Raw genomic sequence first — 115,343 nt, 5'->3', positions numbered from 1 at the left:
TCTTATAGGTATATTATATCGGAATAAAAATTAAAATGCAAGTAAAAGCTTATTGATATTCATAATTTTATATTAAATATTGGATTGAAGGTCAATTTAAGTGCCAATTTGGTTTGCAATGGACTTAAACTTGCATCTGTTTAAGATTTGATTATATTTAGTATTGTGAAACATATTGGTTTTAGTTCATATTAATGTATAACCTATGTATATATATAATAGAAATTTCTGCTAATGTCCATTAGATAGAATAAATTTAAGTTGCTGTTTTAAGGAATGTTCATGTTATACTTAAGATAGTAGAACATTAATAGAAAGGAAGAGTGTTATGAATAAATTGATATGTGTAGTATGCGGAATGGAGATAAACGATAAAAACTATGATTTTAACAAAGAGGGTTTTATAACCTCAAATCACATTGATAATATAGATACATGTCCATTCTGTGGTGCCAATAAGGAGTATTTAGTGCAAGGGGGAAAAGCTATTGAATTTGGAGATAGTGGAAAATTAGACAGCACTACATTAAAAATAATAGACCATGCGGTAAAGTTAGAAATTTTTAATGGAGACTTTTATAAAAAGGCATCAAAGATTGCAAAGGATGAAAAGGTAAAAAAAGTTTTTGAAGCTCTATCTAGAATAGAGTATATGCATGCTAGAATACATAAGAAGATAGGTGGATTTACAGAAGACCCTGTACTTAGGGAGATGGATTATTCCAAGTATAATTCTGATGAGATCTTATTAGAAATGGCTTGCAAGAGGGAAAAACATGCTGTTGAATATTATGAGAAGTATAGTAGTGTGGTAGAAGATAAAAATATAAAAAGTATATTTAAGGCACTATCTATGGTTGAGGAAGAGCATATTCAACTTACAGATAAAGGACAAACTCTATAGGATAAATAATAACTGAAAGCAAGCTTATTTATTAAAAAATATTAAATACAATGACTGCTATATACATATACAGTAGAATTTTAAAATATATATATTTTAAAGAAATATAATGAGGAGATTATAACTATGAAGAAATTTATAAAGATTCTACTGTTTTGTGTTTTTATATTTATAGCAGTCTTTTTAATTACCAGTCATTATACTAAAGATAAAGAAATTGGAAATATAGACATAAAAAACAATAGCTTAAACTACAGTGTAATATATAAGGGATTGATAGGTGCACAGGATTTTGCAATAGACAATGTTGGTAATCATTACATAGCTTATAAAAATAGAATTCAAATTATTGAAAGCGATGGAAAGAGTTATGATATATTAAAGGACCAAAACCTAGATATTTTCAGTATAGATTACTTTGATAGTAAACTTTACTACTCTTCTAGTACTAAGGTTTATTGTTATGATTTAAAGAGTAAGAAAAACGCTGTAATAATTAAGGACATGCCAAACTACGGTGATTACAAGAATAGTATGATAAAAATAAGGGGAGATTATCTCTATATAGCAATAGGTTCGGCAACTAACTCTGGGGTGGTAGGCGATGATAACAAATGGACTAAGGAGAACTTTTATGCTCATGATATAACTCCTAAAGATATAACTTTAAAAGGAATAAACTTTGGAGTGGATAAAACAGGAGCTTTTCAAAGCTATAGAACAAAAAGTATAAAGGGACAAATTATTCCTGAACACTTTCCAGGCAACTCATCTATTATTATTTATAATTTAAAAACCGGTAACAGTGAAACCTTCGCATGGGGTATAAGAAACGTTACTGGAATGGACTTTAATAGTGAAAGTAAGTTAATATCCTCTGTAGGAGGAATGGAAAATAGAGGTATTAGGCCTATTATAGGAGATACAGACTATATATATGAAATAAAAAAAGGAGTCTGGTACGGATGGCCTGATTATAGCGGAGGGGACCCGGTAAATTCGCCTAAATTTAAAAGTAATAAAGGAATTTCTACCCAGTTTATATTAGAAAATCATCCAACTACAAATCCACCGGCACCATTATATCAACATAAGGCTGTTAGTAGTATAGAGGCTTTAGCGGTGGATAGCAGCAGTATTTTAGGTGAAAAAAATTGTATATATTTCTACGATAAATCAGATAATGTAGTATATGGATTTAGTGGAGCAGGAGCAGTTAAAGAGTATGTTAAGTTTAATAGCAATAGTTTAGTTTCTAATATTAAGTTTGGAAAAAGTTCATTATTAATACTAGATGGGAAGAATGGTTTATTATATAGCATAGAGAAGAATAATATAAGTAATAATCTGAGAATAGATAAGAATCTTTATTTTTATCTTCTTGCTACTACTATCTTTGCAATACTTGTTCTTCTAAAAATTCAGAAAGAATAGCCTAATATTTAAAGAAGAGGAGATAGATTAACAAATGAGAGGCAGATTAGAGAAAACCTATGGCAATACACTAAGAGGAATATTTACCGCAGTTAATCCTGTTAAAAAGAAAATTTTAAAAACACACTGTACTGTTCATAAATTCATAATGATACAGGCTATTGAAATACTAAAAAATGATGGATATGAAAAAGAATATGATTTTTTCAGAAGGTATATAAGCGCTTTAAATGCTGGTGTAGCTTGGGCTGATCAAGATTTTAAAAGTTCAAATCATTTCTACCATATTACTAAAGGAAGAGGATTATACGGTTTTTCAGATGCCTTAACTGAATGTAAAACCTATTATAATAAATCTATGGAATACCTAAACAAGAAGGATATAGAAAAGGCTTTGTTTTATTTTGGATCAGCCTGTCACTTAGTACATGACGTAACAGTGCCACACCATGTAAACAATAAACTTCTAAAAAATCATAGAAAATTTGAACTGTGGATTATAGGAAGGCTTATGACTGACTACTCCTTTGAAGCCAAAAGTGGAACAGTATTATATGATACTTTAGAAGACTATATAAAGAATAATTCTATAATGGCAAACAGCACCTATATAAAGTATTTAAATATACCTTCTAGAGACGAAAGGTATGGCAAGGTAGCAAGAACTATCTTAAAGGAAGCTCAACGTACTACCGCAGGTTTGATGGTTAAATACTACGACGAAATGAAAAAATTAAAAATTCTTCCATAATATGGAGGAATTTTTTTTTATATGCAGAAAGTATATATTAAAGTACTTTACAAAGGAAGGTGGTAATTTGAAAAAACAAGTGTTCATTAATATGGAAAAAGAGATATTTAGGGGGAACGTGCTGGATATAGGTTTAGAGAATTATGGCATAGTGTATAATATATATAAAGAGTATAATGACAAAGTTAATGTAGAATACGTAAATGGAAAAGAAGAGCAGGAGAAAATAAAAGAGAATTTTTATGACAGCTGCATAATGCTATTTTCCTTTAGCAGCCTGTGGTTTAAGAAGGATAAGAAAAAATTTATTAGGGATATATATAGATATTTAGCTAAAGATGGTCTATTATATATTTGGGATATAGATAAAGGATATAGAAAAATATTTAATTCAGTAATTAAAATCCTAGCCCCTGGAAGAAAACTTAAGAAAATAAAGATAAAAGATTTAAATATTTTTAAGGATAGTTCTAGGGAGAATTCAGTTAAGTTATTAGAAGAATACTTTGAAATATTAGATTTAAAGGCTTCTGATGGAATATATTATATTAAGGCTAAAAAAAAGTCATTAGTACAGCAATGTACCGAGGATAAAAGGAATGAGAAAGGAATTGAAGAAAAAGATGAAAGTTGTGTTAACAGCGCTTAATTCACAGTTTATTCATAGTAATTTAGCAGTAAGATACATAAAAGCTTACACTAAGGATTTAGACTATCACTGCATAGTAAAAGAATTTTCAATTAATGACAGAAGAGAAAAGGTGTTAGAGGAGCTTATGAGAGAGAAGCCAGATATACTGGCTTTTTCTTGTTACATATGGAATATAGAACTTGTACAGTCTATTGCTAAATTAGTAAAGCTTGTAGATCCAAAGATAGAGATTGTATATGGAGGGCCTGAAGTTTCCTATGACAGCAAAAGCTTCTTAGAAGAAAATCCAGGAGAATATGTAATATTCGGAGAAGGAGAAGAAAGTTTTTATCAGTTCCTATCCTGGAGATTAGAATATGAAAAATTTAAAAAGGAGTCCATAGCTAGCGAAGAGCGCCTAGAATTGGAAAAACAGTTTTTAAAAAGACGTAGGAATATTGCAGGACTATGTTTTAAAGAAAAGGGAGAAGTGGTTCTTAATTTACATAGAGAGCTATTGGATATGAATAGGTTAGTATTTCCATACCAGGAAGATGATAACCTAGAAAATAAAATAGTATATTATGAAGCTTCAAGGGGATGTCCTTTTAACTGTAAATACTGTATATCATCTACTATTCATGGAGTTAGATTTTTAGAGATAGAGAGAGTTAAGAAGGAACTGAAGTTTTTGGTAGATAAAAAGGTAAAATTATTAAAATTCGTAGATAGAACCTTTAACTGCAGCAGTAAATTTGCTAGAGCAATTTGGGAATATTTGATGACATTAGATACAGAAACTACCTTTCATTTTGAGATTTCAGCAGATATATTAGATGATGAACAACTAGAGCTATTGTCTAGAGCGCCTAAGGGAAGATTTCAGTTTGAGGTAGGAGTACAGACAACTAATAATCAGGTGTTAAAGAATATAAATAGATTTGTGTCCTTTGAAGATATTAAAAAGCAAGTTGTGGAATTAAATAAGTATAAAAATATAAATCAACATTTAGATTTAATTGCAGGACTTCCAGGAGAAGATTTTCAATCCTTTAAGAAATCCTTCAATGATTTATATAGTATCCAGCCTGATGAGATACAGCTTGGCTTTCTAAAAGTATTGAAGGGATCGCCAATGGAAGCAGAAGCTAAGCAGTGGGGAATAGTTCATTCTCCTTATAGTCCCTATGAAGTACTTAAAACTAAAGATATTAGTTATGAGGAGCTTCTCATACTAAAGAAGGTAGAAGAGGTTGTAGATAAATACTATAATTCAGGTAAGTTTAAAAATATATTAAAGTATTTTTTACCAGAGTTTAAAACTCCTTTTGATTTTTACTATGAATTAGGGATGTTCTTCTATAATAAAGGTTATTTAAGCAGAAATATATCTTCCGCAGATTACTATAAGGTTTTTATAGAATTTAATGAAGAAAAGTTGGAAAAGAGTAGTGAAATGTTAAAAGAGATAATTAAATATGATTATCTTAAATTTAATAAAAAGAAATGGCTTCCAGAGTTTCTAAATAGGGAAAGAATTAAGGAAGAAGAGAGAAAGGTTAAAGACATTATAGAGGCTGGTAAAATTAAAGTGTCAGATAAGTATCATATAGAAAAGTTTTTTATGGATATGGAAAGTTATGTGTTAAGTGGTAAATTAATAGAAAAACAACTTTATGTAATATTTGATGAGAAGGAACATAATGAGTTTTTTGTAGAAGATATAGTATAAAGATGATAATGAATGGGATGCTTGCTCAAAGGGATTTTGAGCAAGCATCTTTAATAAGCTGAAAATATTAATTATATTATATTTAAAGATAGATATATTATTATAGTTTTAGAATTGATGTTTACAAATTACTACTAATAAACAAATTATACTCATCATCCTTCCCCCTTGTTCTAGTATTGATATGTATAATCATTATGAAAGTATATATAATAACAAAAGAAAAAGAGGATATGCAGCAATGCAAAATTATGCTATTGCCACATATCCTCTGTTTTTTTACCTGAGAGTATCGATAAAAGTTATCTTCCACCTTTGGTTCTGTTTTAAAAACAGTATTTTCAGAGCTCCGTCCAATATCGTTAATGGTACCTGAGAGTTTCTTATACAGACGTGGAGATGTATAATTGCTCCTTCGGTTAACAACTTTTAAGAGTTGTTATCTCACGATATTTTCATCCGAAAAATATTTAATTTTCTTTCTAATATAATCATATCATTTCATGACGATGTTATCAATTGTATAAAATGTTAAATTTATTAGTTATTTATTAATATTTGGTAAATGTTAAAATGTCCATTGAGTAACTAAATATCCTAGTATGATTTGAGTTTCAAGTGTTGGAAAAAACCAGAATCTAAGAGTAAGATTCTGGTTTTCCAGTTTCGAAAAGCATTTAGCAATTTTCGTTTATATAATCCTACCGTCACGCCCAAAGTGGTTACGCCGGAGTGGATTTAGCTTTTAAGTTGCTTATAAAGTCCCCTATAAAATGTGCTACTCCGTTAAGATTATTAGACAGGGAAACGTATTTGCAGATCTTTTTTATATCATCATCAGCATTTCCCATAGCAACACTTATACCAACCTTTTTAAACATTGACACATCATTGTAGTTGTCTCCAAAGGCTGCAACACTTTCCAAAGGAATTTCTAGGTGTTTACTTAGATATTCCAAGGAATTGCCTTTAGAGGCATCTTTATTTACTAACTCAAAGTTATATTCATTGGATATAACCATAGATAATTCTTTGAATTTTCTGTAGTGATCTCTACTATGATTAAGTTTATTTTTATCAAAGGACACAGCAGTTATACTACAAAAATCTAAATTTGATTTAAGAATATCATCTTTGCATTTCACAGGTTTAATGCCTTTCTGGGAAAATATTAAGGTTATCATATTATTAATAAGTTCTTCTTTAAGAGAAGAATTATTAGTTTTTGCTATATCGAAGTCCTTTCTTAACAAATCTTCTGCGTTATGAGGTATAAATAGATTCTCAGCTGTAGATATTTCATAAAGATATTCATTTTCATTAAGCCAATTAAGTACATATTCAAGAGAATCCTTATCTATAGTCCATGATTTAAGCTTTTTACCTTCTTTAGAAAATATCAAAGAACCGTTATTTGATATTATATGGGCATTAATATCAGCTTTTTTACACAGGTGCCTTGCATCGGAATAAGTTCTACCTGTAGCTATAGCTATTTCTATTCCTTTTTCCTTTGCTAATCTTAGAGCCTCTGAGTTTTCTTGACTTATTTCATGATTTGAATTTAAAAGAGTTCCATCTAAATCTGTAGCAATAAGTTTCATTATAATCCTCCTAACTATTCAGCTATAATTAAATTTACATTGTTTTTATGTAAGATCTCCATAAACTCTTCATCTGGGCATTTATCAGTGATTACTAAATCTATTTTTGAGAGATTGCATACCTTAAAACTAGCAGTTTTATTAAATTTTGTGTGATCTGCTAAAACTATAGCTTCTCTAGACTGTTCAGCCATTTTTCTCATAACTGCAGCATCTTCAGCATCCGCTACGGAGATTCCCCTTGATGATATAGCTAATGCACCTAGAAAGGATTTATCTGCATAATAGTAGGAAAGCATATCAATTGTAGTATTTCCATATAGAAATCTATGTTGATTATTTAGCCTTCCTCCGAGAAGAAAGGTTTTCACTTTATCTTTTTTAGAAAGAATATCTGCTACATTTATTGAATTAGTGATTACATTACATTCCTTGTCCTCTAAGAATTCTGCAGAGGCTTGAACTGTTGTTGAGGTATCAAAAATTATAGTTTCTCTTTCCTTAATAAGGGAAGCGCTGAGTCTAGCAATTTTATGCTTCTCTTTTACATCAAATAACAGTCTTTCAGAATAGCTTTTTATCTCTTCCTTTGGCAATGGAAGTATTGCACCACCATGGGTTCTAATAATAGTACCTTGCTTTTCTAAGTTAACTAAGTCCCTACGAGCAGTATCTCGTGAAACATCGTATAACTTACATATTTCCTCTACGCTTATTCTCTTATTTTCATTTAAATAATCTAATATTAGCTGCATTCTTTCTTCCTGATACATATAAATCACCTCTGTAACAAAATACTATATAAGTAGATTATAATTAAGTATAAGTAATTTGTCAATGAACTACAAGTAATTATAAGTGTATCTAAGTAAAAATGCCAGATAAATTGATTATCTAGCACTTTTTACTATACCTAGGAGAGACAGCAGCTTGGAGGTTAACTAAAGTAAGTGTTTAGCTTTAATTAAAGAAATAATGAAACTGCACAATAAACAAGAAGTAGAGACATAACAGTATTGACTACTTTACTATTTTTAGAAAGAAATTTTTGGAATAAGGAACCAAATAGAGTCCAGCAGCTGGTTGCTATAAAACCAGCAGAGGCAAGGATTACACAAAAGATTGCAAGCATGGATATAGAGTTATAGTGAGGTATTACAAATGTTGAGATTGTTGTAACGCTATAAAGAATGACATTTGGATTTATAAATTGTAAAAGCAAACCGAATAAAAATGTATTCGTAGCTTTTTCAGGTTTGTCTTCACTTAAAGGTTTGCTAGTGAAGGTTTTCCATGAAAGCCATAACATATAAGCTGCTCCAATACAGGCCATAATTGGCTTAATTGAAGGAATAAAAGTGTAAAGAGCCATGCTGAAAACGCTAGACAGAGCCGTTACAATAAGTACACCAAAAAATATACCTACATTAAATATTAAGCTCTTCTTAAATCCGTATCGACTGGCATTTGACATTGAAATGATACTATTTGGTCCCGGTGAAAAGTTTGCAATAAGAACATAGGACAAAAATGCTGGAAAATTCATCATAAACATTTACCCCCCTTATAAGTGTATGATATAATACATGAAAAGTATAATATATCATACGTATACTATAATGGTACTATTTGTGCAGTATACTGTCAATGGTTGGAGGTGGAATTTTTTGAATAATCTAAACTTTATTATTGCTGAAAACTTGAAAGAGCTTCGTGAGAGGAAGAAACTTAGCCTTGAAAATGTCTCAAAATTGACCGGTGTAAGCAAAAGTATGCTTGGACAAATTGAGAGATGTGAAGTTAATCCCACTGTGTCAACGGTATGGAAGATTGCAAATGGATTAAAAATATCCTGCACTCAACTTATGAGCAAGCCAGAGGCTGACTTTGAGCTTGTAGATAAGTCTAAAGTTCAACCACTTATTGAGGATAGTGGTAGAGTAAGGATATTTCCTGTATTCGCCTTTGATAGTGAGAGGCGGTTTGAAATGTATTCTCTTGAGGTTGAGGTGGAAGGTTATTTGTCTACAGAAGCTCATCAACAGGGGACACAGGAATTCATTACTGTATTCTCAGGAGAACTTACTGTCAATGTAAATGGTGAAGATTTTGTGGTAGAAAAGGGGAACTCTATACGGTTTAAGGCAGGCAGCTCTCACTATTACAAAAACACAGGCTCTGGCCTTTGTTCATTAACCATGGTTATTTACTATCCGTTATAAAACTATGCGCTGAATATATCAAGTTTAACAATAGGTGGAGCTGCAAATATAAAGAAATTAAAGCTTACTAAAAAGAGTAACCAGAAGATAGTTACTCTTTTTTTATGTAGAAATTCATAAATAATTACAGATTTATGCAGGAAATTGTTGGACAATTGTAGAATACTACTTTTTGGAATTTTAATCAAACATATAGTAGCTGAATATTTTAATTGTTAGGAGTTGAAGAAAAAAGTGGGAGCATTATTAGTTATAGGGTTAATAGTATTTTGTATCATGTCAAATTCTAAGACTGATAAAAACAATGTAAGAGATGATAATCAAATTACGGTTATTTGTCCTCATTGTGATAAGAAGGTCTTTATTAAATCTGAGGGAGAATGGGTTTGTCCTCACTGTAATAAAGAATTTAACTATTATAGAGAAACAAACAGAAACAACTTTAACAGACAGGAAGAGAATAGTGGTACATACAGTAATAAGTTTAGTGTTAAATGCCCTTATTGTAATAATAGTTGTAATATACATTCGGAAGGAAGCTGGATATGTCCAGACTGTGAAAAGACCTTTGTGTATAGGGATTCAAGGATTATGAAAGATGAGGAATGCTGCGGCCAGTGGATTATTTATTTAGTTGAAGTACTAGCTAAAATTGCTAAAGCGGATGGAACTGTAAGTAAAAAAGAAATAGACGTATTTAGTGAAATACTAAATAGTGAGTTACAGCTAAATTATTATCAAAAGAAGGAGGTTGAATCTGTATTCAACAGAGAAAAATCAAACCCACATAATTACGAAAAGCCTCTGCTCAAAATCTATGATCTGTTTTCTGATGATAGAAGCATATTGTTCGGTTTGTTAGATATGATGTTTAAAATAGCTGCCGTAGATAATTACATTCATCCAGAACAAGAAAAAGTTTTAAAAAGAGCAGGCAATATTTTTGGGTTTTCAGATTACGAATATTTAGATGTAAAAAATAGGTACATAGAAAACCTAGACCAATACTATGGTGTACTGAATTGTAATAAAAATAGCAGCATAGAAGAAATTAAGAAAAGTTATAGAAAGCTTTTACTTACATACCACCCAGATAAATATGTATCAAAGGATTTACCTTTAGAAATGATGAATTTAGCTAAGGAAAAAACTCAAGAAATACAAGAAGCTTATGAAAAAATAAGATTATCACGAGGATTTTAAAAATTAAGAATGAAAAAATCTAAGTTACCTAATTATATTTTAAGTAGACTCCATCATATTGGAAAAAAGCCTTTATGTAATTTAAAAGCCCATCGTGCACCAATTATATTTGGGTTTTGCTTTCCTTTGTGCTGGAGGTGTACTAGCCTGATTATAGGAATTATTACTGGTAACATAATACAGCATCAATATTATTACAATAAAGGCTTACAGTGGATTGGAATAGTGTCAATACTGCCTTTAGCTATTGATGGGTATTTACAGTATGTTCTGGAGGTTGAAAGCACTAATCTTAGAAGAATTATTACTGGATTACTAACAGGGTTCGGTTTAAGTTATTTATAGATATTATTGAAGTTCAATTTTTATAGATATATGTAAGGACTCTGTTATAATGCACACTTTTGCATTATAACAGAGTCCTTTTTCTTAAAAATAGGGATGAATTTATACAAATCTAATCTATCTAAGACCAGTCTATATGGAATCCTCCAATACTATATCTGGCAAGCAACCTTAAAGCCTTCTTCTACAGCGTCCATAATTCTTCTTGCTCTATTTACATCACCAGCAGTATAAACCTCTTTGAAGTTTTTCTTTATATCCTCAACAACACTGTCATTAGCCTTATAGCCAGCAGCAATAACTATGTTGTCAACCTTTATTTCTCCATCTTCAAGAACAATAGCATTCTCAGTTATTTGGAGAACCTTAGCCTTAAGGTGCTGCTCCACACCTTTTTCCTTTAGAACCTTAAATAAGTGGCCTACGAAAGTAGCTCCAATATCCTTTGCTATAGCATCCATCATTTCAACAATATGAACTTTTACACCTTTAGCAGCAAGGAATTTTGAAGTTTCCGTTCCTACAAGTCCGCCTCCTATGATAGCAACTGTTGAACCTACTTCTATATTTCCATTTAATACATCCTCGGCCATTACAACATTTTTAGAGTCAATTCCTTTAATAGGTGGAACTGTTTGAGAAGCACCAGTAGCTATAACAACTGCATCTGGATTTAATTCCTTTATATCTTCAGCTGATTTAACATCCTTTTGTATAAAGTTTATACCAAGTCTAACAAACTGGTTATATAGATAATCTCTAAAGAATAGGAAAGTATCTTTTTCAGGTGGTGCAGCTAGGGTTTCCATTTTACCACCTATTCTATCTACCTTATCCACTATAGTTACTTTGTGGCCTCTTAGCCTGGAAACTCTTGCAGCTTCAAGACCAGCAGGGCCAGCTCCTATAATTACAACATTCTTAGCTTCAGCTGCCTTTTCTATTTTTCTTTCACTGTCAAAACCAGCTCTAGCGTTTACTAAACAGTTAATACCTTGTCCTAAAAACACCTTATCTATACAGCCCTGGTTACAAGCTACACAGTAACGTATATCTTCATAATTATTATGTTGCATTTTTATGATAAGGTCTTCATCTGCTATAAGACCTCTGCCGATAGCAACCATGTCTGCTTTATTCTCTTCAAGTATATTATTTATAAGCTCTGCACTATTCAATCTTCCTGCTACTATGACAGGAACTTCTACTTCTTTCTTTAGTTCTTCGCTAAATGGTATCAAGAAGCCTTGCTTTATAAACATTGGCTGAATTGTATATTCAACGGCGTCGTAGCTTCCGGCAGTTAAGCTTATAGCATCTACACCAGCCTTCTCTGCTTCCTTACAAATAGTCTTAACTTCTTCAAACTTTAATCCATCCTGAAGGTATTCATCTGCACTTATTCTTATTATAACAGGAGCCTTTCCCTTGCAGACTTCTATAACTTCTCTTAAAACTTCCATTGGAAAACGCATTCTATTTTCTAAAGAGCCACCATATTCATCAGTTCTTTTATTGCTGTGAGGAGATAAAAAGCTGTGTAATAAGTACCCATGAGCAAAGTGAACTTCTATAAGGTCAAAGCCAGCTTTTAGTGATCTTTCTGCAGCTTTCTTGAATTTTTCTTTTGTTTCCAATATATCATCTTTAGTCATTTCTCTAGGATTATTTCCTACTATTTCACAAGGCATAGCGGTAGGAGCTATTGGTTGAAGACCAGTTACTGCTTCACTAGCTTGTCTACCTGCGTGATATATTTGCGCTCCAACCTTTGCACCAGCTTCATGGATAGCATCAGTCATTCTTGTTAAACCAGGAATAAATTTATCGTCATATATACTTAATTGTGTAGGAAGACCTCTTCCTTCAGGGGATATTCCCACAGAGCCTGTAATTATAATTGAAACTTCCTTTTTAGCTCTTTCAACAAAAAAATCAATAATTCTTTGACTTACCTCGCCTCCTAAAGCTGCTAAACCATTCTCCATAGGTGCCATCATAAATCTGTTTTTTAATTCTAATTGACCAATTTTAATAGGGGAAAAAAGTTTTGACATAATAATTACCTCCTAAGTTTGTTAAGTTACTGACGTTCGTTAACGAATTTTAATTGTAAAAAATAAGATTTATTCAAATGTAATTTATCAAGGGATACTGTTGAGTTCTCAAGGTCTAGATAAAGTACATTTCTCACATAAGGATAAATTTTATTAAAGGGGTCAATAAAATGTGTGAACGAATTTTATTTTTATACTAATATTATACCTTTACATAAGAAAAAATCAAGTGTGAATTTGTTATTTTTTCGACAAATTTTCTGAAGAGGTTTTTAGAAATTTTTGAAAGTCTGATAAATCCCAGGTTCCTACCATGCCAGAAATTTTATGAAGAATATCTAAAAATGTCTCAATTTCTTCTAGTTTAAAATGCTCAAAGAGGCCCATAAACTCAAAAGCTGATTTTGTGCCAACGCTTTTTTCTAAAATTTCTTTTCCTTCATCGGTTATGTAAATTTTAATTGTTCTGCTATTATTTAAATACTTATCCTTTTTTACATAACCTTTTTTTTCTAATCTGCTTATAAGAGCGGAAGTTGTAGATTTGTTCCAAAGAGCAATATTACCAAGCTCTTCTAAGGTAAGACCATTATCTAGATGCAATATCCATAATGCGTGTTGTTGGGCATGGGTGAGACCTGCTTCCTTTGCTACATTCTCCCAATCCTTTTCTAGATTCATATATGTGGCTCTTATTAGGTTTAAAAACAAGTTAAAGTAGTAATCCTTTTGTCTTTTATCCATAATTTCTCTCCCTATATTAGATTATTGGTTTAATTAGGAATCCTAAACCAATAATATTATAACAGATTTATAGATAAAATAACTACCATATCAGCTGTATCACATTCATTTACAATTGATATGGTAGTTGTTTTTTAGTTTATTTTAAAGGTTTTTAATGACACTTCAAGCCTTTCAGCCATGGAACTCAGTTCTTTAGCCAAGTTGCTTATAGTTTGTACAGAGGCAGTTTCTTCTTCAGTTATAGCAGAAACCTGTTGAGAAGACATAGCCATATCCTTAGAAGCTTTTGATACTACATCAATTGAAGACAGAAGCTGATTTCTGCTAAGAATAACAGTATCAAGACTTTCAGCAGTGGTATTAATTTTCTTTACAACTTCTTGAATATTAGAAGATATTTCAGTAAATGTATCTTTAGTATAGCTTACTGCATCATTATGTTTGGCAACAATACTTTCAGCACTTTGTATAGTATTTTGGGCGGTTATAATATCTCTTTGTATATTGGAAATAAGCTCTTTTACACTACTACTTGAAAGAGCAGTACTTTCTGATAGTTTTCTAACTTCATCAGCCACTACAGCAAAACCTTTTCCAGAGTCGCCGGCACGTGCCGCTTCTATAGCAGCATTTAGTGCAAGAAGATTTGTTTCTTCAGAAATAGAAGTTATTGTATCTGCTATAGTTCCAATTGTATTGGTCTTTTCATTTAAAGAATTAATAACTTCTACTATGTGGTTGATGACTTTGTTATTTTCTTCAGTAACTTCTTCTAAAGAAAATATAACCTTAGCACCTTTGCTGCTGACTCTATATATGGTATCTGCAGAATTCTTTCCTTCATCCATATAGGAGGTCATAACGGTAATTTCCTCCGACAGCTTTGCAGTTGTTTCTAGTCCTAGTACAGCACTAGCGGCTTGATCCTCAGCGCTTAGGGCAACCTGTGATATATTAATTGATATTTCCTCTATACATTTAGCAGTCTCCTCATAGGTACTAACTAAAGAATTAGATGAACTGGCTACAAGGCTTGAGGTCTCCTGTATACTAGCAATAAATTCACGAATCTTAGCTATCATAAGATTGAAATTTGCACTCAAACTTCCTAGTTCGCTTTTACTATTATAATGGGATTGAACAGTCAAATCGCCATTAGAAGCTTTCTGCATTAAATTTGTTAAGTTAAATATAGGTTTTGTAAATTTACCTGCCAGGATATATACTAGAATACTAACTATAACTAACAATAATAGAGCAATACTTATAATTTTAACTTGAGTAGCCTTTACTACTGACATTGCTAAAGCCTTATTTTCCACTGTTATTACAGCCCAACCTTTTGAATCTCCTGAAAGGCTTACAGGGGCATAGGCACTTAATACTTCTACATTATTAGAGTCTAAATACTCAGCGGTTCCGGATTCACCTTTAAGAGCTTTTTCAGCAATAGTCTTAAGCTCCACTGGAACCCTTATCTCTTCAAGCTGAGTTTTTTGATTACCCTTTTCATCCTTTATTGCATTGCCTGAAGGGTCTTTAAGCAAAACTGTTTTCCTCAAGGTCTTATAATTATATAATTGGGAAACCTGGATTTTGTCTGGATGGGCTATAACAACCCCTTCGCTATCAATTATAAATGCATATTTATCTTTGCCATTACCAAAGTTCTCAATAAGTTTTTGTAATGAATCTAGTTTAATATCAGCACCAAATATTCCTATTATATTAGATTGGTTATCTAAAATAGGATGAAATATAGATGTTACTGCAGTGTTACCATTTACTGAGTAGTAGGATTTACTGACAAAGGATTTTTTATCACTCATCACCTGAGTAAACCACCATCTGTTAGCTCTGTTACCTAGTTCTCCCGATGAACGAGCAGTCTGATTACCGTCAGTTTTTTGTATGTAAAGTAAATCAAAATAAGAGTTATTAGCTAAACACTTCTTAAGCATTTGCTGTTGATATTCTGGATTAAAATCAATGGTGATTTTATCTTGAGACATTTGTTCCGTAAGGGTATATGATTTGTCTATGAAATCCTTTACGTTACGAGCTATATTGGAAGAAAGTTGTTTGTTACTGTCAATAATGTTTTTCTTAATATTATTGGAAAAGTAATAGGAATATATTAGGTTAGTAATTAAAGTAGGAATTATTATTAGTAAAATTGCTGAAAAAATTAATTGATTTTTTATAGATTTCATTGCTTGTCCCCCTAAAATGTATGTACAAATAATACATAGCTATAACATATTTTGATGATTATGAATATTTTTTATATATACTTATGTATATACTATAAAAGAAAATAGAGGTCAATGTAAAGGAATTTTGGTGAAAATGTAGAATAATTAATAAATACATAAATAAAGGAGGAGTATCATAAATGTACAGTTTCAAAAATGACTACAGTGAAGGGGTACACCCAGAAATATTAAAGGCTTTAACTGAATCCAACCTTGAACAAAGTGAAGGTTACGGACAGGATAGTTATACAAAAAAGGCTATTGAACTTTTGAAGGAAAAAATTAAGAGAAGTGACGTTGATATACATCTCTTTGTTGGAGGAACACAGACAAACTTAACAGCTCTTTCAGCTTTTTTAAGACCACACGAAGCAGCTATTGCAGCTAATACAGGACATATATTAGTTCATGAGACTGGAGCTATAGAAGCTACAGGACACAAAGTTATATCTATAGATGTAAGTGATGGAAAATTACGTCCTGAGGATATAAAACCTGCTTTAGAAGCCCACACTGATGAGCACATGGTTAAACCTAAGCTTGTTTATATCTCAAATTCTACAGAAATTGGAACTATTTACAGCAAATCTGAATTAGAAAACTTAAGTAAGTTCTGTAAGGAAAATAAACTTTACTTATATGTAGATGGTGCAAGACTAGGCTCTGCACTATGTTCAGAAGAAAATGATATGGATCTTTCAGATTTGGGAAACTTAGCAGACGCCTTTTACATAGGAGGAACTAAGAATGGTGCATTAATGGGGGAAGCTCTTGTAATATGCAAAGATAGCCTTAAGGAAGATTTTAGATTTCACATTAAACAAAAGGGAGGACTCCTTGCTAAAGGAAGACTTCTTGGTATACAATTTTTTGAGCTTTTCAAAGATGACTTATTTTTTGATATGGCAAAACATGCTAATGCCATGGCTAATTTATTAAAGAAGGGAATAAGTGAAGAAGGATATAAATTTTTAACTCATTCACCTTCCAATCAAATATTCCCAATACTACCAGAGAAAGTGATAAAAGAGCTTCAGAATAAGTATTTATTCACTATATGGGAAAAGGTTGACGAAAATAATTCAGTTATCCGTCTTGTAACCTCTTGGGCTACAAAGGAAGATAAGGTTTTAGCTTTTATTGAAGATTTAAAAAATGCTGCAGTTTAGAAAAGTGGCCTTTATTTAGTGATATTTGATAGGCATACATAAGTAAGGTTTATGTATGCCTTTTCTGCGCCTATTATCTTTTATAGTTCTACAGAAGTATTGCTGCCTGTTATATTGTAATAGGGTGATACTTTAACGTAAAATAATAGAGGCTAATTTATTGAAAACTAAACAATATAATAATATAATAATAAGATAGTAATTAGGGCTTGTATAATAAAATGAAAAACTTTATATTAATCAATAAAGGTGGGAGAACTATTGAAAGAAAAACCTGAAGAGATACCATATAGTAAACTGTTACAGGAGTTAAGTTATTATAAACAGACCTACGAGGAACTTAAGTTAATAATGGATACAACCTTTGATCAGATAACTGTTGCTGATGAAAAAGGAGTATTGTTAAGGATTAGCAAATCCTGTGAAGAAACCTTTGGTATATCTGAAAGTGAGATGATTGGTAAGGATGTTTATGAGCTTTCCAAAAAAGGAGTGTTCAATCCATCTATTACAATTGAAGTTTTGAAAAAAAAGAAGGAGTTGTCATTAATTCAGGAAACTGCATCGGGGAAGAGATTATTGGTAACTGGTATACCAATGCTTAATGACAAAGGAAAACTTATAAGAGTTGTAAATATATCAAAGGATATTACGGAATCTGAGATGTTGAAAAAACAATTGGAGGAAACTGAACATCTCTTAGATTGGTATAGGGATGAAATAAGAAGAAACCAAATAAAAAGTAAGGAATATATAGTTGGAAATTCTACTGCGATGAAAAAAATCATCGAATTAGTTGAGCATATTGCTAACATTGAAACTACAATAATACTCCTTGGTGAAACCGGGGTTGGAAAAAGTTTTATAGCAAAAACAATTCATAAAATGAGTCAAAGAAGAGAGCAGCCTTTTGTGCAGATTAACTGTGGAGCTATACCTGAAAATCTTATTGAGTCAGAGCTTTTTGGCTATGAAGAAGGAGCTTTTACAGGGGCCATTAGAAAGGGAAAAAAAGGACTATTGGAAGTTGCTGGTGAGGGTACTGTTTTTTTAGATGAAATCGGAGAGTTGCCTATGCAGCTACAAGTAAAGCTGCTTCACGTTTTACAGGAAAAAGAAGCTTATAAAATAGGGAGTACAGAGCCTTTCGACATAAAAGCTAGAATTATTTCAGCAACTAACAAAGACCTGAAAAAAATGGTTAAGGAAGGCAAATTTAGGGAAGATCTTTATTATAGATTAAACATTGTGCCAATACATATTCCTGCTTTAAGAGAACGTATTGAAGATATTCCTTTGTTTATAAATTATTTTTTATCAAAGTGTAATGAAAAGTATAGTTTGTCAAAGCAAATATCATCAAATGCATATAAAGTATTATCTTCATATAATTGGCCAGGCAATATAAGAGAGTTAGAAAACATAGTTGAGAGATTAGTTGTCACATCTAATAAAAATATCATTGAAGAGAATGATATTTTTGATATATTTACACATATTCCAAAGTATGTTAATGAAGTTAAGGAGTTTGTACCTTTAAAAATAGCTACTGAGGAATTTGAGAAACAAATTCTACTTAAGGCAATGGAAAAGTATAAAACAACACGGAAAGTGGCGGAGGTACTTAAAATTGATCAGTCAACAGTAGTTAAAAAATTAAAGAAGATTAAAGAAGGAAGTTTAAATAGTCAAATTTAAGTTGCAGCAGAACTAGAAATATAAGTAGTTTTTTTATAATAATAGATAAAGGAGATAATTTATGAACGGTTTATTAGCAAATGCAATAAGTATGGGAATACTGGCATGGGGGTGGGCTAATTTTAGCACAGCTCTTGGTGTATCTACCTGGGCAGGTTTTATGGGAACAACAACATATTATGCATCAGGAGAGCGTTTTATTAAAGGTTGGATAAAAGGAATAATAGCAAATATGGTTGGAGTACTATGGGCTATAATTTGTGTAGAAGCTTCAAAAGTACTTAATGTTCCCAATATAGCAGCAATTATGACAGGAGTCATCTCCTTTGGAATAGTTGCACAGGCTAGATGGAAGCGTTTATCATTTATACCTGGTGTGTATATCGGATGTTCAACAACCTTTGGTATGCTTGCTTTAAATGGCACCTACTTTTCAACTGTAACAGCACTTTTAATGGGTTCCGTTGTAGGTATTCTTTCAGACGCCGGTGGAGAACTAATAGTGAAGTTGACTAAGAAGAAGGAAATAGAAACAGCTTTAAAAGCAGAAGAATAAATTAAGTGATTATATTAATCATAGGTTTTGATGAAAAAAATCATCAAAACCTATATTTTTTTCAAGTATTTTCGACTAATTTGTATAAAGGAATTTGAAAATTAACTAAATTAAAATAAAAAAAGTTATGAAAATGTCAGTAAATTCAATAGGTTGTGATATATTAGAGAATTTTAGTGGGTTTTATTGGCACAGGTCTTGCTAGATATTATTTGTGTATGAAGTTAAAAAATTCAAAAATAAATAAATATAATAAAGCAAAAGGGAGTGCATATTAAAATGAATAAGATATTAACTTGTAACAAAGACAGATTAGAAGACAAAATCGTTACATTCAGTAAATTTGGTGATGCTGGACATGGCGGAATAACAAGATTTTCTTTATCAAAGGAAGCGCTTCAAGCAAGAGCAGAATTCGTTAAAAGAATGGAAGCTGTAGGAGCAGAGATCAAAACAGATGATATGGCAAATTTATATGCAACATTAAAAGGTTCAGAGGATGTTCCAGGAATCATAATGGCATCACACGTAGACTCAGTTAGAAATGGTGGAAACTATGACGGAGTTTTAGGTGTACTTACAGCAATGGAAGTAGTTGAAACAATAGCTACTGAAAAAATTCCACACCGTCGTCCTGTTACAGCTATGATTTGGACAAATGAAGAAGGTTCACTTTACCCACCAGCTATGATGTCATCAGGAGTTGTTTGTGGTAAATTTGATAAAGCTACTATGTTAGCTTCAAAAAGTGTTGAAGGAAAAACTTTTGGAGAAGCTTTAAAGGAAAGTGGATACGAAGGAGATGTAGCAAACAGATTAAATTCTAAGGATTACGTTGCTATGCTTGAATTACATATTGAGCAAGGTCCTGTACTTGAAGCTGAAAAGAAGGACATCGGAGTAGTAGAGGGCGTTCTTGGAATGGTTAACTACAGAATAAGAACTTATGGACAATCTGACCATGCAGGAACTACACCAATGAAATATAGACAAGATGCTCTTTTAGCAGCAACTAGTGCTATAAGATACCTACATGACGAATTAGACAAACTTGACAGCAACCTTGTTTACACTACAGGTGAAATAGTTTGTCATCCATGTATACACACAGTTATTCCTGATTATGTTGATTTCTCACTAGATGCAAGACATCAAGATCCAGAAGTTATTAAGCAAGTTGTTAAAGTAATTGAAAATATTCCTGCAGAGCTTGACAAGTGCAGAGTTGAATATGAATTACAATGGGCACGTAATACAATCCAATTTGATAAAGAACTAGTTGGTTTTGTTAGAAAGAATGCAGAAGCATATGGATATTCAAATATGGATATATACAGTGGTGCAGGTCACGATGCTCAGTTTGTAGCTGATATGATGCCTACAACTATGATATTTGTTCCAAGTGTTGATGGACACAGCCATTGTGAAAAAGAGCATACACCAGTAGAAGCTTGCTGGAAAGGTGCTAACGTATTACTACAAACAGTTTTAGATGTAGATCAAAAATAATATCCAGTAAATTGATAATTAATTAGGTGATTTTTAACCACGACTTTAAAAAAGGTCGTGGTTATTTTTTATAAGTGGAGTAAGAGGGGAATTTGATAAAATAATTGATTTGAAATTATTTTTTATATATTAAGATTTTAAAATAATGTAAAAAGCAATAGTTTAAAGCTGAAAAGGCATAATATATTAGGACTGACTTAATTTTTACTACTTAAATTCTTTAAGTATATAGATAGCCTAATAAGGAGTGAAACTAATGCTGCACATTTTTTTAAAAGGAATTATTATTGGATTGCTAACTGGTATGCCACTAGGTCCAATAGGTGCTTTATGTCTGAGAACTACACTTACAAATGGAGCTCTTTTTGGATTTGCAGCAGGCTTAGGCTCCTGTGTAGCTGACTCTATTTATGCAATCATTGCTGCTCTAGGAATAAGCTTTATTGCTAGGTTCCTTGCTATGTATCAACATTATTTTCGTTTAATTGGTGGTATAATACTATTAGTAGTAGGTGCGCATATTATTTTATCTAAAAAAGAAAATACAAAGGAAGTTGCAGATGGAAAAACTCTTGCAAAATCCTTTATCACTACATTTATACTTGCACTAGCAAATCCAGCAACAATATTTTCATTTCTTTTTGTATTTGCTAGCTATGGCTCTAAAAATATTGGTCATGGTGTAGCAGCAAGAACTGTCTTAATTGCTGGTGTATTTTCCGGAAGTTTTTTATGGTGGATTATACTTATATTAGCTGCTGAGAGATTTCATAAGCATTTAAATCCTAAAAAAATTTCTGTTATAAATAAGACTATAGGTGTTATAATAGTTTTTTCTGGTATGATTTTCATAGCTGGTGCAGGTAACTATAAAAATTATATAAGACCTTCTTATATGCATTCAAAGCTTTTTAAAACAATACTTCGTCTTAAACCTCGGTATCTCCACAAGTTATAAGAATTTGAAAAGAAAAAGTTGGAAGGTAAAAATTAAATTAAAACTATAAATTCAAAAAGGAAATTGATATCAAAACAGAAAGGTTAGTGAAAAATACAGCTAAGCCTAAGGAATAAAGATGGGAGAATAAAATGAAAAAAAAATTTAAGTTGCCGCTTTGGGGGACATTAGTCATCATTCTAATCTTAAGCCTCTTCAATATCTATAGTAAGTTAAGCACATATTGGATTGGTGCATGGAACGGAACTGCGGTGGATTTAACTTTTTTTAGGTTAGGTTACAAAAATCAAAGCCTCCGTACAGTAGTAACTTCTACCTTTGGAGGGTCAAAGGAAAGAATAAAAATCTCAAATGAGTTTGGGAGGGAGCCTATACACATTGGAGAGGCATCCTTTGCCTTAGTTAACCCACAGGGTATATTATATAAAAACTCACAAAGAGAACTTACCTTTAATGGTAAGTCAACGATAACTATTGAAAAAGGGGCTTTTGTATGGAGTGACCCAGTGGAAGTTCCTATAAAAACCTTGGATAGAGTAGCTGTAACTATTTATTTTCCAGATGAAGTTAAGAATGTAACTGGTGCTTGGGGTGGTGGAGAATCTTATTTTTCACAGAAGGGGAACTTCACAAAGTCAATGGATACAAAAAGAGATTTTAAACCTGTTAGTACCAATGGAATTCCTAAGATAGCTCCCTTCCTTACATCTATAGAGGTAAGGACATCTAGAGAAAATAGATCAATTGTTGCCTTTGGTGATTCAATAACTACTCTTTCATGGCCAGATTATCTTGTAAAGAAATTGAAAAATCGAAATGTAGAAAATTTATCTGTAGTTAGGGAAGCTATTGGCGGCAACAGAATATTACATGATACGGAAAATCAGCTTCAAGGAGTCTTCGGACCGTCAGGAATTTCAAGATTTGAAAAAGCTATTACAGACCATAAAGGGGTAAAATATGTAATTGTTTTACAAGGGGTTAATGACATAATGCATCCAGCACCAGGAGGACCAGCACCAGCTTCTGAAATTGTAAGTAAGGATGAAATAGTTTCAGCCCTAGAAAAGTATACTGAACTGGCACACAAATATAATTTGAAGATATATGGCGGCACAATAATGCCCTTTGAAGGATATGAAGTATATACTGACGACCTTGATGTTAAGCGAAGAGAAGTTAATGAATGGATTAGAACTAGCGGAAAGTTTGATGGAATAATTGATTTTGATAAAGCAATGGCAGATCCTAACAACCCCTCAAGACTATTGCCTAAGTATGACAGCGGAGATCACCTTCATCCAAGCGATGCTGGAGGAGAAGCTATGGCAGAGGCTATTGATTTGAAGCTATTTTATACAGATTAATACATTGCTGATAGATGTACTTAATAAGTAGAAGAGAGTGTCCTAAACTGTTATTTTAAGACACTCCTCTTTTACTAAACTAAGGAAGGCTCGCGAACTTCATAATAGATAGATGAAAGTGTGTTTAATGTATTCTGGGATGCTGGTTCTAGAGGATAATATCCCTTTTGTACCATCCACTGCCAAACATCATAGGCATGATTGCAGCTCATTGTAAATGCATCCTTTAAGAACTCTCTAACGGTAGGATTACCTGCTTCCATAGCGGCCCAAGCATATTCTCTTCCTGCTCTTTTTAAAGTTAAAAGATATGCAGTAGCTATTTCCCTATCATCCATCTGTTGTATGCTAGTTCTTGGAGTAATTGGAGGAAAATTATTAGTTGGTGATTTAGTATAATCTTGTAAAACCGCATTTAAGCTAGGAACATTAAGTTTTTGAGTAGAGCCATTGGCTTTGCTGACAAACTCTACCTTCATATTATAGTCCTGAACATGAGCAGGAAAATGCCTTTCTATCATAGCCTTTAACTCTGGGTCCTTTGCCATGTTTTTAAACATAGCCATATTTGATATAGAGTTTACACAGCTTACTATTAATTCATGTAAGTCGTACACTTCATGAGCTGCTAATTGCATAAGATTACCTCCTAAATTATTAGTTTATATTACTACAAAAACTAATTTCCCACCGTAAAGATTATTTATACCTATTTTAAAAACCATAATACCAAGATTTATTATATTTATTCTTTCTATTTAAATTTAGCCCATATGCTAGTAAAATTAAGTTAACGAAAGAAATTCTATTTCATGTAGCTGGAGGTGAACTTTATGTTGAATATACAACACTTTAATGCTGTATTAGCAACTCTTTAAGGGGGACTTTTACATTACTAAGGTGTAATAATCCTCTTTAAGGAGTCTTTAGGATTCTTTAATTTTGGAGGATAAAGTAGTGCAATATTTAAATGGAGCTGAGGTTTTACCAGAAGAACTGTTAAAAGAAATACAGAAATATGTAGATGGAGAAACTATATATATTCCAAAGGTGAAAAAAAGAACATCCTGGGGATGCAAAAGTGGAACTAGGAATTTAATAGATAGCAGAAACAACGAAATTTTTTCACTGTATAATCAAGGAAATAATATAGAAATCTTAGCTGAAAGATTTTTTTTATCAGAATACACAATTAAGAAAATAATTACTAAATGCAGTAAATACTAATAGACTTACTATCATTGACTATTTGGAAATTTTATATGTTGAAGAAGGGGAAAAAACTTAATGATTAGAGAATTAGAAGTAAAGGATATAAATAAAGTTATGGAAGTATGGAAGGATGCTACTATAGAAGCACATGATTTTATAGATAGGGAATATTGGTTAGGAAAATATAATGAAGTTAAGGATGTATATATTCCAGCATCTAAAACATTTATCTATGAAGAGAATAGCCATATCAAGGGATTTATAAGTATTTTAAACAATGAGTTTATAGGGGCATTATTTGTAGACATATCTTCCCAAGGGAAGGGTATTGGCGGTCAGTTAATTGATTTTGCAAAGAAAAGATATAGTAAATTAGGTTTAGCAGTATATAAAAATAATAAGAAAGCAGCAGAGTTCTATGAACATAAGGGCTTTGTTTTGTGTGAAGAAAAAGTAGATGAAGATACCAACGAAAAAGAATTAATTATGAAATTTCAAATGTAGTAGAGATAATTAAGTCCAACCTTAGGCCAAGAGCTGTTTAATTCAGCTGTTGGCCTAAAGCTGATAATTAGGCCACCTTGAGTGATCTTAATAGAACTAAAATTTCAGGAGGGTGAAACAATGAAAATATTTTCAGTCTTAGGAAGTCCAAATAAGAACGGCAATACAGCTGTATTGCTAAAGGAATTTTTACGAGGAGTTAAAGAGAGTCACAGCGGAGTAGAATATTCTGATGTATTCCTTCAGGAGAAAAAAATTAGCTTTTGCAGTGCATGTAATAGCTGTAGAAAATCACTTAATACCTGCGTTATTAAGGATGATATGCAGCTCTTATATGAGGAAGTAAAAAGTTCAGATATAGTAGTTTTAGCTACACCAGTATATTGGTGGAATATGACGGCTCAACTAAAAACTTTCATAGACAGACTATATGCTCTTAAATCAGATGATTTTAAGGGTAAGGAAATAGTATTATTAATGACTCATGAAGGAACAGAGGAAGACTCTGGTGCTAAGGTTGTTGAAAGCAGTTTAGAGCAGATTTGTGAGTATTTAGGATTAAAGTTTACTGTAAAATATGGGGTGTCTACAGGAGAAATACCTGTATCTGAGAATCAAGAAGCGTTAGGCAAGGCTTATGACATGGGAAAGAGTTTAATAGGAAAATAAGTTAAAAAGAAGGTAGTATATTGTGAAGGACATAGCAAAAATAATTTTAGGCAATATATTAATTACTTTTTCTTATGCTTTTTTTACTGTTCCAAGAAAAATAATTAACGGAGGTGTAACAAGTTCAGCATTGGTAGTACATTGTTTAGCAGGAACAAATGTCACAACAGTAGCTAATATACTTACAATTATACTGTTAATTAGCTGCCTTTTATTCTTAGGGAAAGAGTATTTTATTAAATCCATATTGAGTAGTATATGTTATATGTCCTTTTTTAATTTATTCTATCTATTAGGGTTTACAATTAATATAAATATAGTACTAGCAATAATTATTTCAGCTATTTTAGTAGCAGTAGGATATTATTTATGCATATCTTCAAATGCATCTACAGTAGGATTTGATGTTATAGCCTTAATAATTAATAATAAAAATCCTAGAATAGAAATAGCCTCAGCATTGAGATTTATAAATATAATAGTATTGCTTTTTGGATTATTAGTATTAGGATATGAATCGATAATTAAAGGAATAGTTTTCACTATAATATACTCAAGTATACTAAAAACATTATTAAAGAATGGATTTAAGATTATTTTAAACCCATTGTCACTAAAAAAGATGCCACATTAGGTAAAATAAATTGCCAGCCATAAGGATGGTGCAAGACTTAAATAAAAGGAACTTTGATAGGGTGATAACTGTGAATGAGAGAAATAGAATAGAGTTAAGGAACTCAAGTATAATCGATACACATATACACATTGGTCAGAATACTTTGTTTAATAAAAAGGAATGGAACAATGCTACTATGGAGTCCAAGATAAATTGGCTTAGTAAAATCTTAAAAGAATATAAGAGAAATAATATAACTGCTTTAAGGGATGGCGGTGACGGAATATTTGCTTCCTGTCTGGCAAGGGAAGTTGCAAGAAAAGAAGGGATAACATACAGAACCCCCATATTTGCAATTTGTAAAAAAGAGTATTATGGGTCTTTTTTAGGAAAAGCCATTTATGGAATAGAAGATTTTAAAAGAGAGTTTACTATTTTAAAAGAAAATAAACTAGATCATCTTAAAATTATACTAACAGGAATAGTGAATTTTAATCAATTTGGAGATGTAGGAGAGGTAGCATTTACATATGATGAACTAGAATACATGGTAAAAAGTGCAAAGGAATATGGAGTACCAATAATGGTGCATGCCAATGGACGGGAAGGAGTGTCTGCTGCAATAAAGGCAGGAGTAGATACTATAGAACATGGTTTTCTTATTTCTGATAAAGAGCTATACGGAATGGCAGAAAAAGGAATATACTGGACGCCTACCCTTTCCCCTCTTGGAAATATTCTCGATGCAAAGGATTCCAGCTTTAAGCAACAATTGGACATAATAAGAGAAGTATATACTATACAGGTTAACAACATAGTAAAGGCTTATGAACTAGGGCTGAAAGTTACTCTTGGAAGTGATGCTGGAGCATATAGAGTAAGCCATTCTGCTGGAATTTTTGATGAAATTAATCATTTTATTAATATTGGATTCAGTAAGGATACAGTTTTAAAAATCTGTTTTGAAAATGGTTCTTCAGTGCTTAAGATATGAGAGCAAAAATAAATTCTATAAGTATAAAAGAGGGTACATTAAAATTGTAGCCTCTTTTTACGTACATAATTTTATTTAAAATCGTAGAAAGTATAGGTGATAATACTATAAAAAGTATAGGTGATAATACTATAAAAGGAGGATTAGAGTTTAGTAAAACTCTAGAATAAAGACATGTTCATTCCTAAAAGAATAATATTTGAAAAGAACTCTTTAAACTATGAAATAGGCGAAAATATATATAATAAATTCAAAGACGATTCTAAGGTAGAAATAATAAAGCTAACATCAAATAAAGTTAAAGAAAATATTCCCGGTGAAGGTCTATTTGATTTTTATAGGGAAGGTAAAAATACATTAGTTGTTGGCATAAAGAAGGGATTTAAGTTCCAGACTTGCAAGCCATCAGCACACTATCAATTGCCAATAGTCTCTGGTTGTATTGGACAGTGTCAATACTGCTATTTAAATACTAACTTAGGTGACAAACCTTATATAAAGATCAATGCTAACTTAGATGATATTTTAAATGAAGCACAAAAATATATAGAGGAAAGGCTGCCGGAAGAAACGATATTTGAAGGTTCCGCCACATCAGATCCTATACCAATAGAACCCTACACTGATGCTTTAAAAAGGACCATTGAATTTTTTGCTGAAAGTGAAAAAGGACGATTTAGATTTGTTACTAAATACAGTGATATAGATACACTACTTGATGCAAATCATAAAGGACATACAGAAATAAGATTTACACTAAATACAGATAAGGTAATCAAGGAATATGAAAACAGGACTGCATCAGCAGCTAAAAGAATAGAAGCCTCTGTAAAGGCAGCAAAGGCAGGCTATCCTATCGGATTTATAATAGCACCGGTATTTTTATATGACAGCTGGAAAGAGGATTATAGAGCGTTATTGTCAACTCTCAATAAAGAATTACCAGATAACTTAGGATATCCTTTAACCTTCGAGGTAATATCACATAGGTATACCACAAGAGCTAAAAATATAATCTTAGAGGTTTTTCCTGATACAACCCTGCCAATGACCGATGAAGATAGAAAATATAAGCATGGACAGTTTGGGTATGGCAAGTTTGTATATACAAAGGAGCAGCTGCAGGAGATGAAGGAGTTCTTTAAAAAAGAGATAGAATCAATATTTAAGGATAGTGTAATAAAATACATAATATAAATTACAGGTATATATATTTACATAAAACTAAAATACATTTGTTAACCACATTGTCAACTTAAGATAACATCAATGTTGACAATGTGGTTTTTCAAGAATATAATAGATTATAGATATAAGATATTAATATTACTTACAGGTTGAAGAACTGAAGATAGAAGAGAGTTTTTTAAAACTATAACAAAGAGTGGTATAGATAAATTTAATCACATAAGCAAAGATGCAAATCATGTACATAAATAGGAGGAGTCAATATGTCGAAAAAGTTAAATGTAAAAGATATGGTCTATTCAGCTCTATTTGCAACGCTGACAGCAGTATTAAGTTATGTTACAATCCCATTACCCTTTAGTCCAATTCCTATAACAGCTCAGTCTTTAGCAGTAATGCTAGCAGGATGTGTGTTAACACCCCTTCAAGCTGCACTTAGTATGATAACCTTCTTACTCATGGGTGCTATAGGATTGCCTGTTTTCTCAGGAGGTTCAGCAGGATTTGGTATTATTGTGGGGAAAACAGGAGGATATCTAATTGGATACCTAATTGGAGCAGTAGTAATAAGTCTTTTAGTAAGCAAAACTAAATCAAAAATAGTTATGCTTTTAGCTTGTTTATTTGGCGGAATAGTTGTAGTTCATGCACTAGGGTCAGCTTGGTTAGGTTATGTTACCGGAATGGGAATAGAAAAAGCTATTATGGTAGGATCAGTTCCATTTTTACCAGGAGATTTATTAAAATCCTTTGCAGCAGTGGTAATTGCAGTTAGACTAAATAAGGGAATAGTAAAATATGTACAAGCATAAAAGGTATATATAATTGAAGGCTTAAGAACACCCATAGGTAAAACTAATGGGTGTTTAAAAATTTTCTGCCAGAAAAGTTAACAGATCATTTAGTTGGAGAGCTTACCTATAAATACAATATGCCAAAGAAAAAGTTAATATATTTGGTGGAGTTTTAGCCTATGGGAGAACTTGTAAGGAATGTCAGTGAGTGAGATTAATAAATAAAGTTATAAGCTTTTGATAAAAAAGTAAAAATATGCTATAATATGTACATATTTCAGGAAATTGGCATTAATGTTATTAATATATTGTGACAGATTAAAGGGGTGACACTATGGCGGTGATGATTCCAGAGAGTATAAGTACTTTAGACAGCGCCACTTCAGGGGAAAAAAGACTATTTAAAATACTAAAGTATAATTTACCAAAGGATTATATAGTATGGTATGATTTAAGGGTTAAGGGCAGATATCCAGATTTTATAATTTTAGGTCCAGATTTAGGTATTGTAGTTTTAGAGGTAAAGGATTGGTCGTTAAGTTCCATAGAAAGTGCAAATCCTAATACATATTACCTAAGCACATTAGGTACAAAGACTAATCCACTAAAACAGGCAAGAGAGTATATGTTTAATATGATTGATGAATTAAAAAAGGACAAGGGTTTACTACAAAACAAAGGAGACTATAAAAGCAACTTATGCTTTACCTTTGGATATGGAGTTGTATTTAGTAAAATAAATAGAATAGCTTTTCTATCTAGTGAATTTTCAGGTACTATAGATGAGAATTGTGTCATATTCGCTGATGATCTAAAGGAACTGGAAGATAACTTTATTAAAGAAAAGCTTCAATTAATGTTAAAAAATATGATTCCAGTTAAATTTCAGCCTGGAAGAATATCACAAAGTATAATAGATAGGATCAGAGGTAATTTATTTAAAGAAGTAAAGTTGTCTAATAATGAAGCTGTTTTTAAGACTATGAACTTAAATCAAGAAAGACTTGCTAAAGGATTAGGCTATGGACATAGAGTTGTCAGAGGAGTAGCTGGAAGTGGAAAAACAGTTATACTAATATGCAGAGCAAAGTATCTAGCAGAGGTTCATAAAGATTGGCGCATATTAGTACTATGCTACAATAAAACACTTACAAACTTTTTGAAAAATTCTATAATGGATCATAATATGGTTAACGTTGAGGTTATACATTTTCATGGATGGATAAATAAAATTTTTAGCTTACTAGAGTTAAATAGTGGACTATTTAGAGAGACGGAAATCAGTGAGAATATGGAAAAAATATCAGAAGATATGTTAAACAGCATAGAAAAATACGATGCAATATTAATTGATGAAGGTCAGGACTTAGAAAAAGAATGGCTTCAGTTTATCGTTAAAATGCTGAGAGATCCAGAGCATAGCCACCTCATGTTAGCTTCCGATGGTGCACAAAACCTGTATAATAGAAGATATACTCTTAAGTCTGTGGGAATAAAAGCAGCAGGGAGAACAACCATTATGAGGGAAAACTATAGAAACACAAAACAAATACTAAATTTTGCACATGATTTCCTCTATGATGGATTACCAAGAGAAAATATAAATGAAGAAGACAATAACTTTATAATTACACCGGAAAACAGTTTAAGAGAAGGTGTACAACCTGATTTAATATACTGTAGGGATTTTTATGAAGAAATAAATAAAATTGCAGTGGACATTACAAAGCTAAAACAAGCAGGAATTAATTATGGAGATATCTGTGTAGCCTATATTCATAGCAATTATAAGAATATAAACTACTTAAAAATACTAGAAGAAGTTTTAAAAAACAAAGGCATACCTTATTTTGTCATTAGCAAGAGCGGAAGCACTAAGTCTAAATTTAAGCTGCATAGTGATACAGTGAATATATCTACAATTCACAGTATAAAAGGCTTGGACTTTAAGTATGTATTTATTTGTGGTATTAATGATAGATTGCTAGATAGCATAGATGAATCTAAAAAGCTTCTTTATGTGGGAATGACCAGAGCTAGAGATGTATTAAAGATTACCTATAGTGTAGATAATGCTATTGTAGATGACTTGATAAAAGCAAAAATAAGTATAAATGAAGTAACTAGTGAGGAAATAAGGGAATTAATAGCTGCCACAACGGAGGAAAGTGTCAAGGAAAAAAGCAAGGGTGGATTGTTTTCTAAAATAAAGAAGTTCTTTGGGAGATAGCTATAAAAATAAAATATATTTTTAATTTACCGGTTAAGAAAAATTTTATCTTAACCGGATTTTATTTTAAGGATATTTCCTTAAGGTAATAGAAGAAAAGCTTATTTACTAAAGTATTAAGTTAATTTGCTAAGTATGCCTAAGGAACAAAGAACCAGTAGATAAAAGAGTATAATAAGCTTGCAGAAGCAGAAACTAGTAATGCTTGTATTTATATAAGATCACATAACTTAAAATATCATAGAATACCTATATATTTTATGTAAAACAAAAAACTAAAATATAAAAATATAGAGGAAGGAAAGGAGATAGAATGACAGAGATAAAATCAAAAATTGAAATAGGATGGAATTTCGATAATAGTTATACTCGTCTGCCGGAATTGTTTTTTACCAGTGTTAATCCTACCCCTGTATCTTCACCGAAGTTGGTCATTCTCAACTATCCTTTGGCAACATCCTTAGGATTGAATGATAAGGTACTGGAAAAGGAGGATGGTGTAGCAATATTTGCTGGGAACCAGATTCCATTAGGTGCTTTACCTATTGCCCAAGCTTATGCAGGACATCAATTTGGCCATTTCACTATGTTAGGAGACGGTCGAGCTGTACTACTTGGTGAACAGATTACTCCGAAAGGTCAGCGGGTTGATATTCAGCTTAAAGGTTCAGGAAAAACCCCATACTCACGAGGAGGCGATGGTAGAGCGGCACTGGGACCAATGCTTCGGGAATATATCATCAGTGAAGCAATGCATAGCCTTGGTATTCCCACTACCCGTAGTTTAGCGGTAGTGACAACTGGCCAGAGAGTAATTCGTGAAACTGAGCAGATTGGTGCAGTTCTTACTCGCGTGGCTGCCAGCCATATCCGGGTAGGCACCTTTCAATATGCTTCAAGGTGGGGCAGTACTAAGGAGCTTAAGGCTCTGGCTGATTACACATTGGAAAGACATTTTTCACACATTGAGGAAGATGGGAATCCTTATCTTGCTTTGCTTAGAGAAGTAATAAAAGGTCAAGCGGCGCTAATTGCCAAATGGCAGTTGGTTGGTTTTATTCACGGAGTTATGAATACTGACAACATGACTATTAGCGGAGAAACTATTGATTACGGACCTTGTGCTTTTATGGATACCTATGATCCGGCAACAGTATTTAGTTCCATTGACATTAATGGCCGCTATGCCTATGGCAACCAGCCAAAGATTGCTGCATGGAACTTGGCTAGATTTGCTGAAACCCTATTACCACTGCTTCATGATAACGAGGATAAAGCTGTGAGCCTAGCGCAAGATACCATTTCAGATTTTCCACAGTTGTATCATAATAATTGGATTGCAGGAATGAGGGCAAAACTAGGAATCTTTAATGAAGAGCCTGAGGATGAATCCCTTATTGAAGAACTCCTTAGTATAATGGAAAAGCATGGTGCAGACTATACCAATACTTTCCGTGCATTAACCTTTGACAGCAGGTCCGATATGATGTTATTTGACACCGAGGAATTTGCTAAATGGCATGAGCAGTGGCAGCAGAGATTAGACAGGCAGAAGGAGTCGAAGGCTTCTTCCCATCAGTTGATGAGAGACAGTAATCCAGCCATAATCCCTCGGAATCACCGAGTGGAAGAGGCATTAGAAGCAGCGGTAAAATATGGAGACTATAGTGTAATGGAGAAACTTCTGAAGGCTCTTTCCTGTCCTTATGCACACTCTCCAGAGCAGGCTGACTACTCAACACTGCCTACTAAATCAAACCAGCCTTATCGAACTTTTTGTGGTACTTGATATAATAGCAGTTGTTAGCTAACGGATATGAAGTAGAAATTAAAAATAGTTGTTATGGGAAAAAGGGCTTAACTAAAGGCCCTTTTTCTATAGGAAAATAATAAAAAATTTGTTATAATATTAAAGTTACTAAAAATGCATTTTGATTTTGCTTAGAATAATAGTATAATTTAAATATGCAAATTATACTAAAGGAAAGAGGTGACTGGTTAGTAGGTAAGGCTTACTAACAAAAGATTATGTTAAAAGAATTAATAAAAAAAGATGAAATAGCAGCAATGAAGGCAAAGGATAAGGCAAGGGTAAGTGTTTTAAGATTAATAAATGCTGACATTAAAGGATTTGAAGTCAACCAAAGAGAAGACATTTCTGATGAAGGGGTTATAAAAATAGTAGAAAAGAATATAAAACAAATAAAAGAGACATTAGAATATGCAAAACAATCAAATAACGAAGAAAAAATAGCAGAAGGAAATTTTGCCCTTGAAGTCTTAACTCCATATCTTCCAAAACAATTAGCTGAAGAGGAAGTAGAGGCTATGTTAAAAGAAATTATAGCTAACGGAAATTATACTGCAGCAGATATGGGAAAAATAATGAAAGAAATTATGCCAAAGGTTAGTGGTAAATTTGATAGGTCAAAAATTAACCCTATGGTAAAAAAAATACTAGGATAGAGTAATTGTTAGCTAGGTGATAACTTATAACTAAACACCTAGCTTATTTAAGTTTTAGATTACTTCCTTTTCCTTTAGGAAACTAGCGTATTTTCCATCAGACAACATGATGTGATTACTAATCCATTGTGATAAGAAGTCAAGAATTTCTAAAATAGTTTTTTTCTGATTATCATCAATATCCTCTTTTGAGGCTATAGATTTTATCTTATAAACATAATAATAATGTTCTTCTTCCTGATTATGGATTTCTTTATAGCCGTAGTTTTTTAACATATTTTCTTCGTAATTGAAATGATATTCTGTATACTCTAAAAGTTCGTCTAATATGTTCATGATTTCATCATAATGATCATATCCATCATTAAGAAGGGCAATTTCGTAAGCCTTTTGACCTATTTCTAATAATCTTTTATGTTGAATATCAATTTCATTTATACCTAAGTTATATCTTTCCTTCCATTGAAATGACATTTAAATCCCCCCTAAAATTAATATTAAGTAATGATTAATTAATATTAATTATTACTAATTAACTTAAATTCTACCAAAAAAAGCACCTAAATTCAAGATAAAATACAATATTTATATATTTCTGTTTATCATATTAAGAATTAAACTCACTAAAAATGTTACTATAGAAAGTAATACAGATATAATTAAAAAACCTGTTATTAAAATATTGTACTTAATCAAATTAAAGGATAATATGTATTTTGATAAGTTTAAGGCGTTAAGTATAAGTAGCAGTAGAAATAAAACCCCCAGTCCTTTAGAAGCTCCCTTTATGTCTGCAGAGCTTAAGGATATATGGGATGATATACATAAGGCTGCAAATAAAAATAAATAATAATATGGGTTTTGAAAATTCTCAAGTGAAAAAATAACCTTTATTAACCCTCTGTAGGAAGTGATTATTCCTTCAACTGTATTTTTATCTAGTACTGTAACCTGTAAGCTTTTTAATAATATTTTAATGAACTCATTATAAGCCTGTGGTATTACAAATTTCATTAAAGCTATTATTGAAAAAACTCCTCCAAATATAGGTGCTATACCTATAAAGAAGTTTCCTATCTGCTGATAGATACTATTTTGATTATAGCTATGTTGCACATATCCCATTATGCCGTCCTTATCTGGTTTTTGAAGCAGTTTAATATTAGTGATCTTATGTCCAAATAATAGAGCAAAAGTGGCATGGCTTAATTCGTGTATAGGCACCCCAATAACCCCTGTTACCATAAGTGCTTTACTACCAAAGCTTCTTTGAAAATTTCTTATAGAATTGTTCCTTAATACTCCAAGCAGCATTCCAACTAAAATAATCACGCCAGTAAGATAGGCTGTTTCTATAAAGGTTTTAATTATTAAATTCATTATAAATGTCATATTATGCTTTCACCCTTTATTGCTATTTTTCTAGTTTCCTTTTGTTATATCCTTATTAATATATAACAAAAGGAAATAAACTATTAAAAATTTAATCTACTTTTATTCTTAAAGTAAGGAATAGATTCATAAAGGCTATTATGGCTGCAGCAATAAAAACGTATTTATAGCCCATGGTTGCCCACAATATTCCACCAAAGAATGGTATAGTCATTGCAATTAAATGGTCAAAGCTTGTACCTGCTGATAAAGTAGGTGTTACATCCTCAGGACATAGGGCTATCTTTTTAATATAGGTTGATCTAGCCATTTCCACAACACTCATAGAGTTGTCAAGTATATAACAGGCTGCAATGATTATAACTGCAATTGCTGCTGGAAATACGTCTGCAGCAAAGGCATAGCCTATGCAAATTACTATAAGAACTATTGCTTCTAGCGAAAGAACAAATCTCTCACCTTTTATATCAATGGCATTACCTACTATGGTTCTAGTAAGGATACTCAACCCAGAAACTATAAAACCTAGTATGGCAAAGGTAGGCGGATCAACATGGTAAACTTGAATAAGTACCCATGGAGCAAAGGTTAAAAAAATCTGCTTTCTAGCGCCGTTAACTACACTAAGCACATAGTACAGGGTATATTTTCTTCTAAAAACAAATTTTATTTTCTTTACCTTTGGTTTTTTTGGAGTCATTAACCCGAGAAAAATTAAGGCAAAAATATAGGAAATAGCGGCAATTATAAAGACAACCCTATAGGTCAGTCCTAGATATTTAAATCCAAGCCATACTATTAAATAACCTAGTATAGTTGCCATAAGGTTATAAGCATTAAATTTGCCAAGACGGGCACCATAGCTATCTCTTTCCGATAAAGACATGCCAATGCTGGCAGATAAAGGCATAAAGATATGAGTTCCTAAACTCAAAATCATCATCCATATTAACATAGTGGAAAAGGTTGGTGAAAAAAGACCTAATCCTATCATACCTAAAGATGCAAACAACATTCCTATCATGGATGCTCTTACATCTCCAAGAAAGGCAAGTAGTCCTAAAACTATCATTATAAGTGCCCCAGGAAGTTCACGGGGAAATTCCACAACACCTCTTGCTGATGCTGAAAGCTTGTACACATCACTTAAAAAATTATTAAAAACTGTTGAGTTTATACCACTGGCTATACCAGTAAATAGACCAACAATGAGAAATAGAGTAAAATCTTTATCATTTTTTAGGCTACCTATTAGATTTACAACTCTTTCTTTGTAACTTTTTTTATTCTTCAGTTCATAATCTTTAACTTGGGTATCAGAATCCATAAATTATGCATCTCCTTTCATGCCAATAGATTAAGTATATAACATAAAAAAATGTAAATCAATTATGTTACCTGTGAGAAAATAGTTATATAGAGTATAAACAGCTATAGAATTTATTACTGCAAAAAGAAGAAGCAGAATCACTATTAGTAAATATACTAAAGGATTCTACTTCTCTTTCCTTAAAATGAAACCTATTCCTAGATCCCAAGTTTAAGTATAAAGAATATAACGTTATAAGTTATCCGGTTATAGTAACTGGAACTTTTATTATTGATTATATTCTTTATGATATTAGTATAACTACCTTTCTTAAAAAAATACATAATATTAATGAGAACTGTAGAAAATGTAAATAGTAGTCGGAAGGAAATAATATAATACAAAAGGGGTGGTGTCTTATGGAAGAATATAGAGGTTATGAAATAACAGTTATTGAAAATGATGAAAAGAATTACCCATTTAAAGCCATTGCCAGAAAAAGTGATAAGGAAGTTAAGCACAAAGGACAGAGTGTAACGCAAGCAGTAGATTTTGTAAAAGAAAGTATAAATGTCATTGTAGACAAAATAGAAGCAAAATAGACAAAAGTTATCAAAAAGGTGTGATCAATAGGACAAATGATTACACCTTTTATTTTTGGGCCTTTTATGTTAGATGAATTCAGTGGAAATTTATAGTATACTATTATTTGGATTTAAAAAATGAAAGGAAAGTGTACTATATGAAAAAATTAAAGAATATTTTCATAATTATAATCTGTGTAAGTGTAGCATCTCAGATTCATTTTAATGTTTTAATCCAGGGTTTTACTATAGCTTTTTCAGTGGTTGTATTTTCTATATTTCTTTATAATTATGTTGATTTAAATCCAATAAAAATAGCAATAATTACAGGAATAACTACGTCACTTTACAAATCATTTTGGCTTTATTGGAATATCATGAGTTTTAGCAAGGTTATTAAAATGACTGCACCAGAGATAGTGTTTTATGTAACTTATGGAATAATATTTTATTTTTCCTATTACAAAAGCAGGAAAAAGGAGCTAACCAAATTTATGATTTTAGTATTTTGCTGTGATTTTCTCTCAAACCTTGTTGAAATTAGTGTTAGAACCAAGCTAATTGGGATAAACAGCAATATAATTAAAGACCTCCTTATAGTGGCCTGTGTTAGAACTTTAATAACTTTGATTATATTAATAGCAATGAAGTACTACAAATCCTTTCTTATAAGAGAAGAACATGAGGAACGCTATAGAAGACTGATATTACTAACTTCTGCATTTAAAAGTGAAGTGTATTTCATGAATAAGAATGCTGCTGAAATAGAAGATGTAATGAAAAAATCCTTTTCAGCTTATCAGATTGTTTCCAAGAATCATTATCCCGATGAATTAAAGAATCTTACCCTTGATATTTCAAAAGATGTTCACGAGATTAAAAAGGATTATATTAGGGTTATGAGAGGTCTGGAAGAGATAACTAATGATAAAATTGACACTGAACCAATGAATATAAGAGATATAATAAATATCTTAGAAATAGATACAAAAGATTACATAGTCACCAAAAATTTAGATATAGAACTTAAATTTAAAGTTGATTGTGAATTCTATGTTCTTAAGCACTTTTATTTGATGTCAATCATAAGAAACCTTATTTTTAACAGTATAGAAGCTATAGATAACAAAAAGAAGGGATTAGTTAAACTGAAAATTGAGAAAGTGGAAGATGAATATGTCTTTTCTGTATCGGATAATGGGACAGGCATAAACAGCAGTAATTTGAATTTTATATTTAATCCCGGGTTTTCTACCAAATATAATAAGGAAACTGGAAGCATATGCAGAGGTATAGGTCTTACTTTAGTAAGAGACCTAGCGCAGGACATTTTTAAAGGAAATATATCTGTGCAGTCTATAGAAAATAAAAATACAATATTTACAGTAAAAATACCGATAACTTCATTTAGGAGGTAGATATGATGAGATATTACATTATTGACGATGATGTTAATATTGTTAAGATATTAACTAACTTGATTGAAGAAAGTAAGTCAGGTGAGGTAATAGGCAGCTCCAATGACGGAGAAACAGCTCTCAGTGAAATATTAATTTATAATCCAGATATTGTATTAGTTGATTTGCTTTTGCCTAAATTAGATGGTAATAGCTTGGTAAGAGAAGTAAAGTTGTTGAAACCAGGAATTAAATTCATCATGATTTCTCAGGTATCAGATGTAAAGTTGGTGGAGGATTCTTATAATTCAGGAATAGAGTTTTTTATTAGTAAGCCTATTAATAAGATCGAAGTAGAAAAAGTTACAAGTAAGGTTGCTGAAAAAATTGAAATCGAAAACATGCTTAATAATATAAAGAAAGTATTTAAAGATATAAATCCTCATAAAAAACCTCAAGACAATAATATAAAAATAATAAAGCATACTTTAAGCAATTTTGGAATGTTAGGTGAAAAGGGGACAAATGATATTATAAAAATCTGTATGCATCTGTTAGAAACAAAGAAATCCTTTGAAGAATGTAATTTTAATGAGTTATGTTGCATTATTGGGGATAGCCCTAAAACAGTACAACAAAGGATGAGAAGAGCAATTAAGAGTGGGCTAACTAATTTAGCATACATAGGAATTGAAGACTATTATAATGAAAGTTTTCAGGAGTATTCTAAGGGAATGTTTGATTTTGCAAGCGTTAAAGCTGAGATGGATTATATCAAAGGAAAAAATAAAACTGGTGGAAAGGTAATAATAAGCAAGTTTTTTGAGGGGTTGCTGCTACAATGTGAAGACTATTAAGTTATGATCTTTACTACAAATTGAACTTCATATGACTGAAAATAGACTACAAGGAAAGTTTTTCCAAATCATTCAGCATTAAATGGAATGATTCAAAGATTGAGAATTTTAAAATCATTCCATTTTTTTTATGAAGCCTTGTGAAGCATTGAGAAGTATTTTGTAGTCAAGCCAGTATAATCAGTACATAAATATATTTTATAGGGGGCTTAGCATATGAAGTCATTTTTTAGAAAAAAAGACGTAAATTCTATTTTAGACAGTAATAAAAACAGCTCTTCAGAACGATCTTTAGGTGCATTTGATGTAACATTAATGAGTATTGGTGCAACAATTGGAACTGGTGTAATGGTTTTAACCGGTGTTGTTGCCGCAAGAGACGCAGGTCCTGCCGTTGTCCTTTCATTTATAGGCTCTGCTATAGCATGTATACTTGTAGCTCTATGTTATGCTGAGTTTGCATCATCAATTCCAACCTCTGGTAGTGCTTATGCTTACATTTACGCATCCTTAGGTGAATTCATTGCTCATTTAGTTGGATGGTCACTTTTTATAGGGTATGTGGTATGTACTGCAACTGTAGCTGGTGGCTGGTCAGCATACTTTAATAGTTTACTAAGGGAATGTGGATTTAATTTACCTAGTATATTTATTAATATTCCAGGTGAAGGAGGCATAGTTAATGCTCCAGCAGTTATTGTAGTATTGCTTATTACAATTCTTCTATCAAAGGGAACAAAGGAAAGTAAAAAGGTAAATAATATTATGGTATTTGTAAAACTTGGCGTTATAGTTTTATTCGTTGCTGTAGGTGCATTTTTTATAAAACCAGTAAATTGGAAGCCTTTTATGCCATTTGGTTTTAAAGGAGTATTTGCTGGTGCAGCATCTGTATTTCTTGCCTATGCAGGTTTTGACGCAGTTTCAACCTCTGCTGAAGAGGTAAAAGACCCTCAAAAGAATCTGCCTAGAGGCATTATTGCATCAATGATAGGTTGTACACTTATATATATTATAGTTTGCTTAATTTTAACAGGTGTTACTCATTACAGCAAGTTAAATGTTGGTGATGCTATGGCTTACGCATTAAGTTCTGTTGGACAGGGATGGGCAGCTTCTATACTTTCAATTGGAGCAGTTGTAGGTATTTTGGCAGTTATTCTTGCTTATCTTTACGGTTCATCACGTATATTATTTTCAATGAGTCGTGATGGTCTACTTCCTAAAGTCTGTTCTAATGCAAACCCAAAAACAAATGTACCTGTGTTTTCAACTTGGGTAGTAGGATGTTTAGCTGCTTTACTTGCAGGGGTTATAGATTTAAAACAGTTAGCTGATCTTGCTAATATGACTCTTTTAGCAACATTCTCTCTTGTAGCACTATCTGTAATCGTTCTTAGAAAAACTCATCCGAATTTAGAAAGAGGCTTTAAGGTGCCTTTAGTGCCAGTGCTTCCTTTAATGGCAATAGCATGTTGTTTGTTCCTTATGTTTAGTTTGTCAAAGACAACATGGCTATATTTTGGCACATGGCTTGCAATTGGAGTAATTGTTTATTTTGCATATTCACATAAGCACAGTTCATTACAGAGCGAAGATATCTCTCAATCTATCTCTGAAAATATATTAGAGGAAAAAGGTGCTTAATTCACCCTTTATCATATAAATAAAGTTTCATGCAGTATTGGAATTATATTAGTGCTTTAAGCATAAAAAATCCAACAAATTATGCAGAACCTTTAGGTAAATCCGCACATTCCTAGAGACTAATATAACCAGTACTGCTATTTATTCTTTTTCTATTGAAGGAAGCTTCAATAGATTTTTATATTTTTTGATGTTATAGTTATTTTAAAATCTAATGTTTAATCATAGGCATTATCATAAACTAGACATAAAGATTATAAGTGTGTTACATTATGGATATAAAATTGAATGTAATTTTTCCAGGAAAGGAGAGTTAGTTAACTTTGAAGACTATAGAATCCCCATATTTAAAGAGAAAAGTTATATATGAAAAGCTGGTGAAAAAACAGACAGAATCAATTAATTTTATATCAGCCTTAAGGCTCATAGTTTTTATTGCTGCTATTGGTTGTGGATTTTTTTCCTATACACTAAAAAAATATTATTTTTTTGCCTTGGCAATAATCTTATTTGCCATATTATTTATAATTTTGCTTAATAAGCACAGTAGACTTAAATATAATAGAAAATGTTCAACATTGATAGGTGAGATAAATGGAAACTCCTTGAAGCGTTTAAAAGGAGAATGGAAATCCTTTGAAGATACCGGATCAGACTTTCTAGAGGAGGATCACAGTTATTCAAAGGATTTAGATATTTTTGGAAAAGGGTCGCTTTTTCAATATATTAATACTGCTAGTACTTATTTAGGAAGGGAAAAGTTAAAGCATATATTAACAGCTTCAAACTATACTATAGGAGAAATATATGATAGACAAAAGGCTGTAGAGGAACTTTCAGATAACCTGGGGTGGAGACAGAGGTTTATAGCTGAGGGGCAGATAGCTGTAGAAAAAAAGAAAAATCCAGAATCCCTATTTAAATGGGCTAAAGAGAAGAATAGCCTATTTTCTAGTTCAGCCTTTATCATTATGGCACATGTTCTTCCGATTATTACAGTGACAGTTATTTTGCTGTATTTTTTATTAGAAGGTATACCATATTATTTACCGCTTATGGCTATAGGAGTTCAGGTAATTATACTGAAGATTAACTCTAAAAAAAGTAATAAAATATTAGATGGAATTTACAAATACAAAAAAGATATAGAAGCATATGATAGAATGTTAAAGGTTATAGAGAAAAAAAGATTTGAATCTAGCTACTTAATAAAATTAAAAGAAAACCTCGTTAATGAGAATAAAATAACTGCAACAAAACAGATTAATAAGTTATCTAGACTGGTAAATTTAATTTCCGACAGAGCTAATTTTTTTTACCATATAGTAAATAGTATAACTTTGTGGGAGTATCACTGCTTAATCAGACTGGAAGCTTGGAAAAAGGAATCAGGCCTATTTATAGAACAATGGCTAGATGTTATTGCAGAGATTGAAGGATTATCCAGCTTAGCTGTAATTAATCATGACTATCCACATTGGGTAATGCCGGAACTAAAGAACTCTTCTCTAATAATAGAAGGGAAGAATATAGGTCACCCGCTAATAACTAAAAATCGGGTATGTAATGATTTAAAAATAGATAACACTGAAAGCATTCTACTGATAACCGGTTCTAATATGTCTGGTAAAAGCACACTGCTTAGAACTATAGGAATTAACTTAGTTTTAGCATATGCAGGTGCACCGGTTTGTGCTGAGGCTTTTTGTTGCTCTATAATGAATATCTATACCTGCATGAGAATAAGTGATAACCTGGAGGAAAATATATCATCTTTCTATGCAGAACTTTTAAGAATAAGAAAGCTTATAGATGCTACAAAGGAAAAGGAACCAGTATTTTTCTTACTAGATGAGATTTTTAGAGGAACCAATTCTAAGGATAGACATACCGGTGCTAGAGTTTTAATAGAAAAATTAAGTAGGGAAAATGCTTTAGGGATGGTATCAACTCATGACCTTGAACTGGCTGATATAGAAGAAAAAAATAGGAAAGTTAGAAATTATCACTTTAGAGAGTATTATAAAAACAATGAAATTTATTTCGACTATAAATTAAGATTAGGGGTTTCTACAACTAGAAATGCAATATACCTAATGAGAATGGCTGGTATTGACATAGATAATAATATGGCTGATAGAGATTATGAAAAATATTAAAGAAGAATCAAATTATACGAGGAGAAGGAACGTTGAAGGAAGATATACTATTACAAATATTTAATGAAGAAACTAGTGGTAAAAACTATGCCAATGGGCAAAGGGTTTTTAACAATGATTTAGTATCTTCTATAGATATAACTAATGAAGATAAATTAATTTGTATAGATGGCAATGTAATTTCAGAAAATCTCTTTAATGAATATAACACAAAAATTGAGATGGATGGAGAAAAGAAAAAAATTTTTTCTACATACTGCAGTTGTTTAGATTATGAAAAAAATGAGTTTAAAAAAATAAATTATTGCTGTAAGCATCTAGTAGCAACCTTTTATAAAGCCCTGGAAAAGCTAGTTGATCATCCTCTTTTAGCTGAAGAGACTATCTATAATGAAAGTATATTTAAAAATAAAAGCAACTTATTAAATGTGTTATTAGGGGATGAATACGACAAAGAGGAAATAAAGATTGAAGTTTACATAAATAGAAATGAATGGAGTGGCAACATTACCGCTGAATTTAAGATAGGGTTAAAGTCTATGAGTTCCAGTAATCTATATATCTTAAAAGATATAAACCAGTTTCTTATAGCTATTTACAATAATATACCTATAAATTATGGCAAGAACTTTACCTTAGATATAAAAAATCAAAGATTAAGTGTTAAGGATAAAAGACTTATAGATTATATTGAGACTTTAAAGGAGATAAAGGGAAACAATAAGACTATTTACAGAAGTGAAGATAGTATTATAAACGGAAAATACGTAAATATACCTAAGTTTTTAGTTAGAGAATTTTTTGAGAATATAAAAAAGCATAAAGTGTATTTAAATGAAGGCTTTTTCTATAGACCTGTAGAAACAGAAATCTTAAATAAAATTCCTCCTATAGATTTTGATTTGAAACTAATAAATGGTGAATATGTTCTTAAGTCTCCAGGAGGAATGCCTCAGGATCTAGGTTGTAATAACAATATTTTCCTGTATGGCATGTCCGTATATATTCCAGATTATGAATTTTGTTATAAAATAAGCCCATATCTTCAAATATTCAATGAAGCTAAGGTAATAAAGATAGATGCCTCTGAAGAAGAAAATATACTAAGAAAGTTGATTCCTCAAATTAATATGATGGCTTCTACATTTACCTTATCTAAAACAATAAAGGAAAAAGTAGTAATAGATAAATGTAACTTCAACTTTTACTTTGATAGAGAAGAAGAGGATATTACGCTGACAGTAAAAGTTCTTTATGGAAATTTAGAATTTAATATCTTTGAGGATTATAAAGAGAAAATTGTATATAGAGATTCTAAAAAAGAATCCCAGGTTATTGGAATTCTTAGAAGTTTAGGCTTTGAAGAAATAAAGGGAAAGTTTTATTTGTTAATGGAAGAGGACTACATATTTAGGTTTTTTAAAAGAGAAATAAATAAACTTCAAGAGATAGGAGAAGTATATTACTCCGAAAATTTTAAGGGTATAAAAAGTATAGGGTCAAAGGGCATTACAGGAAATATTAAATCCGGAAGATATGATTATTTTGAATTGAATTTTAAAATAGGAGATATTAACCCAGAGGAGACTGCGGAAATATTAAGAGCTTTTAGAGATAATCTAAAATACTATAAATTGAAAAATGGTGAATATATAGATTTAGAGGAATTGGAGCTTAATAAATTTCTAAAGCTTTTGGACATAGCTTCTTCAAAGGATATAGATGATAATTGTATACAAATTCCTAGTAATAAAGGTCTCTTCCTAAATAACTACCTAGAGGAAAATAGTTTAAGGTTTATAAAAGGAAAAAAAGCCTTAAAAGAAATAAAAGATAAATTTAAAAATATAGAAAACTTGAGCTTTAAGGAACCGGAAGATTTAGAGGGTAACCTTAGAGCCTATCAAAAGGTAGGATATAACTGGTTTAAAACCCTGGATTTTTTGGGCTTTGGAGGAATCTTAGGGGATGAAATGGGGCTTGGTAAAACTCTTCAAACTATTACTTTTATATTATCTAATAAGGGAAGCAAATCCTTAATTGTTGCTCCTACATCACTAATATATAACTGGGCAGCTGAGTTTGAAAAATTTGCACCAAAGCTAAAGATAGCAGTTGTTAACGGGTCCAAAGAGGATAGGGAGGAACTAATAAAAAAGGTTGATGATTATGATGTTCTTATAACAACTTATAACCTGTTAAAAAGGGATTTAGAAAGCTATACTAATATTGAATTTGATTATTGTATATTAGATGAAGCTCAAAATATAAAGAATCCAAGTTCTCAGAATGCAGCTGCGGTGAAGGAAATAAAAGCAAAAAGAAGATTTGCATTATCGGGAACACCAATAGAAAACTCTCTTATGGAGTTATGGTCTATATTTGATTTTATAATGCCAGGATATTTATATGATGAAAAGAGGTTCAGTGTAAGATATCATAAAAAGCTTAGGGAAAGTCCAGAAGTTTTAGAGGACTTAAACAGGCTAATAAAGCCATTTATTCTTAGAAGAAAGAAAAAGGATGTTATAAAAGAACTGCCTGATAAGATTGAAAAAAACTTAGTGGTGAATTTAGATGAAGAGCAGAAGAAAGTCTATAGAACTTATGCTAACTATGCAGTGGAACTTATTCAAAAGAAGGTAAAGAATTATGAGTTTCAAAATAGTAAAATAGAAATACTTTCTTATATAACAAAACTAAGGCAGCTTTGTTTAGACCCATCGGTAATCATGAAAGACTATAGTGGAGGCAGTGGAAAAATAGAGGCCTTAGTGGAGCTTATCCAGGAGAGTCTAGAGCAAGGTCACAGAGCTTTAATATTTTCTCAGTTTACATCTGTTCTTAAAAATATTGGAAAAAGAATTAATGCAGAAGGAATAGCCTTTAGTTACTTAGATGGCTCCATACCTTCAGAAAAGAGAATGGACATGGTAAAAGCTTTTAATGATGGAGAAAACTCGGTATTTTTAATAAGCTTAAAGGCTGGCGGAACAGGACTGAACCTAACCTCTGCAGATCTAGTAATTCATTTTGACCCCTGGTGGAATCCTGCTGTAGAGGAACAGGCTACAGATAGAGCTCACAGAATAGGCCAAAGAAATGTGGTAGAGGTTATAAAAATTATAGCTAAAGACACTATTGAAGAAAAGATATTATTGCTACAAGAGGAGAAGAAAAAACTTATATCAGAAATTTTAGGAGAAGAGTTATCTAGTGGAGAAAACTTCTCTTCATTAACTGAGGAAGAAATACTAGGGTTGTTTGAGATATAAGGAGCTGACTACAAATCAGCTCCTATTTGTTATCTATAATTGTCAATAAAAAACAAGGTAATTTATCAAATATCTATGAAAAATTACATAATTGAGAATTATATGGAAAATATTGAATTTATTATGATATAATAGGTTGTATGAGAATTTTAACTACATTGAAGGGGGAATTAAATGTGATAGATTTTGAAAATTTAAAAACATTAAAATGGCCGCCAACTAATGAAGAGCAGAGAGAAGAAGGCTATGTTTCCAGAGAAGTATCAGAAGAGCCTACAACAGAAAGAGGTAGAATAATTAAAAAAAGATTATTAGAAGCCAGGTGCATGCTTGATCCAGAATTTAGTGTTCTTTACACAGAGGAATGGAAAAGGTCAGAAGGAGAGCCGCTTCTCATTCGTAGAGCGAAAGCATATAAGTATGCTATTGAAAATATAACACCAGCAATTCAGCCCTATGAACTTATTACCATGCAGAAAACTAGATATATGAGGGGCGCTCCAGTATATTTACAGTATAGCCAAAAATTCTATTCACATATGGTTGAAAAAGCAGAAAACTCAAATGACGAGGTTTATGATGTTGGAGTAGGAGGTGGCCGCAGCCATAAAGAAGCCAGAGGTATAATTGAAATGGGCACCTTTGCAATGAAAGAAGAAGATGCTGCACCTTTAATAGATTCCTGTAAGTTTTGGGAGGGAAAATGTATAGAGGACGAATCGGACAAGTTCCTAAAAGAAACCATGCCAGAATATGATGACTTAGATAATGCCTTCAAAACTGTAATATTTCCTCCAAGCGTTATATCTATTATGGAAGGAAGATGGATACCAGCCTATGATATGGTTGTAGAGAGAGGCTTAGAGGATATTATAAAGGAATGTAAGGAAAAAATAAAAAATACTGTTCCTACTACCAGAGAAGTAGCTGAAAAGATTTTATTTTGGAGAGCAACTATATTAGCCTGTGAAGGTGTTATAAATTGGGCTAAGAATTATGCAGATAAGGCAGAGGAAATGGCAGCAGGAGAAGAGGATAAGCAGAGAAAAAATGAATTGTTAAAGATGGTTGAAACCTTGAGATGGGTTCCAGCAAAACCAGCAAGAACATTCTATGAAGGACTGCAGTCAGCTTGGATAGCACACATAGCTATTGCATTAGATGGTCCAATTGTTGGACTTTCTCCTGGACGTTGGGGACAACTTCTATATCCACTATATAAAAAGGATATAGAAGAAGGGAGATTAACTAGAGATGAAGCTCTAGAGCTTATGGAGCTTATGAGAGTAAAGTTTTCCAGTGAAGAATATGTATCTCCAAGAAGTTGGGAAGCTTTAGCTTCAGGAAACCTATTTCAACATATGATAGTTGGTGGAGTAACTAAAGAGGGAAAAGCGGCTGATAACGAACTAGAAGAGATAATACTTGAAGCTGGAATCAGTATGCAGACTATACAGCCTACCTTAGGTGTAATGGTAAACTCCAGAACAAGCGACAGGTTACTCATAAAGGCTGCAGAAACTACAAAAACTGGTGCAGGATATCCAGCTTGGTTTAATAATGAAGCTTGTATTCAGCATTTGCTGCAAAATCATAGAGAAGAGAATATAACCATTGAAGATGCCAGAGATGTAGGAATGGGTGGTTGTGTTGAGGTGCAGATGCAGGGTACATGCCATGGTATATGCCATCCGGGATTCTTTAATGAAGTTAAGTGCCTAGAGATAGTTTTAAATGACGGAGTAGATCCAAGAACAGGAATACGCTGCACTGAACCTTTGGGAGATATCAATAGCTATGAAGATTTGTGGAATGCATGGTGCAAGGTAGAGGAAAGATTTTTAAGAGTGTACATGCGCTATTGGAATTATGTTATGGCAGTGCACAGGGAGATAAATCCTCTTGTTATGGGATCTGTACTGGTGAAGGACTGTGTTAAGAATGGAAAACCCTTAGATTCTAATGGAGCTCGGTATAATAAATCAGTAACACTATTAAATTCAGGTATGGTAAATGTGGCAAATAGCCTAGCTGCTATTAAAAAACTGGTTTTTGAGGATGAAAAGTACACACTGAAAGATGTAAGACATGCATTAAAAGAAAACTTTGGGTTTGAAAGAGCAGATAAGGTTGGAAACTTCTCAATGCTTGAGCAAAAACGTATTAGCGGTGGATTTGAAAGAATACATAGGGACTTACTAAACTCCCCTAAATACGGAAATGATGATGACTATGTAGATTCAATATTTGTTCAATGCTGGAAGCACTACAACGAAATATGTCTATCTGAGACAACATACTTAGGACTTCAATGGATACCTGCTGGTCTATCAATATCAGCACATGGACCTTTCGGACGGGTATGTGGTGCTACACCGGATGGAAGAGTAGCCGGTGTTAGTTTAACGGACGGTGTACTATCAGCTACACCAGGCACCGATGTAAATGGTCCTATAGCTCTATTCCAATCTGGAATCAAGCTTGATTCCGTAGCAATGAGAAGTGTTCAACTTAATATGAAAATACACCCAAATGCTGTGAAGGGTATAGAAGGTTCTCAGAATCTGGTGGATTTAGTTAAGTCTTACTTCCAGCAAGGAGGTTACCACATACAGTTTAATATAGTTGACTCTGATATGCTTCGAGACGCACAATTACATCCTGATAAATATCGTGACCTAATTGTTAGAGTAGCAGGCTTTAGTGCTTACTGGGTAGAACTTTCAAAACCAATACAGGATGAAATCATAGCAAGAACAGAATATAATGCTACAAGCATATAACAAGAGAGAGTATAAATTATGAAGAATTTAAGGAACTCAGGAATAATATTTGATATACAAAGTCTATCCTTTCATGACGGACCTGGTATAAGAACTCTTGTGTTTTTAAAGGGATGTCCACTAAAATGTCTATGGTGTGCTAATCCAGAAGGTCAAAAGTTACTGCCGGAGCTTCGATATCATAAGGTCAATTGTGCAGGTTGCATGGAATGTTCAAAGGCATGTGTAGAGAATGCTATTAATTTAAAAAATCATGAGGATGCTAAAGTTACTATAAGCATAAATAAGGAAAAATGTATTAGATGTAGTGATTTAAAATGTACAGATATGTGCTTAAATGATGCATTAAAGCTCAGTGGAAAGACTATGACTGTAGATGAGGTTATGAAGGTTATAAAAAGAGATAGTGCTTATTATAAGAGAAAGGGTGGAGTAACACTTTCAGGAGGAGATCCTACCTACCAGCCAGAATTTGCAGTTAGTCTTCTAAAAGCATGCAAGGAAGAATATATAAATACTGCTGTTGAAAGTGCAATGTTTACCACTGTTGATATAGTTAATAAGTTTATACCTGTTACAGACTTATTCTTAACAGATATAAAGCATATGAATGAAGATAAGCATAAGAAGCTTACAGGGGTTAGTAACCAGCCCATTTTAAATAATATTTCCATAATATCTAAGCAAAGGCCTGTAGTAATCAGAGTTCCCATAATACCAGGTTTAAATGACGATAAGGAAAATATAATAAGTATAAGCAGATTTTGTGCTGAAAATAACATAGATAGAATAAATCTTTTACCTTATCACAAGCTAGGTGTAGCAAAATACGAACAATTAGGACTAACATATGATATTTTAGATGTAAACTCACCAAATAAGGAGAAAATGGAACTTTTAAAGGAAGCTGTAGAGTCCTCAGGAGTTAAATGTGTTATCGGATAGCTTTCCATAGCTGTTAGGAAAATAGTGGTTATATTGTTAACCTAAATACTCAGTACAATGTTGTTATGGTTAAAGGAAGCCTTCTTAAAAGAGGCTTCTTTTAGTCATTTAATTTCTAACTGTTTAGTAACCTTTAATAAGACATCTGATAGACTTCTTAAATCGTGAACAGAAGCACTTATTTCCTCAGAGGCAGCAGCCTGAGACTGGGTTGTTGAAGTGTTTTTTTCTATCATATCCATAATAAAGTTTATAGAATATTGCATATCTTTAAGACCTTGTTCTATTTGGTTTACAGCATTTTTGCTATTTACTGCAAGCTTTCGTATTTCTCCAGCTACTACTTGAAAGCCTCTTCCTTCTTGTCCAGCTCTTGAGGCTTCTATTGATGCATTAAGTCCTAAAAGATTAGTTTGATTGGCTATATTCCTTATAAAATCTGTAATTTTAGAAGTATCATCTACACTTTTTCTTGTCACTTCAGCGGAAGACACCATTTCTTCCTGTGAGGAGGCTATGTTTTGTGCATTTGTAGTTATATCATTAATGCCTGTTGATATTTGTTCAATGGAACTTGCTAAACTATCAACAACATTACTTAGCTGTTCATATATTTTAACCCTACTATCTAAACCCCAACCTACTCCTGCAGCACCTATTATTTGTTTATTTTCATCAAACAAAGGTATGGTAATGGCTTTAAATGGAGTGCCAAATAGTTCCTTTGGAACGATGACTCTTAAAGTTTTCTTTGCCTGAATAACTTCATGTAAGCCATCGCCAGGTCTTAATGATAATCCCTCATGTCCTGCGTCTACAGTTTTTCCAGCTTTGTAATATACTATCTTCTCTAAATCTGATACTACAAGCATCGCATCTTCATCTTGAAACATATCTTCAAGAACTGAAATAATATTTAACATAGAATCTAACATGTTCAAAATTTTATCCTCCTTAATACAAAATTAAACAATATGTTTAACAACATTAATATGTCATATAAATATATTAGCAAAAATTGCAAAAATATGAAAGTTTTTATTAAAATATTTCTAACAAATTGGTAAAAAGTAATAAAAAGTAATAAAACCGAAAAAAAGTAATTTGTCATTTATATAGCTAAAAATAGGCGATTAAATAGAAATAAAAGTAGCTTCATGGTATTTGATAGCCATGAAGCTACTTTTTAATAAAATTCAACTCTATCTCTTATTTATCCAGGACAAGCCGATGCTTCTAGTTCCTGTATGTACACTTATTACAGGGGATAGCTCTTCAATGACAATTTCATGTTCAGGATATATATCCATCAACATTTCCTTTAAATTCAAGGCATAATCATAGCCATTTGCATGTGCTAGAATAATCTTCGAGTTATTTGTAAGCTTTTCATTTTTAATTTGTTCAATTAAATTGTTATATACTTTTTTCATTGTTCTTACTTTTTGACTTACTAATATTTCGCCTTCCTCAAAGGACAAAATTGGCTTTATACTTAACATTCTACCAAAGGAGGCTGCAGACAATGATATTCTTCCAGTACGATGCAAATGTGCTAAATCATCTACCACTAATAATATTCTTGAGTTTGACCTGATGTATTCAAGATTTTTAATAATATGTTCAATACTAGCTCCCTCTTTTATTAACTCCAAAGTCTCAAGGGCCATCTGCTTTTGAATAGTTGCTGTAAATAGGGAGTCAAAAACAGTTATTTTATCCTCGGAAATTTGAGCTCTAGCTAACAGTCCTGTTTGGAATGTACCGCTTAGCTTAGAGCTAATGGTAATGTATATAATATGATCGTACTTTTTTACTAATTCATCTAAAAGTTTAAAAACTTCTCCAGCAGAGGGTTGCGAAGTAGTTGGTAGATCCAAGGATTCTTCCATTTTCCTGCAAAATTCACTTGGAGTTATATCTAAACCATCTCTAAGATCTTTACCGTCAACTATTACACGTAATGGTATTGAGTATAAGTTGCTATTTTTTTCAATTATTTCTTTGTCAATTACAGCAGTACTATCAACTACTACAGCTATTTTATGCATACAATCCACCTCAAAAAAATGTTATAAATGTTACAAGTTATACACTTGTAACACTTGTATACTTATAATATAATACTATAAAGTATGAAGTCAATTAAATATAATAAGTTACACAAATAAGGAGAAAAGTTACAAATGAATCAAATGAAAGAAAAGGTTAATCCTATAACTTTAAGGTCTAAAAGTTTCATTGTAAAGTCATTAATTGAATTAATGGATAAAAAACCCTATAGTGAAATAACTTTAAAAGAAATTGCAGAAAATGCAGATTTAACTAGACAAACAGTTTATAGAAACTTTGCTAAAAAAGAAGCTATATTAGAATACTATGTTGATGGATTTTACAATGATTTTATAAACACAATTTCAGCTAAAAATGATATAACATTATATGATCTGCTTATTACATATTTTGAATACTGGTATGAAAATAGAGAATTTGTAAAAAAACTTGTAGATAACAATGTATATCAAATACTGCTTGAGTTACATTTAAAATACTTAAATTCTATGGCAACAGATGAAAAATTTAAAAATTTAGTTTTTGTATCAAATAATAGTTATTTTAATCATTTTTCCGCTGGTGGATTGTGGTTTGCACTGAAAAAATGGGTGGAGGATGGCACAGAAAAAACTCCAAAGGAAATGACAAATACTATTTTAAACTTCTACCATGTTAAGGGGCTAAATGTTAGAAATATAAGGAGAGAATAAAATTTTATCTTATGTAATTACATGGATTAATTTCTAGTTTTTTCATATAACATAGCTAAAGAGTTACAAAAAATGTTGAATGTAACAGTTTTATATGATAATATATCTATGACTTATATTAGTTAAATTTAATTATAAGGAAACAATAAAAAGCTTTCTATAATTTTGTACCTTGAAAGCTTTGAGTTAGTTGTGCAACCGACCTGTATTTACTGAACAGAAGTTATGATGTTGTCTGTTTATAATTCAGGTCTTTTTTAGTGTAAATATATTTTTCAAAAGGGGGGAATATTGATGTATACAACTGCATCATAAGGGGTATGGGAAAACTAGGATTAAAGATTCTAAAAAGGGTAGGATTAATATTTATCTTTTCAATGATTTTACTATTTACAGTTAATTTATTTACCTTTCAGCATGTATTTTCAAAGGTACAGGAGGATGTAGCAGAGAACGCTAAAAAAGCAGTGAGTTCTGTTGATGGAGATAAGGTAGGGAGGCTTATTAAAAATAAGTCTATGGATAGTAAGGAATATAAAGAGCTAAAGGAATCGCTAATAACCTATAAAAATGATACAGGTATAAAGTTTTTATATATTATGGGAAAAGATGATAGCAGTGCCTATATGCTAGTAGATGCAAATATTAAAGAAAGCGACCAGATTGGAGAAAAGTATAACTTAGAGGAGGAAATGTTAGAGGCCTTTGGTGGAAAGGTATCTTATTCAAAGAATCCTGTAGAAGATAGCGATGGTGTACTTATATCTGGATATGCACCTATTAAAAATTCTTCAGGTGAGATTATAGCCATAATGGGGGCAGACATAGATGTATCATTATACACATATACTAAAAAGATCATGAACCTAAGTCTTATAATTACAGTTCTAGTTATGTGCAGCTTAACTATCTTAATGGTTTTTAACTTATCAAAGAAGATATCCTTAAGTGTAGAAAAGATAAAGTATGGACTTGATAAAATGTCCGAAGGAGATTTAACAACTCCTATGCATATTAAAAGTGGAGATGAACTTGAAGATATAGCTTTATATATTAACAAAGTTAGGGTGGATATTAAGAAAATTGTTGAAGATATAGGAATAAGCTCAAATAGGGTAAGGCAGCAGACAGAAAGCTTATCTGCTGTGTCAAAAGAACTGGCAGTTGCTTCTGAAGCTGTTGCTGAATCTACTGATGAAGGTGTAAAAAACCTAAGTGTTCAGAAGGAACAAATGGTAACTATAAATACTATACTAGATAACTTTGGGACAAAGGTTAATGAAATTTTATCACTAGCGAAAATGTTAAATTCTGAAGTTGAAATTATAAATAATAAGGCTCAGGATAGTAATAAAGATTTAGTAAATTTTGAACAATCAATCAAGGAGGTAAATTTATCTTTTGATGATGTAAGAGACAAAATAAAAGGCTTTGCTATAAACTTAAATAAAATTAGCAAAATAACTAACATAATAAATGATATTGCAGATCAAACTAATTTACTTGCCTTAAATGCAGCTATTGAGGCTGCAAGAGCTGGAGAAAGCGGTAGAGGATTCTCAATAGTTGCAGAAGAAATAAGGAAGCTGGCAGAACAATCTAAGAATTCATCACAGAATATAACTTCCTTAATTGAAGTTGTTTTACATGAAGGGGAATTGATTGCTGAAACATCAGACAATATGAATGACAGGCTCAATGACCAGGTAATAAAGCTTAACAGTTCTACAGATAGTATTAGAACAGTTATCAGTTACATAGAAGAGGTTTTTCCTAAAATCAATAATATACACAATAATATAGTTGCTATTAATAAGGAAAAAGAAAGAATAATCGAAGACACTATGAGTATGTCCTGTGCTTCAGGAAATATTTCAGCTTCTGTAGAAGAAATATCATCTTCTACTCAGGAGATAAGTGCCTCTTCCCAGGAGATAGCAGGTGCCGCTGAGCAGTTAACGGATATAACGGAGGAAATGGTAAAAAATATAGAAAAGTTTCAAGTTTCTGAGGAAAAATAGAGAGTAATATAACTATAAAAATGACAAAAATTAAGTTGATATGTGGTATATTTAACTATATAATATAATTATGATATAAAATTATATTAATCTAAAGGGGGAGTTTATATGTTTTTAAAGGAGTTAAATAAAAAAGAGAGAATTGCTTTTATTAACTTAGTTCATGCTTTGTCTAATGTGGATGAAGTATTTTCCAACCATGAAAAGGAACTAATAGATGAATACCTAGAAGAGCTATCCCTAGATAATGAATCTATAGAAAAGCTAACTTTGGAATCAGCTGCTAAAGAGCTAATTGATTCTTCAGATAGAGCTAAAAATATAATTTATTTTGAGTTATTTGGAGTTGCTTTAATAGATGGAGAATTCGATAAAAAAGAGATTGAGTTTTTAAATACTCTTGCCTCCAAGTTAAATATAAGCTTAAAGAAGCAGCAGGATTTTATAAACTATTTTAAGACTGTTAAGGAAGCTTATGATGGAACTTTTGTTAACTATGAAAGTAAGTTAGATGAATTAGAAAAATTAGCTAGAGAATTAATATAGATACTATGTAAAGGTAATATAAGAAGTGTGGATATTGTTTCTGCACTTCTATCTTTTTAATTATCTTGAAGACAGGAGTTCTATAATAGGTGGTAAGATATATAGTAAAGGTTAGAATTAAGGAGCATAGGAAAAATAACATAATACTTGGTAACCTCACAGCATAATCGCCAATATAATATAGTATAACAAAGGATAAATCAATAACTACAAAGTGAGGTAATAATTATGGTCAAATCAGATAAAAACGATTATTCTAACTATTATTGTGGTATTGATATTACTAAGTTAAAGTTTATTGGACAAGGTACTCAAGGAAAAGTTTTTTTCTTACCACCAGATAAAGTAATAAAGGTTTTTCACAGTAAACATTCCTGTAAAAATCAGCTTCTTATCTTGCAGAATGTAAGTAAAAGTAGATTTTTTACAAAGGTATATGATAATGATGAATTTTCAATTGTTATGGATTTTGTACCAGGAATAACTCTTAAAGAATATTTAAATAATAATTCTCTTAGTGAAAAATTAGCCTTGGAATTAGTAGAATTAATATGCGAGTTTGAAAAGTTAGGATTTACTCGGTTAGATATACGTTCCCCTCATATTTTTGTACAAGCTGATGAATCTATTAGAATAATTGATCCTAGGAAAACCTATACTATTGTACAAAAGTATCCGGTAAAAATATTAAGTACACTAGAAAGAGCAGGTGTTTTAGAACAATTCTTTAGAATGATAAAAGATAAATATAATGATAAATATCTGCAATGGAAAAATTTATACTAAACTAATGAAATGGTTCAGTCATTTTGATTGAACCATTTCTCATTATGTATATAATTAAGTATAGAGAAATTTAATTAAAAATAGAAATGGAATAGGAGAAATAGTAATGAAAAGAAACGTACAAATAGATCAGTACTATAGACATTTCAAAAATCATTGGTATAGAGTAATAGATATAGCGGAGCATACAGAGACAGGAGAAAAACTAGTAATCTATACGCCGCTATACGGAAATAGAGGAACCTTTGCTAGGCCGTTAAAGATGTTTCTTGAAGAAGTACCAGCGGAAAAAGAAAATCCTACAGCACAAAGGTATAGATTTATGAGCCTTGAGGAATTAAACTTAAAATCTGAGGATATTCATCATAATTAGAAAAGGGGAGAAAAACTAATGGAAGAATGCATATTTTGCAGCTATAACAAATCAGAGATAATAGCGGAAAACAAATTAGCCTTTGCTATAACAGATAAGTTTCCAGTAAATGAAGGGCATACGCTGATAATACCTAAAAGACACTTTAAAAATTTCTTTGAAGCTTCAGAAGAAGAGATTAAGGCTATTTACTCTCTCATGCATGAAGTAAAAGAAATGCTAGATATTCAATATGAACCATGGGGATACAACATAGGAGTAAATGTTGGATACTATGCAGGACAGACAGTAATGCATCTTCATGTACATCTTATACCAAGATATAAAGGAGATGTAGATAACCCTAGGGGAGGCATAAGGAATTTTAAGACAGCTTTAGTTGAATATGATGGATAAACAGAATCCTAATGAGGTGAGTTACAAATGATAGCTATACTATCGCCAGCAAAAACTTTGAATATGGAAAAGGCAATAAATACTGATTTATATACAAAACCTACTTTTGTCAAGGAAGCAAGTGAACTAATGAAAGAGCTTCAAAAGTATACTCCACCTGAGCTGGAGAGCTTAATGAAGATAAACGGTAAACTTGCAGAAGAAAATTTTATGAGGCACATAATATGGAATGAAGAACATAACCTATCCAATGGAAAACAGGCTCTCTTAGCTTATGATGGTGCAGTTTATAGAGGAATAGATGCTAAGAAGCTTAATAAACAGCAGTTGTCTTTTGCAAATAATCATCTAAGAATAATTTCTGGTTTATATGGCGTACTAAAACCACTGGATTTAATACAGCCCTATAGATTAGAAATGGCAACTAGACTTAAAAATAGTTCAGGGAACAATTTATATAGCTTTTGGAGAGATAAACTTACTAGTTATTTCGAGGAAGAATTAGATAAGCAAGATGATAACATACTGATAAATTTGGCGTCAAAGGAATACTCTTCAGCAATAGATATGAGCAAACTGAATGCAAATATAATAACCCCTATATTTAAGGATTATAAGGGAGGGGTTTATAAAGTTATAACCATTTATGCAAAGCGTGGAAGAGGGCTTATGAGCAGATTTATAATTGAGAATAGCATTGTTTCATCAAATGATTTAAAAGAGTTTGATGAGGAAGGCTATAGTTATAATGAATATCTGTCTACTGACTTAGAATGGGTATTTACTAGATAAAAAGTGTTTTTAGGTATTTATAAAATATTTTAAGTTTAGACTAAGGACTAACATGGTGAAATTTTACTCTTGGCGGTTTAAAGATTTTTATGATTGTGTTAACAAGGGAGTAAATTGTATAACAGGAGGAACAATAGATAAAATGAACTATGTGAAATATATTCGTGATAAAGTTGGACACAATGCAATAAACCTAACTGGGGTAAATGTATTGATAATAAATGATAACAATCAAGTACTACTTCAGAAGAGAGGAACATTTCCCTATAAATGGGGATTAGTTGGAGGAATCACGGAACTAGGAGAATCTCTTGAGGAAACTGCTGTTAGAGAAGCAAAGGAAGAAACTGGGTTAGATATTAAAGAATTACACTTACTGGGAACTACATCAGGAGCAAATTGCTTTATAGATTTCCCTAATGGAGATAAAGCTTATTTTATAACAGTTGGATATTTTACTAAAAGCTTTAGTGGTACATTAGAGATAGATAATTTGGAAACTAAGGAACTAAAATTTTTTAGCTACGAAGAATTGCCAGATAATATGCCTAATAGCCATAGAATAATGATTGATAAATACTATAGATAGATGAGAATTTGAAAATATGGTTTAGAGAAAGTATTGCGGTTAATAAAATTATAAAAAATCATTAGAAATCTTAAATATAAAGGAGGCATAGAGGCACTTTTTATAGAGAAGTGCTCCTATACCTTTTTTTTCTATATGGCAAAGGATAAATTTATCTTATATAATATAAAGGATAAATTTATCTTATATAATATTAAGGTACTAAAAATTTTTGGGAGATGGTTAAAGATTAGCATGAAAAGAATAAATGAAATTTTTAGTGATTATGAAGTAGGGGGCAACATAGGCACTGCCATTGTAGAATCGGTAGTTCTAAGTAAAAAGACTAAAACCCTGGAGATGAAAATCAGCTCAGATAAATATATTGAAGTAGGAGAATTTGAAGGTCTTAATAAGTTTATAAGAGAAAGATTTTCGTTGAGAAATTCTGAAATCGCTGTGAAGTATGTTGAGGGAACATATAAAAAGCCTATAGAAGAAGAATTGCAAAAGATTATATCTTCTATTTCAGAAAAATATCCTGCTCTAAAGGCAGTGCTGAATAATAGCCGATACGAAGTGGCTGAAAATACTATAAATTTTAATTTTAAAATTGCAGTATCCGGCTTTTTAAAATCCATGGATTATGATAAAAAAATCTATGATGCCGTAAAAAGCCTGTATGGCACAGCATATAAAATAAATTTTATTGATAAGGTAAGCAGTGAAGAATTATTAAAGATGGAAGAAGAAACACGTGCAAGTGAAATGCTGTTTATTCAAAGGGAAGTAAAGGCTGCACCAAGCAATAATACCCCTAATTTGCCTAGGGTAGCAGCAGAAAAGAAACAGGAAACAAAAGCAGAAAGCGATGGAAAGAAAGTTGATCCGTTCTTGATACTAGGCAGAAATGGTAATATTAGAGAGCCTATAATAAAAATTACCGATATTACACCGGATGAAGGTAGGATAGCTTTAGAAGGTGAAATATCAAACATGGAAGCAAAGGAATTAAAAAGTGGAAAAACATTAGTTTCCTTCGATTTATATGATGGCTCAAGTTCCATGACTTGTAAGGCTTTCTTAAAGCCCGGTGAGGAAAGTGAGGTAGTATCCAGACTTAAAAAGGCTAAGGCTGTTAGACTTGCTGGAAATGCAGGTTTCAGTAAGTTCTCTGGGGAAGTTGAAATGATTGCCAATATTATAATAGAAACAGAAGGCATGAAGAAGACTAAGAGAATGGATAACGCTGAGGTGAAGAGAGTAGAGCTTCATATGCATACACAGATGAGTCAAATGGATGCTATGACCAGTGCCACTGATTTGATTAAAAGAGCCATGAGCTGGGGCATGAAATCTATTGCTATAACGGACCATGGAGTGGTGCAGGCATTTCCTGAGGCACATAAGCTATTAGGAAGAGATAACCCTGACATGAAGGTTATATATGGAGTGGAGGCCTATTTAGCGCCAGATAAAAAACCTTCTGTAACAAACCCTAAGGGACAGAGCATTGATACCACTTACTGCGTACTGGATTTAGAAACCACAGGCTTTTCACCGGTAACAGAAAAAATTACTGAAATAGGAATTATGAAGCTTAAGGATGGAAAGGTAATAGATCAATTTAGTTGCTTTGTAAATCCTGAAAAACCTATTCCAGCAAGAGTGGTGGAAGTTACCAATATAACCGATGATATGGTAAGAGATGCAGAAACCATAGAAAAGGTATTTCCTAAAATGTTAGAGTTTATTGAGGGAAGTGTTTTGGTTGCTCATAATGCTGGCTTCGACGTAGGTTTCTTAAAGCATAATGCTAGAGTTTTAGGTTATGACTTTGATTTTACATATGTAGATACCTTGTCCTTGGCACAGGAGATTTTCCCTGAGTTTAAAACCTATAAACTAGGAAGAATTGCTAAGAACCTTGGCATAAAGGTGGAAGTGGCACATAGAGCCTTAGATGACGTTGATACCACTGTTAAGGTCTTCAAAGTAATGCTTGAAAAGTTAAAGGAAAGAGGTGCAGAAACCCTCCAGGATATAGAAATATATGGATCCGACGAAGTGTCATTGAGGGAGGGGTATAAAAAGCTCAAAACCTATCATGCAATAATATTCGCAAAGAATTATGAAGGATTAAAGAATTTATATAGACTAGTGTCTTATTCAAGTTTAGATTATTTTTATAAAAAACCTCGTATACTAAAAAGTATGTTGAAAAAATATTCTGAAGGTTTAATTCTAGGCAGTGCCTGCAGTGAAGGTGAATTATATCAGTCAATACTTCTAGGAAAATCTGATGAGGAAATTGAAGAATTAGCAAAGGAATATGATTATTTAGAAATACAGCCTCTAGGCAACAATGACTATCTAGTAAGGCAGGAGCAAGTACCTAATAAAGAATATCTGAAGGAAATCAATAGAAAAATTGTGCTTCTTGGAGAAAAATTAAATAAACCTGTAGTAGCAACAGGAGACGTTCATTTCATGGATCCTGAGGATGAGATATACAGACGTATACTAGAAGCAGGCCAGGGCTTTAAGGATGCAGATAATCAGGCTCCACTATACCTAAGAACCACCGAGGAGATGCTTAGGGAGTTCTCCTATTTAGGAGAGGAAAAGGCTTACGAGGTGGTAGTTACAAATACCAATAAGATAGCAGATATGTGCGAGAGAATTAGTCCTATTTCACCAGATAAAGCTACACCGCACATAGATGGCTGTGAGCAGACCATTAAGGACATTACCTTTGGCAAGGCTCATGAGCTTTATGGAGATCCTCTTCCTGAAATTATTCAGGCAAGACTTAATAGAGAACTGGATTCTATTATAAAAAATGGTTTCTCAGTGATGTACATTATAGCTCAGAAGCTGGTTTGGAAATCCAATGAGGACGGTTACTTAGTAGGTTCCAGAGGTTCCGTTGGTTCTTCTGTTGTGGCATATATGACCGGTATAACAGAAGTAAATGCTCTGCCGCCACATTACAGATGTCCAAAATGTAAGTATTCAGACTTTACCGATTATGGCATTAAATTGGGTTTTGACCTACCTGATAAGGTTTGCCCTGTTTGTGGAGAAAACTTAGCTAAGGACGGAATTGACATTCCTTTCGAAACCTTCTTAGGTTTCAATGGAGATAAAGAGCCGGACATAGACTTAAACTTCTCAGGAGAATATCAAGCAAAGGCCCATAAATACACAGAGGTTATCTTCGGAAAGGGCACAACCTTTAAGGCTGGAACCATAGGTACTATAGCAGAAAAAACAGCCTTTGGGTATGTTAAGAAATACTATGAGGAAAAAAATATTTCAGTAAATAAGGCAGAAATCCTAAGAATCTCAAAGGGCTGTACTGGTATAAAAAGAACCTCAGGACAGCACCCTGGTGGAATCATAGTTGTTCCTAAGGGAAGAGAAATTTTTGAATTCTGTCCTGTACAGCACCCTGCTGACGATCCAAATTCAGATATTATAACAACACACTTTGATTATCACTCTATAGACCAGAACTTATTGAAGCTAGATATACTGGGTCACGACGATCCTACAGTAATAAGAATGCTGCAGGACATAACGGGAGTGGACCCTCAGACTATACCTATGGATGATAAGGAGACTATGTCTATATTTTCATCCACACAAGCTCTGGGAGTAACACCAGACCAGATAAATTCTAGGGTAGGAACCTTTGGTATTCCAGAGTTTGGCACTAAGTTCGTAAGAGGAATGCTTCTAGACACAATGCCAAAGACCTTTATGGATTTAATATGTATTTCAGGACTTTCACACGGTACCGACGTGTGGCTTGGAAATGCTAAAGACTTAATTGATCAAAAAATAGTTACCAGCATAAGTGAAGCAGTGTGTACCAGAGATGATATCATGGTTTATCTTATTAAAAAAGGTCTGCCTCCAAATTCAGCCTTTAAGATAATGGAGTTAGTACGTAAAGGAAAGGCATTAAAAGATCCAAAGTTTCCAGAATATGAGGCCTTGATGAGGGAACATGAGGTACCAGAGTGGTACATAGGTTCCTGTAAAAAGATAAAATACATGTTCCCTAAGGCCCATGCTGCTGCCTATGTAATGATGGCCTTCAGAATAGCTTGGTTTAAGGTTCACATACCTAAGGCATATTATGCAGCGTACTTCTCCATCAGAGCTAAGGCCTTTGATGCAGAATTTATGATATTCGGAAAAGAAAAGGTCAAAGAAAAGATGAAGGAAATTGAAGCTATGGGCAATCAAGCAGCTCCTAAGGATAAGGATATGTACGATGACTTAGAATTGGTTTTAGAAATGTACGAAAGAGGACTTAAGTTCCTGCCAATTGATTTATATAAGTCTCATGCTACCAAATTCCTAGTTGAGGAAGATGGCTTAAGGCCGCCTCTAAACAGTATAGCGGGCATGGGAAATGTAGCTGCAGAGAGTATATATAATGCTGTACATGAAGAGAAGCCAATAAGCTCCATAGAAGATTTAAAGAAGCGTGCTAAGATTGGAAACTCTGCTATAGACTACCTTAAAAAGTTTGGATGCTTAAAAGGGCTTCCAGAAAGTGATCAAATTTGCTTTTTTGATGTAATTTAATAAATACAGGTCACTAGCTAGGTTTGAGAGAAGACCACTAGTCTATTATTATGATAAAAGATAGAAAATAAGAAAGTGTATACAGTGCACTTTCTTATTTTTATTTCAACAAATAAGTTATAAAATAATACAATTTGTTAAATCATAATTTTATAAATAAAATAGAAAGGTGGTTACTACATGGAAAAAAACCTTATAAAACCTGAGGAGTTAGTAGATGTACTAGAAGAAGATGGAGAATTAAGCATCTACAATGGTGTAAAAGAGTTGTTCATTCAAAGTGTAGATGACAAAGAAGGTTATTCCTATGTAAGCAGCACAAATGAAGAATTTGGCAGCAGCAGAGAAGCTGCAGAATGGGCAATTAATGAGCTCCATAAGAATGTTACGTAAAAGGTAGTTAAATAATGACACCAACAGCCCAACAGGGCTGTTTTTTTAGAAATTTAATAATTTACTACAGTAAACCATACCTTTTTCAATATTTGAATACCTTCTTCAATCTGCAATGCCGTTAAACCACCAAAGCCCAATAAAACCATAGGAAATTCATTGGTTACGGATTCATTATAATAAATTGAGGTTGGATAGACTTTTACTTTCATCTTATGAGCAGACTGAATCAGCTCTTCCTCTGTCATACCATTTTTAACTTTCAACAAAAGGTGTAGTCCAGAATTGGTACCTATAGCTTCGACTTTGTCTTCCATATGTTTATCAATTGCAGAAAGTAATATCCCACGTTTTTTACGATATAATGTCCTCATTTTATTTATATGACTTGATAAATATCCTTCTTTCATAAATCTATACAGTGTGTTTTGATGAAGCCTAGATACAGTCTGCTTATATCTTTGAAAATGTTGTTGATATTTCTCTACTAATTTTGGTGGTAAAACTAGATAACTTATTCTGATTGAAGGAATTAAAGATTTTGAAAATGTCCCCATATAAATAACTTTGCCATTCCTATCTAATCCCTGCAAAGAAGGAATTGGTTTTCCTTCATATCTAAATTCACTATCATAATCATCTTCGATTATATAACCATCTCTTTCCTCACACCATTTCAATAACTCTAATCTTCGAGAAACTGGCATAATCATGCCACAGGGGAACTGATGAGAAGGTGTAACATAGACAACTCTAGCAGAGCTTTTTCTTAAATCCTCTACACAAATACCATTTTCATCTATTGAAATAGGACAGATATCTATTCCCTGATCTGTAAAAACATTTCTTGCTTTATCGTACCCAGGATTTTCAATTGCGTATGAATAGTCCTTACCTAATAGCATACATAATAATATCATTAAATATTGCATGCCTGCTCCAATAATAATTTGTTCTGGAAGGCACCTCACGCTTCTTGACTGAAAAAGATATTTAGATATCTCTTTACGTAGACAGTCCTCTCCTTGAGCTTCACCTACTAATAAGAGGTCGCCTTGGTCTGAATATAAGCATTGGGTTGTTACTTTTCTCCACATGCGGTACGGAAAATGGTCCAAATCAATATTTCCTGAGCTAAAGTCAATTAAGTATTTAAAGTCATCCTTTAATTTTATATTTTGACTAGGATTATTAATAGTTGATAGATTACAAAATAAGTTATCCTCTAGCCTTGTTACAAATATCCCTGAACGGGGCTTACTTTCCACGTATCCTTCTGCATGCAATTGTTCGTACGCAGCTTGAATAGTGTTTTGGCTGATTCCTAGATAACTTGCCAATTTTCTTTTTGATGGCAGCTTCGTTTGTGGTTTAATCGTCCCAATTTCTATTTCATGTTTGATATATTCATATAATTGCATATATAGTGGAGTGTTTTTTGAGTAATCCCAAAGAGGCATAATTTCAATCATTCTCTCAATCCTTCCATAACTGATACTATAAAATATATTAAAACTGATACTTTTGATGATACCATATTAGAATTATAATATAAACAAGAGGGGGGATAACTTATGGATACTAAATATGTTGTTATCATTCAATGTGACATTGCACATAAAAGGTGCAGTGGGTTCGCATGTACAAATGCTTTTTATAATAAAGATGAGGCTTTTAAAGACTATAATGATACTACAAGATATATTTCTTTTACTTGTGGAGGATGCTGTGGAAAGGGAGTTGCTTCTAAATTAGAACATTTTTTTAAGAAAGCACGTAAAAATAATAATATTACTAAAGATGAGGTGGCAGTTCATTTATCATCCTGTATGATAACAGATAATTATCATTATGACAGATGTCCAAATGTAGATTATATAAAGAGCATAGTCACAAAGAAAGGCTATAAAAATATGGTGGAAGGTTCTTATGTAAGTAATAATGCAAAGAAGAAAAGAGAAGAAGGTATATATAATTGCTATGAGTAAGGTCAGTTTTTTATAGGTGTGGGAGATAACAAATTTTAATTGAAAAATAAGAAATCACTTAGACGGCCAAAGACCAAATTCCATTGGGCTTAGACCCTTTAATTTTTCTTATAGTCTTTTGAGTGAAGCTCAAAAGTATAAACACTAATCCTATACTTAACGTGGATTTTATTGTGTTGACTCACTGTTATAATTGGAAGCTTGAATTTGGAAGTAATCTTTATTATAATGGGTAAGCAACATTACTTGAATAAAGGAGATTTTAAATATATGAAGTTTTATTTCGCACCTATGGAAGGTTTGACAGGGTACATTTATAGAAATGCTCATAATACCTTTTTCAATAAAATAGATAAATACTTTTCACCTTTCATTGTAGCAAATCAAAGTAACAGTTTTAAAACACGGGAGTTAAATGATATCTTACCTGAAAACAATCAGGGGCTAGTTTTGATTCCGCAACTACTAACAAACAATGCAAAAGATTTTATACATACTTCAAAGAAGATAAAGCAACTTGGATATAATGAGGTCAATTTAAACTTGGGATGTCCTTCTGGAACTGTAGTTTCAAAAAATAGAGGATCAGGATTTCTTTCAAAAACAGAAGAACTTGATCTGTTTTTAGAAGAAATTTTTTCTGAAGCCACAACAAAAATCTCAATAAAAACTAGAATAGGAAAAGACAACCCAGAAGAGTTCTATAAGTTGATTGAGATATTTAACAAATATCCCTTAGAAGAGCTTATCATTCACCCTAGAATTCAAAAAGATTTTTATAAAAATAAGCCTAATCTCAAGGTTTTTAAGGATGCCTTGGTTTTAAGTAAAAATCCTGTTTGCTATAATGGCGACATTTTTACAGTTAAAGATTATAGGGAGTTTTTAGCTGATTTTCACAGCGTAGAAACCATAATGCTTGGAAGAGGATTATTAGCCAATCCTGCACTTATTAGCAGTATTGAAAACAATACTAAACTGGAAAAAAATCTATTAAAAGATTTTCACGATAAAATTTATGAAGATTATAAAAAGGTACTTTTTGGGGATAGGAATGTGTTATTTAAAATGAAGGAACTATGGTTTTATATAATACCAATGTTTTCTGATAACGGAAAATATGCGAAAAAAATCAGGAAATCAGAAAGATTACGAGATTACGATGAAGCGGTTTCAAGTTTATTTAGGGAACAGGATATTCTAGAAAATTAGAAAGATTAAAGAAACACTTAGGTTCTACCTAGGTGTTTTTAACTATGCATTTACTTAATTATCGGACAAAGCAGCAAAACTAATATATGGGACAAGTAGAGATTATTATATTTTTTGCATAATTGTGAGAAAATGTGGAAAATATGCTATAATATAGTTAAAATATAAATTAGAATTGTAATATATTTACGAATATAGCTGTAAATATATTTAAAATGGAAATGGAGTGATAAAATTGAAAGAATTTGAAGAAAAATTAAAAGAATATATAATAGAAAATAACATAGACGCAGAACAGCATATTTATGAGAATACCTGCCACACTGTAGAAGAAGCCGCATCTGCTGCTAATGCATCGCCAAAGGATATTGTAAAAAGCATATGTTTAATAGGGAACGAAGGTAATCTTATTGTTGCTATTGTTGGAGGGAACGATAGGGTAAGTACATCAAGGGTAGCAAAAGCATTAAATATAGAAATTCCTAAAATTGCAACTCCTGAAGAAATACTCAATAAAACTGGATACATATGTGGAGGCGTACCGTCATTTGGCTATGAAGGGATATTCTTAATTGACCCTAAAGTTATGGAAAATGAGTTTGTTTATACTGGTGGAGGCTCACCTTATTCATTAACAAAAATTTCAACAAAAGTATTACAGCAGATAAATAGAGGTCAAATAGTTAGAATAAGAAAGTGATTAAGAGAAATAAGATGATCTTTCCTTAATAGTACCCTTATTTAACGTATCAATTATAAAAATCAAGTAATTTACTAGAGCACCGCGTTATTTATTTGAATTTTGGGGTGTTTTTTAAAATTATATTTAAGTATTTTTATATAAAATAAACAGATTGATTGATAATTCAAAGATTATGTCTACTTATTGTAAAACTACGGTAGTTAGGTATTAGTAAGATTATGCGATTTAAAGTGCATATAGAAAAGAGGTTATAAAATGAGTGTTAAGAAAATATTTTGGGAAAATCCTTACTTAACTAAACTTGAAGCGAAAGTAACCAGTGCAAACGGTAATGTTATTACACTTGACCAAACAATAGCATTTGCCTTTTCAGGAGGTCAACAGTCTGATTCAGGAACTATAGGAGGATTTGAAATCATAGAAGCCAAAAAGGAAGGAAAAGAAATTTTCTATACTATTGGAGATAACCATAACTTAATGCCTAATCAAAATGTTATAGTTATAGTTGATTGGGAAAAGAGATATAAATTGATGAAACTGCATTTTGCAGCCGAAATCATCTTGGAATTAGTGTATCAAAACTTTAATCACCCTGAGAAAATTGGAGCAAATATAACTGTTGATAAGGCAAGAGTGGACTTCTTTTGGGAAGGAAAAATTTCTGAAATATTTCCAGAACTCCTACATAAAGCAAACAACATAATAAATTTAAACTTGGATATAGTAAGTGCTTTCGATGATGAGGAAAATGAAAAAAGATATTGGTACATAGAAGGGTTTGCAAAAATTCCATGTGGGGGAACGCATCTAAGAAAGACAGGAGAAATCGGTCCGATATCTTTAAAAAGAAACAACTTGGGCAGTGGTAAGGAAAGAATCGAAATATACCTACAGTCGTAGGGGTAGGCTTTAGTTAGTAAACAATATGGAGCTATGTTTGCACTATTTAGCGATAGTATTATTTATGAAGGGTGGACATTATCCTATGGCAAGGATTTTTTATTAGTATCTTTGCCTGGTGGAGAAAACTCTTTTTGGGACAATGATTAATTCGCAACATTCTTAAGAGGTGACTAAACTATAATATATTTTATATTAAATGGGTGGGGTGGAGATTAAAATATGCTTTCGCTGAAAGATCAAGCTGAGATATATCGCATAGGATTGATTACAGGGTTATTAGTGAAGAGTGATGTTATAAGTTGGGCTGATAAGATTATTGAAACTCAAGAAAATGTCGAGCATGAAATAATTGAGGTCTCATTACTTGAAAGTGCTAGTAAGGCGGACATTGCTTGAAAACTTTCTGAGGTTAAAGGCATTCCTAATAAGCAGTATCTTATTAATGTGTTTCCACGGGTGAGTTCGGTTAACACTATGAAGAGGTTACTTTTAGTATGTAATAAAATAAAAATAGTTTTAAGAGGTATTGGGATGATATTAGAGAATAATTATATTGTGGTAGTGGATTACCAGCTAGAAAGCCAAAGGATTTTTTACAATGGTAAAGTAGAAATTGAAGCTTTCAAAAGATATAAGGAATTAAATTTCCAAAACAAAAAAAACACTCAGGTAAAACCTAGTGTTTTCAATCTGTAAGTAAGTCTATAAGCCGAGTTCTGTATTTGACAATCATCTATCTAGGCCTACTGTTACCAGCAGGCTCAAGCGATACTATCGAGAAGTGGAACGGGCCGCCCCTTGGTACTTCTCAATCTTGCTCCAGATGGGGTTTACATAGCCGCAAAGTCGCCAATGCGCTGGTAAGCTCTTACCTCACCTTTCCACCCTTACCGAAACTAGTTTCGGCGGTATATCTCTGTTGCACTTTCCTTCAGGTTACCCTGACTGGGTATTACCCAGCACCCTGCCCTATGGAGCTCGGACTTTCCTCTCCTGTGTTTCCACAGCAGCGATTGTCTGGCTTACTCGCAGATATTATAATATCACAGCATATATCAAATTACAAATAATAATTAATGTTAAATATAGATAACATTAGTTCTATTTCTATTTGATGAAAGCAGTAGAATAGCAATTTTAAATTATTATTTTTTAAGCAATAAGGAATTACCAAAAAAGTATTGACTTGGAGTTGGCTCACAGGAGTATAATTGTTTAAGAAATGGTAAACTTAAGTGGATTTTAAGAATTGGGGGGTAAAGTATGAGTTTTAATATGTATATTCCAACAAGAACTTTATTTGGTGCAGGTCAGTTAAACAATCTAAAAGATCAGGTTATGCCAGGTAAAAAGGCAATGATCGTGATTTCTAATGGAAAATCTACCAGAGAAAATGGCTATCTTGCCAGAGTAGAAGAACAACTGAAAATTGCAGGTGTTGAAACAGCTGTATTTGATAAAGTTGAGCCAAACCCACTGAAATCAACGGTTATGGCTGGAGCTGCATTCTCAAAAGAAAACCATTGTGATTTTATTGTTGCTTTAGGTGGTGGAAGTTGTATGGACGCATCGAAAGCAATCGCAATCATGGCAACAAATCCAGGAGATCTCTGGGATTATGTTCAGTCAGGAACTGGAAAAAGAAAAGTAATTGAGAATAAACCACTTCCCATAGTAGCGGTTACAACAACAGCAGGAACAGGCTCAGAGACAGACATGGGTGCCGTAGTTACCAACGAAGAGACACAGGAAAAACTAGCCATTAAAACACCTGAATTATTTCCTGTCCTTGCTATTGTAGACCCGGAACTTATGAAGTCTGTACCACCTAAGTTCACAGCTTTCCAAGGATGGGATGCCTTGTCGCACAGCATGGAAGGGTATATCAATAATAAATCAAATTTAATGAGTGATATGTATGCCATCACTGCAATTGAAAATGTGAGTCGTTATCTTGCAAGAGCAGTAAAAGATGGAAATGATATTGAGGCAAGGGAAAGAGTTGCCTTTGGAAATAATTTATCTGGGATAGTAATGTGCGTTGGTGCAATCTCCAGCCAGCACTCTTTGGAACATGCTATGTCTGCATACCATCAAGATTTACCTCACGGAGCAGGACTGATCATGCTTAGTAAGGCATATTTTACCCATCTTATTGAGAAACATGTTTGTGATGAGCGTTTTATACGAATGGCGAAAGCAATGGGCATGGAAGACGCAAAGGAGCCTATGGATTTTATCACTATGCTTACAAAGCTCCAAGAAGAATGTGGAGTGGCAGACTTAAAGATGTCCGATTATGGAATTAAACCTGAGGAATTTGAAACACTGGCACGTAATGCAAAGGATACAAACAGTGGACTCTTCTTAGTTGATAGGTGTGAACTGAGCATAGAAGATTGTATAGCTATTTATAAGTCTTCTTACAAATAAAAAGAGTCTAAATATACTAACTGCATGAGTTTATTTTTGTGGTTGTTAAAAATGAAGATTTGTCAGGAGGAGTTAAGATATGGATACAATACTTAATAGAAAAAGTATAAGAAAGTACAAGGATATTAAAATAAGTGATGAGATTGTAGAGGAATTGCTAAGAGCAGGAATGGCAGCACCTTCTGCAGGAAATGAGCAACCTTGGGAATTTATAGTTTTGAGAAATAAAGAGCTTATGAAGAAGATAACTGAGGTACATCCATATTCAAAAATGCTATTAAATACAGATGTTGCAATTGTGGTATGTGGTGACGAAGCAAAAGAGGTATTTAAAGGCTATTGGGTACAGGATTGTTCAGCTGCTACAGAAAATATATTATTAGCTGCTGAAGCTAAGGGGTTAGGAGCAGTATGGCTAGGAGTTTACCCATTAGCTGATAGAGTAGAGGCAATAAAAGAACTTCTCAACTTGCCAGCTGGCGTAATTCCTTTATCAATAGTTCCTGTTGGATATCCTGATGAGCAGAGAAAAGCATCAGATAGATTCGACAAAACCAGAATACATTATGATAGATGGTAAGGATTTTTAGTATTGAATATATTAGATAAAATATTTGATGAAAAATACTATAAAATTAAACACTTTGAACAGAATGGAAAAATATATGAATATTTAGGTATAAAGAGATTTAGAAAAGCCTTGCTGCATATAGCCAAGGATAGAAAAGATGAAGTGCCCTTTAAAAACTATTTCTTAACAGAGTACTCCGTAAATGCGATAAAAAAATATGAGCAGATGTCCAGAAAAAGCGAAAAATCTCATGTAATTATTGCAACAGTCATGTTACTTTATATGGTTAGAATAGGTGTTTTTATAAAAGATATTTTTGATGTTATGTTTCTATTATTTTTTACACTAGTAAATATAATAACGAATATTTATCCCATATTCTTGCAAAGATATAATCGTATTAGAATACAAAAAATTTTAAATAAAATTGAGGTTTAGGTTATTAGTAAATTAAGGTGGTGGCGCATAGCAGATATAAAAAGGGAAAATATATTTCCATAGGCTAGGAATAATATTAAATTTTCATACTTACAGGGGGAAAAAATGAGTATCAATAAGGGCAGAGTTATTTTATATGTAATGAGGCATGGACAGACTATTTTAAATAAAGCTGAAAGAACTCAAGGATGGTGTGATGGAGTTCTCACTGCAGAAGGAATTGAAGTAGCTATAAATGTTGGACTTGGACTTAGTGATATCAAATTTAAAGCAGCCTATAGTAGTGATTTAGGTAGGGCAGTAAAAACTGCAAGAATTGTTATAAAAGAAAATATTGCAAGTGCCAATTTAGAATTAAAAGAGCTTGAAGGTTTAAGAGAAGTGTACTTTGGAAAATACGAAGGAGAGCTTGAAAAAGTAAAGTTTAATGATATACTTAACTTTCTTAATGTAAGTTCCTATGAAGAAGCAAAGGAAAAATATGATTTTCAAAGAGAATATGTTAACTCATGTGCTGCTTTAGATGAGACAAAAGAAGCAGAAAATTATGATACAGCAATAAAAAGAGTTATGAAAAGCTTAGAGGATATATGCTTAGAAAATTCTAATGATAATGGTGGAAATGTACTTATAGTAGGCCATGGAGGAATAATTAGGTTAATTATTGATTATATAGATAAGAATTTTAATTTAAGAAATTTAGATAACTCAAGTATATCCAAGATAATATATGAAGACGGAAATTTTAAAGTTGAATCTGTAAATGATAATAGCTTTTGTGAAAAAGGTAAAGCTATGAAAATAGCAATTAAGCAACAGTAAACTAAAAAAGGACTAATTGAAAACAAAATTTCAATTAGTCCTTTTGAGTATTTACATCAAGCTGTTAGACCTCTGTAATTATTCTAAAAAGTCAGTTGGTACTGGGTACTTTAGTAAGATGCTTTTCTTGAAAAAAGGGAAAAAACTCTATTCCTCTATAAACTTTATCAATTCTTTATTGAATTTATCTTTTTCATCATAGAATAATCCATGACCACTAAATTTAAATGGTATAAGTCGAGAATTCTTAATTCCTTGCCTTTGAGCTTCAGCTAATGGGAAAAGACAAACTTTATCATGAATTCCATGAAGAATTAAGGTTGGAACATTTATTTTTCCAAGGTCATAAAATAATACTTCCTTTAGCCAAGTTTTTGCAATTTCTGCTGTAGCCCAACCTGCCGCTTTTAGTCCCAGTTGGAAAAACCAATCTGAGAATGGCTCAGTTATGTTCTGGAAGAAGAACATTTCCCCAAAGTTTCTGAGCATATTTGGACGGTTATTGTATGTTCCTTGAATGATGTCATTTATAGCTTCTCTTCTTTGACCGTAAGGAAAATATGGAAGCTGAATAAGGCTTGGTGCAGCAGCGGCAAAAAGAGCTAGTTTAGATACACCATATCCATTATGTCTAGCCATATACCTAATGGCAATTGCTCCTCCTGTAGAATGTCCAGCTAAGGTAATGTTTTTTAATTTAAGTGTTTCGATTACGCATCTTACATCATCTGATAATCTATTGTAATCATAACCACTCCAAGGCTTATCTGAATTACCGAATCCTCTAGTATCTATTCCAATGCACCTATACCCCATTGATGGAAGCTGGTCAAACTGATATTCAAATAAATTATGATCTCCTGGCCAACCATGTAAGAACAAGATTGTTTTTCTGCCTTCTGGGTTTAGATCTTCTACGTAGATTTTTACATTGGGCTCTACTTTAACATAGTATCCCACACAAATACCTCCAATAATAAAGCTAACTCATTAATTAAGGTATTCTCCTGTACATAAATATGTGCACTGCCTATCTGACTTTAATGGAGAATTTTAGTTTAAATAATATTCTATGATTTTAAATTTTATTAAAAAATAAACTTTTAATTTGTTAAATAGACAAATTATATCCATTTATGATTTGATATTAGGAGGAATCCTGTATAAAATGTAGAATTTTTTAACTAGGATGATTTATATTTTAAAAAAGTAATAAGTGGGAGTTAACGTATTCACGTCAAATTATAAAGGAAAGCTTAAAAAATGAAGTAGAAAAAGTGGTGAACTTAAATGAATGCTTATCTTGAAAATTATGAAAAGGCCTTTAATCTCATTACTACTTTAATAGAAAGCAGTGAAAGGGACAAAGGCTCAAAAGAAAAACTGATGGTTGATAAAATTGAAAAGTTTATTCAAATGAATCTGATAGAGTTTATGAAGGAGGATTCACCTTCCCATAGTGCTGCACTATTTTATGATTTTATCTATGAATTTAATAGATTCAGGGAATTTGTTGCTTTTACAGCACTAGCGAAGAAAAATATAGTAGGACTTGGAGGGGCTTTTGGTTCCGGCAAATCTAGTTTTCTCAATTCTATTTTTGGTAAGGAAATATTACCTGCAAAGCTTACTCCAACTATCTCAGTTCCTTCTTATGTAATTCATGGAGAGAGCTTAGACATATGTGCCATAAACATATTTAATCAAAAGGTACATATGAACGAAGAGGCTTTAAAAGCTGTATCCCATGACTTTACTGAAAGATATGGAGTGGGCTTAGGACATATAATAAAAAGTATATTTATACAAATACCACAGCATGAGTTTCACAATATAGCCTTTTTAGACACTCCAGGTTACAGTAAAGCCCATTCAGAATATTATAGTGTAAATACAGATGAAAAATTAGCCAGAGCCCAATTAAATACTAGCAATTTTATAATTTGGTTTGTAGATGCAGAAGGGGGCACCATAAAGGAAGAGGATATAAGCTTTCTTCAATCTCTGAGAAAGGATATACCTATATTAGTAATTGTAAGTAGAGCAGATAAGAAGACCAAGGAAGACATAGAGAGTATAGTTAAAGAGACTAAAAATAGATTAAAGGAGAAAGCTTTATTTGTAGTGGACGTCATTCCTTATTCCGCAAGAAAGCCAGCAATCTATCCTGCTGACAACATAATTAAATACTTGAGGATTTGGAATGACAGCAAAATTCAACTTTTGTTCGCTAAAAACTTTAAGATGGTTTTTTCCCAGTTTGAGAAATACTTTGAGGACAGTCTTGAAGAGGAAAAAGGAAAACTTAATAAATTAAATTCTTCCATAGCATTATTGGATAGGGACCAACAGGAAGTGGAAGAATATTTAAGTTTTATGAGAAAGGATGTTAAATCCAGAATTAAAGATTTGAAGGAAAGAAAAGAAAAACTCCAAACTATGAGAACTGATTTCTTTACAATTTTGAAAGCCACAGGAGATCAGGTAGGAATACCTCTGCCAGAGCCAAGGGATATAGATTTAATTGTGGACAATTTTAAAGATCCGATTATAGTTTTACAGGAATATAAAAATAAAAATGGACTTAAAACCTTAGAATATAGCGGCAGAATAAAGTTTAAATTTGACACCTTAAATGAAAAGAAGGCTGAGAGAAGAATAAATAATTTGAGCAGCATAAGTGAAAACTATGGCAGCATAATTTTTGAAAATTTAAGGGGAGTGAAAATAAAAGATAAAGTTGTTAACTTTGAGGATGTAATTTTTGAAAAACTAAAAAAGGTAAAGGTAAAAGACCGCAGCATTAGCTACGGGGATGTAATAATAAACAAATTTAATGCTTTAGATAAATAAGCCGCTAAATACAATACACATTTTACGGAGGAAATTAAAAGTGGAACTAAAAACAGAAAAAATAATAAACATGATAAAAGAATGTGAAGATAAAGTAAAGAAAATAGAAGGACATGCTCTTTTAAATAGAGGCAATTATACAAAAGATTTATACATGACTTTGCTTAGCTGCATAGCTTTTTCAAATGGAGATATAGATAAAAGGAAGTATAATTTTTTAAAGGCCTTATGTAAAGGGGCAGAAACAAAAGAAGAACCTACTTCTTTTTTAGGCAAGGCAGGGGACCTTAAAATGGAAACTCTAAAGGAATTTTTAAAAAACATAGTATCAGAAAAGCTTCAATACAGCTTTATACTGGATGCACTAATACTTTCTGCTATAGATGGAGGAATAAGTGATAATGAAAGCAGCTTTGTAGGAGAAATAGCTGAAGTATTACAGCTTTCAAAGGATGAAATCGAGTTTTTATGTGATCTTTGTATATGTATTCTAGAAGAGGATGCTAAAAAGTTTAATAAAATAATTGAAAATGTACCTAGAAATATAGATATAAATCAATTTAGTCCATATTTTATGGAGTTTATACATGGATTGCCAATTAAGGATAGCTATATTTTAGGAGATGTTAACTGGAGAGGAAAGTTTATCATTAATAAACCTATTATTAATGAAGGTAATTTAAATATTGAAAATGCCAGAATTACCTTTCTTGAGAATGGAAAAATCACTTCTAAAAATGGCAGTAAAATAAGCATAAGTAATTCTGAATTCATAAACAGTGAATTCATACTTGAAACAGGAAGCACTATAACTGCAAAGAAGAGCAAATTTAGCGATAATGAAAATAAAAGAGTCTTTGTATTACAGAGTAATAAAGAAGAAAATTCTATTGAAAACTGTATTTTTCAAAATTGCAATTTTGATGACCATGGGGGGGCAATTTATTTAAATAACTCTCATTTAAATATGAAAAAGAACATCTTTAGTAATTGTAGGTCTGAGGGAGTTGGAGGAGCAATTTACGTTTCTGGAGAAAATAGCGGATCAGTAGCGATTACTTGGAGTGGACTTCAATTTAATAATTGCGAAGCTAATTATGGTGGAGCTATATATGAGTCTGGCAATATTATCTACTATGTTAACAGCTGTATTTTTAACAGTTGTAAAGCAAACATTGGAAGTGCGGTATATTGTTGTTGTGATTTCTATGTAGAAAACTTAATAGAAGAGTGTGAGTTTAACAACTGTTTATCTAAAACAGATGGAGCTGTATTCATAAAGTACATATATGCAAATAAGAGTGTTGTTCAATGCAGGTTTAATAAATGTGTCTCTGAAAATGGTGGATACAGCTGTATAGCCTATAGCGATCGATCTGATAGTTTTGGAAACGAAAATATATATAATAATTGCAGCAACCCTATTCATAGCTGATAGCATTTTATTATTTTCAAAGGAATTTACCTACAGTTTCCATTCCTATTTATGAAGAGGATAAACTATTGCAGTTAATTTCCTTTGAGCAGGAAAGCCCTTGCAGAGCTTAAATAGTAAAATAAGTTTCTTCTTTTACTACTTAAGCTCTGTGAGATGAGTCCAATATCTTCTAGGCATAAAAAGGTTACGGAGCCTGTGGTTTTTACGTTCCTTAATGTTAACAGAGTTATAAAAAGTCTTCCAAAGAGCTTCGAACTCATCATCTGCTAAGGAAGAGGTAAAGACTTTGGAATCTTCCTTTTTAAAGTCAATTATAATAGCGGATTTTTTATTATATACAATTGCAAGCTCTCTTTTTAAATCATGAATTATAAAGTTTTGATCAGAAAATCTTTCTGTAAAATGGTTAAGTATTATAGGTAAAATATTATGATCAGGTTCTATAGAGGCATAAAAACTTAATGGTGCTATTTCTTTAAATCTCACAAATCCAGTGAATCTATGGGCTTCTAAAGTAACTCTTCTAATGTATTTATCAACTAAAATTATAATATCGTTATTCTTAGCTAAGTTAACATTTATACCATACCTATAGCAAAGTTTAAGGTATTTCAAAGCCAGAGAATCAGAATCTGGAATGTCACTAAGATATAAGTAATATAGATTTGTTAAAACTTCATCATTAAGTTTTTCTACAATGCTGTTATAAACTCTATTAAATTTATCATATTCAGTTGAAATATCTGAAACTTCATTAAGAAATGAGGCAATATAATCTTTGGATTTTGTTATGATACAATCCTCTTTGCAGCTATAGGCATAAAAAATAGCAGTAAGTAAGCCTTCAAAAGTATTATCATATATATATTCTTTCAAAATAAAAACCTCCTATAGTTCACCGGTAATGGAGCTAGATTTATCATTTAATAAAAGTAACTTATTGTTTAAAGAAGCCTTAGGAAGAAGTGGATTGTTTATATTGTTATCAAAAAAGCTTAACTGCTCTGCACTTTCATCTATTGAATTTAAGTCAAGTTTAGGAGTAAGTGCTTTCTTAATTTTTATATCGTCAAAGGAGACTGTTCCATAATACTTACCTTTACAAGTAATGAAATATTGGGCTCTTTTTATAACTATGCCAAGTTTTTTTAGATCAAAGAAGTCCAGTGAGTTAACTCTGCGAGCACTAACTATTTTCTGTGCACCACGTATTCCGATACCAGGGATTCTTATAAGCATTTTGTAAGGAGCTTTATTTATTTCAACAGGAAATAGGTGAATATTATTTAAAGCATAGGTTGTTTTAGGATCAAAGTTAATATCAAAATTAGGATTCTTTTCATTTAATAATTCTTCTGCTTTAAATCCATAAACTCTTAATAGCCAATCACCTTGATATAGTCTATGCTCTCTAAGAGTGGGAGGGTTTTTAAGTTTAGGCAGATTTGTACCGCTGTTAACTGGAACATAGGCTGAATAATAAACTCTTTTTAATTCAAATTTGTCATATAAACTTTCTGTTAGGTTTAGGATATTTAAATCACTTTCCTTCGTTGCTCCAACAATAAGCTGAGTACTTTGACCACCGGGTACAAATATAGGGGAATTTTTATAGTTCATACGCTCATATTTATTTATAACAATGCTGTCTTTAATATATCTCATAGGCTTTAAAACATCATCCTTATTCTTTTCAGGCGCTAGCAATTTAAGGGATTTTGATGAAGGCAGTTCAATATTTACACTCATTCTATCTACAAGAGAACCAGCTTTTTTTATAAGATCTTCATCGGCGCCAGGGATTGCTTTTAGGTGAATATAACCTCCGAAGTTATGTTCATTTCTTAATTTGTGAACAACTGTTGTAAGCAGCTCCATAGTAAAATTAGCACTGTTAATAATTGAAGAGCTTAAGAATAAGCCTTCTATATAATTACGTCGATAAAAATTCATAGTAATATTTACAACTTCCTCAGGAGTAAAAGAAGCCCTTTCAATATCATTAGACCTTCTATTAATACAGTATGAACAATCATATATGCAATAATTTGTTAAAAGTATTTTAAGTAGGGATATACATCTTCCATCTGGAGTAAAGCTGTGACATATGCCACTTGGAGCAACTGAACCAATAGCTCCTTTTTTTGAACTTCGGTTTGAGCCAGAAGATGAACAAGATACATCGTATTTAGCTGCGCCAGCTAGAATTCTTAGTTTTTCACTTATTTCCATTTTCATCACCAATCTTTGTATTTCTTATAAATTAAGTATAACTGATTTTTGAGTAAAGAACAAGTGTTCTGCAGTGAAGATTGGACCATATAATTAAAAATAAAGTAAAATCTGCTTTATATACCACATTACTTTATTTATGCTGGTTAAAATTGTATAATTAGGATATGGTATAAAGATATGATAGTAATTTAAAGTAAAGTAGGTTTTGAAATTTTAAAAGGAGGAAAAGATTATGGGAGAATTATGTAAATTACCTAATATAGGCAGTAAGTTAGAAGCACAGCTTAATGAAACTGGAATAGAAACAGCTGAACAATTAAAGAAAGTTGGCAGCAAACAGGCGTGGTTAGATATTAAAGCTATAGATAGTTCCGCCTGCATCAATAGATTATGTGCTATAGAAGGAGCAATACAAGGAATTAGATGGCATAGTCTTTCAGATGAAGTAAAAAAGGAACTAAAGGAATTTTATAATGCAGTAAAGTATTGATATCTTTGTATAGGTGGCTAAAGATAAGAAAATTGCATATATGAAGTTGAAAATCAGGAAGATTTTTTATATATTTCCTGTTACAATTAACCAGTAAGTAAAAGGTCTGTTAATAAAATTCAACTTTACAGGGGGAAATATGTTATGAAAAAAATATATTTTAATCCAGGCTGTGCTTTAAGTATATACAAGCCTGAAATAGAAGATAAAATTTTAAAATTTTTGAATGAGAACTATGGGGAAGTCACATTACATAAAATATGCTGTCGCCATGACCCGCAACTTGAAGCGGATTCACTAATTATTAATGTATGTGCTGGTTGTGATAGGCGTTTTAGGAGTTTATATGAGGGCATATCAACAATTTCTCTATGGGAAGTACTTGATGGGTTGGATTCATTTCAATATCCTGACTATAAAGGTTTGAAGTTGTCAGTACATGATGCCTGCCCTGTGCGTGAGAAGCCACAGGTACATAAAGCTGTACGAAATCTGCTGAAAAAGATGAACATTGATGTTATAGAAACAAAGTTTTCCGGTACCAACTCAATATGCTGCGGAGATGATTTTTATCCTAAACTTCCTATTGAAAAGATTCATGAAAAAATGAAAGAACGAGCGAATTCCATGCCTTGCAATGAGGTTTGTGTATACTGTGTCTCATGTATCAAATCAATGTATATTGGAGGCAAAACACCTAGACATTTGATTGATCTTTTAATGGGAGAAACAACTGAACCACAAATATACGATACTATCCAGTGGCACGAACAATTACAAGAGTATATTGATAAGCATTAAGGTTAGTTACTATGACTAATGAGAGAAGAGAGAGATGAAGAGCTTATAAAGAGGATAACTGAAGTACATTCCTATTCAGAAATATTATTAAAATTATTTGAGCAGATATTTTTATAAGAATGTCTGCTCTTTTGCTAGAAAAACAAGTAATTCTTAGACCTTCTACAGTGCAAATTCTTCCAATCTAACCACTGACTATTTAACATAGTTAGCTTCAACAATTCCTTAGTCATTCATAAAATTAGTCCTTTTGTGATACCATGATAAATTATGCAATATTAAAGCTTTTCCTAACCAATTGCATAAACAACGACATTGCAGGACTAACCCACTTGTTCCTATGATATGCGCATATTGCCGTAATCTTGCTATCAGAGCAGCCAACTCTAAGTTCTTTTAACTTACCATTGTTAAGTTCTTCTTCCACTGTAAAACGAGGCAGAAAAGAAATTCCCAAGTTACTTGCAACACATTTTTTTATAGCTTCAATGCTCCAAAGTTCAATTGTGCTATGTAACAATATATTGTTATCACAAAAATAATTTTCAAGTATCCTTCGATAAATAGATTCATTTTCATTAATGATAAGGCTTGTATTTATCTTTTGATTTGGTTTAGAAAAATCCAATTTATCTTGCTCTAATAATGGTGAGCATACTAAAGCTAAAGGAAAATCAGCTAGAGGAATAGTAGTCAAACTATCCTTTGTGCTTCCAACATCATACATTAGACCAATGTCTATCTCACCCTTGGATAGGATATTTTTTATAGAAAAGCAATTTAGTGAAATAATAGAAAGCTTTACATTAGGAGCTTTTTCTTTGAATAAGCTCAATACATTTTGTAATTTATAAGACATCAAGGATTCTGCAACTGCAATTTTCAATTCTCCTGTTATCTTATCGCCATGTTTACCAATATTCTCAATTTTTTTTACTGTATCCAGTAATTCATTTGCATAGGGCACCAACTCTTTTCCTAAGGAAGTTAGAACCATGTTACGACCAATTTTTTCAAACAGCTTGATTGAGAGCTCCTGCTCTAATTGCTGAATTTGAGATGTAACAGTAGACTGTGTGTATCCTAGTTTTGCTGCAGCATTTGAAAAATTACCTTCCTCTATAATACTTTTAAATGTTTTAAAGTGCCTAATATCCATTTGTTTCACTCCTATCTTCATGTTATATAATATATTTGTAAAATCGAATTGTCAATTCATAACTATTAATTTTACAAATACATCGTTCCTTGATAGTATAAGCTTAAGGAAGGGGTGCATAAGAAATGAATTTATTAGTAGAAAAAATAAAAAATGCAGCACTGAATATGGGCTATGAAAAGTGCGGCATTATTAAAATATCTGATATGTCCGGTTATGAGGAGAAACTTAATGAAAGAATCCAGCGTATTCCAGAGGTTAAACCATATTATGAAGGATTTTATCGCTTTGCCCGCTTGCAAGATATATATCCTTGGGCAAAGTCAATCGTTATCTGTGTAAGACAATACGGAAAATATCATATTCCTGATCACTTGAAAGGTTTGATTGGAAAATATTATTTGGTAGACAGTAGAAGAGATGAGAATTCCGAAGATTTTCAAGATAGTTTAAAATTTGAAGGATATTTGCAGGAAATGGGGCTTAAAACTGCTGCTGAAAGGAAATTTGGTATTACTGCTTTCCGTTGGGCGGCATTAAAGGCGGGACTTGGACTAGTTCGGAGAAATAATTTCTTTTATACAGAGTCTGGTTCATGGGTGCATTTAGAGGCATGGCTGATTGATAAAGAGTTAGAATCTGTTGAAAAACCAACATTGAAGGAATGTCCTAAAAACTGTAATCTGTGCATTAAATCCTGTCCAACAGCTTCTTTATCAGAACCCTATACTATGAACCGCTCATCCTGTATCTCTTGCCTTACCACATTTGAAGGTTGGGATTTGCCAAATGAGAAATTTAACAGTCAGATGGGCAGCTGGGTCTTTGGATGTGATGTTTGCCAGGATGTCTGTCCTATGAACAAAGGATCCTGGAAGGCAGCAGAAGAATTTCCAGGTTTAACTGAATTAAGTGAACATATATCATTAGAAAAAATTTTAGAAATGGATTATACATTTTTAGAGAAGGTGATGCAGCCTAAGTTTTGGTATATAGGAAAAGATGATGTTTGGAGATGGAAGACTAATGCCATCAATGCAATGGTGAATGACTATAAGGAACAGTATAGAGAATATATCAGGTGTGCTTCTAACGACAGTAATGACAAGGTAAGACAAATGGCTCAGTGGGCCATTGGGAAGCTAAATTTATAAACCCAGTTTTGCATTTGATACTGACATATCTAGGTCTCCTCTTTTATAAATATTTTATAAAAAGAATAATTTTTGTAACATACGTTACTGATTTAATTTGGGTAGCATGGTATTATATAGTTAAATTAAACCCATATAGAGGAAATAACAAAGTATTACTGACAATTAGCTGTAATATCAAAGAAAATTAAAATATTTAATTATAAAATTAAAGGGGGAATATCAAATGTGTAATAATGAAAAAGAAATTAAGAAGGTTGAACCAAATCCAATGTTCTGTTACCAATGTGAGCAAACTCCAGTTACAGGCTGTACTAAATTTGGAGTATGTGGCAAAAATCCTGATATAGCAAGCTTACAGGATATAATGATATTAGGTCTTAAGGGTGTAGCTGCTTACGCAACTCACGCAAGAGAACTTGGAGCTTCTGACGAAGAGGTAAATAACATTACCCACGAAGCACTATATACAACACTTACAAATTCAAACTTTAGCTTAGAAGAGAACATAGGAATGGCTTTAAAGGTTGGTAGTGCTGCAGTTAAAATAATGGACGTGCTTGATAAAGCACATACATCAAAACTAGGTGTGCCAACTCCAGTTACAATATCTCAAGATAAAATAGAGGGACACTGTATACTAGTAACAGGACATAATCTTTATGCTTTAGAAGAATTATTAAAGCAAACAGAAGGAAAAGGAATTAATATATACACTCACTCAGAAATGCTTCCAGCTCACGGATATCCAGAGCTTAAGAAATATTCTCACTTAAAGGGTAATGTAGGTAAAGCATGGTACGATCAAAGAAAGTTATTTGAAGAGTTCCCAGGAGCAATACTTGGAACAACAAACTGCTTAATGCCAATAACTACAGGAACTTATGGAGACAGATTCTGGACTTATGGAACTGCAGGACTTCAAGGTGTTCCGAAGATAGTTAACGATGACTTTAGCCCAGTAATTGAAAAAGCATTATCATTAAATGTTGTTAATCAAGATTCAGATAAGACAGTTACAACAGGTTTCCACCACAACACTGTATTAAGTATAGCACCAGAAATAATAGAAGCAGTTAAAGCTGGAAAGATAAAGAGATTCTTTGTTATAGCTGGTTGTGATGCTCCAACTAAAGGAAGAGAATATTATAGAGATTTAGCTTTAGCACTTCCAAAGGAAGCAGTACTTTTAACAACATCTTGTGGAAAGTTCAGATTTAATGATGTTGATTATGGAACAGTACCTGGCACAGACATTCCAAGATATATCGACCTTGGACAATGTAACAACTCAGGTTCTGCAGTTAAAATTGCATTAGCTTTAGCAGAAGCTTTCGGATGTACAGTAAATGATTTACCATTAAGCATAATTTTATCTTGGTTTGAGCAAAAAGCTGTTGCTATCCTTCTTGGACTATTCAGCCTTGGAGTTAAGAATATTCATGTAGGACCAAGTGCACCTAAGTTTATAACTCCTGGAGTATTAAAGGTATTACAAGATAACTTTAACCTTCAGTTAATAAGCGGAGACGTTAATGCTGACCTTGCTAAGTTTATGGGTTAATGCTTTGCCCTATTTATAAACTGCAATGATTATAAACTAAAGAATAAATCACAAGTAGTGAAGAGCCAAGAATAATTTTTTATTCTCGGTTCTTCATTTTTTATTTCAGTATTCATGAAGATAATTATTCATATTTTAACCGCAGTATATGATATAATATTTGTTAGAATGTAAAAGGCTCATGGCCAGGAGAAGATGACTTTTTATATTCAAAAGTTTTTAATATTTAACAGATGAGGAAGATAAAGAGATGACAATAGAATTAGAGAAATACTACAATAAATTTTGTGAGGACAAGAGATTAACGAGAAAATATGGACAAGTTGAATATATCACTTCTATGAAGTATATTCATGAGTATCTAGGAGATAATGATAATGCAAAAATTTTAGATGTTGGAGCAGGGACAGGCAGATACTCTGTACAATTAGCAAATGAAGGATATGATGTTACTGCCATTGAACTTGTGAAGCACAATCTAGGTATTTTAAAGTCAAAGGGAAGTACAGTAAAAGCATTTCAGGGAACAGCATTAGATTTATCAAGATTTTCAGAAAATACTTTTGACATGACCTTGGTCTTTGGACCAATGTATCATTTGTATAAATTCGAGGATAAAGTTAAAGTGCTACAAGAGGCAAAAAGAGTAACGAAAGTTGGAGGCGCTATCCTAGTAGCGTATTGCATGAATGAATATAGTGTATTAACATATGGTTTTAAGGAAAATAATATTCGTGCATGTATTGATAATGGTAAACTTACTGAGGATTTTCATGTTATATCGGAACCAAAAGATTTATATGATTATGTAAGAATTGAAGATATCAATAAGTTAAATGAAGAAGCAAGACTGCACAGGATAAAATTAATTGCAGCAGATGGACCAGCTAATTATATGCGCCCTATTTTGAATTCTATGGATGAAGATACATTTCAACTTTTCCTTAATTATCATTTTTCCACCTGTGAAAGACCAGATTTGTTGGGAGCAAGCGGGCATACATTAGATATTTTGAGGAAGGAATAAGGAAAATAGAAGAAGGCAATCAAAAGGTGTATTTTGAAAATGGCAGTATAGCATCAGTTGATAAGATGGCTTAAGATTAGGCAAGGATACCATTAGGGCAGCATACAGGTTAATTAATACTGATATGTAAATTTTTCTTGACAATTTAAATGAGGTTAAGTACAATAAAACAAAATCAATTGCACACAATTCAATTTTATTAGATTTAAAGTTGAAAGGAGGTAATGGATCATAGAGAGATACGAAAAATTAAAACTAGAAAATCAATTATGCTTTTCATTATATGCCGCTTCAAGAGAATTAATAAAGTTATATAAGCCTCTTCTTGATAAGTATAACCTTACCTATACACAGTATATTGTAATGCTTGTTTTATGGGAGGGGAAAAAATTAAATGTTAAGCATATAGGTGAGAGACTACATCTGGATTCTGGAACATTAACTCCTCTTTTGAAAAAACTACAGGGTTTAGATTTGATAAAGAAATATAGAGATAGTCAAGATGATAGAGTGGTTATAATAGAGTTAACTGAAAAAGGATTAGCTTTAAAGAAAGAAATAGTGGAAGTACCAGAGCAATTGTACTGTAATTTTTCTGAAGATGCTGAAAAACTTTTAGTATTGAAGAAATCTTTGGACGATTTTTTAGCTATATTAAGTTAACTGATTAATATGCATTAATACAAGTCTTATTAGAATAAATATGAATTTGAAAGACGAGTTTGGTCAAAAGTGAAAAAAGAGAAGGACGTACGTGAGGCAATAAAAGTTTATCTGCTTAGCACTCCGTATAAGTCCTTCTTAATATTATGTTATTAAGGTCTACAGTGTATCTAATATCTTAAGTATTTCGGAGTTTTCAGGAATATCCTTCATAGAGTTTCCAAAGTGTACATATCTGAGAATTCCCATTTTATCTACTAGCATCTGTGCTGGCATTCGGCCGAGTTTAAATATATTTATCTTCTGATCATATAGTTTTAGCACCGACTGTTTTCCATCAGGAATACCATAGAATTTAAGATTATTTTCTTCCCAGTAGCTTTTAAAGCTATTTGCATTTTCAGGTCCCATTGCAACTATTATCGTATCTTTTTCAAGGAATTTATCGTAATCTTGATGCAACTGCATCATATGCTTTTTGCAAAAGGGTCAAACAAATCCTCTATTCAGTACAATAAGTACATTCTTCCTTTCTCTGAAATTAGAAAGTTTAAATTTATTTCCCTTGAAGTCTTCAATTTCAAAGTCTGGTGCTTCTTTATTTACTTCTATACTAGCTATTTTTACCATCTCCTCGTTTTGTTATAACTTCTTTACTACATGCCCTGTATAGAGCCTAGTTCTTTATATTTATATCTAATAACGCAGATTAATTTGACGCAATTATATTTTATACAATCTTTTATACTACTGTCAATTGAAATAATATTTTTTTTTTCATATATTCATCAAATGATATATTTATAGTTACTATTTTAGACAATAATTAGTGGAAATATAAATAAAAATTTCATTGACAGTCTAAATAAAATTAAGTAATATAAAAGAAGTTAGATTGAATACAATTAAATTTTATAAAATTAAAAGGAGAGATTAATATGATATATGATTACAAGGTAAAGGATATAAGTGGAAAAGAAGTTTCTATGAATGAATATAAAGGTAAAGTTCTTAAAGGCAGAAGCACCAAAGGCAGAGGAAGATGCTGCGTCAGAAGGATTATATAGACAATTACAAGAATACGGCTTTAGCACAACTGGAGATGACATTAAGTGGAACTTTACCAAATTTCTTGTGGATAGAAATGGGAAGGTTGTTGCTAGGTATGCACCAACATATGAACCAGAAAAACTAGATGAAACTATCAAAGCTTTACTTGAAAAGTAATGATTTTATACATGTTAGAATTAAAATATGAAAATTCCAAGAAACAAAAAAGTGTAGAAAAATAGCAAAAAAATATATTTTAAACAAAAAAGTGTTGCTTTATAATCAAATTAATGATAAAATTCAAAATTGAAGTCCCTGCTGTGTAAAACACAGCCGATAGTCCAAGGGGAGGAGGTGAACTTAATGAGAAAGTATGAAACTATATTTATATTACATCCATCATTAGACGAAGAAGCTTTTAAAGCTAACGTTGAAAAGTTTAAGGGAGTAATAGAAAATGGTGGAGGAGTAATAGAAAACGTTGATGTTTGGGGTAAGAGAAAGCTTGCTTACGAAATAAACAAAATCAGCGAAGGATATTACACTCTAGTAAATTTCAGTGCTAATCCTGAATTACCAAAAGAGTTAGACAGAGTATTCAGAATATCAGATGCTGTTGTAAGACACATAATAGTTAAGAATGAGCAATAGGCGGTGTTTTAATTGAATAAGGTTGTTTTAATTGGAAGATTGACCAAGGATCCTGAGTTAAAATTTACTCCGGGAACTGGTTCAGCTGTTGCTACATTTACTGTTGCCGTTGATAGAAGATTTTCTAAAGACGGACAGAAGGAAGCCGATTTTATTCCTATAGTTGTATGGGGAAAACAGGCTGAATCTACAGCAAATTATACAGGTAAGGGAAAACTTATCGGTATTAGCGGTAGAATTCAAACAAGAAGCTATGATGCTAAAGACGGTACTAAGAGATACGTTACTGAGGTTGTTGCAGAAGAAGTTCAATTCCTTGAATGGGGAAGTGGAAATAAAGCTGCAGGATCATCATTTAACGGTAATATGTCTGAAGAATTTGGAAAAACTCAAAGTTTTGGCCAAGAAACATATGGAGAGGATATAACTCCAGTAGATGATGGAGATATCCCATTCTAAAGGGTAAGGAGGGAAAAGCATGGCATATAGAGAAGGCGGAAGAAATTCAGCTAAGATGAGAAGAGCTAGAAGAAAAGTTTGTTCTTTTTGTATGGATAAAGTTGAATTTATAGATTATAAAGATATAAATAAGTTAAGAAAATATGTTACTGAAAAAGGAAAGATTCTTCCAAGAAGAATTTCCGGTACTTGCGCTAAGCATCAAAGATCACTTACTGATGCTATAAAGAGAGCAAGAAACATAGCATTATTACCATTTACAACAGATTAATAAAAAGCTGAAGGATATACGCTATATATTCTTCAGCTTTTTTTATTTCTATATTAGTGTTAACTTGTAACATTTTAAAGTGTGCTTTGGCCATCAAATATGATAATATATAATAAATTAATATAGCCTGTTATTCTAGAAAGAATTTGAAAAGGAGAAATAAAATGACGGAAAATAAAAATACTATAAAGGTATTAAAGCCTAAAATCCAAAAGGACTTACGTGAATTAGATTTAACAGAAGGGGACATATCAGATTACACTTCAATTTCATCAGTATTAGTAAAGGAAGGCTTGATAGAAAATCTTGACACAAAGGGAGTATCCTTTAATGAAGTAATATTTAAAAATACAAAGTTTGTAGATGTATCTCTAGAGGAAGCAGAATTGTTAGATGTAAGGTTTGAAAACTGTGATCTATCTAATATTAAACTAAATGAGTCATCAATACATAGAGTAGAGTTTATAAACTGCAAACTTACAGGAAGTGATTTCATAGAAACAACCTTTAATAATGTTGTTTTTGATCAGTGCAGCGGACAGTATGCATCTTTTAGATTTATAAATTGTAAACAAGTGATATTCAGCAACTGCCAGCTTCCTTATGCTGATTTTTATGAGAGTAAGTTTTCTAAAGTAGAATTTAAAGATACTGATATTTTCCAAAGTCAGTTCTATAATACTAAATTAAAAGGAATGGATTTTAGCAGTTGTAAAATTGATGGCCTTGCTGCAAGAGTAGAAGATGTTTATGGTGCAGTAATATCACCTGCCCAGGCTATTTCGCTTATTAGCTTGCTTGGAGTTGTGCTGAAATAACTATAAGCTCAAGGGGTATTGTATTATGGAAAGGCAAAACATATTAGAAAGCATAAAATCAGAAAGAAAAAAAGGTAACCATATTATTGGTGTGGCAACAGGCACAGGAATGACAGTAAAGTATGCTCAAAGGGGAGGAGCTGATTTTATACTTGTACTTAGTTCTGGCAGGTTTAGAATAATGGGGAGAAGCTCTCTAGCAGGCTATCTGCCCTTTTGTAACAGCAATGATATGGTAATGGATTTTGCTTCAAAGGAAATAATACCATTGGTAAAGGAAGTGCCTATTATCTTTGGATTTAATGGTACAGACCCTACAATAGATATGGAGGGCTATATAGAAAAAATAAAAGCTATGGGCTTTTCAGGTATAAATAACTATCCTACAGTAGGTCTAATTGACGGCAAATTTAGAGAAGGTCTTGAAGAAGCTGGCTGCTGTTATTCAAAAGAAGTAGAGGCAATAAAGATAGCCCATGAAAAAAATATGTTTACAATTGCTTTTGTATTTAATGAGGTCCAGGCAGAAGAGATGATTGAAGCCGGTGCTGATGTTATCTGTGTCCACTTAGGATTAACTGAAGGAGGTCTCTTAGGTGCAAAAAAGGTATTTTCACTAGAAGCAGCAAAGGTTAAGGCAGCAAATATATTTAATAAATGCAATGAGCTTAGACCTGATGTAGTTAAGCTTATTTATGGTGGTCCTGTTAAAACACCAATTGATGTTCAGTATATGTATAGCAACAATGAAAACCTTATGGGATACATAGGAGGTTCTGCCTTTGAAAGAATTCCCTCGGAAAAGACTATCACAAACGTAACAAAAGCCTTTAAAGTATCAGGGCACCTTGATGAAGATGACTTAATGGTTAAAATGCTGGACGGAGTTAAAAAACACTATGATTACGTTGAGTTTGTGAAGGAGTATGTTGCTCAGAATTATATGCAGGATATATCCTTTATGGATCTGGCAAAGGTTGCTCATGTGTCTAGAAGTTATTTAAGTACTCTTTTTAAAAAGGAAGTGGGCTGCAGTTTTCCAGAGTATTTGGTTAAATTTCGAATAGAAAAGGCAGTGGAAATATTACATAGAGAAAAAATTCAGTTATCAGAGGCAGCGGCTTTAGTAGGGTATAAGGACTATGCACAATTCAGTAAGATATTTAAAAAATATATGGGCTTTTCTCCAAAGGAAGTTAGGTTGAAAAACAAAATATAACATAAACACAAAAACACAGAACATAATAACGTTTACATTGAACATTAAAGGCAGTATGATTAATTTACAGTTAATCATGCTGCTTTTGTTCATTTTTAAAGAGATTAGTTTTGTAGTTATAAAGGCTCTAAATATTACTAAATAACTTTAATATGCTTACTAATATTTTCATAAATATTAAAATAGAGGTTTTGGGGAGGGGTATTAATTGAAGACAGTTGCAATTGCAGGAACATTTGATACAAAGGGAACTGAGTACTTATACGTAAAGGAATTAATTGAAAGTCAGGGATTAGGCACTTTTACCATTCACACAGGAGTATTTGAACCTATATTTAAACCAGATATAACAAACAAAGAGGTGGCAGAGGCTGCAGGCACAAATATTGAAGAGCTTGCTGCTAAAAAGGACAGAGCTTTAGCAACTGAAATGTTATCAAAGGGTATGGAAAAATTGGTACCTAAATTATACAAAGAGGGTAAATTTCATGCAATAATCTCCTTTGGAGGCACCGGTGGAACTTCTCTGGTAACACCAGCTATGAGAGCATTGCCTATAGGCGTGCCAAAGGTTATGGTTTCAACAGTTGCTTCAGGAAATACTGAACCCTATGTAGGTACCAGTGATATCATGATGATACCTTCTGTAGTGGACGTTGCAGGTCTTAACTCAATTTCAACAAAGATTTTTACAAATGCTGTATTTGCAATTACAGGTATGCTTAAGTTCGAAAACACAAAGGTTGTAGATAAAAAGCCATTAGTTGCTGCAACTATGTTTGGTGTGACAACACCTTGTATAACAGCTGCAAGAGAATATCTTGAAAAGAGAGGTTATGAAGTTCTTGTATTCCATGCTACAGGTATTGGAGGACGTTCAATGGAAGCACTTATTGATGGAGGTTTCATTGAAGGAGTATTAGACCTTACAACCACAGAATGGGCAGATGAAATTATCGGTGGTGTTTTAAATGGAGGACCTCATCGTTTAGAGGCAGCAGGTAAAAATCATATACCACAGGTTGTATCAGTAGGTGCCCTTGATATGTGTAATTTTGGACCTTATGATACAGTACCGGAGAACTTTAAGGGACGTAACCTATATAAACATAATCCTACAGTAACTCTTATGAGAACAAATAAAGAGGAAAACCAAGCTATTGGTAAGAAGCTAGTGGAAAAGTTAAATCTAGCTAAAGAGAAAACCGCTTTATTCATACCTCTAAAGGGAGTATCTGGTATTGATGTTGAAGGTCAGCCGTTCTATGGTCCAGAGGAAGATAAAATACTATTTGATACACTAAGAAATGGCGTAAACAAAAATGTTGTGGAAATAGTGGAGATGGACTGCGCTATTAATGATGTGGAGTTTGCTGAAGCTGCAGCACAAAAATTAATAGACATGATGAAAAAATAGAAAATCAATAAATTATAGGAGGGTTTATTTATGAATACAATGACAAGAAGCGAAATTATGGCAAAGTTTAAAGAGCAGGTTAAGAATGGGCAAACACTGTTAGGTGTAGGGGCAGGTACTGGTATTACAGCTAAATTCAGTGAAGCAGGCGGAGCAGATATGCTTATAGTTTATAATTCAGGCAGATATAGAATGGCAGGAAGAGGCTCTCTTGCAGGTCTATTATCCTATGGTGATGCCAATCAGATTGTAGTTGAAATGGGATCAGAAGTACTTCCAATTGTTAAAGATACTCCAGTGCTTGCTGGCGTTTGCGGAACTGATCCATTTAGGGTAATGGATATTTTCCTAAAACAATTAAAAGAACAGGGCTTTGCAGGAGTGCAAAACTTCCCAACAGTAGGCTTAATCGATGGTGTGTTTAGACAAAATCTAGAAGAGACTGGCATGGGATATGGATTAGAAGTTGAAATGATAAGAAAAGCACATGAATTAGATATGCTTACAACACCTTATGTATTCGACCCTGACCAAGCAAGAGCAATGGCAGAGGCCGGTGCTGACATATTAGTTGCTCACATGGGACTTACTACAAAGGGTACAATAGGAGCGCAAACAGCACTTACATTAGATGATTGTGTAGAAAAAATTGAAGCTATTATTAAGGCAGGCAGAGAAGTTAATCCTGATATTATGGTAATCTGCCATGGCGGACCTATTGCAGAACCAGAAGATGCTGCTTATGTAATAGAGAGAACAGAAGGAATTGATGGTTTCTTCGGTGCTTCAAGTATTGAAAGATTTGCAGCAGAAAAAGGCATAAAATCACAAACAGAAGCCTTTAAAGCAATAAGAAAATAGTTTAAAGTAGGGATTCACCACATTGCTTTTGAATTTATTTAAGTAATACTTAATCTATTCTAAAGCCTGTGGGGAATCCTATTTTTATTTGCATAACTTTTTGCCACTAGAAAGTATTAATTTATCATGAATATACAAAGCATCTGAATAATTAATCTTTTGTATTTACAGAACATTTCTGTAATATAAAAGATTAAATTTTTTGTTGTTAGTATGATTTGAATTGGTAGACAATTATACAAATTTTTCACTTATAATGTGATAGAATGTAAGAAAAGTAAGCATAAGAACATTAAAGTAACGGATAAATGTAAAATTATATTATAATTTGATACTGTACAAAAGATAAGTCTTAGATAGGTGGTTTGAATATGAATAGAAAACAAAGTTCCATAAGATTTAGAATCAGTATATCCTTTGTAGTGCTAATGATAAGTACTCTTATCATTATTGGCACTATTATATTTTCCAATTGGAAAACATCTTCTAGGAGCCTCATAGAACAAATGGAGAATGAAGCTGGTAAAGATATACTGGGGGAGATAGATAACCTTATCAATGTTCCACTGTATATTAATAAAGTAAACCATAATTTGTTACAAAATCAAATTATAGATATACAGGATAAAGAAAAAAGAGATACCTTCTTTGCAGGAATAATAAAATCAAGCAGCGAAGAGATTTATAGTTTTAGCTACGGTATGGAGAATGGCCAGTATTATGGAGCTCGAAAGAACAAAAATAATGATATAGAAATATATAGGAGCAATGGGGAAACAAAGGGTCACTCTTATTACTACTCTGTTACAAAAGGCTTAACTGAGGGAGAATTTGTACAAGACTTTGGTGAGTTTGATCCTCGTACAAGAGATTGGTATAAAATTGCAAAGGAAAAGGGTAAGCCGATATTCTCTCCTCTCTACAAGCATTTTGTAAAGGAGGATCTTGTGCTTTCTGCTGCCTATCCTATTTATGATAAAGAGGGTATTCTTATGGGAGTACTAGGCACACATGTTACCCTTTCCACACTAAATAAGTTCCTAAAAGAGATTACCAGTAATCAGGTAGAGGCTGCTTGTATTATTGAAAAAAATTCTGGTGAACTGGTAGCCAATTCTCTAGAGGAATCTAACTTTTCAACTTCTGATGATGGCAAAGTTAAAAGGAGAACAATTAAAGAAATTGAAAATAAATCTATTATAGAGGCTTATGAACTCTATAAAAAGTCTTCAAATGATAACTTTGTTATAAATAGATTAAATGATAAGATTCACATAAAAGTATCGGAATATAAAAGAGAAGGATTAGACTGGCTGATTATAACAGCTATTCCTGAGAGTTTCTTTACATACCCTATTAATAAAAATATCCGTATTTCATTAGTTCTATCTATAGTTGCTCTTCTTTTTTCCTTAGTAATTTACATGAAAAGCACAGAGGCTTTTCTAAAGCCCATTAATCATCTAATTGACGCTTCAGAAAAGTTTTCTAAGGGAGACCTGCTGCAAAGGGCGAAGGTTTTTAAAAATGATGAAATTGGCAAGCTTTCAACTGCATTTAATACCATGGCAGAAGAATTACACTTACATATAAATAATCTTGAAGAAAAGGTTAAAGGGAGAACTGCAGAGCTACAGAAAGCAAACACTGAATTAAAATATGCAAAAATAGAAGCAGAAAAGGCTAACAAGGCAAAAAGCCAGTTTATTGCCAACATAAGTCATGAGATTCGCACTCCGCTAAATGCTGTTATAGGTTTTAGTGAATTGCTGCAAAGTACAATAAAGGATGAAAAACATAAAAGTTATGTTGAAACTATAAATACTGCCGGGAACAATCTTCTTACTCTTATCAATGATATTCTTGACTTGTCTAAGATAGAAGCGGGGAAAATTGAGCTGCAGTATAAACCGGCAAAGCTTAAGAATGTTTTTAAGGATATTGAAAATATATTTAGGCAGAAACTTCAAGATAAAAATGTTGAATTTATAATAGATATTCAGAAGGGGTTTCCAGATAGTCTTTTGTTTGATGAAGTAAGAGTTCGTCAAATACTATTAAATCTAGTAGGTAATGCTGTAAAGTTCACTGATAAGGGCTATGTGAAACTCTCGTTAAAGGCCAGTGCTGCTGATGAAGATAGTAGTAGCTTGGATCTCCGCATTTCCGTTGAAGATACAGGTATTGGTATCCCTGAAAATGAAAGAGAAAGGATATTTGAAGCTTTTAGTCAAGTATCAGGACAAAGTATAAAAAAATATGGTGGTACAGGCCTAGGGCTTTCTATTACTAAAAAACTAACTGAAATGATGGAGGGAAAAATATTTATTGATAGCACCCTTGGCAGCGGAAGTGCTTTTCATGTGGAATTTTACAATGTTCAAGTAGCTGCCACAGAAGAGGTTCTGGAGGATACATATAGAGCTTGTTTTGAAAACTATAATTTTTCTAAGGAAAAGGTGCTTATTGTAGATGATATAGAAACCAACAGACTTTTGTTAAAGGAATTGCTCTCCAAAGTGGGAATTACAGTGATAATGGCGGAAAATGGCTGTGAAGCATTAAAAGTTTGCAAGGAAGAGAAACCTACATTAATAATTATGGATTTGGTTATGCCAGTTATGGACGGTTTTGAAGCTTCTTCTAAGCTTAAGAAAAATCAAGAACTGAGAAATATTCCAATTATAGCTTTAAGTGCCTCTGCTGCACAGTGTATATCAGAGAATTGTAACTTCGATGATTATTTGATGAAGCCTGTTAAGGTTGAGCAGCTGATGAAGAAAATATCAAGGTATATCAATAACAGGGTGAAAAAACAAACCTACGATTTTTCTAAGTCTAAGGTTGAAAACATAATAATACCTTCAATTGATGCTAAAATACTTACTGATTTAAGAAACAAGATTAGTCCGTTAATTGAAAAATTAGAAACATCTATGATTATAGGCAGTGTAAAAAATCTAGCTAGCATACTAAGTTCCTTTGGAAAGCAACACCATCTGCAGTTTTTATCTACAATAGGTGAAGAATTAATGATTAGTGCTGAGAGCTACAATATAATTAAGATAAAATTACAGTTAGAGCAAATTAAGAATTTAATTTTGGAGTATAGAGAGGTTGAATAATATGAGTAATGACTTAATTTTAATAGTAGATGACAATCCTAGCAATATACAAGTAGTAGCCACAATCATGGCGGAATATGGTTATGAACTGGGTATTGCAATGAATGCTAGTGAAGCCTATAGTTTTCTTGGAGAGAATACTCCAGAGCTTATTTTGTTAGATATTGATATGCCGGAAATTGATGGATATGAAGTGTGCAGTACCCTTAAAAAGGATTATAGGTATAAGGATATCCCTATAATATTTCTAACTGTAAAGGATGAAAAAGAGGATATTGTAAAAGCCTTTGATTTAGGGGCAGTAGATTATGTTACCAAACCTTTTAATAGAAAAGAACTGGTTTCCAGAGTAAGAACCCATCTTTCGCTAAAAAAGGCAAAGGATGAACTTCAAAGAAAGAATCGTGAACTTAAAAAGGCGATGAAAATAAAGGACGAGTTTTTATTACTAATGACTCATGAATTTAAGACACCACTAAATGTTATCTTGGCAGCACTGCAAACTATTGAGAATATATATGGGTATCAAGTAGGGGAGAAAGTAAAAAATTATTTAAAGAGTATAAAATTAAATTCCTTCAGACAACTAAGACTTGTGAATAATTTATTGGATATAACTAAAATTAATACAGAACATTTTAAAATGCATAAAAGAAATGTAGATATTATTTTTGTATCTCAGGCTATTGTAGAATCCGTTGATATATATGCTAAACAAAAGGGGGTAGAATTAAAATTTTCATCGGAGGTTGACTATTTAGAAATGGCTATTGATGAAGAGAAGTATGAGCGTATACTTTTAAACCTCTTATCAAATGCAATTAAGTTTACCCCTGAAGGCAAAGCTATTTATGTAAATATTTCATACAAAAATAGAAAAGCAACAATAACAGTAAGGGATGAAGGTATAGGCATACCTAAAGAAAAACAGGAACTAATATTTGAGCGATTTGGACAGGTAGACAGTACTCTTTCCAGACAGGCAGAAGGTACAGGGGTAGGGTTGTCACTGGCAAAAAGCCTTATTACCGCAATGGGAGGTAAAATATCAGTTGACAGTGAGGAAAGAAAGGGAAGCCTATTTACAATTACCCTTCCTGTAACAAAATTAAGGGCTAAGGACTCTTCCCGTGACATGTCGCTAATGCAAGACCATAGGATAATACAGGCTGTACAAATTGAGTTTTCTGATATTTATTTTTAAGGGTAAAGTTTAACGAAAAAATAATATAATGTATTTTCCCTCAAACTTAGCTTTGAGGGAAATTTCTTTTATGTGCATTTTACAGAGAGGCCAGAAATGTTTCGTATGTGTCATCAAATAAGTCGTATGGATAGGGATTTCCACCATTTGTACTTTTGCATTGATTGTCGCTATATTCTTGACCAACTGCGAAAAGGTCACCAACGGTGATAGGATGTCCAACTTCGCAAGCTATCTTACAAAAGGCATCCATAGGGTCATCTGCTGAACGGGTTGCAAGAAGCCTTTCTCTAAGTAAAGGATCTCTTCTAGCATCAGAATAGAGTTGTTCTAATTCAATAGTTATTTTATTCATGATTACATCTCCTCGCACTTTAAATTAATAATATTATTATAGCACCATTGGAAAATTTAAGCTAATAGATGATAACACATTGCTTATGCGTAATTTGTTATTTTGAAAGTTTTAGAAATAAAAGAGACAATTATGTAACTATAAGTGACTAATTCAATTGAATAAATAACTTAAATATGTAACACCCTAATACAGAATAAAATTAAAATGGAGGTAAAATTAAATGGCTAAGGTGTTATATATTAAAGCAAATGCAAAACCAGAAGGTCAGTCTAGAACATTTAAAATATCTGATAGTTTTATTGAGTCGTACAAGCAGAGTCATCCAGAGGATGAAATTATTACTTTAGATTTATACAAAGAAGGAATAGGGCTACTATCAGCAGAGGATATAAACACTGTCTTTGGTCCTAAAACTGAAGAAAGTAAAAAGCATCCTATTCTTAGGTATGCATATCAATTTGCTGAAGTTGATAAATATGTAGTTGCAGAGCCAATGTGGAACTTGAGCATACCAGCCATATTAAAGGCATACGTGGACTATATCTGTGTTACTGGAATTACATTTAAGTACACTGCAGAAGGTCCTGTAGGTTTATGTAAGAATAAAAAGGCTATTAATATTACAGCAAGAGGTGGCCAATATTCATCAGAGCCAAATTCATCCTTTGAAATGGGAGATAGATATTTAAGAACTATTTTCGGATTCTTAGGAATTACAGATTTCAATACCATATCTGCAGAGGAATTAGATGTAGTAGGCAATGATGTTGATGCTATTGTAGGAAATGCAATTAAAAAGGCTGAGGAAGCAGCTAAGAACTTTTAATTATAAATAAATATTAAAAGCACATTAAGTAATATCATAAGTATTTCTTAATGTGCTTAAGTAATCATTTATAATCTTATAAGTAAAGCTTAGTAAAAATGGTGCCTAATAGAAAGACTAGCTTTCTATACAAATATCTGCCATAATTACTCCAGCTATGTTTCCATTTGGATCTTTGAAAGGCTTGGAAATTGTAATGCAATAATTAAAAGTTGTATTAGAAATATAAGCTTCAGTATGATATTCTTTTCCCTCTAAGGCTATTTTAAAATAAGGTCTGTATGTAAAATCATTGCCTATATTAGTATCAACACTTGCAGATATCATTATGCCTTCTCTATTAATTGTTGATATCAGCTCAAATTGTGGATAGATTTTTGCTTTTTCTCTAAAGAAGTTTGTAGCATTTTCAATAGTTATATTTTGTTTATTCATATCTTCATTAAAGGTTTTAAGTATTTTTAATCCTTCGTTTATCAAAGCCTTTTCACTTTCACCAACGGTAATATTTTTAATAAAGGAATTTAAAGTTTTGTCAATATCATCGGCGGTGGTGTTCATCTTTTCAACAAGCCTGCTCATTTCCTGCATTGAGCCAAGCTGTTCTTCACAGGCAGCAGAAACTTCTTCAGTAAATGCCCCAGCCTCCTGTGTTGAAGAGGATATTTCTTCAACTAGTTTAGTTACAGTGGAGGTTATTTCCATAGAGTTTGCTGATAGTTCATTAATTTGTTTTATTGCATCAAAGGTAGATTGCGTTGACTGCACAATTTTAGAAAAAGATTCCTTTGACTCATCTGCAAATTTTATATCCTTTTCTATTTCCTTTACTTGATTGTTTGTTTCAGATGTTATACTTTCGATTGTTAATGTAATATTTTCAATTAATTTTTTTATTTCCCCAGCGGAGTCAGAAGACTGTTCAGCAAGCTTTCTAACTTCATCTGCTACAACAGAGAAGCCCTTTCCCTGTTCTCCTGCACGAGCTGCTTCAATTGCTGCATTAAGAGCAAGTAAATTAGTTCGCTCGCTAATCTCAGTTACAACATTGGTAATGTTTTTTATTTTATCTGCTTCTATTTGAAGTTGATAGATCTTTGATGCAAGCTTTGTTGTAATATCTCCAGTATTTTTTATATTGCCGATTAAATCACCGAAAAGCTGGCTATTTGACTTTACGATTTCTATCATTTCACCTGCAACTATCTTTGTTTTTTCTGCTTGCTCCATAATTATATTGTTATTTTCAGCCATCTTTTTCACATTGTCGTCTGATAACATAGCAGCATGGGACTGCTGATTTGTTCCTTCAGCAATGGCTTGTACAGAATTTGCTATTTCATTTGAAGCCCTTTCTGTACTTTCGGAGTTGTCCTTGATTGTCAGAGCAAGCCCTCTATTTTTATCAGATATTTCACCAACTTGGCACAGTACCTTTTTTGTATTATTTATAACTTTATTAATATCTGCAGCAATTACTTTTAAAAGACCTTCTTCCTTTACTCTAATGGAAAGTTGTCCATCTGCTATAAATGAAAGTCTTTCTTTAAATACAATAATATTCGTAAACACATTATTAATATATATTGATAGAAGTATCATTGCTAGAACAGTACAGGCTATAGTTGTGCCTAGGATCACTAATATAATATTAGAACTAAATAATGAGGACATTTCACTACTAGCAGAGTTCTTATACAATAGGTTTATTGCTAAAGAACTAGCTGTACCAGATACTAACAATACGACAAAAAATATAGTGGTAAGTGATAGTATTATTTTGTTTTTCATTTCAGTAATTTCACTCCTTATTATAATGCAATACTCTGGTGATATACCAGTTTATTAGGTTTTATATTCTATAGTCTTTAAAATTGGTAGCATAAAACCTATTACTAATATAACACAAATTAGTAATATAATTAATAGTCTACGTAAAATTTTAAAAAATCTATACCTAGAATAAAAAAGAGAGAATCTACATATTGATATATATAAAGGAGTAAACAATCAAAAATGAAGAAAGAATATTTAAAAAAGTGATATAAGATAAATCAATCGAATAATTATTGACAATATTCGGAGAATAAAATAAACTAATAGTGAAAGATATTAAATAAAAGGGGGAATTAAAATGAGCAATGAGTTCCAAACTCAAAATGGCGAAGGCCTTGAACGTGGTCTTGAAGAAAGACACATTAAAATGATGGCGATAGGAGGAGCTATTGGAGTTGGTCTATTCTTGGGATCAGCAACAGCTATACAGGCAGCAGGTCCAGCTATATTATTTACATATGCTGTTGCAGGAGTAATGATATTTTTCATCATGCGTTCCCTTGGTGAAATGGCCGTTGAACATCCAGTTGCAGGTTCTTTCAGCGCATATGCAAACGATTATGTAAGTCCTCTTGCAGGGTACCTGACGGGGTGGACTTACTGGATAATGTGGGTTGTAACTTGTATGGCAGAAGTTACAGCAGTAGGTATTTATATGACCTTCTGGTTCCCTAACTTACCTCAGTGGATATCAGCACTAGTTGCCGTTTGTTTACTTACTATTGTAAACTTAACTGCAGCATCAGCCTTCGGAGAAATTGAGTTCTGGTTTGCACTTATAAAGGTTGCTACAATAATTATTATGATAGTAATTGGTTTAGCTATGATAATGTTCGGTTTAGGAAATAATGGAGTACCAATTGGTATTTCAAAGTTGACCGCTCACGGTGGTTTCTTCCCTAAAGGAATCATGGGACCTATATCAACCTTGACTATGGTTTCCTTTGCTTTCGTAGGAGTTGAGCTTATTGGTGTTACAGCTGGAGAAGCAAAAAACCCTGAAAAGGTAATACCAACAGCTATAAATAGCGTTTTCATAAGAATAATGATATTCTATATCGGTGCATTGTTTGTTATAATGTCACTTTATGCTTGGGACAGCATAGGAACAAAAGGAAGTCCATTCGTTCTTACATTCTCTAAACTTGGTATAGCAGCAGCAGCAGGTATCATAAACTTTGTTGTACTTACAGCAGCATCATCATCATGTAACTCAGGTATATTCACAACAGGTCGTATGCTTTATAATCTTTCACTTCAAGGACAAGCGCCTAAGGTTTTTGGAAAGCTTAATAAAAATAACATTCCTCAAAACGCAATACTTACTTCAGTAGGATTTATGTTAATCGGAGTTATACTAAACTATGTTGCACCTGGTAAAGCATTCACTTATGTTACAAGCGTAGGAACCTTTGCAGGAATATTTGCATGGTTCATGATTGTTTACACTCAAATTAAATTCAGAAAGAGTCTTACACCTGAACAGGTTAGCAAGTTAAGATTTAAAACAGTACTTTATCCAGCTTCAGGCATAATCACTATGATATTCCTAGTTGGCGTATTTGTTTCTATGCTTTTAGGTGCAGATACTAGAATTCCAGCTATAGTTGGAGTTGTATGGATGATAGTTTTACTTGCTGCTTGGTATGGAACTGGATTAAGTAAAAAGAAAGCTGCTAAACAGCTTAGTTAAGATTTTTAGTAATATGCCACATGCTTATGCATAAGTATAAAATTTACAAGAAAAAATAGATGAGTTAACTGCATTTAATAATATGATAAATTAAAAAAGAGGCTATCTTAAAATGAAGTTGGAATCATTCTAAGATAGCCTTATAATAATTTTCAGCATAAGATTTTTGGGAATTTTGCTCTGTAATATCAGAGTATCAGCTTTATTATGTATGGCAGAAAGATTTAATAAACTAAGGGTTAAAAGTAGTTTGATTTTACTAGAACTTTATGAGAGGATGTGCAAAGGTGATATATCTTGTAACTATTGGAAGTAAAATAGAAAAAGTAAATACTGATGAAGAGAATTTAAATAATCACTTAAAGGAACCTGATTCTGGAGAAGATGTTGGACTTTATAGAGAAGTTGAATTTTTAGATAAATTAGGGGAAGATGAAAGATTTCAGTATTCAATTAATAACATACCTAATGAAAGAGTGATTAGTCTATTAAAGGAAAAATGCTATAATCTCATAGATGAATTTAATTTAGGATTATAAGGTTAGTATCTTTGGAACTTCAATAAAATAAATATTTATACAGTGAATCTACAGAGAAGGTATAGTATTTTAGCTATACCTTCTCTGATGCCAATTGTAAAACTGCAGGAATATCTGCTGGAGCCCATTTTAAGGAAGGCAGGTTCTCTCTCTTTAACCATATAAGCTTAGAATGCTCACTGGCAGTAGGAGTGCCAGAAATTAATTTGCACTTCACAGTAATTAAATTCACTGTAAAGGTATCGTATTCATGAGTGTTATCATTAAATATATCGGAATACTGAACTTTACATCCTAACTCTTCCTTTATCTCTCTTTCTATAGCTTGTTTTAAATTTTCATCTTTTTCAACTTTTCCTCCAGGGAATTCCCACATATTTGGAAGGGACATTTTTGGAGAACGAAGAGCACATAGTATCTCATTGTTTTCGTTTTCTATAACAGCTCCAACTACTTTTATCAGTTTTTTCATTGTAGTAACACCTCTCTTCTAGATAAGTTTACCATAAGTGTACATATTAATACAATTTAAACAGGCCTTCTTCAGAGAGGGTCACCTGCAAGTCTTGATAAGATTAGGCAATTACAGCAGATGAAGATTTTTGGTTACCAGAGATTTAAATAGGAAAGCAAAATAACATTTTTGAATAAAAATTATTTTATAATTCAATTTACAGAATTAAACTGACAATTCCTTTGAAATGTTATATAATGTATGAAAAGGACAAGTATTACTATATGGATATTAGTAAGGAGATTTTAGTATGATCATTAAAATTATCTTAGGAATCCTTTCAATTTTCACCATGGTTTTTGCATTTATTTTTTTTCAGGATTACATGAAGGCAAAAAAAGAAGGAAGACTTGAGAAGGGCGGCAACTGGTTAGTTTATGGAACAGTAGGTTTAGTAGCAAATTTCTTTGACGCCTTGGGAATTGGAAGCTTCGCCCCTACTACTGCGGTTTATAAAGTGTTAAAGCTTGTGGATGACAGAATAATCCCAGGTACTTTGAATGTTGCAAACTGTGTTCCGGTGGTAACACAGGCACTTATATTCGTCACTGTTATTAAAGTTGATATAACTACGTTGGTTACTATGATTATAGCAGCTACTGCAGGCTCCTATTTTGGTGCTGGAATAGTTGCCAAGCTCCCGAAGAAAAAGGTTCAGATTGGAATGGGAACAGCCCTTGTGATTGTTGCATTTGTAATGCTGGCAGGATTGCTAAATATTATGCCTGTAGGAGGAGCAGCAACAGAACTTACAGGAGTTAAGCTGATAATAGGATTGATAGGTAACTTTATTCTTGGAGCTTTAATGTGCATAGGAATAGGAAATTATGCACCATGTATGGCTTTGGTTTTTGCTTTGGGAATGTCCCCTAAGGTAGCCTTTCCTATAATGATGGGTTCCTGTGCATTTCTTGAACCTGTAGCGGCTATAAAGTTTGTTAGAGAAGGAGCATATCATAGAAAGGTATCCTTGGCTACAAATATTTTTGGTATTGTAGGAGTTCTAATCGCTGCCTATATTGTTAAGGAACTGCCCCTTACCATGTTAAAATGGGTGGTAGTGTTTGTAATTCTATCTACCTCAGCTATGATGTTCAGATCAGCAATGAAAAGTAAAATTTAATTTTAATGGGTAAACTGTACCCTGTAGGGTTGATACAGAAAAAAGGCTGCATCACCCTACAGGGTACTTTTAGTTTCTTACCAGTTAACTTTTTCAACCAAAATCAACTAGCAATCCATTGACGGTAAATACCCAAAGTAATAACATATTGTTAGAGGTGAATGATATGAAAGAAGAAGATATATATAAATTATTAATAAAACACTTAGAGCAAAATTTGAGAGGTAAGTAAATGAATGCAATAAATATGAAAGATATTAAGAAATCCTATGATGGACAGATTAATGTATTAAATGATATAAATCTCAGTATACCTAAAGGTGAGATATTTGGCTTTCTCGGACCTAATGGCTCTGGAAAGACTACTACTGTTAGAATTCTCAATGGGATTCTTTTGCCAACCTCTGGATATGCTGAAATCTTAGGAAAACCTTTGAAGAAAAACAATATTGAGCTTCACAGACTTTGTGGAGTTATGACGGAAAGTGCATCCTGCTACGAAAATCTTACTGCTGAGCAAAATTTGATATTCTTTGGAAAGATGCATGGCATGGAAGAAGAACTTTTAAAAAAACGGAGGAATTTCTTATTGGAAAAGCTGGAATTGTCAGAGGTAAGGGATAAGAAGGTAAAGACTTTCAGTACAGGAATGAGAAAGAGAATTTCTTTAGCTATTTCTCTCATACACAGTCCACAGGTTTTATTTCTTGACGAACCTACTTCTGGCCTGGACCCAGAAAATGCACTTAATGTTACAAGACTTATAAAGGAACTTGCAGAGGAAAATGAAGTTACAATTTTTCTTTGTACTCATCAATTAAAATATGCGGAAGATATATGTACACTGTATGGTTTTATAAATAAAGGCAATATATTAGGTGTAGGTACTTTTGATGAGCTTGCTTCAAAGAAAAATGCTAAGATTGAATTAAAAATTAGAGGAAAAAATATTCCGGAGAAGCTTGGCTTTATTTATGAAGGTAATAATTTATATAGCAAGCCTATTTTAGGGGATAAAGAGGTAACTGCTCTTATTGAAAATATAGTAGTAAATGGTGGAGAAATCTATGAAGTGGCACAACAAAAATGGTCCTTGGAACAATTGTACTTTAAGTATATAAAAGGTACATCTGATAATACAATATTGGAGGATTGAATATGAATAGTAGTGAAAGGGCATTGATTGATAAAGATATACATGAAATAACAAATTCAAAGCAAGTTATTCTACCGATGACTATTGTACCGATTATTCTTACTGTAATTATACCTTTGGCGATGGTGATAGGTGCTAATTATATTGGATATGATGATAATGTGCTTAGAGATCTTGGACCAATTATAAAAAAACTACCATCTGAATATATGGCATATAGTCCTTCTCAACTGTTTATAAAAGTTGCTATAAACTATATGTTTCCATCATACTTTCTTATAATTCCAGTAATGTGCTCAGCAACCATTGGAGCCAGCAGCTTTGTAGGGGAAAGGGAGCATAAAACGATGGAGACACTACTTTATACACCAATATCCATGGAAGAACTGCTAAGGGCAAAGATTTTAGGTGTTTTTATACCTGCGTATATTATAACATTACTTTCCTTTGTTGCTTTTGGTATTATAGTAAATATAGGCGGTTTTATCTATTTTGGAAGACTTATCTTTCCAGATATAAAATGGCTGATTATTATACTTTGGATTTCACCAGCAATTAATTTGTTTTCTTTGATTTTTACTGTAATGGTATCAGCAAAATCAAAAACCTTTCAAGATGCACAACAGGTAAGTTCTCTTCTTGTTATCCCTATAATTCTCACATTAGTAGGTCAGATGACAGGTGTACTTACTATTAGTAATCTTGTTATGGTTATAGTAGGTGCTGTTTTATTCATAGCTGATTATATATTGATAAGGTGGATTTCCTCTAAATTTATTCCTGAGAAATTGATTTAAATAAAAGTCACTTATCCTCCTAGTTAATTATTTTGGAGTAAATTAATGGAACTATTTCCAAATAGATATTATAATTGATATATGAGTTATAGATAGGAGGATAAGTATGAAGAAAAGATTGTTAATGTCTATTTCTACTGCAATTGTGTCTTGTCTAATATTTTTCACATCAAGTGTTGTTAAAGCAGCAACATTACAAGATAGGTTATGGGGAAATGACAGGTATGAGACTAATTCTAAAATTGTAAGCTCCGGTTGGACATCATCCCAATATGCTGTAATAGCAAGTGGAGAAGGTTTTGCAGATGCATTATGTGCTGCTCCTTTGGCCAAGCAGTATAAAGCACCTATACTTTTAACTAGTAAGAATGCCTTAGGTATAGAGAGCAAAGACCAATTATTAAAACTGAAGGTAGAAAAAGTATTTATTATTGGTGGAACTGGAGTTGTATCTGATAACGTAAAAGCTGAATTAGAAAACATGAGGATTGAAACCACCAGAATATATGGACAAGATAGATTTGAAACAGCTATAGAAGTAGCTAAAAATTTAGAAAATACAACTGGAGTAGTAGTAACCAATGGCTATGGATTCGCAGATTCATTATCTATTGCTCCAATTGCAGCACAAAAGGGAATGCCCATACTTCTTACTGACAAAGATGATTTGCCCATAGTAACCAAAAACTTTTTAGCAAATAAAACTTTTATGGAAAACTATATAATTGGCGGCACAGGAGTAGTAGGAACTAAGATTGATTCATATTTAAATAATTCTGTAAGACTTGGAGGCTTAAGCCGATATGAAACCAATTCAGCAGTACTAGATTATTTTGCGGATAAGTTTAACTATGATAAAGTCTATGTTGCATCAGGGGAAAATTATCCAGATGCACTATCCGGAAGTGTATTAGCCTCTTCCAGCAACTCACCTTTAATTCTAGTTGGTAATTCCGTTGACTCTTCAGTAATGGAGTCCATAAAAGCCCAACATAACAAATATAATAATGTAATAATTTTAGGTGGCACTGCAGTAGTTTCAGATGCATCAGTAAATAGTATTGTAACTGGAGTTGGTTCCAGCTTTGAAGTATCTGAAACAATGGAAAGAATAAAAAGAACAGGGAAACTTGTACTTGGAACCAGTGCAGACTATCCACCATATGAGTTTCATAAGTCAGTAAATGGAAAGGATCAGATTGTTGGTTTTGATATAGAGATTGCAAAAGAAATTGCAAAAGACTTAGGTGTTCAATTGGAAATAATAGATATGCAATTTGATAGACTACTGGCTGCCTTAGATCAGGGAAAAGTAGATTTAGTTATATCAGGAATAAGTCCAACAATAGAAAGACAAAAACATGTAGATTTTTCTGATATTTATTACGAAGAAGTTCAAAATGTAATTGTACGAACTGCAGATAAGAACAAGTTTAGGTCAGATACTGATTTCAATGGTAAAATTCTAGGTGTTCAAAAGGGAAGTATTGAAGAAGCTATAGTTAAGGAAAAAATTCCACTGGCTGAACCTATGGAATCTACAACAGTATCAGACTTAGTTTTGGCATTAAAGAATTACAAAGCAGATGGGGTAGTTCTTAGAACACCAATTGCTAAAGCATATGTGGATGGTGATATAGTTATATCTGATATAAAACTTAGTGCTGAATATACAGGTTCTGCAGCGGCAATGAAAAAGGGAAGCACAGATTTAGTAAAAGAAGTTAACAGGACTTTAGATAGACTAAAGGATAGTAATAGTATAGATAAATTTGTAATAGATGCTAGCAATTCAATAACTTATTAGCAGTGGCCCAGTGGTATCATGTGAGTAAGACGGTTAGCAGCATTCAAAGAATAATAGATAGATTTGATATGATAATATAGGTTAAATTAAATAAAGGTAGACTTGTCCGAGGGCAAGTCTACCTTTATTTAAAGTTTGTTATATACAATTTAGAATCGTTTTTCAAAGTTTCCGATAACCCCTAAGTCATCATTAAAAATCATGAATGCATCAGGATCAATCTCATGAACAATCTTTTTTAATCTTTTAACTTCATACTTTGAAATAACTGTCATTAAAATATAGGTTTTTTCATTAGTATAACAGCCGCTTCCGATCCAGCCAGTTACACCTCGATTTAATTGGTGCATTATGGAATCAGGAATCCCTTCTTTTTTTGTAAAGATTAGAGCACTGGTTTTTATGTTTTGATCGTGTACCTTATCCATTACAAAAGTTGATATGGCAGTTAAAATAATAGAATATATAGAGGTTTCTAAATTGAACATGATGGCACAGCCACTAAATACAAAAAAGCTTATTAACAAAGTTATTTTTCCAACACTAAAATCAGGATACTTTTTTGCACAGTATATACCTAAAATATCTACTCCGCCTCCAGAACTTCCAAGTCTCAAAGTAATTCCTACAGCGTAGCCCATAATTACTCCACCAACAACACAAGCAGCCAAAGTATCTTTAATGATTGGAGTTTTTGGTATAGGTATAAAAGATAGAAAGATGGATTGACAAGTAACTGTAATAATTGTTTTTACAAAAAAGTCACGGTTCAACTCTTTATAAGCCAATATAAGAAGAGGAACGTTAAGTAAAAAGAAAATAGTTCCTGTGATATCAAAGTTTTCAGGAAAAGTTATGTGAAGATAATTGATTAGTATTGCTCGAACAAGTTGTCCTATTCCTGTAAAACCTCCATTGTATAAGTTTAATGGAACAATAACTATATTTAAAGCAGCAGCAAAAAAAAGAGCTCCACCAACTGCACCAATATACTTATAAAAGATTTCTTTGTTTAACATAGCTTTCATATTACAACCTCCATTTCACTGATAGATAAAAGTTTCATAAAATAAATATTTATGAATGAACTTTTGAGATGACTAGTTAAGTTGAAAAATAAACCGAACTTAGAACATCAATTGATAATTTTACCAAAGTATCGAAGGTTTGTCCACCAGAACTATAGTAAGTTCTCCCTTATCAAAAGCAACAGCTTCTACTTAGGAAGAAAACTATATAGCAGAATTTAATTAGAGGAAAAAGTCATAGAGATTTATACTTTCATTTTAAGTTTATTTTATAATTCTTTATAAAATTTTTAAAATTACTTTAAAGGATTTTTAACCTCTGTCTTTATAATGAACTCATAGGAAGCAAGGACACCAAATAATATCCTTGCAAAAATATTAGGAGGTCATATTAATGAACAAGATTAAACTTTTATATGATGTATTTAAAACTATGAAGGAAAAAGAAGCCTTTGATGTAAACATTAAAATTGATGCAGCAAAGGGTGAAGAGAAAGTATTATCCTTGTCTAAAGAATTTATTACTAACACAACTACCGGGGAATCTAAGGCTAAAATAAACAGTGAATTTAACTGCGATGGAAAGAAAGTAAAACATGAAAGCAATACAGAATTTAACATGCAGGATTGTAAACATCACAAATTAAACCATCATATGGGTCATCACGGTAGGGGATGTTGTGGACATGGAGGTATAAAGGCAAAACTTTCAAAAATTACTTTTATACTTAATGTACTAGAAAATCTTAAAGCTGAAGAAAAGGATGGAATATCTATATTATCTCTCAACTTAAAGGATATAATCAATGAAATTAAGGATCAGCACAAAGATTTAGCTGAGCATCATAAAAACCTACATGTTAAAGAGATGGGAGATCATCATAAGCACTGTGAGTTCATTAAAGCATTACTATGTTCTGAAAATAGTAATGCTGAGTTAAATATATACATTAATAAAAATAATGAAGTTGAAAAAATAGAAGTTAGTGCTAAAGGTGAAAATAGTTTAAATGCTTTAGTAAACTTTAGTTGGTAAATATGCATGGGTGTAAGCTTAAATTTTACACCCATTATTTTATTTTAAGTGGGAGTATATTGTGGTAATATTATTGTAATTAAATTTTAAAGGTGATATATATGAGTATTTTTAAGAAGAATAAAAGTGAGTTTAACAAAGAGTGGTATAAAAAGCACCATGAATGGCATCAACTGCATCATAAAAATCATGAACATTTACATCAAACTCATAAGATACGCAGAAAGCATAGAAATGAATTTAAATTATGCCATAGATACTTGATATGGCTTCGTCCGATGGCTTTTTTTATTAATATATTTATAATTTACCTAATCTTTAAGGTAGTAGGAATTAAGTCTATAACCATTTTCTTTGCAGCAATATTTACAGCCAAAGAGATTGCACATCTTTATATATACTGGCGCTTAGAGAAAAGAATTATAAAGCCTATCGAAAGCTTAAAAACTGGAGTAGGGCAAATTGCTAAGGGAAACTACCAGATTAGAATTAAAAAAGAAGTTTATAATGAAATTGGCATTTTAATAGATGAATTTAATGAAATGGCGGAAAAATTAGAGAAAGGGGAAAAGTTAAAAAAAGAATATGAGGAAAATAGAAAGACTCTTATAGCGAATATATCACATGATTTAAAAACTCCAATTACCTCAATAAATGGATATGTTGAAGCTATATTAGATGGAGTCGCCGATTCTCCTGATACAATAAATAGGTATCTTAAAACAATTCATAGTAATATAGATTATATAAATAGACTTATTGATGATTTATTTTTATTTTCAAAACTTGATATGCAAAAGGTAGATTTTAAATTTGAAAGAGTAAAGATAAAACCTTTTATGCAGGATATTGTGGAAGAGTTTACCTTTGTTTTAGGTGAAAAAAATATTAATTTTAGTTTTATTGATAGAATAGAAAAAGAATTAGAAGTTAACATAGACGGAAAAAGGATATATCAAACTATAAGAAATATTATAGGAAATGCTGTTAAGTACGGTCATGAAGAAAATTTAGCTATTTCTATTGAGTTAGAAGATGAGGCAGATCTTGTAAGGATTAATATCAGTGACAATGGTCCAGGTATAGCTGAGGATAAACTTCCCTTTGTATTTGATAGATTTTATCGTATTGATACAGAAAGAACAAAGGACTTAATGAGTACAGGACTTGGACTAGCAATTGCTAAGGAAATGGTAGAAGCCCATGGTGGAAGAATTTCCGTTTGGAGCTCTTTGTCAGAAGGCAGCACTTTTCGAGTAGAGCTTCCTGTAGCGATTTAATGATAATGCAGAATTTAATGGTATAAGGAAGGGGAGGTTTTTGTGAAACAAGTTTTGATAATTGAAGATGATAACAACATTGCAGCCTTAGAGAGAGATTACCTTCAGTTAAACGGATATAAGGTAGATATAGAGCAAGATGGGGCAGCAGGATTAAAAAAAGCTCTACTTGGCATCTATGATGTAGTTGTAGTAGACCTGATGCTGCCTGGTAAAGATGGATATGAGATAGTAAAAGAAATTAGGGATAAGTTTGAAATTCCTATTATAATTGTATCAGCTAAAAATGAAGATATAGACAAAATAAGAGGTTTAGGCTTTGGAGCAGATGATTATTTAACTAAACCCTTTAGCCCGGCAGAATTAGTTGCAAGGATAAAATCTCACATTATAAGATATGAACGTCTCTCAGGTAAAAAAGTAACTTTAGAGCTTATTAGCCATAAAGCCATGGAAATCCAAACAGATTCTCATAAAGTGTTTGTCAATGGTAAGGAAGTTTTATTGACAACAAAAGAATACGAATTATTGGTTTTTCTAGCCTCAAATCCTAATATAGTTTTTACAAAGGATCAAATATTTAACAGTATTTGGGGAGAAGGCTATTGTGGAGATACAGCTACTGTGGCAGTACATATACAAAAGCTTAGAAAAAAGATAGAAAAAGATTCTGGAAATCCTGACTATATTGAAACTATATGGGGGACAGGATATAGGTTTAATTCATAGTAAACTGTTAGAGTTTTAAAGGCTGCTCCATGTTGCTCTTAATTTAAGACATTTAACATAAATTTAATATTTCCTATATGTTAACTTAAGATGTACTGTAATATACTAGTTAGATATGAAATGGTTATGGAAGGTGATAGAGTGAAAAAAATTGACTACAAAAAACTCACATTGGACTTATTATTTTTAATAGCTGGATGCATACTTTGTGCATTTGCAACTACTTCAATTTTAAAAACAAATGGATTAATCACGGGAGGAATTACGGGCGTATCAATTATAATAGACAAGCTACTGCACGTAAAATATACCTACATTTACTATGCATTGTCAATATTAGTACTTACTATTGCATGGGTAACTCTTGGAAAAAGAGAAGGGCTAAAAATAATTACATTATCTTTACTGTTTCCTGTGATTCTAATTGTCTTTGATAGATTAAAGGTTTCTTCTATACAGGGTGACTTAATGTTAGCCTCAATTTACTATGGAATAATAAGTGGATTAGGTTGTGGGCTTATACTAAAAAGAGGATTTTCTTTTGGTGGAACTGATACTTTAGCGAAAATCCTTCATCATAAAATTTTTCCTTTTATCAGTATTAGTGAAATTTTGCTTGGCATAGATGCTGTAATAATTATATCTTCAGCTATTATTTATGGTATGAATATAGCCATGTATGCAGTTATTTCTGAGATAATATTTATGAAGGCAATAGATACGGTCCTTTTCGGATTTGGTTCTAAAAAGGTTCAAATAGAAATAATAAGTGATAAACATGAGGAGATAACAGATTATATACTACATAAAATAAAAAGAGGCGTCAGTACCTATCAGATTAGAGGCGGATATATGAATCAAACCCGAATTAAGTTGGTTACAATTTGCTCTCCACGTGAAAGCATGTTGATCAAGAGATTTATAGCTAACAAGGATGTAAACGCCTTTGTAAATGTTATTTCTGTTATATCTGTTTGGGGTAAGGGTGTTGGATTCGATAGTCTTATTGATGATGTTTAGCAAGCTTAGGCAGGCCTTTGTAAATCCCTTTTGTACTAAATAGTTTGAACAGTTAGTTCCTCCGGTCTCTTCGTCTGTAACTAATTGGAGCTATACCTCACAAGGTAAGTTTTATCTCTTTAGGTATTAGCTGCTGGCTTTTAACGCAAGCAACTAAAGTTCAAATTATATAGGGACTTGGAGCGCTAATAATAGAAATTCCATTATACTTTATAATGAAGAAAGGCAGCAAATCAGTACAAAATAACGAAACTTGTTAAAAAGACACACCACTTAGCACAGTTTAGAAAAAATTTTATAATAAATATATCATCTTCAGGGAATTTTATTATTGAATTATTATCATAAGTTCAAAAATAATAAAATTTGGAGGTACGTATAATATGACTGGTACAGTAAAATGGTTTAATGGAGAAAAAGGATATGGATTTATTACAGGAGATGATGGAACTGATGTTTTTGCACATTTTTCTCAAATAAATTCAGAAGGTTACAAATCACTTCAAGAAGGTCAAAAGGTTTCTTATGATGTTACTAAGGGACCTAAGGGACCTCAAGCAGAAAATATTACTATTATTTAATTAATGAGCAATTTGAAAAATCCTTTAAATAGTCATTCTATTTAAAGGATTTTTCAAATTGATTTAATGCAACAGCCCTTTTTTTATTTTATCAACAAAATTTAGTTGTCAAATCTATCAACCTTAAATAGTTTCATATCCTCACAATGCTCTCCCTTATACAATTTACTAAGCATCATTCCCCCAAGAATTGCAAATAAGATTCCATTAGCACCATAGCCTAGACAATACCATAGATTCTTATGGACAGGGTCCGGCCCAATAAAACCTAAGTTATCAGTGGTTGATGCAAAACAGCCGCAGTATCTATACTCTATTTCTATATTGTCAATCTCCTTAAACATAAATTTAAGCTTTTGCTCTAAAATACTATACTTTTCCTCAGCTAGTTTTTCATTATTTATATCAGGTATAAACTGAACATCTTCTCCACCTATAATAATTCTTCCGTCTTTAGTAGTCCTTATATAGGTGTAAGGGTCACCGTTATCGCGGATAAGGGACCTATCTTTCCAACCTTCAAAATTCTTAACAGGCTTAGTGGCTATGTTAAAGGAGGTACTTTTTGTTGCAAAGTTTCTATCTGTAAATAGAGAAGTATTATATCCAGTAGCGACTACTATTTTTTTTCCTCTAACCTTTTTACCATAAAGAGTTTCTACCTCTACAAAATCTTGTAAATAATTTACTTTAACAACTTCCGTATTTTCATATACTCTAAGACCTAGCTTGGTGGAAACATCTAAAAGTTGATGAGTATATTTATATGGATCTAGTTCTGCTCCGGCATTTTCACAAAGTATTCCAGCCTTTAAAGGGAAGCTATAAGGATTGTTTTCTTCCTTTATAAGCTTAACGTTAAAATTATTATCCTGTCTAAACTTGAATTCCTCTTCGATTTCCTTTGTATCAAGTTTTTTATCGGTATAAAGTAAGGTATTTCGTTTTTCATAGTCGCATCTGTTACCCTGTTCATCTATAAATTTGTGTAGCTCATCCAGTGCTTTGACTCCCAGTTTATAGGCCTTTACAATGTCCTTTGGTGAAAGTATTTTACTAAGCTTTCCAAAGCTTTTATCAAGTTCATATTGTAAAAGAGAGGTAGTAATACTAGTACTGCCGTGGGCTATCCTTCCTTTTTCAAGTATAACAGCACTTATATTGTTCTTAGAAAGGTAGTAGCTGCAGATAGCACCAGTGACTCCACCGCCTACTATGATAACCTCTGTGTTTATGTTATCTACAAGATATGGATATTGAATGGGAACGGTGTTTATATCAGTAAATAGGGCATTTCCTTGAATGAATTGAGATTCCATAATCAGCCTCCTAAAGAAATATTCTAGCATATATTTTCTTAATAAAGAGGCAATTATATTCACAGAAAACAGTATATTGAAAAGAAAACTTAATAAGGTAGGTTAATACAAAATTTTAAAATGAGGTGAGACTTTGGGGAGAATAGTTATCCCCAAGCTCATAAACAACTTTAAGATAAAATATTAACCAGCCAACTAAATCGGGTGTATCATTATGACCATTACTGAGTATACTAAAGGATGTTGGATTATTAATAGGGACATTTGCTCTGAGCATATACATAGTCTAATTTATATATACTAATACATGATAAGATATCACTTGTCGCTTCGAGAGGCGGCGAACAAGAATATATAATGACGCGGGGTGGAGCAGTTGGCAGCTCGTCGGGCTCATAACCCGAAGGTCGTAGGTTCAAGTCCTGCCCCCGCAACCAAAAGCTATCTAGAACATCACGTAATAATATACGATGAACAATCTGGTAGCAAATTACTAATTGACGAGATGAACTAGACATGATAAGATGTAAATCCAATCGCAAAACAGCGATTGAATAATTAGTTAACTGGTAACAAATTACTAGTTGACAGGCTGAAACAAAGATGATAAGGTATAAATTCAGTCGCAAATGAGCGACATGATCCTTGAAAATTAAACAGAGTAAGGTAAGTAAAACTTATCTATAATATAAACCAGCAATTCTTTAATGAATCTTCTCAATGAATTGAGAAGTAAGCGACTATTACAAAATCATAGATTTTGGATA

The 115,343-nt window shown here is 32.3% G+C and carries 103 protein-coding genes, 1 tRNA gene, 1 other RNA gene, 2 pseudogenes and 2 riboswitches; of the genes and pseudogenes, 83 read left to right on the top strand and 24 right to left on the bottom strand.

Annotation, left to right across the window (positions count from 1 at the left end):
• Positions 1–328 precede the first annotated feature (328 nt).
• The 5 genes from N4T77_RS10780 to N4T77_RS10760 all read left to right on the top strand — a co-directional run bounded on the left by N4T77_RS10780 (position 329) and on the right by N4T77_RS10760 (position 5,452).
• Positions 329–904 (top strand): ferritin family protein, encoded by a 576-nt coding sequence (locus tag N4T77_RS10780; protein WP_261671798.1) that lies wholly within the window; start codon positions 329–331, stop codon positions 902–904.
• A gap of 126 nt (positions 905–1,030) precedes the next feature.
• A complete protein-coding gene (locus tag N4T77_RS10775; protein ID WP_261671797.1) occupies positions 1,031–2,338 on the top strand; it encodes a PQQ-dependent sugar dehydrogenase in 1,308 nt (435 codons plus the stop codon).
• Positions 2,339–2,372: 34 nt separating this feature from the next.
• On the top strand, positions 2,373–3,089 hold the full coding sequence (locus tag N4T77_RS10770; protein ID WP_261671796.1) for a zinc dependent phospholipase C family protein: 717 nt from the start codon (positions 2,373–2,375) through the stop codon (positions 3,087–3,089).
• A 91-nt stretch (positions 3,090–3,180) separates the two neighbouring features.
• On the top strand, positions 3,181–3,738 hold the full coding sequence (locus N4T77_RS10765; protein WP_261671795.1) for a methyltransferase domain-containing protein: 558 nt from the start codon (positions 3,181–3,183) through the stop codon (positions 3,736–3,738).
• Positions 3,713–5,452 (top strand): B12-binding domain-containing radical SAM protein, encoded by a 1,740-nt coding sequence (locus tag N4T77_RS10760; RefSeq protein ID WP_261671866.1) that lies wholly within the window; start codon positions 3,713–3,715, stop codon positions 5,450–5,452. Before N4T77_RS10765 ends, N4T77_RS10760 begins: the two co-directional genes overlap by 26 nt.
• A gap of 350 nt (positions 5,453–5,802) precedes the next feature.
• A riboswitch (glycine riboswitch) is annotated at positions 5,803–5,911 on the bottom strand.
• A gap of 263 nt (positions 5,912–6,174) precedes the next feature.
• On the opposite strand, the gene N4T77_RS10755 is transcribed toward N4T77_RS10760, so the two are convergent.
• From N4T77_RS10755 to N4T77_RS10745, 3 genes are all read right to left on the bottom strand, one after another.
• Positions 6,175–7,056, bottom strand: coding sequence for a Cof-type HAD-IIB family hydrolase (locus tag N4T77_RS10755; RefSeq protein ID WP_261671794.1), 882 nt, complete (start codon positions 7,054–7,056; stop codon positions 6,175–6,177).
• 14 nt (positions 7,057–7,070) lie between these two features.
• Positions 7,071–7,829 (bottom strand): DeoR/GlpR family DNA-binding transcription regulator, encoded by a 759-nt coding sequence (locus tag N4T77_RS10750; protein WP_261671793.1) that lies wholly within the window; start codon positions 7,827–7,829, stop codon positions 7,071–7,073.
• Positions 7,830–8,020: 191 nt separating this feature from the next.
• Positions 8,021–8,605: a LysE family transporter gene (locus N4T77_RS10745; protein WP_261671792.1), complete on the bottom strand. Its 585-nt coding sequence runs from the start codon at positions 8,603–8,605 to the stop codon at positions 8,021–8,023.
• A gap of 118 nt (positions 8,606–8,723) precedes the next feature.
• On the opposite strand from N4T77_RS10745, the gene N4T77_RS10740 reads away from it, so the two are divergent.
• The 3 genes from N4T77_RS10740 to N4T77_RS10730 all read left to right on the top strand — a co-directional run bounded on the left by N4T77_RS10740 (position 8,724) and on the right by N4T77_RS10730 (position 10,826).
• Positions 8,724–9,278 (top strand): helix-turn-helix domain-containing protein, encoded by a 555-nt coding sequence (locus tag N4T77_RS10740; protein ID WP_261671791.1) that lies wholly within the window; start codon positions 8,724–8,726, stop codon positions 9,276–9,278.
• Between the two features lie 222 nt (positions 9,279–9,500).
• The gene (locus N4T77_RS10735; protein ID WP_261671790.1) at positions 9,501–10,481 is read left to right on the top strand and encodes a TerB family tellurite resistance protein; all 981 of its coding nucleotides are present in this window, start codon (positions 9,501–9,503) and stop codon (positions 10,479–10,481) included.
• A 9-nt stretch (positions 10,482–10,490) separates the two neighbouring features.
• Complete coding sequence (locus N4T77_RS10730; protein WP_261671789.1) at positions 10,491–10,826, top strand: DUF2085 domain-containing protein; 336 nt, start codon at positions 10,491–10,493, stop codon at positions 10,824–10,826.
• A gap of 152 nt (positions 10,827–10,978) precedes the next feature.
• Here the strand turns inward: N4T77_RS10730 and N4T77_RS10725 are convergent, their stop codons facing one another.
• From N4T77_RS10725 to N4T77_RS10715, 3 genes are all read right to left on the bottom strand, one after another.
• Positions 10,979–12,883, bottom strand: a complete 1,905-nt coding sequence (locus tag N4T77_RS10725) for an FAD-dependent oxidoreductase (RefSeq protein WP_261671788.1) — start codon at positions 12,881–12,883, stop codon at positions 10,979–10,981.
• A 240-nt stretch (positions 12,884–13,123) separates the two neighbouring features.
• Positions 13,124–13,627, bottom strand: a complete 504-nt coding sequence (locus N4T77_RS10720; protein WP_261671787.1) for a MarR family winged helix-turn-helix transcriptional regulator — start codon at positions 13,625–13,627, stop codon at positions 13,124–13,126.
• A gap of 134 nt (positions 13,628–13,761) precedes the next feature.
• Complete coding sequence (locus N4T77_RS10715; protein WP_261671786.1) at positions 13,762–15,843, bottom strand: methyl-accepting chemotaxis protein; 2,082 nt, start codon at positions 15,841–15,843, stop codon at positions 13,762–13,764.
• A gap of 182 nt (positions 15,844–16,025) precedes the next feature.
• Here N4T77_RS10715 and N4T77_RS10710 point away from each other — a divergent pair, with 182 nt between their 5' ends.
• The 6 genes from N4T77_RS10710 to N4T77_RS10685 all read left to right on the top strand — a co-directional run bounded on the left by N4T77_RS10710 (position 16,026) and on the right by N4T77_RS10685 (position 23,142).
• Positions 16,026–17,054, top strand: coding sequence for a low specificity L-threonine aldolase (locus N4T77_RS10710; RefSeq protein ID WP_261671785.1), 1,029 nt, complete (start codon positions 16,026–16,028; stop codon positions 17,052–17,054).
• Between the two features lie 261 nt (positions 17,055–17,315).
• A complete protein-coding gene (locus N4T77_RS10705; protein WP_261671784.1) occupies positions 17,316–18,752 on the top strand; it encodes a sigma-54-dependent Fis family transcriptional regulator in 1,437 nt (478 codons plus the stop codon).
• Between the two features lie 61 nt (positions 18,753–18,813).
• On the top strand, positions 18,814–19,308 hold the full coding sequence (locus N4T77_RS10700) for a DUF1097 domain-containing protein (RefSeq protein ID WP_261671783.1): 495 nt from the start codon (positions 18,814–18,816) through the stop codon (positions 19,306–19,308).
• 279 nt (positions 19,309–19,587) lie between these two features.
• Positions 19,588–20,817, top strand: coding sequence for a Zn-dependent hydrolase (locus N4T77_RS10695; protein ID WP_261671782.1), 1,230 nt, complete (start codon positions 19,588–19,590; stop codon positions 20,815–20,817).
• 256 nt (positions 20,818–21,073) lie between these two features.
• Positions 21,074–21,775, top strand: a complete 702-nt coding sequence (locus tag N4T77_RS10690) for a LysE family translocator (protein WP_261671781.1) — start codon at positions 21,074–21,076, stop codon at positions 21,773–21,775.
• A 131-nt stretch (positions 21,776–21,906) separates the two neighbouring features.
• Complete coding sequence (locus N4T77_RS10685; protein ID WP_261671780.1) at positions 21,907–23,142, top strand: SGNH/GDSL hydrolase family protein; 1,236 nt, start codon at positions 21,907–21,909, stop codon at positions 23,140–23,142.
• Between the two features lie 74 nt (positions 23,143–23,216).
• Here the strand turns inward: N4T77_RS10685 and N4T77_RS10680 are convergent, their stop codons facing one another.
• Positions 23,217–23,780, bottom strand: coding sequence for a spore coat protein (locus tag N4T77_RS10680; protein WP_261671779.1), 564 nt, complete (start codon positions 23,778–23,780; stop codon positions 23,217–23,219).
• A gap of 319 nt (positions 23,781–24,099) precedes the next feature.
• Between N4T77_RS10680 and N4T77_RS10675 the strand changes: the two genes are divergently transcribed.
• The 10 genes from N4T77_RS10675 to N4T77_RS10630 all read left to right on the top strand — a co-directional run bounded on the left by N4T77_RS10675 (position 24,100) and on the right by N4T77_RS10630 (position 33,815).
• Entirely contained in the window at positions 24,100–24,369 is a 270-nt protein-coding gene (locus N4T77_RS10675; protein ID WP_261671778.1) for a CD3324 family protein, read from the top strand.
• A gap of 60 nt (positions 24,370–24,429) precedes the next feature.
• Positions 24,430–24,858, top strand: coding sequence for an N-acetyltransferase (locus tag N4T77_RS10670; RefSeq protein WP_261671777.1), 429 nt, complete (start codon positions 24,430–24,432; stop codon positions 24,856–24,858).
• Positions 24,859–24,978: 120 nt separating this feature from the next.
• On the top strand, positions 24,979–25,527 hold the full coding sequence (locus tag N4T77_RS10665) for a flavodoxin family protein (RefSeq protein WP_261671776.1): 549 nt from the start codon (positions 24,979–24,981) through the stop codon (positions 25,525–25,527).
• Positions 25,528–25,549: 22 nt separating this feature from the next.
• Positions 25,550–26,161: a YitT family protein gene (locus N4T77_RS10660; RefSeq protein ID WP_261671775.1), complete on the top strand. Its 612-nt coding sequence runs from the start codon at positions 25,550–25,552 to the stop codon at positions 26,159–26,161.
• A gap of 70 nt (positions 26,162–26,231) precedes the next feature.
• Complete coding sequence (locus N4T77_RS10655) at positions 26,232–27,137, top strand: amidohydrolase family protein (protein ID WP_261671774.1); 906 nt, start codon at positions 26,232–26,234, stop codon at positions 27,135–27,137.
• Between the two features lie 174 nt (positions 27,138–27,311).
• Positions 27,312–28,334 carry a spore photoproduct lyase gene (gene splB, locus N4T77_RS10650; protein ID WP_261671773.1) on the top strand — a complete coding sequence of 341 codons (1,023 nt, stop codon included), beginning with the start codon at positions 27,312–27,314 and terminating at the stop codon, positions 28,332–28,334.
• A gap of 254 nt (positions 28,335–28,588) precedes the next feature.
• On the top strand, positions 28,589–29,137 hold the full coding sequence (locus N4T77_RS10645) for a biotin transporter BioY (RefSeq protein ID WP_261671772.1): 549 nt from the start codon (positions 28,589–28,591) through the stop codon (positions 29,135–29,137).
• A 316-nt stretch (positions 29,138–29,453) separates the two neighbouring features.
• The gene (locus tag N4T77_RS10640) at positions 29,454–31,349 is read left to right on the top strand and encodes a nuclease-related domain-containing DEAD/DEAH box helicase (RefSeq protein WP_261671771.1); all 1,896 of its coding nucleotides are present in this window, start codon (positions 29,454–29,456) and stop codon (positions 31,347–31,349) included.
• Between the two features lie 313 nt (positions 31,350–31,662).
• The gene (locus N4T77_RS10635) at positions 31,663–33,138 is read left to right on the top strand and encodes a YdiU family protein (protein ID WP_261671770.1); all 1,476 of its coding nucleotides are present in this window, start codon (positions 31,663–31,665) and stop codon (positions 33,136–33,138) included.
• Between the two features lie 239 nt (positions 33,139–33,377).
• On the top strand, positions 33,378–33,815 hold the full coding sequence (locus tag N4T77_RS10630; protein WP_261671769.1) for a GatB/YqeY domain-containing protein: 438 nt from the start codon (positions 33,378–33,380) through the stop codon (positions 33,813–33,815).
• 54 nt (positions 33,816–33,869) lie between these two features.
• Here the strand turns inward: N4T77_RS10630 and N4T77_RS10625 are convergent, their stop codons facing one another.
• The 3 genes from N4T77_RS10625 to N4T77_RS10615 all read right to left on the bottom strand — a co-directional run bounded on the left by N4T77_RS10625 (position 33,870) and on the right by N4T77_RS10615 (position 36,534).
• The gene (locus N4T77_RS10625; protein WP_261671768.1) at positions 33,870–34,289 is read right to left on the bottom strand and encodes a bacteriohemerythrin; all 420 of its coding nucleotides are present in this window, start codon (positions 34,287–34,289) and stop codon (positions 33,870–33,872) included.
• 111 nt (positions 34,290–34,400) lie between these two features.
• Complete coding sequence (locus tag N4T77_RS10620; protein WP_261671767.1) at positions 34,401–35,207, bottom strand: hypothetical protein; 807 nt, start codon at positions 35,205–35,207, stop codon at positions 34,401–34,403.
• A gap of 91 nt (positions 35,208–35,298) precedes the next feature.
• Positions 35,299–36,534: an MFS transporter gene (locus tag N4T77_RS10615; protein ID WP_261671766.1), complete on the bottom strand. Its 1,236-nt coding sequence runs from the start codon at positions 36,532–36,534 to the stop codon at positions 35,299–35,301.
• Positions 36,535–36,935: 401 nt separating this feature from the next.
• On the opposite strand from N4T77_RS10615, the gene N4T77_RS10610 reads away from it, so the two are divergent.
• From N4T77_RS10610 to N4T77_RS10575, 8 genes are all read left to right on the top strand, one after another.
• Positions 36,936–37,118, top strand: a complete 183-nt coding sequence (locus N4T77_RS10610) for a hypothetical protein (RefSeq protein WP_261671765.1) — start codon at positions 36,936–36,938, stop codon at positions 37,116–37,118.
• Between the two features lie 140 nt (positions 37,119–37,258).
• Positions 37,259–38,518, top strand: a complete 1,260-nt coding sequence (locus tag N4T77_RS10605) for a HAMP domain-containing sensor histidine kinase (RefSeq protein WP_261671764.1) — start codon at positions 37,259–37,261, stop codon at positions 38,516–38,518.
• A gap of 5 nt (positions 38,519–38,523) precedes the next feature.
• Positions 38,524–39,354: a response regulator gene (locus N4T77_RS10600; RefSeq protein WP_261671763.1), complete on the top strand. Its 831-nt coding sequence runs from the start codon at positions 38,524–38,526 to the stop codon at positions 39,352–39,354.
• A 216-nt stretch (positions 39,355–39,570) separates the two neighbouring features.
• Entirely contained in the window at positions 39,571–41,001 is a 1,431-nt protein-coding gene (locus N4T77_RS10595) for an APC family permease (protein ID WP_261671762.1), read from the top strand.
• Positions 41,002–41,324: 323 nt separating this feature from the next.
• Positions 41,325–43,160, top strand: a complete 1,836-nt coding sequence (locus N4T77_RS10590; RefSeq protein ID WP_261671761.1) for a MutS family DNA mismatch repair protein — start codon at positions 41,325–41,327, stop codon at positions 43,158–43,160.
• A gap of 32 nt (positions 43,161–43,192) precedes the next feature.
• Entirely contained in the window at positions 43,193–46,435 is a 3,243-nt protein-coding gene (locus N4T77_RS10585) for a DEAD/DEAH box helicase (protein WP_261671760.1), read from the top strand.
• A 176-nt stretch (positions 46,436–46,611) separates the two neighbouring features.
• Entirely contained in the window at positions 46,612–49,218 is a 2,607-nt protein-coding gene (locus N4T77_RS10580) for an indoleacetate decarboxylase (protein ID WP_261671759.1), read from the top strand.
• Positions 49,219–49,236: 18 nt separating this feature from the next.
• A complete protein-coding gene (locus N4T77_RS10575) occupies positions 49,237–50,163 on the top strand; it encodes an indoleacetate decarboxylase activase (RefSeq protein WP_261671758.1) in 927 nt (308 codons plus the stop codon).
• 104 nt (positions 50,164–50,267) lie between these two features.
• Here the strand turns inward: N4T77_RS10575 and N4T77_RS10570 are convergent, their stop codons facing one another.
• Positions 50,268–51,098 (bottom strand): methyl-accepting chemotaxis protein, encoded by an 831-nt coding sequence (locus tag N4T77_RS10570; protein ID WP_315903168.1) that lies wholly within the window; start codon positions 51,096–51,098, stop codon positions 50,268–50,270.
• A gap of 267 nt (positions 51,099–51,365) precedes the next feature.
• On the bottom strand, positions 51,366–52,214 hold the full coding sequence (locus N4T77_RS10565) for a DegV family protein (RefSeq protein WP_261671757.1): 849 nt from the start codon (positions 52,212–52,214) through the stop codon (positions 51,366–51,368).
• Between the two features lie 135 nt (positions 52,215–52,349).
• Here N4T77_RS10565 and N4T77_RS10560 point away from each other — a divergent pair, with 135 nt between their 5' ends.
• The 10 genes and pseudogenes from N4T77_RS10560 (at position 52,350) to N4T77_RS10515 (ending at position 63,405) form a co-directional block, all read left to right on the top strand.
• Positions 52,350–52,928, top strand: a complete 579-nt coding sequence (locus tag N4T77_RS10560; protein ID WP_261671756.1) for a TetR/AcrR family transcriptional regulator — start codon at positions 52,350–52,352, stop codon at positions 52,926–52,928.
• A 129-nt stretch (positions 52,929–53,057) separates the two neighbouring features.
• A riboswitch (cyclic di-GMP riboswitch) is annotated at positions 53,058–53,140 on the top strand.
• A gap of 108 nt (positions 53,141–53,248) precedes the next feature.
• Positions 53,249–54,949, top strand: a complete 1,701-nt coding sequence (locus N4T77_RS10555) for a methyl-accepting chemotaxis protein (RefSeq protein WP_261671755.1) — start codon at positions 53,249–53,251, stop codon at positions 54,947–54,949.
• Positions 54,950–55,057: 108 nt separating this feature from the next.
• Positions 55,058–55,495: a TerB family tellurite resistance protein gene (locus N4T77_RS10550; RefSeq protein WP_261671754.1), complete on the top strand. Its 438-nt coding sequence runs from the start codon at positions 55,058–55,060 to the stop codon at positions 55,493–55,495.
• Between the two features lie 228 nt (positions 55,496–55,723).
• Positions 55,724–56,281 (top strand): serine/threonine protein kinase, encoded by a 558-nt coding sequence (locus N4T77_RS10545; protein ID WP_261671753.1) that lies wholly within the window; start codon positions 55,724–55,726, stop codon positions 56,279–56,281.
• 106 nt (positions 56,282–56,387) lie between these two features.
• Positions 56,388–56,654, top strand: coding sequence for a DUF1653 domain-containing protein (locus N4T77_RS10540; RefSeq protein ID WP_261671752.1), 267 nt, complete (start codon positions 56,388–56,390; stop codon positions 56,652–56,654).
• 15 nt (positions 56,655–56,669) lie between these two features.
• Positions 56,670–57,050: pseudogene (locus tag N4T77_RS10535) on the top strand (HIT family protein); the annotation flags it as partial.
• Between the two features lie 27 nt (positions 57,051–57,077).
• Entirely contained in the window at positions 57,078–57,842 is a 765-nt protein-coding gene (gene yaaA, locus N4T77_RS10530) for a peroxide stress protein YaaA (RefSeq protein ID WP_261671750.1), read from the top strand.
• 142 nt (positions 57,843–57,984) lie between these two features.
• The gene (locus tag N4T77_RS10525) at positions 57,985–58,431 is read left to right on the top strand and encodes an NUDIX hydrolase (RefSeq protein ID WP_261671749.1); all 447 of its coding nucleotides are present in this window, start codon (positions 57,985–57,987) and stop codon (positions 58,429–58,431) included.
• 234 nt (positions 58,432–58,665) lie between these two features.
• Complete coding sequence (gene polC, locus N4T77_RS10520) at positions 58,666–63,012, top strand: DNA polymerase III subunit alpha (RefSeq protein ID WP_261671748.1); 4,347 nt, start codon at positions 58,666–58,668, stop codon at positions 63,010–63,012.
• 180 nt (positions 63,013–63,192) lie between these two features.
• Positions 63,193–63,405: a hypothetical protein gene (locus tag N4T77_RS10515; protein ID WP_261671747.1), complete on the top strand. Its 213-nt coding sequence runs from the start codon at positions 63,193–63,195 to the stop codon at positions 63,403–63,405.
• Positions 63,406–63,458: 53 nt separating this feature from the next.
• Here the strand turns inward: N4T77_RS10515 and N4T77_RS10510 are convergent, their stop codons facing one another.
• Positions 63,459–64,877 (bottom strand): PLP-dependent aminotransferase family protein, encoded by a 1,419-nt coding sequence (locus N4T77_RS10510; protein ID WP_261671746.1) that lies wholly within the window; start codon positions 64,875–64,877, stop codon positions 63,459–63,461.
• 102 nt (positions 64,878–64,979) lie between these two features.
• Between N4T77_RS10510 and N4T77_RS10505 the strand changes: the two genes are divergently transcribed.
• The 6 genes from N4T77_RS10505 (at position 64,980) to N4T77_RS10480 (ending at position 68,907) form a co-directional block, all read left to right on the top strand.
• Positions 64,980–65,393, top strand: a complete 414-nt coding sequence (locus tag N4T77_RS10505) for a CGGC domain-containing protein (protein WP_261671745.1) — start codon at positions 64,980–64,982, stop codon at positions 65,391–65,393.
• A 270-nt stretch (positions 65,394–65,663) separates the two neighbouring features.
• Positions 65,664–66,605: a tRNA-dihydrouridine synthase gene (locus N4T77_RS10500; protein ID WP_261671744.1), complete on the top strand. Its 942-nt coding sequence runs from the start codon at positions 65,664–65,666 to the stop codon at positions 66,603–66,605.
• Between the two features lie 235 nt (positions 66,606–66,840).
• Positions 66,841–67,305 (top strand): aminoacyl-tRNA deacylase, encoded by a 465-nt coding sequence (locus tag N4T77_RS10495; RefSeq protein ID WP_261671743.1) that lies wholly within the window; start codon positions 66,841–66,843, stop codon positions 67,303–67,305.
• A gap of 258 nt (positions 67,306–67,563) precedes the next feature.
• Positions 67,564–68,208 carry an alanyl-tRNA editing protein gene (locus N4T77_RS10490; RefSeq protein WP_261671742.1) on the top strand — a complete coding sequence of 215 codons (645 nt, stop codon included), beginning with the start codon at positions 67,564–67,566 and terminating at the stop codon, positions 68,206–68,208.
• Positions 68,209–68,430: 222 nt separating this feature from the next.
• On the top strand, positions 68,431–68,607 hold the full coding sequence (locus N4T77_RS10485) for a hypothetical protein (RefSeq protein WP_261671741.1): 177 nt from the start codon (positions 68,431–68,433) through the stop codon (positions 68,605–68,607).
• Between the two features lie 78 nt (positions 68,608–68,685).
• Complete coding sequence (locus N4T77_RS10480) at positions 68,686–68,907, top strand: hypothetical protein (RefSeq protein WP_261671740.1); 222 nt, start codon at positions 68,686–68,688, stop codon at positions 68,905–68,907.
• On the opposite strand, the gene rnpB is transcribed toward N4T77_RS10480, so the two are convergent.
• An RNA gene (rnpB, locus tag N4T77_RS10475) (RNase P RNA component class A) lies at positions 68,901–69,240 on the bottom strand. The genes N4T77_RS10480 and rnpB overlap by 7 nt on opposite strands.
• A 234-nt stretch (positions 69,241–69,474) precedes the next feature.
• On the opposite strand from rnpB, the gene N4T77_RS10470 reads away from it, so the two are divergent.
• From N4T77_RS10470 to N4T77_RS10455, 4 genes are all read left to right on the top strand, one after another.
• A complete protein-coding gene (locus tag N4T77_RS10470; protein ID WP_261671739.1) occupies positions 69,475–70,644 on the top strand; it encodes an iron-containing alcohol dehydrogenase in 1,170 nt (389 codons plus the stop codon).
• 79 nt (positions 70,645–70,723) lie between these two features.
• On the top strand, positions 70,724–71,224 hold the full coding sequence (locus N4T77_RS10465) for a nitroreductase family protein (RefSeq protein WP_261671738.1): 501 nt from the start codon (positions 70,724–70,726) through the stop codon (positions 71,222–71,224).
• A 12-nt stretch (positions 71,225–71,236) separates the two neighbouring features.
• Positions 71,237–71,653: a hypothetical protein gene (locus N4T77_RS10460; RefSeq protein ID WP_261671737.1), complete on the top strand. Its 417-nt coding sequence runs from the start codon at positions 71,237–71,239 to the stop codon at positions 71,651–71,653.
• A gap of 105 nt (positions 71,654–71,758) precedes the next feature.
• A complete protein-coding gene (locus N4T77_RS10455) occupies positions 71,759–72,475 on the top strand; it encodes a histidine phosphatase family protein (RefSeq protein ID WP_261671736.1) in 717 nt (238 codons plus the stop codon).
• Positions 72,476–72,622: 147 nt separating this feature from the next.
• On the opposite strand, the gene N4T77_RS10450 is transcribed toward N4T77_RS10455, so the two are convergent.
• Positions 72,623–73,435: an alpha/beta fold hydrolase gene (locus N4T77_RS10450; protein WP_261671735.1), complete on the bottom strand. Its 813-nt coding sequence runs from the start codon at positions 73,433–73,435 to the stop codon at positions 72,623–72,625.
• Positions 73,436–73,765: 330 nt separating this feature from the next.
• Here N4T77_RS10450 and N4T77_RS10445 point away from each other — a divergent pair, with 330 nt between their 5' ends.
• Complete coding sequence (locus N4T77_RS10445; protein WP_261671734.1) at positions 73,766–75,328, top strand: dynamin family protein; 1,563 nt, start codon at positions 73,766–73,768, stop codon at positions 75,326–75,328.
• A 40-nt stretch (positions 75,329–75,368) separates the two neighbouring features.
• Positions 75,369–76,763 (top strand): hypothetical protein, encoded by a 1,395-nt coding sequence (locus N4T77_RS10440; protein ID WP_261671733.1) that lies wholly within the window; start codon positions 75,369–75,371, stop codon positions 76,761–76,763.
• 138 nt (positions 76,764–76,901) lie between these two features.
• Here N4T77_RS10440 and N4T77_RS10435 read toward each other — a convergent pair whose 3' ends face one another.
• Entirely contained in the window at positions 76,902–77,642 is a 741-nt protein-coding gene (locus N4T77_RS10435) for a TIGR03915 family putative DNA repair protein (protein WP_261671732.1), read from the bottom strand.
• 12 nt (positions 77,643–77,654) lie between these two features.
• Positions 77,655–78,998: a putative DNA modification/repair radical SAM protein gene (locus N4T77_RS10430; protein ID WP_261671731.1), complete on the bottom strand. Its 1,344-nt coding sequence runs from the start codon at positions 78,996–78,998 to the stop codon at positions 77,655–77,657.
• Positions 78,999–79,233: 235 nt separating this feature from the next.
• Between N4T77_RS10430 and N4T77_RS10425 the strand changes: the two genes are divergently transcribed.
• Both N4T77_RS10425 and N4T77_RS10420 read left to right on the top strand, forming a co-directional pair.
• Positions 79,234–79,491, top strand: coding sequence for a TfoX/Sxy family protein (locus N4T77_RS10425; RefSeq protein WP_261671730.1), 258 nt, complete (start codon positions 79,234–79,236; stop codon positions 79,489–79,491).
• A gap of 144 nt (positions 79,492–79,635) precedes the next feature.
• On the top strand, positions 79,636–80,292 hold the full coding sequence (locus tag N4T77_RS10420; protein WP_261671729.1) for a (Fe-S)-binding protein: 657 nt from the start codon (positions 79,636–79,638) through the stop codon (positions 80,290–80,292).
• Between the two features lie 268 nt (positions 80,293–80,560).
• Here N4T77_RS10420 and N4T77_RS10415 read toward each other — a convergent pair whose 3' ends face one another.
• Positions 80,561–81,451, bottom strand: a complete 891-nt coding sequence (locus N4T77_RS10415; RefSeq protein WP_261671728.1) for a LysR family transcriptional regulator — start codon at positions 81,449–81,451, stop codon at positions 80,561–80,563.
• A 125-nt stretch (positions 81,452–81,576) separates the two neighbouring features.
• On the opposite strand from N4T77_RS10415, the gene N4T77_RS10410 reads away from it, so the two are divergent.
• From N4T77_RS10410 to N4T77_RS10395, 4 genes are all read left to right on the top strand, one after another.
• Positions 81,577–82,605, top strand: a complete 1,029-nt coding sequence (locus tag N4T77_RS10410) for an epoxyqueuosine reductase (protein WP_261671727.1) — start codon at positions 81,577–81,579, stop codon at positions 82,603–82,605.
• Positions 82,606–82,876: 271 nt separating this feature from the next.
• Positions 82,877–84,169, top strand: coding sequence for a hydroxylamine reductase (gene hcp, locus N4T77_RS10405; protein ID WP_261671864.1), 1,293 nt, complete (start codon positions 82,877–82,879; stop codon positions 84,167–84,169).
• 250 nt (positions 84,170–84,419) lie between these two features.
• The gene (locus tag N4T77_RS10400) at positions 84,420–85,196 is read left to right on the top strand and encodes a class I SAM-dependent methyltransferase (protein ID WP_261671726.1); all 777 of its coding nucleotides are present in this window, start codon (positions 84,420–84,422) and stop codon (positions 85,194–85,196) included.
• Between the two features lie 231 nt (positions 85,197–85,427).
• Positions 85,428–85,859 (top strand): MarR family winged helix-turn-helix transcriptional regulator, encoded by a 432-nt coding sequence (locus N4T77_RS10395; protein ID WP_261671863.1) that lies wholly within the window; start codon positions 85,428–85,430, stop codon positions 85,857–85,859.
• A gap of 159 nt (positions 85,860–86,018) precedes the next feature.
• Here the strand turns inward: N4T77_RS10395 and N4T77_RS10390 are convergent, their stop codons facing one another.
• The gene (locus N4T77_RS10390; RefSeq protein WP_261671862.1) at positions 86,019–86,480 is read right to left on the bottom strand and encodes a peroxiredoxin; all 462 of its coding nucleotides are present in this window, start codon (positions 86,478–86,480) and stop codon (positions 86,019–86,021) included.
• Positions 86,481–86,864: 384 nt separating this feature from the next.
• On the opposite strand from N4T77_RS10390, the pseudogene N4T77_RS10385 reads away from it, so the two are divergent.
• The 10 genes and pseudogenes from N4T77_RS10385 to N4T77_RS10340 form a co-directional block, all read left to right on the top strand.
• A pseudogene (locus N4T77_RS10385) lies at positions 86,865–87,086 on the top strand (glutathione peroxidase); the annotation flags it as partial.
• Between the two features lie 186 nt (positions 87,087–87,272).
• Positions 87,273–87,560 (top strand): 30S ribosomal protein S6, encoded by a 288-nt coding sequence (gene rpsF / locus N4T77_RS10380; protein WP_261671724.1) that lies wholly within the window; start codon positions 87,273–87,275, stop codon positions 87,558–87,560.
• Between the two features lie 12 nt (positions 87,561–87,572).
• Positions 87,573–88,019 (top strand): single-stranded DNA-binding protein, encoded by a 447-nt coding sequence (locus N4T77_RS10375; RefSeq protein WP_261671723.1) that lies wholly within the window; start codon positions 87,573–87,575, stop codon positions 88,017–88,019.
• A 19-nt stretch (positions 88,020–88,038) separates the two neighbouring features.
• Entirely contained in the window at positions 88,039–88,290 is a 252-nt protein-coding gene (gene rpsR, locus N4T77_RS10370) for a 30S ribosomal protein S18 (protein ID WP_261671722.1), read from the top strand.
• A 164-nt stretch (positions 88,291–88,454) separates the two neighbouring features.
• Positions 88,455–89,108, top strand: coding sequence for a pentapeptide repeat-containing protein (locus N4T77_RS10365; RefSeq protein ID WP_261671721.1), 654 nt, complete (start codon positions 88,455–88,457; stop codon positions 89,106–89,108).
• 25 nt (positions 89,109–89,133) lie between these two features.
• Positions 89,134–90,327, top strand: a complete 1,194-nt coding sequence (locus tag N4T77_RS10360; protein ID WP_261671720.1) for a phosphoenolpyruvate hydrolase family protein — start codon at positions 89,134–89,136, stop codon at positions 90,325–90,327.
• A 208-nt stretch (positions 90,328–90,535) separates the two neighbouring features.
• On the top strand, positions 90,536–91,744 hold the full coding sequence (locus N4T77_RS10355; RefSeq protein ID WP_261671719.1) for a Tm-1-like ATP-binding domain-containing protein: 1,209 nt from the start codon (positions 90,536–90,538) through the stop codon (positions 91,742–91,744).
• A gap of 30 nt (positions 91,745–91,774) precedes the next feature.
• Complete coding sequence (locus tag N4T77_RS10350; RefSeq protein WP_261671718.1) at positions 91,775–92,605, top strand: phosphoenolpyruvate hydrolase family protein; 831 nt, start codon at positions 91,775–91,777, stop codon at positions 92,603–92,605.
• A gap of 371 nt (positions 92,606–92,976) precedes the next feature.
• Positions 92,977–95,730 carry a hybrid sensor histidine kinase/response regulator gene (locus N4T77_RS10345; protein ID WP_261671717.1) on the top strand — a complete coding sequence of 918 codons (2,754 nt, stop codon included), beginning with the start codon at positions 92,977–92,979 and terminating at the stop codon, positions 95,728–95,730.
• 1 nt (position 95,731) lies between these two features.
• On the top strand, positions 95,732–96,934 hold the full coding sequence (locus tag N4T77_RS10340; protein ID WP_261671716.1) for a hybrid sensor histidine kinase/response regulator: 1,203 nt from the start codon (positions 95,732–95,734) through the stop codon (positions 96,932–96,934).
• 79 nt (positions 96,935–97,013) lie between these two features.
• On the opposite strand, the gene N4T77_RS10335 is transcribed toward N4T77_RS10340, so the two are convergent.
• A complete protein-coding gene (locus N4T77_RS10335; RefSeq protein ID WP_261671715.1) occupies positions 97,014–97,307 on the bottom strand; it encodes a hypothetical protein in 294 nt (97 codons plus the stop codon).
• Between the two features lie 205 nt (positions 97,308–97,512).
• On the opposite strand from N4T77_RS10335, the gene N4T77_RS10330 reads away from it, so the two are divergent.
• Positions 97,513–98,118 carry an FMN-dependent NADH-azoreductase gene (locus N4T77_RS10330; protein WP_261671714.1) on the top strand — a complete coding sequence of 202 codons (606 nt, stop codon included), beginning with the start codon at positions 97,513–97,515 and terminating at the stop codon, positions 98,116–98,118.
• A gap of 117 nt (positions 98,119–98,235) precedes the next feature.
• Here N4T77_RS10330 and N4T77_RS10325 read toward each other — a convergent pair whose 3' ends face one another.
• A complete protein-coding gene (locus N4T77_RS10325) occupies positions 98,236–99,909 on the bottom strand; it encodes a methyl-accepting chemotaxis protein (protein ID WP_261671713.1) in 1,674 nt (557 codons plus the stop codon).
• A 343-nt stretch (positions 99,910–100,252) separates the two neighbouring features.
• Between N4T77_RS10325 and N4T77_RS10320 the strand changes: the two genes are divergently transcribed.
• Both N4T77_RS10320 and N4T77_RS10315 read left to right on the top strand, forming a co-directional pair.
• Entirely contained in the window at positions 100,253–101,647 is a 1,395-nt protein-coding gene (locus N4T77_RS10320; RefSeq protein ID WP_261671712.1) for an amino acid permease, read from the top strand.
• 287 nt (positions 101,648–101,934) lie between these two features.
• Complete coding sequence (locus N4T77_RS10315) at positions 101,935–102,186, top strand: hypothetical protein (RefSeq protein ID WP_261671711.1); 252 nt, start codon at positions 101,935–101,937, stop codon at positions 102,184–102,186.
• Positions 102,187–102,259: 73 nt separating this feature from the next.
• On the opposite strand, the gene N4T77_RS10310 is transcribed toward N4T77_RS10315, so the two are convergent.
• Positions 102,260–102,658 (bottom strand): (deoxy)nucleoside triphosphate pyrophosphohydrolase, encoded by a 399-nt coding sequence (locus N4T77_RS10310; RefSeq protein WP_261671710.1) that lies wholly within the window; start codon positions 102,656–102,658, stop codon positions 102,260–102,262.
• Between the two features lie 292 nt (positions 102,659–102,950).
• On the opposite strand from N4T77_RS10310, the gene N4T77_RS10305 reads away from it, so the two are divergent.
• The 4 genes from N4T77_RS10305 (at position 102,951) to N4T77_RS10290 (ending at position 107,583) form a co-directional block, all read left to right on the top strand.
• Positions 102,951–103,823, top strand: a complete 873-nt coding sequence (locus N4T77_RS10305; protein WP_261671709.1) for a sulfite exporter TauE/SafE family protein — start codon at positions 102,951–102,953, stop codon at positions 103,821–103,823.
• Between the two features lie 232 nt (positions 103,824–104,055).
• The gene (locus N4T77_RS10300) at positions 104,056–104,979 is read left to right on the top strand and encodes an ABC transporter ATP-binding protein (RefSeq protein ID WP_261671708.1); all 924 of its coding nucleotides are present in this window, start codon (positions 104,056–104,058) and stop codon (positions 104,977–104,979) included.
• Positions 104,980–104,981: 2 nt separating this feature from the next.
• The gene (locus N4T77_RS10295; protein WP_261671707.1) at positions 104,982–105,776 is read left to right on the top strand and encodes an ABC transporter permease subunit; all 795 of its coding nucleotides are present in this window, start codon (positions 104,982–104,984) and stop codon (positions 105,774–105,776) included.
• Positions 105,777–105,882: 106 nt separating this feature from the next.
• Positions 105,883–107,583, top strand: coding sequence for a cell wall-binding repeat-containing protein (locus N4T77_RS10290; RefSeq protein WP_261671706.1), 1,701 nt, complete (start codon positions 105,883–105,885; stop codon positions 107,581–107,583).
• Between the two features lie 149 nt (positions 107,584–107,732).
• Here N4T77_RS10290 and N4T77_RS10285 read toward each other — a convergent pair whose 3' ends face one another.
• Positions 107,733–108,611, bottom strand: coding sequence for a YitT family protein (locus tag N4T77_RS10285; RefSeq protein WP_261671705.1), 879 nt, complete (start codon positions 108,609–108,611; stop codon positions 107,733–107,735).
• A 394-nt stretch (positions 108,612–109,005) separates the two neighbouring features.
• Here N4T77_RS10285 and N4T77_RS10280 point away from each other — a divergent pair, with 394 nt between their 5' ends.
• The 5 genes from N4T77_RS10280 to N4T77_RS10260 all read left to right on the top strand — a co-directional run bounded on the left by N4T77_RS10280 (position 109,006) and on the right by N4T77_RS10260 (position 113,257).
• Positions 109,006–109,647: a hypothetical protein gene (locus N4T77_RS10280; protein WP_261671704.1), complete on the top strand. Its 642-nt coding sequence runs from the start codon at positions 109,006–109,008 to the stop codon at positions 109,645–109,647.
• A 101-nt stretch (positions 109,648–109,748) separates the two neighbouring features.
• The gene (locus N4T77_RS10275) at positions 109,749–110,927 is read left to right on the top strand and encodes a HAMP domain-containing sensor histidine kinase (protein WP_261671703.1); all 1,179 of its coding nucleotides are present in this window, start codon (positions 109,749–109,751) and stop codon (positions 110,925–110,927) included.
• A 42-nt stretch (positions 110,928–110,969) separates the two neighbouring features.
• Entirely contained in the window at positions 110,970–111,656 is a 687-nt protein-coding gene (locus N4T77_RS10270) for a response regulator transcription factor (RefSeq protein WP_261671702.1), read from the top strand.
• 141 nt (positions 111,657–111,797) lie between these two features.
• Positions 111,798–112,676: a YitT family protein gene (locus tag N4T77_RS10265; RefSeq protein ID WP_261671700.1), complete on the top strand. Its 879-nt coding sequence runs from the start codon at positions 111,798–111,800 to the stop codon at positions 112,674–112,676.
• 383 nt (positions 112,677–113,059) lie between these two features.
• The gene (locus N4T77_RS10260) at positions 113,060–113,257 is read left to right on the top strand and encodes a cold-shock protein (RefSeq protein WP_261671699.1); all 198 of its coding nucleotides are present in this window, start codon (positions 113,060–113,062) and stop codon (positions 113,255–113,257) included.
• Positions 113,258–113,358: 101 nt separating this feature from the next.
• Here N4T77_RS10260 and N4T77_RS10255 read toward each other — a convergent pair whose 3' ends face one another.
• On the bottom strand, positions 113,359–114,576 hold the full coding sequence (locus N4T77_RS10255; RefSeq protein ID WP_261671698.1) for an FAD-binding oxidoreductase: 1,218 nt from the start codon (positions 114,574–114,576) through the stop codon (positions 113,359–113,361).
• 361 nt (positions 114,577–114,937) lie between these two features.
• Between N4T77_RS10255 and N4T77_RS10250 the strand changes: the two genes are divergently transcribed.
• Positions 114,938–115,013: transfer RNA gene (locus N4T77_RS10250), tRNA-Met, on the top strand.
• Positions 115,014–115,343: the final 330 nt, after the last annotated feature.

This window comes from Clostridium sp. CX1, from assembly GCF_025398335.1.
GTDB lineage: Bacteria > Bacillota > Clostridia > Clostridiales > Clostridiaceae > Clostridium_AM > Clostridium_AM tanneri.
The sequence above is the reverse complement of the archived record's forward strand: the minus strand, read 5'-3'. Positions and strand labels throughout refer to the sequence as shown.

Coding starts and splice junctions, on each gene's coding strand:
- N4T77_RS10750 (WP_261671793.1), bottom strand. CDS start 7,829: ATGTATCAGGAAGAAAGAATGCAGCTAATATTAGATTATTTAAATGAA.
- N4T77_RS10510 (WP_261671746.1), bottom strand. CDS start 64,877: ATGATTGAAATTATGCCTCTTTGGGATTACTCAAAAAACACTCCACTA.
- N4T77_RS10295 (WP_261671707.1), top strand. CDS start 104,982: ATGAATAGTAGTGAAAGGGCATTGATTGATAAAGATATACATGAAATA.
- N4T77_RS10470 (WP_261671739.1), top strand. CDS start 69,475: ATGAGTTTTAATATGTATATTCCAACAAGAACTTTATTTGGTGCAGGT.
- N4T77_RS10455 (WP_261671736.1), top strand. CDS start 71,759: ATGAGTATCAATAAGGGCAGAGTTATTTTATATGTAATGAGGCATGGA.
- N4T77_RS10620 (WP_261671767.1), bottom strand. CDS start 35,207: ATGACATTTATAATGAATTTAATAATTAAAACCTTTATAGAAACAGCC.
- N4T77_RS10325 (WP_261671713.1), bottom strand. CDS start 99,909: ATGAAAAACAAAATAATACTATCACTTACCACTATATTTTTTGTCGTA.
- N4T77_RS10605 (WP_261671764.1), top strand. CDS start 37,259: ATGAAAAAATTAAAGAATATTTTCATAATTATAATCTGTGTAAGTGTA.
- N4T77_RS10770 (WP_261671796.1), top strand. CDS start 2,373: ATGAGAGGCAGATTAGAGAAAACCTATGGCAATACACTAAGAGGAATA.
- N4T77_RS10575 (WP_261671758.1), top strand. CDS start 49,237: ATGAAGAATTTAAGGAACTCAGGAATAATATTTGATATACAAAGTCTA.
- N4T77_RS10615 (WP_261671766.1), bottom strand. CDS start 36,534: ATGGATTCTGATACCCAAGTTAAAGATTATGAACTGAAGAATAAAAAA.
- N4T77_RS10680 (WP_261671779.1), bottom strand. CDS start 23,780: ATGCAATTAGCAGCTCATGAAGTGTACGACTTACATGAATTAATAGTA.
- N4T77_RS10490 (WP_261671742.1), top strand. CDS start 67,564: ATGAGTGTTAAGAAAATATTTTGGGAAAATCCTTACTTAACTAAACTT.
- N4T77_RS10685 (WP_261671780.1), top strand. CDS start 21,907: ATGAAAAAAAAATTTAAGTTGCCGCTTTGGGGGACATTAGTCATCATT.
- N4T77_RS10730 (WP_261671789.1), top strand. CDS start 10,491: ATGAAAAAATCTAAGTTACCTAATTATATTTTAAGTAGACTCCATCAT.
- N4T77_RS10745 (WP_261671792.1), bottom strand. CDS start 8,605: ATGATGAATTTTCCAGCATTTTTGTCCTATGTTCTTATTGCAAACTTT.
- N4T77_RS10550 (WP_261671754.1), top strand. CDS start 55,058: ATGTTTTTAAAGGAGTTAAATAAAAAAGAGAGAATTGCTTTTATTAAC.
- N4T77_RS10525 (WP_261671749.1), top strand. CDS start 57,985: ATGAACTATGTGAAATATATTCGTGATAAAGTTGGACACAATGCAATA.
- N4T77_RS10290 (WP_261671706.1), top strand. CDS start 105,883: ATGAAGAAAAGATTGTTAATGTCTATTTCTACTGCAATTGTGTCTTGT.
- N4T77_RS10775 (WP_261671797.1), top strand. CDS start 1,031: ATGAAGAAATTTATAAAGATTCTACTGTTTTGTGTTTTTATATTTATA.
- N4T77_RS10260 (WP_261671699.1), top strand. CDS start 113,060: ATGACTGGTACAGTAAAATGGTTTAATGGAGAAAAAGGATATGGATTT.
- N4T77_RS10555 (WP_261671755.1), top strand. CDS start 53,249: ATGGGAAAACTAGGATTAAAGATTCTAAAAAGGGTAGGATTAATATTT.
- hcp (WP_261671864.1), top strand. CDS start 82,877: ATGTTCTGTTACCAATGTGAGCAAACTCCAGTTACAGGCTGTACTAAA.
- N4T77_RS10755 (WP_261671794.1), bottom strand. CDS start 7,056: ATGAAACTTATTGCTACAGATTTAGATGGAACTCTTTTAAATTCAAAT.
- N4T77_RS10720 (WP_261671787.1), bottom strand. CDS start 13,627: ATGGATAAAAGACAAAAGGATTACTACTTTAACTTGTTTTTAAACCTA.
- N4T77_RS10665 (WP_261671776.1), top strand. CDS start 24,979: ATGAAAATATTTTCAGTCTTAGGAAGTCCAAATAAGAACGGCAATACA.
- N4T77_RS10330 (WP_261671714.1), top strand. CDS start 97,513: ATGGCTAAGGTGTTATATATTAAAGCAAATGCAAAACCAGAAGGTCAG.
- N4T77_RS10320 (WP_261671712.1), top strand. CDS start 100,253: ATGAGCAATGAGTTCCAAACTCAAAATGGCGAAGGCCTTGAACGTGGT.
- N4T77_RS10360 (WP_261671720.1), top strand. CDS start 89,134: ATGGAAAGGCAAAACATATTAGAAAGCATAAAATCAGAAAGAAAAAAA.
- N4T77_RS10305 (WP_261671709.1), top strand. CDS start 102,951: ATGATCATTAAAATTATCTTAGGAATCCTTTCAATTTTCACCATGGTT.
- N4T77_RS10600 (WP_261671763.1), top strand. CDS start 38,524: ATGAGATATTACATTATTGACGATGATGTTAATATTGTTAAGATATTA.
- N4T77_RS10595 (WP_261671762.1), top strand. CDS start 39,571: ATGAAGTCATTTTTTAGAAAAAAAGACGTAAATTCTATTTTAGACAGT.
- N4T77_RS10545 (WP_261671753.1), top strand. CDS start 55,724: ATGGTCAAATCAGATAAAAACGATTATTCTAACTATTATTGTGGTATT.
- N4T77_RS10275 (WP_261671703.1), top strand. CDS start 109,749: ATGAGTATTTTTAAGAAGAATAAAAGTGAGTTTAACAAAGAGTGGTAT.
- N4T77_RS10425 (WP_261671730.1), top strand. CDS start 79,234: ATGGGAGAATTATGTAAATTACCTAATATAGGCAGTAAGTTAGAAGCA.
- N4T77_RS10570 (WP_315903168.1), bottom strand. CDS start 51,098: ATGTTAGATTCTATGTTAAATATTATTTCAGTTCTTGAAGATATGTTT.
- N4T77_RS10340 (WP_261671716.1), top strand. CDS start 95,732: ATGAGTAATGACTTAATTTTAATAGTAGATGACAATCCTAGCAATATA.
- N4T77_RS10715 (WP_261671786.1), bottom strand. CDS start 15,843: ATGAAATCTATAAAAAATCAATTAATTTTTTCAGCAATTTTACTAATA.
- polC (WP_261671748.1), top strand. CDS start 58,666: ATGAAAAGAATAAATGAAATTTTTAGTGATTATGAAGTAGGGGGCAAC.
- N4T77_RS10410 (WP_261671727.1), top strand. CDS start 81,577: ATGAATTTATTAGTAGAAAAAATAAAAAATGCAGCACTGAATATGGGC.
- N4T77_RS10480 (WP_261671740.1), top strand. CDS start 68,686: ATGAAGAGGTTACTTTTAGTATGTAATAAAATAAAAATAGTTTTAAGA.
- N4T77_RS10630 (WP_261671769.1), top strand. CDS start 33,378: ATGTTAAAAGAATTAATAAAAAAAGATGAAATAGCAGCAATGAAGGCA.
- N4T77_RS10420 (WP_261671729.1), top strand. CDS start 79,636: ATGAAAAAAATATATTTTAATCCAGGCTGTGCTTTAAGTATATACAAG.
- rpsR (WP_261671722.1), top strand. CDS start 88,039: ATGGCATATAGAGAAGGCGGAAGAAATTCAGCTAAGATGAGAAGAGCT.
- N4T77_RS10515 (WP_261671747.1), top strand. CDS start 63,193: ATGGAAAAAAACCTTATAAAACCTGAGGAGTTAGTAGATGTACTAGAA.
- N4T77_RS10280 (WP_261671704.1), top strand. CDS start 109,006: ATGAACAAGATTAAACTTTTATATGATGTATTTAAAACTATGAAGGAA.
- N4T77_RS10485 (WP_261671741.1), top strand. CDS start 68,431: ATGCTTTCGCTGAAAGATCAAGCTGAGATATATCGCATAGGATTGATT.
- N4T77_RS10445 (WP_261671734.1), top strand. CDS start 73,766: ATGAATGCTTATCTTGAAAATTATGAAAAGGCCTTTAATCTCATTACT.
- N4T77_RS10780 (WP_261671798.1), top strand. CDS start 329: ATGAATAAATTGATATGTGTAGTATGCGGAATGGAGATAAACGATAAA.
- N4T77_RS10565 (WP_261671757.1), bottom strand. CDS start 52,214: ATGCATAAAATAGCTGTAGTAGTTGATAGTACTGCTGTAATTGACAAA.
- N4T77_RS10345 (WP_261671717.1), top strand. CDS start 92,977: ATGAATAGAAAACAAAGTTCCATAAGATTTAGAATCAGTATATCCTTT.
- N4T77_RS10765 (WP_261671795.1), top strand. CDS start 3,181: ATGGAAAAAGAGATATTTAGGGGGAACGTGCTGGATATAGGTTTAGAG.
- N4T77_RS10610 (WP_261671765.1), top strand. CDS start 36,936: ATGGAAGAATATAGAGGTTATGAAATAACAGTTATTGAAAATGATGAA.
- N4T77_RS10760 (WP_261671866.1), top strand. CDS start 3,713: ATGAAAGTTGTGTTAACAGCGCTTAATTCACAGTTTATTCATAGTAAT.
- N4T77_RS10700 (WP_261671783.1), top strand. CDS start 18,814: ATGAACGGTTTATTAGCAAATGCAATAAGTATGGGAATACTGGCATGG.
- N4T77_RS10640 (WP_261671771.1), top strand. CDS start 29,454: ATGGCGGTGATGATTCCAGAGAGTATAAGTACTTTAGACAGCGCCACT.
- N4T77_RS10350 (WP_261671718.1), top strand. CDS start 91,775: ATGAATACAATGACAAGAAGCGAAATTATGGCAAAGTTTAAAGAGCAG.
- N4T77_RS10255 (WP_261671698.1), bottom strand. CDS start 114,576: ATGGAATCTCAATTCATTCAAGGAAATGCCCTATTTACTGATATAAAC.
- yaaA (WP_261671750.1), top strand. CDS start 57,078: ATGATAGCTATACTATCGCCAGCAAAAACTTTGAATATGGAAAAGGCA.
- N4T77_RS10465 (WP_261671738.1), top strand. CDS start 70,724: ATGGATACAATACTTAATAGAAAAAGTATAAGAAAGTACAAGGATATT.
- N4T77_RS10725 (WP_261671788.1), bottom strand. CDS start 12,883: ATGTCAAAACTTTTTTCCCCTATTAAAATTGGTCAATTAGAATTAAAA.
- N4T77_RS10540 (WP_261671752.1), top strand. CDS start 56,388: ATGAAAAGAAACGTACAAATAGATCAGTACTATAGACATTTCAAAAAT.
- N4T77_RS10690 (WP_261671781.1), top strand. CDS start 21,074: ATGCTGCACATTTTTTTAAAAGGAATTATTATTGGATTGCTAACTGGT.
- N4T77_RS10365 (WP_261671721.1), top strand. CDS start 88,455: ATGACGGAAAATAAAAATACTATAAAGGTATTAAAGCCTAAAATCCAA.
- N4T77_RS10505 (WP_261671745.1), top strand. CDS start 64,980: ATGGATACTAAATATGTTGTTATCATTCAATGTGACATTGCACATAAA.
- N4T77_RS10300 (WP_261671708.1), top strand. CDS start 104,056: ATGAATGCAATAAATATGAAAGATATTAAGAAATCCTATGATGGACAG.
- N4T77_RS10645 (WP_261671772.1), top strand. CDS start 28,589: ATGTCGAAAAAGTTAAATGTAAAAGATATGGTCTATTCAGCTCTATTT.
- rpsF (WP_261671724.1), top strand. CDS start 87,273: ATGAGAAAGTATGAAACTATATTTATATTACATCCATCATTAGACGAA.
- N4T77_RS10430 (WP_261671731.1), bottom strand. CDS start 78,998: ATGGAAATAAGTGAAAAACTAAGAATTCTAGCTGGCGCAGCTAAATAC.
- N4T77_RS10670 (WP_261671777.1), top strand. CDS start 24,430: ATGATTAGAGAATTAGAAGTAAAGGATATAAATAAAGTTATGGAAGTA.
- N4T77_RS10635 (WP_261671770.1), top strand. CDS start 31,663: ATGACAGAGATAAAATCAAAAATTGAAATAGGATGGAATTTCGATAAT.
- N4T77_RS10415 (WP_261671728.1), bottom strand. CDS start 81,451: ATGGATATTAGGCACTTTAAAACATTTAAAAGTATTATAGAGGAAGGT.
- N4T77_RS10400 (WP_261671726.1), top strand. CDS start 84,420: ATGACAATAGAATTAGAGAAATACTACAATAAATTTTGTGAGGACAAG.
- N4T77_RS10285 (WP_261671705.1), bottom strand. CDS start 108,611: ATGAAAGCTATGTTAAACAAAGAAATCTTTTATAAGTATATTGGTGCA.
- N4T77_RS10500 (WP_261671744.1), top strand. CDS start 65,664: ATGAAGTTTTATTTCGCACCTATGGAAGGTTTGACAGGGTACATTTAT.
- N4T77_RS10695 (WP_261671782.1), top strand. CDS start 19,588: ATGAATAAGATATTAACTTGTAACAAAGACAGATTAGAAGACAAAATC.
- N4T77_RS10560 (WP_261671756.1), top strand. CDS start 52,350: ATGAATCAAATGAAAGAAAAGGTTAATCCTATAACTTTAAGGTCTAAA.
- N4T77_RS10625 (WP_261671768.1), bottom strand. CDS start 34,289: ATGTCATTTCAATGGAAGGAAAGATATAACTTAGGTATAAATGAAATT.
- N4T77_RS10310 (WP_261671710.1), bottom strand. CDS start 102,658: ATGAAAAAACTGATAAAAGTAGTTGGAGCTGTTATAGAAAACGAAAAC.
- splB (WP_261671773.1), top strand. CDS start 27,312: ATGTTCATTCCTAAAAGAATAATATTTGAAAAGAACTCTTTAAACTAT.
- N4T77_RS10710 (WP_261671785.1), top strand. CDS start 16,026: ATGTACAGTTTCAAAAATGACTACAGTGAAGGGGTACACCCAGAAATA.